Here is a 115,343-nt window from a genome sequence, read left to right as displayed (position 1 = left end):
GGTTCAGGATTTCAGGTTTAGCTCCATGCTGTCCATCAAACCAGGTATTCCGATACCAGACCTGTGGAATCACATCTAAGGTTACCGGAGCAGAACTTCTGTTAAATACTGTGTATTTAATCAGCAGATCCTCTTCTTTGTTTTTAGCATATTCAATAAAAACATCTCCGTATTCATCATGATCGAACAAACCAGTGTCAATCAATTCATATTCTGATTGCGTTTTGCTCCTCTTTGCATTTTCACTCAAGAGCGATTCATAAGGAAAAGCTTGAAATGGATATTTATACAGCATTTTCATATAGCTGTGTGTAGGGCTGCTATCCAGATGATAGTATAACTCTTTTACATCCTCCCCATGATTTCCCTCACCATTGGTCAGGCCAAACAAACGTTCTTTAAGAATTGCATCCTTACCGTTCCAAAGCGCCAGTCCAATACATAGATTTTGCTGGTCATCACTAAAACCACCTATTCCTTCTTCACCCCAGCGATAAGCTTTACTTCTCGCTGAATCATGGGTTGTATAATCCCATGGTTCTCCATTAGTGCTATAATCTTCTCTTACGGTTCCCCATTGCCGGTCAGCTACATAAGGCCCCCACTTAAGCCAGTTGGTTTCCTGATTATAATGACTGCTGAGGCGCTGCTGTTCCGGATTAAGCTGTTCTTTGGAGTTCATATTTCAATAATAACGATTGTTAAACGAATTAAAGAAAGGATCACAGAATAGCTTAATTTTTTACAATATCAGTATCTTGAAGATCAACGATCATTGACGATATTTCAACGGTGAACCATTCCTGGAAAACTTTATAAGTACGTTTCTGAGGCCAGTCATTCTCATCTGTATGGTAGTCTCTAAGTTCATTTTTAAACAGTTGATCAAAGTTTTTCTTTAACCAGCTTTCAATTTTTGCTTTTGTTTTCTGTTCCTTGATCAGGTATACAGTGCCTTCATCATTATCTATTACCGGGAATTCAGGGTCTACATAGTTGATCCAGTCATAAAATGGTTTTTTTGCTTTGATCAGGACTGCGTTCCTGTTGATGGTTTCGTAATATAATGTTGGCTCGATCATGTATAATTTATAAGGATGCAAATTTATTTAATTTAATCTGTTATCGGGCATATTAATCAAACGGTCGCAAAAGCAACATAAGTAACCTTATATAGCTTGATATACAGGAGATTATTTCGTATATTGATATAACCAAAATATAACATCATGATGAACCTACTATCAAAAATTCAGGACTGGGGGGATCACCACCATCCGAAATGGCTGGACTATCTGAGAATAGTTTTAGGCATAACACTGATCTGGAAAGGAGTTGCATTTGCACTCAATTTACACGCATTTACCGTCCTGATGGAAGATTCGGGTTTGGGTACAGCGGTGTCCATCAGTTTAATCGCACACTTAATTATAGCACTTCATATTATTGGCGGTCTGCTCATTGCTTTAGGGACGCATACACGCCTGTTCTGCCTGTTAATTATCCCAATATTAATGGTTGCAGTTTTCTATGTTAATTTCCCACAACAACAGCAAATATTCAGACCTTATTCGGAATTCTGGCTTTCCTGCCTGGTTCTGGCTGGCTTAATCTGCTTTCTGATTGAGGGGGATGGTGTATTGTCTATTGAAACAGTTAGAAAACCTGTTACTTCTGAAAGCTAACAGGTTCAATTAGATAGTATAGCGGCCTTATGATTCGTCAGGGGCCGTTTTTTTATTATATGCTGGTGTATACAGCAGAAGAAAAAGATTTTATATTATTTATTTTTCTCAAATATCCAAAATGGACTGGTTTTTGAACAGTATAAACTGTAAACATAATTACAACAAATCTGTTTACCAACTTGAAATTAATACATTTTAATCATAAAAAACTAATTACCATGGATTACAAAAAATTAATTAATGACCACTTAGGCAAGCAAACTGATAAAACTCCTGTTGTTGTAGCTTTATTAGCTGGATTAGCGGTTGGAGCAGCCTTAGGAGTATTATTTGCACCTGGCAGCGGATCAGAAACCAGAAATCTCTTAGCAGACAAGACTAAAGATCTTGCAGATAATGCAAAGGATAAATTACAGACTTATAAAGAAAAGCTAAAAGACGGTGCGGATCAAATAGCCGACACTGCAAAAAATAAATATCAGACTTACGGTGAAAAGCTGCAAAACGGAGCCGATGAACTTGTTGATTTAAAAGATAGAGCAGTTGAAACTGTAAAATCTAAATTCAGCGATGCTAAAGGTGATATCAGGGATGCTAAAGAAGAGATTAAAGATACAGCGAATGCTGTAAAAAGTGATATAGAAAACGCTTAATTTATTCTGGTTAGAATAATAAACATAAAAAAACCGGCGATCTGCCGGTTTTTTTATGTTTATAGATAGCATTAGATTTAGTTCGTAGTACCCAGTGCAATATGAATTTCTGCATAAAGTAACCCGCTCCCGCCACCATAATGTGAAATAATATGTATTGCAGGATACATTAACTTGATTTCAGCCTTCAGCTTCACTTCTTCCAGCTCCGTTAACCCACCGCCAATCAATAATACAGCGTAAGCATGAGATTTACATTTAGCAATAGCTTCTTCACAGCTGGAAACCCCTTCAGCATGCCATGAACTTTCTGTATTTAATAACCTGAGTATGGTCTTTAAAATGTCTTCGTGCTTGCCAACTACTAAAATCTCTGTCCTGTTTTCCATAATTAGAATTCCATTGGAACATCCATAATCAAAAATTCAGCATCGGCAGATGCTTTTATAGTGAAATTATCTGTGTCCCAGATTCCAAAACCATCTCTGGCAGATAATGGCTGACCATTGATCTCAATATCACCTTCTAAAACAAAGATATAAGCACCATTCCCTTTTTTCTGCAAGGAATAAGCTATCTGACTTCCTTTTTCCAGTTTTCCTAAATTGAACCAGGCATCCTGATGAATCCATACACCAGCATCATCTGGATTTGGCGATAAGATCTGTACCAAAGTATTTGGTTTTTCAGGAGTATCAATTTTTACCTGATCATACCTTGGTTCTACATTCCTTTTATTCGGGAATACCCAGATCTGCAAAAATTTAACTGTCTGATCTTTATTTTTGTTATACTCTGTATGGTACATTCCGGTTCCGGCGCTCATGACCTGGATCTCTCCTGGTTCAATAGTCCCGATATTACCCATGCTATCTTTATGTTCTAATGCCCCGGATAAAGGAATAGAAATAATCTCCATATTATCATGCGGGTGTTCTCCAAAACCTCTTCCTCCATCTACTGCATCATCATTTAAAACTCTTAATGCACCAAAATTTACTCTTTCAGGGTTGTAATAACTAGCAAAGCTAAAAGTGTGATAACTTTTTAACCATCCATGATCTGCTCCACCTCTTGAGGTTGCAGTATGCAAAACTGTTTGTGCCATATTCTTATTCTTTTGGTTTGTTATACAAATTTACTTCCAATAACCCTGTTGCATCTTACCATAGAATAAGAAATAAATAAAAATGCTATAAAGCAATTTTATAACCAAGTGTTGCCCATACACCAGGCATAGGAACCGCTCCGGCCTGGATGAAGTTAACATCGAATAGGTTTGAAGCATCGGCATAAATACTGCCGCGCTTTAATTTATAAGTCAGCCTTGCATCCATTACCGTATAATCTTTATAATTAATCCGTTCACAATACCTTGCGGTTACTGTTAATGCCATTACTTTCAAAAACTCTGCATTCACAGTAGCAGTCAATTGATTTTTCAAAGATTCTACAGCATAACGGGAGATATTGGCTTCAGGTAAGGTTGTTTTAATCTTAGGATTAAGATAAGTATAAGCCAGACCAAATCTTAAGCTATTGAAAGCAGAATTCTCCAGTGCTCCAGTATTATAATCTGCACTTAGCGTATACCCCATAGTATTCAGTTCACTGAAATTCTTAGGTTGCCACGGATCTGTCGTTTTATCCTTCACCCAGTCAATGAAATTGGTAATCCTGCGTTTAAACAAACTTGCATTTAATACAAAATGCGTGGAATTGTATTTAATTCCTCCCTCAGCATATCGGGATTTTTCTGGCTGTAACTGGTCATTTCCAATATTAGTTGGCCCTTTGTAGTAAAGATCAGTAAAAGTCGGTAGGCGTTGTCCTGTTCCAACATTCACAAAAACCTTCCAGTTTCCATAAAAATTATATCCGGCATCAATGCCAGGAAAAGCCTGCCACCCATAATCAGAATTGTAATTCACGTAACTTCCTGCATTTATCAGCAAATTCTTTACCAGGTCAAACTTATATTCTCCATATATGCCTGCATTATCCCTGTTTCTTTTACCCAGGTTTGTACTATTGATTTTTTCTTTTCTCGCTTCAATTCCCAGACCAAATTCACCGATTCCAGTTTGAAAACTATTGTTCAGTTCAGCACTTAATACTTGGGTAACATGATGATTGTGGAATTTATCAGGGGTTTGTTTGATGTATAGATAATCATCAACATTGTTTCTATAACTCAATCTTGGCATTAAACTCCAGAAAGAAGTCAGCTGTGTTTTATAAGCCACTGCTGCAATTGCTGTTTTTACTGTTTCTTCGGCTTCTTTATCACCCGGAGCTGAATAATAACCATTTGCACCAAATTTATTATGAATATATCCACCAGTAATTTCCAGTTGATCTGTTTTTCCTACATTGACTTTACCTTCGTAAAAGAACTTCTGATTATTAAAAGCAGTATTATAACGGTATCCATTTCCGGCTTCCTGTCCAGCAGAAAATAAGTGGCTGGATTCTTTTAATGCTAATGTCCCGGTAGCGCGGATACCATAATTTGCATAAGTATCTCCACTAACTTCATCCTTTTTAAAACTGCTTCCGGTAAATACATTTGCAGAAACACCAGTTCTGGTTACAGTTTTAGTGACAATGTTAATTGCTCCTGTTAAGGCATTTGTACCATATATGCGGGATGCAGAACCTCTTAATACTTCAATATGGTCGATATCATCTACAGAAACCGGTAAATTCATCATATTGTGACCCGTCTGCGGATCTGAGACTTTAATCCCATTGATTAAAACAAGAGTCTGGTCAAAGGTTCCGCCATCGATACTGATGTCGGCTTGTACTCCACCAGGTCCGCGTTGACGGACATCAACCCCCGTTACATAACTCAGTAATTCACTAATTGACCTTGATGGCAAATTCTTGATCTGCTGATTATCAATTATCCAGATATTACGATTTTGTTTAGAGAACGGAAGTTTCAGGCGGTTCTCTCTGACCATCACTTCGTTTAGATTTTTTGTGGTATCATTTTGCGCTGCTGCATAACCCGCAGACAGGCACAATGTAACCAGCATAGGTATCATTTTCTTCATATTCGATTAAAATTGCAGCGAATATAGGCAATACGTGATTACATTGTTTGGAACTCTTCTATTTAACCAATCAGGAGATTTAATTTATTTATTTACAAAAGAAGATTAACTTATAGTAAGCATGATTAATTGAAAGATCAGTTTAATGTCCTGGTCTTAAAAAACCCATAGCAAGTGCAGTTCCTGTACCAACCAATGCACCGGTAGCTACATCAGAAGGATAATGGACTCCTAAATACATTCTGGAATACCCAACAGAAGATGCCCATAAATAAGCAGGCGCAATCACATACCATTTATGATAAACCTGTGTTAATGCAGTTGCCGTTGTAAAAGCAGAAGAAGTATGACCAGAAGGAAAAGAAGTTTGCCCTGGGTAATACACTGCGCTGATTTTAACCTGTCCCAGAAAAGGCCTGGGGCGTTTCACAATTTTCTTAATAACCAGGGTCAGTAATAAATTAACAGCAGAACTGCTGGCAATATACATTGCATTCTGGCGGGTTCCTTTATCATTGTCAATAACACCAGCTGCAAATATGCCTGCAGGAACTGCTGCATTAACCAGGTTATTATACTTAGATAAGAATAGGAACACGTTAGTTTTTTCTGGTGTCCTGTGTTCAGAAAGATCAATCATAATCCTGTTATCAATTTTCTGAATAGGATTATCGGGAGATAAACCGCCCTGTGCAATTGAGTGAAGTGGTATTGCAGCATAAAAACCAAGCTGCAATACCACTATATATTTTTTAAAAAAGCTACTCATTATCTAGAATTGCTCTTCCTCAGACATGCTGTTAGTCCAGGCTTGTTCCAAAGCCCCTAAAAACGTTGCAGGAGGTTGAGCACCAGACACTGCTAATTTTTGATTAATAATAAAGAACGGAACTCCGCTGATACCAATTTGCTGTGCAATCTGTTCGTCTGCACGTACTTCTTCAGTAAAAGTATTATCTGATAACAAGGCTTCGATGTCATTCTGATCTAATCCGGCAGCTTTACCTGTTTCAATTAAAACGGCAGCATCATCAATATTTTTTCCTTCAGTAAAGTGTGCAATAAATAATTGCTCTTCAATTTCATTGTCAAGACCTTTGGATTTGGCTAATTGAATCAGTCTGTGTGCGTTAAATGAATTGGCGATTACAACCTGATCAAAATTAAACTTTAAACCCACTTCAGCAGCTGCACCAGTTACCTGTTCATGCATTTGCACTGACCATTCTCTGGTTTGTCCTTTTTTTTCTGCCAGATAATCATAAGCATTCAGTTCTGGTTTGGTTTCTGCATTTGGATCCAGCTCAAAACTATGCCATTCGACTTTAACTTTATCTTTATGCTCAAACTGCTCCAATGCTAATTCAAACTTTCTCTTCCCTATATAACAAAACGGACAATTAACATCCGACCAGATATCTACTTTCATTCTATATTCATTTATAAGGTTAACCTTTTATACGTCAGCCTTGATTAATTTTAACCCCTTTGTCCAGCGTACTAGTTCTTTTAGCATCACTTGTGCTGCCTTTTCTGAACGCTCATGAGGTACAAAAATGCCATCTTCATTAATCAACTCTGTGAAGAAAGAAAAATTGACTGCCTCGTACAAAGGTACCATTTTAAAAGTACTCAGGTCATTTTTCAGCGCATTAGCAGCTCTTGTCCCAGCAGAAACACCACCATAACTAACTATTCCGGCAGCTTTATAATTCCATTCTTTGTACAGATATTCCAATGCGTTTCTTAAGGGCGAAGGATATCCGAAATCATATTCACCGGTTACAAATATGAAAGCATCAGCTTGTTCAATTTTTGCACTCCATTGTTTGGTGTGTTCATGCTCATATTTCTGCATCGAAGGATGATTGATCTCATCCATTAAGGGCAGATTCAGTACACCTAAGTCTATTAACTCCACCTCAAAAGCACCTGATTTTCTTGCGATTCCGGCAATCCATTCTGCCACTAAAGGACCTTTTCTTCCCGGTCTGACCGTAGCACTGATGATTTTCAACTGATCCATAGTCGCTTATTTAAGTATGACTTACTTTAAAAATTGTGGTTTGTGCATAAGTTTGTCCAGGACGCAAAATTGTAGTCGGGAACTCCGGAACATTTACACTATTCGGATAATGCTGCGTCTCTATACAAAAAGCACTATATGGGCTATAAGCCTTTCCTCCTTTACCAGTAGCGGTATTCAGATACTTCGCAGTGTAGAAATGGGCAATAGGTTCTGTCGTATAAACTTCAAGTTTTAATCCTGAAGTTGCTTCCGTAGTTTCCGAAGCCAGTCCTAATTCGCCATAAGGTTTATCGAGTACAAAACTCTGATCATAACCTTCTTCTATATTCCAATCCTGCCCAATGGTCTTACCACCCAGAAAATCATGACTAGTACCTGCAACAGGAACCAGTGCACCGGTCACTACATAATCCTTATCTTGCGCCAGATAATTACTGGCAGGAATTCTTAAAGAATGATCAGCTATATTTTTACCCTCTTTATTTAAGTTGAAATAAGTATGGTGTGTCAGGTTAAGCGCTGTAGGTGCATCAGTAACCGCTTTATAATCAAGAATTAATTCATTCGCATCAGACAACTTAAAGGTAAGCTGAACTGTTAAATTACCAGGAAAGCCTTCCTCCCCATCCGGACTCACATATTGTAAAGTTAAACTCGGACCGACAGTAGGTAGAATGTCCCATACTTTTTTATCGAAACCAGCTAAACCACCATGAAGACTTTGAGTCATTTCATAGTCTACCCCATCAATACTATATTTTCCGTCTTTAATCCGATTAGAATAACGCCCGACAATAACTCCGAGATAAGGATAGTCATTAGCCAGATAATCTTCATTCAGATAACCATCAATATCATCAAAACCTAATACGATATCTTGTTTCTCTCCTATTGCATTCTTTACAATAAATTCACTGACAATAGCTCCGTAGTTATATATTTTCACCTTGCTGCCAAGACTGTTGGTTAACTCTACCGCAAAGATTTCTTTATCATCAATAAATCGCCCGGTGCTAATTTGATTTTCTTTCATAAAACGTATATTAGTCGATATTTACAATAACAATACTACAAATAATACCAGCAAATCTTAAACCCGAATGAACATTAATCAGTTTAAATTTGTTTTTTGACGAGTATCTGTTGTTCCATTGATCAACCAAACTATAAACAGTAATGAAATCTGAACTATCCAGTAAATTCTTTGATACCTACGGCCAGCAACCGGCTGCTACTTATTTTACTCCCGGCCGCGTAAATCTGATCGGTGAACATATTGACTATAATGGAGGTTTAGTATTGCCTTGTGCAATTACACTGGGTACGTGGCTTTGTCTTGCTCCAAATAACGATCAGGTCATCCGTTTTAAAAGTGTGAATTTCCCTGAAGAAGCGATTATCCCTTTAAAACCTGCCTATGAAAAAGAAGGCACATCATGGTATAACTATCCATTAGGAGTTTTCAATGAAATTCTTAAAAACTTCCAGATCCCGGTAGGTTTCGACCTTTTATATGCTGGGAATATCCCGGTTGGGTCTGGGCTGTCATCTTCAGCTTCTATAGAGGTTGTAACTGCTTATGCAATTACGGCTTATCTGGGTCTTGATTATGACCGTTTAGCGTTAGTAAAACTCGCTCAGAAAGTAGAAAATGAGTTTATTGGTGTTAACAGTGGTATTATGGATCAGTTTGCTGTTGCTTTCGGAGAAAAAGATAAAGCAATTGTGTTGAATTGTGACACCCTGAAATATAAAATCGTAGACTGTAATCTTGGAGATCATGTGTTAACCATTATTAATACAAATAAACCAAGAGAACTCGCAGAATCTAAATATAATGAAAGAGTAGCAGAATGTGAGGCTGCACTTAAAGCGTTGAATCAGGAAATCACGCTGAACAATCTATGTGAATTAACTGCTGATAAATTCGCTTTACACAGCCATCTGATTAAAGATGAAACTATCCTGAAAAGAGCTACCCATGTCATCAAAGAAAATGACCGGGTAAACCTTGCTGCAAAAGCATTAAATAATGGCGATCTGGATGAATTTGGCCGTTTAATGTATGCTTCACACCAATCATTGAAAGATTTATATGAAGTTACAGGTAAGGAACTGGATACTGTAGTAGAATTCTGTGCAAGTTATCCTGAAGTTACAGGAGCAAGAATGACAGGTGCTGGTTTTGGCGGTTGTGCAATAGCACTGCTGAAAAAAGATGCAGAAGCAGATTTCAGAGAAAAACTGACCGCTTACTATACAGAACGTATTGGTTATGCACCAGATGTGTATATCAGTGAAATTGGCGATGGAGCTACCACAATTTAATTCTATTTTTGCGCCATGCAGAAATTAAAGACAACTGAATTAAACCGTGTAGGTATAAAGGAATTTAAAGAACAGGATAAACTACCGGTAGTTGTGATACTGGATAATGTGCGCAGTATGAATAATGTGGGGTCTGCTTTCAGAACAGCAGATGGTTTTGCCATAGAGAAAATTATTCTTTGTGGAATCACCGCACAGCCACCGCATCGTGAGATTGAGAAAACGGCCATTGGCGCAACACAATCTGTAGCCTGGGTACATTATGAAGAAACGCTGGATGCCATTAAAGATTTACGGGCAGACGGGTATGAAATTATAGCTATAGAACAAGCTGTAGACAGCATTATGCTGAATACTTTTAAACCAGATCAGGCTAAAAAATATGCACTGATCTTTGGAAATGAGGTTAATGGGGTGAGCGATGAAGTAATGGGGCAAATTGATAAATGTATTGAAATACCTCAGTTTGGTACTAAACATTCTTTTAATATCGTGATCTCTGCCGGAATCGTATTGTGGGATTTCTATGCTAAGCTAAGATTGTAACTCCGTCAGAGGTTCACTAATTTTGGTGAACCTCTGACGGAGTTACAATGGTGATCTATTTTAATTTGATCACGTATATAGATGGAAATTCTTTAAACTCATCTGCAACAACAGATTCACCATTAAATTTAAAGGATTTAGTTTTTAAGTTGGCACCCTGTGAAAGATCACACTCGTAAAATATAGTACCTATTTTCTTTCCATTCACAGCAAACTCGAATTCGTTTCCTGGACTTTGACCAGAAATTGCATGTTGTCTGAGATCACTACCAATGAATATTCCATTGTATTTTTTTAATGGCTCAGTTATGGATTCGTCGGGAACCTGGTAAACGTTACTGCTAACATTTACTTCTTTGCCATTTATCTTATTGATATAAGTAAGAGAAATTACATCCATTTTGGATTGTAACAGGGGTTTGCCATCTTTTCCGATTGCAGTGAAAGCAACCAGTTGTATAGGTGGCGGATCTACAATGATAGTTGGTTCCTGCTCTGTTTTCATGCAGGAACTCAATAAAGACATTGTTGTGGTCAGTAACAATAAAAGCAGAATATTATTTCTTTTCATATGATTAAATAAAGAATAAACGCAAAATAACTATACTAATATAGAAATAATCATTAATTATTGACCTGTTAAATTAATTTTAATTAAAAAGCCGCCCATGAATATGGAACGGCTCTTCTTTTGGTTAGTAATAGTTATTATTGTTTGTCCTTGTTTTATTCCCTGGTTGAGGTTGATCTTAGATTCTTATGCGTAAGGAATACCATCCCTGGTAGGCAGTCTGCTCGATCCCATCAAATATTCATCGACCTTTCTCGCCGCTTCTCTACCCTCTGATATCGCCCAAACCACTAAAGACTGTCCTCTTCTCATATCTCCGGCTACAAAGATTTTGGCGATATTAGTTTGATATTTACCTTCTTCGGCTTTTACATTTCCTCTATTATCCAGTTCAACCCCTAATTTCTCCAAAAGTCCTTCTTTTTGAGGATATAAGAATCCCATAGCAAGCAAAACGAGCTGACAAGGTAACTCACGCACCGTACCTTCAATTTCTTTGAAATTTACAGGACGTCCAACCGTGTCAATTTCCCATTCTACATCTACAACCTGTAAAGCCTTCAATGCGCCATTTTCATCCGCAATAAAAGCCTTTGTATTTACACCCCATGCCCTGCTGCAACCTTCTTCATGAGAGCTGGTTACTTTCAATAACATGGGATAAGAAGGCCATGGCATATTCTCTGTACGGCTTTGAGCAGGCATAGGCATAATTTCAAACTGAGTTACAGACTTTGCGCCCTGACGATTCGAAGTTCCAATACAATCAGATCCTGTATCACCACCACCAATTACAATGACATCTTTTCCGGTAGCCAGAATCTGTTCCTGATCAATACTAAAATTGCGGACTCTTTTATTTTGCTGCTTCAAGAAATCCATTGCATAATGTACTCCTTTAGCCGCTCTTCCAGTCACATTTAAATCACGTGGAATCGTAGAACCACCAGCTAAAACAATAGATTGATATTCTCTCAACAAAGTATTCAGTTCAATATTAACGCCAACATTAGCATTACACTTGAACTCAATTCCTTCCTTTTCCATCAGACTTATTCTTCTGGCAACTACGTCTTTCTGCAATTTAAAATCAGGAATACCGTAATTTAGTAATCCGCCAGGAGTATCATCGCGTTCATAAACTACCACTTCATGTCCAGCTTTATTTAATTGTGCAGCAGCTGCTAAGCCAGCAGGGCCAGAACCAATTACCGCCACTTTTTTACCGCTGCGGATCAAAGGTGGTTCTGCCTTAATATATCCTTTGCTGAAAGCAATTTCAATAATATGTTTTTCTATATCTTCAATAGAAACAGGAGATTTGTTGATCCCTAATACACAAGCAGACTCACAAGGTGCAGGACAAATTCTACCCGTAAACTCTGGAAAGTTGTTGGTACTTAGTAAAATATTAGCTGCTATCTCCCACTCTGCTTTATATACTGCTTCGTTAAACTCAGGGATTACATTTCCCAGCGGGCAACCCGACTGACAAAATGGTACCCCACAATCCATACAACGCGCAGCCTCTTGTTTGACCTGATCCTGCTCAAACGCGACAACAAATTCATTATAATGTTTTAAACGCTCTTTTGCATCTTGCTTTACAGGAGCAGTTCTCTCATACTCTAAAAATCCGGTTACTTTTCCCATAATTATGATGTCTTAACTTTATTACTTCTTTTTAATAAAACCGCTTTGTATTCTTTAGGGAATACCTTAACAAAATGAGCAGACTGTGTTGTCCAGTCACTTAATATGAATTCAGCTAATTTGCTTTTTGTCAATTGGATATGTTTTTTTAGTAAACTATTGATCCGCAATTCATCTTCTTCATTCAAAGGATCAAGATCTACCATTTCCTTGTTACATTTATTAGGGAAATCGCCATTCACATCATAAATCCAGGCTACTCCTCCGCTCATACCAGCTGCAAAATTGCTACCTGTATTTCCCAGAACAAGTACTTCACCACCAGTCATATACTCACAACCGTGATCTCCCAAACCTTCCACTACGGCTGTAGCACCAGAGTTTCTAACCGCGAAACGCTCACCAGCCAGGCCTCTTACAAACAGCTCACCCGAAGTAGCGCCATATAAGGCCACATTACCAATAATGATATTCTGTTCTGGTACATAAGTTACTTCGCGGAATGGATAGATCGATAAACGTGCTCCCGATAGCCCCTTACCTACGTAATCATTTCCTTCACCTTCTAATTCAAGCGAGATTCCTCTTGCCGCAAAAGCACCAAAACTCTGTCCCGCAGAACCATGGAATTTGAAGTTGATGGTATCAGGAGGTAAACCTACTCCTTTATAAATTTTAGATACTTCGTTTGATAACATGGTACCCAGCGCACGGTCTGTATTTTTAACCTCAAACTCTTTGAAAACAGGTTCTTTATTCAATAAAGCAGGCTGAGATGCCGCAATCAGCTGATGATCCAGCACATTGCTGATTCCGTGATCCTGTTGTTCAGTATTGAATAAACTCAAACCATTGTCAGGTGCTTTATATAAAATTGCAGAAAGATCAAGATTTTTCAATTTCCAGTCAGCGTCATCAATTGCACGCAAACTCAAAGCATCTGCCTGGCCAACCATCTCTTCAACAGTTCTGAAACCTAATTCAGCCATTGTTTCACGAAGTTCTTCTGCCAGGAAGTGGAAAAGATTAACCACATGATCCGGATCACCAGTAAACAGTTTTCTCAAGTCAGGATCCTGTGTAGCAACCCCAACCGGACAAGTATTTAAATGACACTTTCTCATCATAATACAACCCGAAGTTACTAAAGCGGCCGTAGCTACACCCCATTCTTCTGCGCCTAATAAAGTCGCTATAGCAATATCTTTACCCGTTTTTAACTGACCATCAGTCTGTAAAACAACCCTGCTGCGCAAGCGGTTTTTAACCAATGTCTGATGTGCTTCAGCCAGACCCAATTCCCAGGGCAAGCCAGCATGCTGTATAGAAGTAAGTGGCGAAGCCCCTGTTCCACCATCAAAACCAGAAACCAGGATTACATCAGCATGTGCTTTCGCCACACCAGCTGCAATAGTACCTACACCAGCTTTAGAAACTAATTTAACATTGATCCTTGCCGCTCTGTTTGCATTCTTAAGGTCAAAGATTAATTGCGCCAAATCCTCAATAGAATAAATGTCATGATGCGGCGGCGGAGAAATCAGACCTACGCCCGGTGTTGCGTGACGGACTTTTGCAATCCAATCATCCACCTTATGTCCAGGTAACTGTCCGCCTTCACCAGGTTTAGCTCCCTGAGCCATTTTAATCTGCAGCTCATCTGCATTAGTCAGGTAATTACTCGTTACCCCAAACCTTGCCGAAGCAATCTGCTTGATCGAAGAACGCATAGAATCGCCATTTGGCAAGAGCTCGTATCTTAATTCATCTTCACCACCCTCACCAGTATTACTCTTCCCGCCAATGCGGTTCATTGCAATCGCTAAAGTTGAGTGTGCTTCATGAGAAATAGACCCGAAAGACATCGCTCCGGTTGCAAAACGTTTTAATATAGCTTCAACCGGTTCAACCTCAGTTAATGAAACCGGCGCACGGTTATAATTAAATTCGAATAAGCCGCGAATCGTATATGCCTGTTTAGTTTGTTCATTTACCAGTTTACTATATTGCTTATAAACGTTATAATCATTTTTACGGGTTGCATTCTGTAATAAATGGATCGTCTGCGGATTAAACAAATGCTGCTCCCCTTTTCTTCTCCATTTATAATTTCCACCAGTAGGCAGCAACATATCCGGACGTGTAGATTTACCAAATACGCGGCTATGTTTAATTAAAGCCTCTTTGGCGATATCATCCAATCCTAATCCGCCGATTCTTGATACTGCGCCGCTGAAGTAACTATCAACCACGTTTTTATGAATACCTAATATCTCAAATATCTGTGCACCATGGTAAGATTGTAATGTTGAAATCCCCATTTTAGAGAATATCTTCAACAAACCACTATTTACAGCATATATATAATTCTGAATTAGTTTTTCTGGTTTAAGATCACTTTCCTGGTCAAAACCTGAAATCGTTTCTAACGCCAGGTAAGGATTGACAGCAGTAGCACCAAAGCCAATTAAACAAGCGAAATGGTGAACTTCCCATACATCCCCAGCCTCAACAACAATTCCTACAGCTCCACGATGACCCTTACGGATCAAATGGTGATGCACAGCAGATACAGCCATTAGAGAAGGGATTGCAGCATGCTCTGAATCCAGTGCACGATCAGATAGTACAATAACCTGGAAACCGTCTTCAACTGCATCAACCGCATAACGACATAAACGCTCTAAACCTTTAGCCAGAGAACCTGGTTTACCATCAGCTCTGAAATAAGTTTGTAGTGTCTTAGACTGGAATACTCCAGTATCAATACTTCTTACTTTCTCTAACTCCAGATTCGTTAATATCGGATGTTTAATGCCCACACAATGGCATTGCAAGGCATGCTCCTCTAATAAATTACCATTATTGCCCATAAACCCGGCAAGACTCATCACCACTTTTTCTCTGATCGGATCAATTGGCGGATTTGTTACCTGTGCAAACAGCTGTTTAAAATAAGAAGACAGATGCTGAGGTTTCTGTGATAAAACAGCTAAAGGAATGTCAGTTCCCATAGATCCTATTGGCTCTTTCGCCTCAATAGCCATTGGTTTTAAAATCAAATCTATATCTTCTCTGCTATAGCCAAATACCTGGTGATATTTAAATATAGACTCTTGAGACAAGCCTGTAAATACTACCCTTGGATCAGATAATTCTTCCAGACGGATCTGGTATTGATTTAACCAATCTGCATAAGGACGACGGCTGCAAACTTCAGTTTTGATTTCATCATCACTGATAATTCTGCCCTGCTCCATATCTACCACGAACATTTTTCCTGGTGTCAATCTTCCTTTTTCAATAATCTGGCTTTGATCTAAAGCTAATACGCCAGACTCAGAAGCCATAATTACGCGGTCATCTTTGGTAATCGCATATCTTGAAGGTCTTAATCCATTTCTATCTAAAGTTGCACCAATTAAATTACCATCAGTAAAAGCAATAGCCGCAGGTCCATCCCAGGGCTCCATTAAAGTTGCGTGGAATTTATAGAAAGCCTGTTTAAGCTCATCCATATCGTCATTACCATCCCAGGCTTCAGGGATCAGCATCATTAATACATGTGGCAGAGAACGGCCCGCATGCAGTAATAATTCTATAATATTATCCAGACAGCCAGAATCAGATTGCGTTTCATCAATTACCGGTAACAGAATGTTTAATTCTTCGGCAGTAAAGTAACTGGAGGCAAAAGATTTTACGCTGGCACGGAACCAGTTTAAATTACCTTGTAAAGTGTTGATTTCGCCATTGTGGGCGATATAACGGAAAGGTTGTGCCAATCTCCACGAAGGAAAAGTATTGGTTGCAAATCTTGAATGGACTAATCCAAACGCAGAAACAACTCTTTTATCGCTTAGCTCTGTAAAATAAGTGCGCACCTGCATGGAAGTCAGCTGACCCTTGTAAACTATAGTACGAGAAGAAAAAGAAGCAATATAAAAATCTGCTTTAATCCCTTTGACTGTATTCAGAATAGTTTTAGTCAGGTAATTTTTGAATACATATAGTTTACGTTCAAAGTCAGCACCGGCAGCGATCTGGTCAGGTCTCGCTACAAATACTTGCTCCATTTCAGGCTCTACAGATAAAGCCATATCTCCAATACCTTCTGTATTGGTATTTACTTTTCTAAACCCTAATACTTCCAGGTTTAATTTTTCAGCGGCGCGGTAAATCACTTCCCGGCACTCTTCACGCGCTCTGACATCCTTTGGGAGAAATAACATCCCAACACCATAGTCACCAGATTGATTCAGGCTAAAGCCAATTTTAAGGCACTCGTCATATAAAAACTCATGTGGAACCTGTATCATAATCCCGGCACCATCACCAGTGTTAATTTCAGCCCCACAAGCCCCCCGATGGTCAAGATTCTCTAAGATTGTAATAGCATCTGAAATTATTTGTTGTGACTTCCTTCCCTTTACGTGGGCAACAAAACCAATACCGCAAGCATCATGCTCAAAGCTTGAATTGTATAAGCCCTGATTTTCTTCTATTTGTTCCATATCTTAATGTATTCGAAACACTAAGATAATAATTTGCCGGAATAATTGCCATTTTGACATTTTTTTTGCGAAAAATAAATAACAGCATAATTTGATAGTGGTTAGTTTATGAACTTGATAATAAATAAGTGTAATTATTGTCAAGTTTACAAATGCATTATTTAGAATTATTTTGCATTAGCTCTCTAAATCTGAGCGTCAATCAGAAGTTTTTATCTAAAAAGTTTCTTTTTATTCCGTTTGCCTGGAGAAAAAAGAGCGTAAATTCAGGTTCTCAGCCCAATTTTCAAGGTTATTTCACTAAATATAGATATAAATTAAATTTTTATTCAAATACAATCCCTTAAAATTCAATTCATTATCAGTTTTTCAATAAAAAACATTAATTATTTCTTGATTTCGTTTTTGCAGACTGAACTCTTTTGCTACATTTGCAGTGGGCAAGTCCTTTACGATCAGCTCCCTTTGAACTCCCCCAGGGCGGGAACGAAGCAAGGGTAGAAGGTTGTAGCGGTGCGATAAAGGTTGCTTGCCCATTTTTTATTTTTTAGCAGATTGACTATGCTTTCATTGCACAATCTTCCGTCCAAAGCATACGCTAAATTTATCCATAGTTTATTTTTCCTTAAATCATATAAATCATGAAATTTTTCATTGACACAGCTAATCTTGAGCAAATCAAAGAAGCACAAGATCTTGGTGTATTAGATGGTGTAACGACCAATCCGAGCCTTATGGCTAAAGAAGGTATTTCAGGCGATCAGAATGTTATCGATCATTACAAAGCAATTTGTGCGATCGTTGACGGAGATGTGAGTGCTGAAGTTATCTCTACAGATTTTGAAAATATTATTAAAGAAGGCGAAGCTTTAGCTAAACTTGATCCAAAGATCGTAGTTAAAGTTCCGATGATTAAAGACGGTGTTAAAGCCATCAAATATTTCTCGTCAAAAGGAATCAGAACGAACTGTACATTGATTTTCTCTTCAGGACAAGCTTTATTGGCTGCTAAAGCAGGGGCTACTTATGTATCCCCTTTCCTTGGTCGTTTAGATGATATAGGTACTGACGGTTTACAATTAATCGAAGATATTCGTTTAATTTTTGATAACTACGGTTATGAAACTGAAATTCTTGCAGCTTCTATCCGTGGGCCACTACACATTATCAACTGTGCTAAATTAGGTGCAGATGTAATGACCGGACCATTATCAGCTATTTTAGGTTTATTAAAACACCCATTAACTGATAGCGGATTAGCTACATTCCTTGCTGATCACAAAAAAGCAGCTGAGGCTAAGGCTTAAGTTCTTGCTTAATATATAAGGTTAGCAAGCAAAAAGGCCGTTTCATAATTGAAACGGCCTTTTTGCCTTTTATAAAAGATTAAATTCAGCTTAATTCCTGGTTCCCTTCCAGAACAGCTTTTACTTTGTCATAGTCAATATGTTCATCAGGTGCGATCAGGATACCCTTCACTCCTGCTCCGTTTGCAGCTTCCACATCTCTTGGCTTATCGCCAATCATTACTGACAATGCAGGATCGATATTATATTCTGCAATAGCTTCAAGCAGCATTCCGGACTTAGGCTTGCGGCATTCACATTCACCGTTGACAGTTGGATGATGCGGGCAGTAATAAGCATGAATAATCTCAGCCCCCTGCTCTTCAAACTTATTGAACAGTATTTCGTGCATATCAGCCAGTGTATCTTCCGTATAACGTTGCAGAGCAATTCCTCCCTGGTTGGTAATGATTACCAAAAGGTAGCCTTCGTCAAATAATCTTTTTAAAGGAGGAATCTGATATTCCAGTACTTCAAAATCTTCTACCCGGCAGATGTAGTCATTCCGCTCATGATTAAGGACCCCATCACGGTCTAAAAAAATTGCTTTATTCATTATTTTTGATTTGCTGCCAAAGATCAAAATATAAATGAAAAACCAAAGATGATTTGTAAATTATAGTGTATTTACTACAGGTATTTCTCCATATTTCTTCAAATAACGGAATCCGGTTATTGCAGAATCACAAAGGTCATCAACTTTTGTATCCGGATTTTCTGTGATTAGTTTTTCACAAAATGCGATGTACTTGTTCATCACTGTACGCGACTCACCGTCTTTTACTGCATTGTTGGCTTCTAAACCACTACTAAATACAAGCTCGTATTTTTCTCTGTTGAATATATCCATACTCAAATGTAATTAACCTTTAATGAGAAAACAAATTAAATTTATGTTACTTTTGTTCATCTTGTAGTTAAATAATATAAACATAATATGTTTAAACACTTGTTCTTCATAAGAATACTCTTTTATCCGACATTATCTTTTGGAAGAAACAAATGATTTAATCTTTCAATAATTTATTTTAACATCCGATTAAACCAATAATAAGTATTACAGTCATAAGTGTAGAGTACAAGAACACACCTGATTAAAATGCAACAACACACCCAAATAGTAAAGGTCCGGCAATACACTGCCGGGCTTTTCATTTTAACTCCCTTCCCTTTTCTGTCCCCATTTTTGGGACCAAATCATAAACTTGTGGAGCAGGCTCTTTTTTAAGCATAAATTTTGACACGCTAAACAGAAAGTCTTTGCTGTCACGGATGCTCTTATGCCTCTGGAAATTGCGCTGAAAGCTTTCAATTTGCATTGGAATGACTCAGGTGAAACAAGGCCGGGCTGTCAGTAAATAAATTCAAAATAGCTAAATCATAAAGCTATATCGGCCGGGTACTGCCCGAGTACTGCCTGAGTACTCGTTAGGGTAAGAGCAGTGCTAAAGTAACGCGAGAGCATGGCAACTCTAAGTCAAAACAACTAGTTGAAATGACTTAGACTTGCCATAGTTACAGCCCGTTTACGACCTGGTGTCATCCCGACCACCACTCAGGCACAACCCAATCATAACCGGATGAAGATTAATGAAATTATAATTTCCCCTTTGACTAACCCATGGACAAAGCGGACAATTGCAGACAGCTGCGGACAATTACGGCCATTTTTTACGCATCAGGATAATCTTTAACGCGAATAGCTTAAATTGGTGGAAAAGCATTTATTTATTATGGGAAGTTTAACGGGTAAATTTTCAAACGGAATCCAGGACGATTTCATTTTTAAAGCAGCAGTTTGGAGTACAGGTTGTTTCAAAAGTTCTGTAGTGGGCAAAAGGAAACAAGCAATGGAAACCCAAAGGCATCAGAGCACTTTCCTAAAAGTAGCCAGCCTGGAAAAATCAGAATCTTTCCTAACGGCTGTTGAAACCCAAAAATGATTTGCTAAAGTATTAACTGTCAGCCATAAATCAGCTTACGAAAGATTATTTTGAGTTAACAAAACCTCACTATAATTATAGATATATTAGTACTATGAAACAGCTAAGTATTAAACATATTACGAATTTACATAGCGACTCCTTAAGGGGGCTTGACTTTTATACTCAGGAACTTGGAATCCTGCAAGAAAGACTGGAAGAGATCCTTGCCGACAATACTAATAAAGCGGTAGCAGAGCAAGTTGAGCATTTTCAGAATGAATTTATCATCCATAAAAATGCAATTAATGAGCTGAAGAACAGTATCCACGAGAATAACAATAATATTAAAGATCAGATCAGTGAATTTGATGGTTCAGTAGAGAAAATAACAATCTCAGATAACCACAATTTGCATGAAGACTATCTCACAGAAGAAAGGCTATTCAATGAATTGAGACATGAGTTCTATCGCTTTGCCTCAAAATGGATGTAATTTTTTCAAGTCATTAATAAGGATGCAATCTTTATTGATGACTTTTATTGAAGATAATGAAGAGAAAAACTGTATATTTTATCAGTGGTTTAGGGGCAGACAGGCGTGCTTTCAGAAAGCTCATCTTTCCACCTGATTTTGAATTAGTACATCTTGATTGGATTTCCCCTATCCTTAATGAATCTTTAGCAGCTTATGCAGCAAGATTAGCCTTGAGAATTGATACATCCGTACCATTCTATCTTGTCGGATTATCATTTGGCGGTATGCTGGCAACAGAAATCGCTAAAAAACTAAATCCTGTACATACTTTTCTGATTTCAAGTACCACTTCCTATAAAGGACTGCCCTGGTATTACCGCGCAGCAGGAAAATTAAGATTACAGAAGTTAGTGCCAGTTAGTCTTTTGAAAAAAGGCAACGGTATAGGCCTTAAGTTACTCGGTGCTAAAACACAGGATGAAATTACTTTACTCAAACAACTCGTTACAGCTTGTGATCCATACTTCATGAAGTGGGCGTTAACCTGTATCCTTGAATGGAGAAACACAGAACGGCCAGTAAATCTAACCCATATTCATGGAACAGCAGACAACATTTTGCCCTTTAGGTTTACAACAAAACCTGATGTCATTATTACTGGTGGCGGGCATTTCATGGTATATGCAAATGCTCGTGAAATTATGGATGTCATAACTTCTCGATGTTGATTCAATCCTGCATTTTCTAATGTACATTGCAATTCTCTTTATCGAAATATATTATATTTGATATATTAGCAATATCATATAAAGCAATGTAATCAGATTTATGAAGAAATATGACGATGCTTCCTGGCATTATGGTGGTGACTTCCCTCCCGGCCTTCCGCAAATAAATGGCGCAACGCACATCGGCATATTCCTGACCTGGTTTATAGAAAATAATTTGTTATCGGCTGAGCAAGTTTGTAATTATGAGGATGATATCCAAAATGTAAAAAACAGGACACTAACGGGAAGTGAATATTTAATGAGCAATTGTGATGGTAAATTAACCAGTAATGACCTGAATAAAACAGGTAATGAATTCGCGAAAGCCTACTATGAAGAAGGAACAAAATTTGCCAAAACCCACAAGGATTATTTAGGTGATTATGCACGACTGCTCAATATCAGAGTCGTTAACAACCTGCTTGACCAGGATACTTTGTATAGAATTGAAAATTCATGGAGCAACTATGATTTGCTTAAAGCAAGGATCGAAGAACGATTTGAACAATGGAAAGAATTTAAAAAGAAGAAATAATATTTTTGAACAGTAAATTATAACAGAACCAATTTAACAAGCTATGACCAGAAGATTTGTAAATCAGGACGATAACTCTAATAAATTTTGGAATATAACTACAGAAAATAAGACTCAAACTATAACCTTTGGTAAAGTAGGTACAAAAGGCCGTGAATTGCTTAAAGAATTTACCACCGAGGCAGAATGTGAGACAGAGACGGCTAAACTAATTGCTCAGAAAACTAAATCTGGTTATGTGGAGCTTAAGGAGAACGATGATATTCCGGTTAAAGAAGAGCTCTCAGAAGCTGAAGTAGCAGATCTGTTTTTTTGGGAATCTATCCGGAAATCTAATAAATACAGAAACTCAAACTGGGAAGATTATGATCCTGACGAACATATAGAAAATTTGACAGAACTACTTTCTAAAAGTGGAAAGCAGCGGCTCATCTTATTTGAGAAATGTTTGCAGGAAAAACTTCATGAACTCTATACGGCAGAAATTGCAGAGCTCTTTGTTATTCTGGATAATGATTTTGAAACCAAAAATGGCGTAATTACCTTTGAAGATTCTTTTTCTGGCGATGGATTTATTTACTTCAGATGCTGGTTGCTTTTAAAGGGGAAAGAATTCTTCGAGGGATTAAAAAAAGATCTCAATACATTTTTATCACCTGATTTTGACTTTAGCATTGGCAATGACTGGGCAGAAGGGTTACTGTATGTTGCTGATGAAGCCTATGGCATTAACCACGACAACGAGGATGAATCTGAAATCCGGGATGCTGTTTCCGAATTATATCCTGATGTAGTGAATTATGATGATTCCGAAGAAATGAACAGAGAAACCGAAAGCGGAGCTGGATATCATAAACGCTATCCTAAACTAGTTGAAGAAATAGTCGCTATCAGAAAACCATCATAGATACTTTTGAATACATATGCAAGCTGTTATTGTTCCTGTAAATCAGGAACAATAACGTTAAATAAATACATTGGATGAAATCAAATATAGCCTGCCAGATCCGTTAGCTATTATCGAAGGAACATAAGGCAAATATTTCGGGACCGACCAGATTGTTTTTATTTCGCTTTCTTTCATGCTTAAAACTTTAGAAAAGAGAATAGCCCTGTTTTCCATTCTTTCTTCCTTTGAAGAGCATCAGCATTAGCCGGGTAAGCCTCTAAAATATTCTTTACATTTTCCAGAGCTTCGCCTTTAGCTCCTGTACTATATAAAGCATCTGCATATTGAAGTTTAACTTTCAATAATTCCTCATCCCAGCTCCAGTTATTTCTGATATAACATTGGATCGCCTCAAAAGCAGCCTTATTACAATTATCCCATTTCTTTAACTCAAAATAACAATCAGCCAAATGAAGATAGGCCCTGCTCAATTCATATTCATTGTCAGGATAAACTACTTGAAGTGGTGCAATTAAAGCATTTAAATCTGTTATGGCCATTTCATAATTGCCCAGGTTCATATAAGATAATCCGCGCATATAATGAATTTTGCAACGAGAAGTATCCTGGATTGCATCCTTCTTTACTGATTGATAGTTATCCGCACAAGCAATACACTGATTGTAATCCTTAATGATATAATATTCCTGCATCAGCATAAACCACGCAGAATTATCATCGGGATTTTTAACCAGCTCATTTTGCCAGGCTTTGATTGCATCTTCCGGGCTTCCTTTACTCAATAAATCATGGCGGACATTTTGGATGATAATGTATTGCTCACTTAATTCAAACAACTCGTTTTCTGTAAGTTCGTTTTTGTTACTTTCCAGGAAAGAATCATATTCCTCAGTTATAGCATCTAAAATCTCATAAGTGTGTTCGTTACGACCTAGTTTATAGGTCATGTCCAGGATCTCGGCTTTGATTCTTAAATAATCTGAAAAAGATAAATAATCACTGCTATAAGTTGAAGCGATCTCAAATATTTCTATTGCCTCTTCATACTTTTCTAATCCTTTAAGGGCCGTCCCCCAGCTATTTAACTGCTCCCAAAAAGGAGAAAGAGCATATCCAATAGCATGTACCTCAGCTGCTTTTTCAAAATTACCAATCTCAGTCAGTGCTATGCCATAATTATTACAGCACATCGCAAAAGTGTGAATTTCATTGGCTAAACTTTCGCCGGCATTAGCATAAAAATATTCATAAAAGCCCTCATAAGAGACCTCGTAAAACTTGATTTTGAGTTCCTGTAATTCCTCAGCCAGCTCTTCAGTCCAGATTTTTGGAATGGATTCATAATAAAAATCACAACCCGCGGCATAGTACGCTTCAGGAGAATCAGCAGGCAAAGATTCAATACCTGGCAACTGCCCTGTAGCGCGGCAAGCCGCGTCAATATAACGGCGTAGTCCACGAGCCATACCTCCCATTTCTAAGCTCTTTTTCAGATAAGGCAAAGCCTCATTATACTTTTGTTCATCAAATAGAAATGTACCCGCAAAATGGTATGGAACATCCCAATCAGGATAGACCTTCATATAACTTAGAGAAAGACTTAATATTTCTATCTTATCTGCTTTCAGGTGCTCTGAAAACCTTCTTAGCGCTATGATTAAACTGTGTACTAAAAGTTTATTCAGCTTACTTTTGTCATTTAACTCATTGATTTTTTGATACAGATCAATGAGTTCCTGATGAGGTTGATCATCACTATAAGTAAAAGCCATAAAAGCCGCTTCTCCTGCCAATTCTAACCGCTGATAATCCAGAGCAAGTAATGCAACTGCATTATGCGTCAGATAATTGTGATGTGGATATGCTTTGCCTTCTCTGTAAGTTTGAAATACCTTCAAAGCGTCTTCTTTATGCCAGAGATATATATTCGTTTTTTCCAGGTATAATAAGCTTAATTCTTTGTCAAGAATACTTCTGTTGGCAGGATACAGTGCTTTATAATGGGTAATCATCAGCTCTATATCTTCCAGAACCAGTTCCATATGATCCAGCATAAAATTAACCTGGCGGCGGTATCCGATTGCTTTTAGCCTGGTATCTTCATTTTCTGAAAGGGCGAGGATGTCACAGTAAACCCGGGCTTCCGGTAAATTATCCTGTGTGACAAAAATGTTAATATAAGCAGCGTATAACATTGCTTCCTCATGTGCAGGCTGAAATTTTAAAACATATTCAAAACTATGATAGGCAGTTGCATATAAAGAAGTATCATTCCGGTCAGTATTAAAACTTTGACTTGCCAATTGATATTCGCATTTAGCTTTAAGCAGCAGCGCCTCAAAGCTATCAGGATTTACCAGGAGAAAGGGATTCAAAGATTCAAGGCATTTTGAGAGTTCACCTTGATTATAAAGGGATTGTAAGTCTTGTATAGTGGTCATATTGTATTTATCCTGTTAAACCGGCGAAAAGCCGGCTGCTAACATAAAAGCTCGATTAAATGACAAATATAATATTACACGAAATAAAGAAGGTCGTTTGTCTTAATATATTTAAAAATGAAGTTCTTTTTCCATCTCAATCAGGATGATATCTTTTAACGGTTTGCCATATTTATGATATTCTAGCGGAAATGGAGATTTTTTACCCGTTATAACATATCCCCTTCTTTGATACCAGGCAATTAGTTCAGTTCTATCCTCAATGACTGTTATATTGATTTTATTGCTGTGTTGTTTTTTCGCATGTTCTTCAGCGCCTTGCAATAACATTCTGCCAATACCACCGTCCTGAAATTCAGGATTGACTGCAAGCATACCTAAATAGAGCGCTTCTTGTTTCTGCTCCAGGTAGACACAACCAATAATCTGATGCTCCGGATTTGTATACTTTAATACAGAAATCTTCAGATTTGTCAGGTAATCCGTTAGTATTTCTTCATCGATACGAATTTCGCCCGCTAATAAAAGAATTTCAGATGTCCATCCTTTAGTGGAAGTTTCACCACGATAAGTAGTGTTGACTAAGGTTAGTAGTGCTGATAAATCAGCAATTGAGGCTTTTGAAATTGACATGATTTAATAAAAAACGAAGGTAGCAGAAATAGCTTAAAGAGTTTTAATAATTAAATAGGATAAAACGCTCAGAAATTAAAACCATTTGTTTTATTATCGGTTATATCGCCAATCTAAATTTGTTCCATATGAAGTTTAATAATACTATCGATCAGGCATGAGTTTAGCGGAACGAATTATTACCTCTAACAAGGGTATGCTTGCTGATATGATACAGCTCAAATACCAGGCAATGACAGAAAGTGCCTTTCGGTTTTTCAGAGGAACATGTGAAATTTTTTATCAGGACTTATCACTTTGGAAATCAATGCCCGGTTCTCCTTTAAGCTGGATATGCGGAGATCTTCATGTAGAAAACTTTGGCAGTTATAAGTCTGACGATGGGCAGGTTTATTTTGACCTGAATGATTTTGATGAAGCATTGCTCGCTCCAGTAGCATTTGAATTGGTAAGGATGTTAACCAGCATTTTCCTTTGTTTTGATTTTTTAGAACTGGAAGATCTCAAGGCGATGAATATGGCAACAGTCTTTCTGAAAAATTATAGTGCAGTTTTAACCAGGGGAAAAGCACTTGCCATAGAACCAAGGATTGCCAAAGGTATCATCAGTACCTTTTTGATGGCGGTATCTAAACGTAAACAGAGCCGTTTGCTGGACAAGCGTACTGAAGTCAGAAAACGGAAAGTCGTACTTTCTTTACAGGATGAAAGACATTTTGAGCTGAATAAAGACTTAAGAAAGGATTTAACTGAACACTTAACAGACTGGATAAACAACCACAGTAAAAGTCCTTACAATTATAAAGTACGTGATGTTGTTTTCCGGCTTGCAGGCACCGGAAGTGTAGGTACTAAACGCTATATGTTTCTATTGGAAAATGTCCTTAAGAGAGGAAAATACCTGATTGTAGATATGAAGCAGTCACAACCAAGTGCACTGATGCCCTATATTAAGGCTCCGCAACCTCCATGGAAAACTGAATCTGAACGTGTGGTTTTTGCGCAGGAACTTTCTCAGCATATGCCCTGCTCACTGTTAAGTCACACTTTATTTAAGGGCGATTCTTTTGTTATTAAGGAAATGCAGCCATCTGAAGATAAGGTCAAATTCAGGTTGATTCAGGATCAGTATAGAGATATCTTTCAGGTTATTGATGATATGGCTGCGTTAACCGCATCGGCTCATATCAGAAGTTCAGGTAGAAAAGGATCGGCTATCGCTGATGAACTTATTGAATTTGGTAAGGATACAAAATGGCAGCAAGAACTGATTAACTATGCCTTTAACTATGCAAAAAAAGTGAAGAAGGATTTCAAGCTATTCAAGTCTGGATTTGATTCAGGGATCTATGCCAACAGTTAATATACAGCAATTGTTATTCTGCGAATAACTTATATTTACAAAATTCTTAACCTCTTTAAAAGGATCAAATGATTGAAAATACTTTCGGCATGAATATTATTCCGGATAATGATTCCGAAAGGCTTTTGGCACTTAAACGATATAGGGTTATGGATAGCCCTTCTGAGGCTTCTTTTGACAATATTGCCCGCTTATGTACACAAATATTTAATGTTCCGATTTCTCTGGTATCACTGGTTGATGCGGAAAGGGTATTCTTCAAGGCTAATGCAGGCATGGGGAAAGCCAAAGATGCAAACCGGGGCAAGAGCTTATGTGCGCTGGCTGTTTTAAATCCGGAGCCAACAATATTTGAAGATGCTTTAAAAGAAGCCTGTCTGATCGCAAACCCGAATGTTGCAGGAGATTTCGGTTTAAGATTTTATGCAGGCGCACCGCTGATTACGCACGATGGCTTTCTGATTGGAACCTTATGTATTATCGATCAGCAGCCCCGTGTATTTTCTAAACAGGAAGAAGTAATTTTAAAAGGACTCGCTACGGCTGTTATGGATCAGCTGGAATTGAGGTTATCTGCATTAGAAGAGATTGGCAAACAACAAGTGATTAATAATGAATTGATTCAGCATCAGGAAGAGATGCAAAGTATCAATGAAGAGCTCACTGTAATCAATGAAGAGCTGCAGGAGTCCAGAGAACATTTACAGCAGCTGAACGGAGATCTGAAAAAGAGCGAAAATCGTTTTCGTGAACTTATTGAACAGGCTCCGGTAGCGATCTCTATTTATAGCGGGCCTGAATTAATTATCGAACAGGCAAATACTTCTATGCTTAATATGCTGGGCAGGACAGCTGAAATTATTGGAAAACCTTTATTGATAGCAAGGCCGGAACTGATTGCTCACCCCTATCTGAAAGTGATCAGGAATGTTTTAGAATCAGGAGAAGATCATATAGGGTTGGGAGTCAAAGCACCCGTAATTGACAACGGATCAGTGAAAGAAAAATATTTTGATGTTACTTATAAAGCCCTTAAAGATGAATTAGGCAATATAACCGGAGTAATCGTTCTAGGTATTGATGTGAGTGAAAAGATAGCGAGTCGTCTGCGGGAGACAGAAATGAATGAAGAATTAGCAGTAATCAATGAAGAATTAACAGCTTCAAACGAAGATTTGATTAGTTCTCAGGATTATCTGATTGAAGTAAACAGTCATCTGAATAGAAGTGAATCCAGGTTCCGTGGAATATTGCAACAGGCAACTGCGGGGATTATGGTATGTAACGGCAGAGAAATGATTATTGAGTCGGTAAATGATACTATGCTTGGTATTATTGGTAAGTCGGCAGATATAGTTCAAAAGCGTTTTGCTGATGCTATCCCGGAAATTGAAGGACAGCCTTTTTTAAAGCTGCTTGATGACGTGTATACTACTGGAACAACACATGTTTTTAATGAAACCAAGGCTATTGTAGACCATAATGGTCAGCTTGTTGAAGGCTATTTTAATATAACTTATCAGGCCATTAAGGATGATAAGGAAATTATTACCGGAATTCTGATTGTAGCGACTGATGTAACCCAGCAGGTACATTCAAAAAAAGAGGTACAAAAAGCGGAGGATATGCTTCGTTTTTCTGTAGAAGCTGCCAAAATAGGAACTTTTGTCATTAATCAGACCACACGTGTTATGGTTGCCTCTCCCCGGTTAAAAGAAATCTTTGGCTATTATCCTGAGGAAGAAATGCCTTATGATGCTGCTGTGGTACAGATTTCTGAGGAGCATCGGGAGCGTGTACTTGCTGCTGTCGAGGCAGCGTTTATTAAGGGTGAAGATTATTTTACAGAGTATTCATTAACGGGATTTCATGATCAGCAATTGCGCTGGGTAAGAGCAGTAGGAAAACTAAATCAATTTACAGCAGATGGAGAAATCTACTTTTCCGGAGCGATCATAGATATTACGGAGCAAAAGCAAGATGAACAGCGTAAGAATGATTTTATTTCTATGGTAAGTCATGAACTTAAAACGCCACTGACCTCACTCAAAGGCTATTTGCAGATTTTAGAGCAAAGGGCTAAAAAGGCACAGGAAAGTACTTCAATACTGATGCATGATAAAGCAAATAGCCAGGTTAAAAAAATGATTACTATGATCAATGGCTTCTTAAACGTTTCGCGTTTAGATTCTGGTAAAATTCATATAGAGAAAAGGGATTTTGATATTACTTCTCTTTTTAAGGAGGCGGACGAAGAAGCACAATCTACTATATTTAGCCATCAGGTTATTTTCGCTGAAGCCGAATCAGCAATTTTAAATGCTGACCGGGATAAAGTGGGTCAGGTCATTCATAACTTTGTGAGTAATGCTGTCAAATATTCACCTGAAGGAAGTCTGGTTCTGGTCAGTAGTAAAATCAATAATGGTGAGCTATTAGTTCAGGTTAAGGATCAGGGAAGAGGAATTAAGGCTCAGGATAAGGACAAACTATTCGACCGCTTTTACAGGGTCTTCAATGATGATATTATCTCAGGTTTTGGTATTGGTCTTTACTTATGTGCGGAGATTATAGAAAGACACCAGGGAAAAATCGGGGTAGAAAGTGAATTTGGAGAAGGCAGTACCTTTTGGTTTAGTTTACCAGTATGTCCGGTTTCTTTTTAAGCTAAGTATTTAGCCAAAAATACAGGTAGTTGTTTTGACTAACTTTATATTTGGTGTGATGTTGGTAATTCTGACGCTCATTAAATAATGAATAACAACGATACTAATCGCCTTTCCCGACTGGCTGCAATTTTGACTCAGCTTCAAACAAAAAGAATAATGACCGCACCAGAACTTGCTGACAAGTTCGCTGTAAGTATCAGGACTATTTACAGGGATATCAGGACATTGGAGCAATCAGGTGTACCGGTTTTAACACAAGACGGCAAAGGTTACACTTTGATGGAAGGCTATAGAATCCCGCCGGTCATGTTTACCGAAAAACAGGCTAACGCATTAATTCTTGCCGAACAATTAGTATTAAAGAACAAAGACGCCTCGTTTGTTAAAGATTATACTGAAGCTATTGAAAAGATTAAAGCGGTATTGGGACATCAGGTAAAAGACAAAGCCAACCTGCTTGCAGAACGTACCCGATTTAGTCAAAATATTAACAGTGAAAAGAACAGTAATAATCTTTCTGATTTGCAATTTGCACTTACTAATTATTTGGTGGTGAAAATCGGATATCTCAATGAAGCTAATCAGAATAGTGAAAGATTGATAGAGCCTTTTGCTTTACTGAGTACCACAGAGAATTGGTTATTAGTTGCCTGGTGCCGGTTGCGTAACGATTTTCGATACTTCCGGCTAGATAGAATTAAAAGGCTGGAAGTATCCGGCGAAAAATTTAGCCCCCATAAAATGACCCTGCAAGAATATTTTGATAAATATTATTAATTATTTTGCACCCCTGACATAAGGCTCAGGGGGGTCAGGTTTTGCATCAAATAGTATGTTTACGCGATCAGGATTTTGCTCCTATTCATCTGCTGTACCAATTGCCAACTCCTTCAGCTCTGGATGGAACAGGTTTGCAACAAGCCCCTTATTTTTGCTTTGTTCTAATCAAAGAGAAAGGGTTGCTGTTTTTGGAGCAACCCTTTCGAATACCTGACATCAATCCGATACGTACACCCAATAGGATTCGAACCTATGACCTACGGTTTAGAAAACCGTTGCTCTATCCAGCTGAGCTATGGATGCATTCCTGTTAAGGGTCGCAAGGATAGTAGAAAAAATCAGAAGCCGCAAATATGAAATGGATTTTTTCAGGAGAAAAATCCTAACTACTTTGCAATCAGGCAGAATAATTTTGCGCTAACTGATAGATTTTCCGAATGGTGAAAATGCCAGGTTCATCAACTTGAAATGTTGTCTTCCGAATGGGATACCTACAATAGTGATACATAAGAGTATGCCAAAAAATAAGTGTGTAAGTGCAATCCACACACCACCGCAAAAAAACCAGATAATATTCATCACCGTTGACAGGCAGCCTGTATTTGATGAAGTGTCCGTAATCTTAACTCCAAACGGTGCCAGTCCGACTATGGCAAATTTAAAACATTGAAGTCCGAACGGGATTCCTATGACGGTAAGACAAAGAAGCAACCCTCCTATTATATATTCAAAGAAAATAAATATTCCACCAAAAATAATCCATAATATATTGCCTAAAAAGTTCATATTGTGTTTTTTTATAATTTATAATTAAGATGGCTAATTCCTTAATTAGTTACAATTCGCATGATAATTATTATAATTTATTGTAAATTTCCAATTATTTGATACAAATTAGCCAATCATTATTAATGCAAATTTATGAGTAAGACAGATTTCTTTAACGGTCATGATTATTTTATTGATGAAGAGATACATTTTTTTAAGTTCGGGAATGTTTATAATATATTCAATGAAACTGGCGAAAATATTGGTGCAGTCAAACAAACCGTTTCATTTGGGCAAAAATTGCTGATACTTTTAATCGGTAAACCTGTTTTACCATTTAAACTGGAAATTGTAAACAATGATGATGAATTGCAGGCTACTATTTCCAGAGGCTGGACATTTTTGATGTCAAAAATTAGCGTTAGTGATCCTGATGGAAATGAACTGGCGTCTATTCAGCAGAAATATAAATTATTTAAGCCAACATTCAGGATTTTAGATACTTCAGGTCAGTTAATCGCTGAGATTAAAGGGGATTGGAAAGCATGGGCATTTCAGATCAAGGACACCAACGATACTGAAATCGGTACAATCAGTAAAAAATGGGCTGGCGCAATGCGGGAGATTTTCACACATGCCGATAAATACAACGTGCATATCAATCCTGATTATACGCAAAGCAAACATAAAGTAGCTATTTTGTCAGCAGCGATTACTATTGATATGGTATTAAAAAATCAAAAATAAGCTCAATAATGATGAATTTATGCTCAATCTTTTAAGCTCCTGGACAGATAAAATGTAGTGCCAGTCCCTATTTTACTAGTGGCCCATATTTTTACACCCATCATCAGTGCCATTTCATAAGAGATACTTAGAGCAAGGCCAGCCCCCTGATCGTCTGTGTTTTCCCAGTCACTTGCATTTGACTTAAAAAGCTGGTCTACTTTATCCTGATTCATTCCCGCTCCCTGATCCTTGATCGCAATTACAGTATGCTGGTCTTTTAAATAAGAAGAAATATGAATAATTCCGTCTGCTGGTGAATATTTAGTTGCATTGTTCAGCATATTCCGGATAATAAAAAGCAGCATATGCCGATGCGCATGGAATTCAGTTTGTGCAGGGATATCCAGAACCAGTTTAATGTTCTTTTTGGCCTGAGCTATTTTAAAGAAGGAATTTGCTTCGGGAATCAGTTCGTTAAGGATAAGTTTTGAAGGCTGGTATTTAAAGCCGCTTTTCTGAGATTTAATCCATTCCAGTAATCCGTCCATGAAAGAGAGGCTTTTTTGTGAAGTTTCACTCAGTTCTGCCATGATCTCCAATTTTTCCTCTTCAGTTAACAAATCTACATCCATATTAAACACGCTGGAAAGCATTACAATGGTACTGAAAGGTTGTCTGATATCGTGCGCAATCACAGAGATCAGCATCGTGTTAAAATGATTCGTTTGCTGTAGTTCCTTATTTTGTTTTATTGCGACTTCATGTAATTCGCGCTGAACATCTCCATATTGCCTTTTGATTCTTAAGGAGCGATAAATAACAAATAACATAGCCATACTTACAGCAAACAAACAACCAAGCAAAGCTATTACTTTAAGATTTGAATTCTCCTTCAGTCTGAGTTCTTTATTTTCATTCTCATTCAAGGCAAAATTCATATAATTATAGCCAGACTTATTGGTCGCTTTGTTGATCATATCGCGTTTAGCAAGTAATAGCGACATATAAAAGTAAGCGCTATCCATCTGGTTATGTGATTTGTAAAAATTATACAACCGCTCTGATAGTAGTAAATAAAATTCAGGGTAGCCGTACTTTCTGGAAGTATCTAATCCCTTTTTGTAATAATCAAGACCTGCTTGTGTATTTTCAGAGTCAAGAAAAGTATCACCTAAGCCAATATAAGACTCTACTTTTGTATATTGAAGACCTAAACTATCTGCTTTATGCAGTATTCTGGTTTGTATTGCAATTCCTTTTTGTTTTTCTCCAGCATTGTAAATTTGTAATGCGCGTACCTGTTCGTAAAATAAAAGTAATCTTTCATCCTTATATTTTTGGGCAATAGCCAGCCCCTCTTTAAATAACTTTATTGATTTTTTCTGACTCAGATTCTGATCTATAGATATGACATTGCTGATAATCAGCGCGCGGATAGAATCATTCTTCAGGGATTTACTCTTTTCATAAGCCAGGTAAATATAGCGTAAAGCTGCCTTGTCATCCTTGTCTACAGACATCAGCACACCAATATTCATGAGTACATGGCAGACATTTCCCTGATCATTGATTGATTTGTAAATCCGGAGTGCATCATTAAAATATTTTGCAGAGAGATAATTATTCACCGAAACGTTGGAGATAGCCTCGCAATTTAAAGCATCAGCAATTCCCTTATTGTAATTGAGCCTTATAGCTATTGCTTTGGCTTTTTGTGCGTAAAACTTACAGGAATCACGATAGTTCATATGAGATAAAATCGCGATCCGGTTCAGCACATCTACATATTTTATACTGTCTTTAATTAACGGGATGCTTGATTCTAGCCTGTCAATTTCGTGAGTCTGGGAAAATACACTATTATAATTAACTAAAGAAATACTGAGGATAAATAAGAGAACAGGAAATTTAAACATAGGATAGACAATGAGTAGCTCGGTTAAAAAACCCATTCGTTGATAGAGGAATCAAATATCCGGCCATGTTTAAAATCAGGGGTTTATCAGTTCAGTTGTTAATGATTAGCTTTTATATTTCTTTCAGCAAGTTCAACAGTATGAACTATTCTTTTTTCCCTTGTTTCAGTTTTTTTTGCTTTAAGGATCCATTCCAGGATAATCCTTTTAGAAGAAGCTGAAAATGACTGAAAGTTTTTATAAGCTATTTCTTTCTGATCAAACAGTTTTTGCAAATCTGCTGGTATCACATGGTTAGTTTCCATTTTATATTGTTTTATTAATTCGGTTCATTCTTAAAATTAAAGTACCAATCCTTCTTGTATAGGTATTTGATTTCGCTGGATAAAAGCGTGAAAAACAGGATTGAATTCCTGGAGTTGATTTTCACAATTTTTATCTACAGACATGTTTATGCTGTTAAAACTATAATCACCTTTAAAAGTAAAATGATACGACCATTGCTGTATTTTTATAAAAGCAATTGCATTTGCAGGGTATTTTTTAATTAGTTTTCTGTTTTCTATACTCGTAATCGTTAAATAATCATTGTATAAGCTTAAAAGTCCGTAATGTGCAAATCTCCTGATCAGTATCCAGGCAATAATTACCCATGGAATAGCCATTACTATCATTATTGTAACAATTGATATCTGAACAAGCTTTATTCCGATGAACTCTTCCAGCTGATTTTGATATTCAAAAGATACAATCAAGGTAGCTACAAATCCGATAAATAACAATACACCTGCAAACAGTGCTTTACCCATTGGAAGTGGTAATCTCATTCTTATAGTGGCATCAGGCTTTTCCATGTATGTTCAGGATTATAAAATTTATTCAGATAAGGCGCAGTACGGCTATTTTTGGATTTCGCGACTAGTGCCGGAGGGCCGCAAGCGACCACCATCCCTCCTTTTTCACCCGCTTCAGGGCCAATATCAATTACCCAATCACTTGCTGCAATCACATGCATATCATGCTCTACTACTATCACTGTGTTTCCTTGTTCCACAAGCTTATTCAGCTGCACCATTAATTTCTCTACATCTGACGGATGCAGCCCTGTGGTCGGCTCATCCAGGATATAGAGTGTATTGCCATGCTGAACCCGCTGAAGTTCGGTAGCGAGTTTAATCCGTTGTGCCTCACCACCAGAAAGTTCCGTTGCCGGCTGTCCCAATCTCAAATAACCCAAACCAACCTGCCTTACTACATCTAATGCGCGGAATACCTGCGGCTCTGCACTAAAAAACTCACAGGCAGCATCTACAGTCATTCCCAATACATCGGCAATGTTCTTTTCTTTATACTTTATTTCAAGTGTTTTGGGATTATATCTGGTACCCTTACAAGTTGGACAAGGTGTATATACGCTGGGTAAAAACAACAACTCAACCATCACAAACCCTTCACCCTCACAATGCGGGCAGCGGCCTTTCACTACATTAAAAGAAAACCGCCCTGCATCATAACGGCGGCTTTTTGCCATTTCGGTTGCTGCAAAAAGCTTTCTGACCTGATCAAACAATCCGGTATAAGTAGCCAGGTTTGATCTTGGTGTTCTGCCTATCGGCTTTTGATCTACACGGACAAGACGTTTAATCGCCTCCATCCCCTCTGTTATTTTTCCATCCTTTGTGAGTACTTTTGTAGTCTCTAAGTTCTCTGTCTCTTCTTCTGAAACAAGTTCCGCTTCCTGACCCAGTTCACCAGCTACCAGTTCAACTAATGCCTGGCTTACTAAACTGCTTTTTCCAGAACCTGAAATTCCTGTTACACTTGTAAATACACCCAGCGGAAAAGAAACAGCTAAGTTGTTCAGATTGTTACGGGTAATGTTTTCTAAGCGAAGCCATGCTTTAGGTGTTCTCGTTGTTTCAGGACTGCTATGCTGCGCGCCGAAAATGTAATCCCTGGTCTGAGAATTTTCAACCTGACGAAGTCCTTCAGGCGGCCCGCTATACAAAACATGCCCTCCTTTTTCACCCGCAAAAGGCCCCACATCTACAATCCAGTCTGCATGCCGGATCACATCAACTTCATGTTCTACAACAAAAAGTGAGTTTCCTGAATCCTTTAATCTATCCAGGGCCCGAAGCAACGCTTCAGTATCTGCCGGATGTAATCCTGCTGAGGGTTCATCTAATACGTAAACAACGCCAAAAAGATTGGAACGTACCTGTGTCGCTAATCTTAAACGCTGTAGTTCTCCTGGTGAAAGTGTAGGCGTACTTCTTTCCAGATTCAGATATCCAAGGCCCAGGTCCAGCATAACGCCAATACGCGCCACTAAATCCTGAGCAATCCGCTGCGTAACCATTCCTTTTTCAGGGTGCTCCTTTTCCGCTTTAGTTAAACGTGTGGTTTTTTCTTCCACATAAGGACTGAAAATCTCATTTAAGCGAGAAAGTGTAACTCTGGACATCGCCGCAATATCCAGACCAGCGAATTTCACAGAGAGAGATTCCTGGCGTAAACGTTTGCCATGACACAACGGGCACTCGCCACTCAGCATATACTTTGACACCCTTTTTTTCATCAGCTGGCTCTGCGTATTGGCAAAAGTATGAAGTACATATTTTTTAGCACCAGTAAATGTTCCCATATAACTGGGTTCCAGTTTGTTCTTGAGTGCGTCTTTAACCTGTGCCGGATTAAATCCGGCATAAACAGGTACTACCGGTTTTTCTTCCGTAAAAAGAATCCAATCTCTTTCTTTTTTCGGAAGATCTCGCCAGGGTACATCTACATCATAACCTAATGTGGTCAGGATATCTCTGAAATTCTGACCTAACCATGCCGCAGGCCACGCTGCAATAGCACGTTCGCGAATCGTCAGAGAATCATCAGGAACCATAGACTGCTCAGTGACTTCATAAACTCTGCCTAAACCATGGCATTCCGGACAAGCCCCTTCGGGAGTATTGGGTGAAAATGCTTCGGCATAGATAATAGCTTGTCCTTTGGGATAATCTCCGGCTCTGGAATACAGCATTCTCAGTAAATTAGATAAAGTAGTTACACTACCCACAGAAGAACGGGTAGTCCCCGATCCGCGCTGCTGTTGTAAAGCAATAGCCGGAGGTAAACCTTCTATCTCATCAACTTCGGGAATAGCCATCTGGTTAAAGAGCCTTCTGGCATAAGGTGATACCGATTCCAGATAACGGCGTTGCGCCTCCGCATATAAGGTGCCGAAAGCTAATGAAGACTTGCCGGAACCAGAAACACCCGTGAATACAACTAATGCATCACGGGGAATTTCCAGGTCTATATTTTTGAGATTATGTTCGCGTGCTCCGCGTATTTTGACGAAGCCTGTAAATTTTTGTTCTTTCTTGTTTGTCATTCGATTATTCCGTACAATCCTGCCGCTGATCAGTCCACAATGAACCATTATTGAGCATTGGCAATTTATAGATTGTCTTTTACAGAACAACAGCCAGGTCAGCGAATTGATTTAAATTTATAGCAATTAACTTCCCGCAGTACTGCTTTTCTTCACATCACTGTTATCAATGCCACGCTGATTTTTTTTAATAGCATCCTTTAATTTTCCGAAACGCCAGTTCAAACTCACATTAAAAGACCGGTTATAATTTTGTGAACGATAGTTTTGCGTAAAATTGGCTCCCTGGGTAGCGTTGGTATAGTATCTGAATTTTGAAAAGACATTGTTTACACCCGCAGAAAGCGTAAGCTTATCTTTGATAATTTCTTTACTTCCGCTAAAAGACGAGAAGAAGAAAGCACTGGTCTGTCCCTGTAACTGGATCTCTGGTGCTTCAAAGGTCGCGCTCGCATTTGCTTTCCATCCATGCTCAAATTTGTAACCTGTATTTAGATAAGCACGTCCTGTTAATCCATCATTTTTAGTCAGCTGGCCACCGATAGTACCCTGAATCCAGATATAACCAATATTTCCATTCATAGCAACATTCCATTTTGGAGTAATCGGGTAGTTAATATTCAGGTTAGTGCTCAATGCTTTATCTTTACCTATATTAAAAAATGCAGATCTGGTAATTTTATCTTCCTCATTGTAGACTGCAACATTCTGAATCGTGTTATTAGCAAACCGGTAACTTAATCCTGCGTTTATTGATCCTTTTTTAAACTTACTGTAAGTCAATTCAAAATTATTACTCAGCACAGCTTTCAGGTCAGGATTACCCGTAGCCCAGAAATTAGGATTAGAGCGATCTACAAAGGGATTTAAATTATCAATACCTGGTCTTTCTATTCTTTGCGTATAACCAAAATTCAAACTGCTCATGTCTTTAAATTTACGGTTAACCGATAAAGTAGGAATCAGATTAAAATAATTCGTATTCACATTAGATCCGGCACTAATAAAGTCTGCCTTTACAAAAGTCCCTTCAGCACGTATTCCGGCTTTAAAGCCCCAGTCTTTCAGCTTATAAGCATAAGAATTGTAAGCGCCAATAACATCCTGGTCATTGTTGAATTTATTCGTACGTGCAGGGTCGGTCTCAAATTCTCCGGTTGTACTATTCAGGCTTTCGTACTCAAAATTACTTTGGTTTGTTCTCAATATCCCTTTCACCCCACCCTCAACAGTAATATTTTTCAAAGGATGTATATAGTCCAGTTGCAACGTTTGTTCTTTGGTGCGGCTATTGTTTTTCTGATTGAAGTCCGGATCTGTGAAATTAGCTCTGTCCAGGAAAGTCAGGTGATTTTCCAATGGATTTCCCCAATTACCGTTTTTATAAGAAAAAGTCAGCAGACGATCTTTATGGCCTTTGAAACCTAGCTGGTAATTCAGTGTCGCATCAAAACCATTCCATCCGAATCTGTTTGTACCCAGCTGATGGTAACCAATACTGTTATGACCATCCTTTAAACTGAATAACTGACCGGTATAAGATTTATTATAGCCTCCGTAAGGATTCAATTCCATCGTGACTAAATTTAAGGTGTCAATTTCATAACTTAACTCCACACCACCATAACGGAAATTGTTATCAAATCTGCGTGTGCCATTACTGACTAAGGTAGTCGGTAAATCTCCGGTGGTTGTTCTAATTGTAGAAGATGCTGTTGTTGGAGAACTGTAAAAACCAGTTCCTCCATAAGCTGTCATTCCGAATTTACCTTGTTTAATAGTAACGAAACTTCCCATTCCAGGCCCGCCAACCGGCCCCTGATAACGTAAATTTAAACTCCCGTTATAGCCGTTATCAATTTTCTTTGAAGTAATGATATTGATAATACCAGATAAGCCTTCACTATCATATTTAGCAGGTGGCGTAGTAATCACCTCTATTCTAAGAATAGAAGAAGCCGGCATACTGCGTAATACATCCTTCGGACTTCTGGCTACCATCGTAGAAGGCTTACCATTAATCAGTATCTTATAATTTCCGCTTCCTTTTAATTTGATATTATCATCTGCATCTAATGACAGTAAGGGAACTTTACGCATCATATCCAGCACCGTAAGCCCTTTGCTTTCAGGATCTGCCTGTATATCATAACTAATCCGGTCAATTTCCTGTTTAATCAAAGGACGGTCAGCAGTAACTGAAACTTCCTTTAAATTATTGGATTGGGAAACCATCAGGATGCTTCCTAAATCAGCAGCTCCGTTTGTAAGCGTTACTGAAACGTTTTTGGCGTTATAACCCATGGCCATTGCAGTTACCATATATTTTCCCGGAGCGATCTTCTCAAAACTAAAGTTTCCGGAGGCATTAACGACCATCGTTTTAATCACAGTATTATCCCTTTTAAGCGCAATAGTCATAAAATCGATCGGTTTGTTTGTGGCAGAATCAATGACCGAACCTTTAATTGTGCCTGTTGGAGATTGTGCGGCAGCAGGTAAAGTAAAAAAAATAGAGAGGCAGCATAAAAAGAATAAGGTTGCGTAGTTCCTGGTCATTTGGTTTTAGGTTGGTAATTTGATGATAAGACACAGGTGAATTTCAATTGTTGCAAAGCTTGTGTAATAAACTTGTTTCTAAGCAAATTTTATTCTGTAAGAGAATTTCTGATTAAATATTTAAACATAATAAGCTTTTTATGTTAAATAAATAATGGTTTAATAGCTAATATATTTTTACTAAAAGGTTTAATTGTTTTTCATAGTGTAAAATTAACGCTATTACGATTCATGTTTAAAATCTTGTTTCCATAAAAGGAAAGAAATTCTATTTAACAATAAATACAGTTTATAAACATTTTTCATGAAATATTAAATTAATTAGCAAAATGTTATTAAATAATGCATTATATTGTAACTATATTTTATCTGGGTTATCCCCTTTTCTCTCTCATTTGAGTCACATTACGGCCGTTCCCTAAACCAAAAACCAAATATTATCAATCTGCCCTATGAACAAAAACATGTCTTTATCAGGCTGTGCACTCCTGTGCTTTGCCGTCTTATTTTCCTGTAAAAAGGATCTCTCATCCGCTGGAGCAGCGGCGGAGCCAACAATTGTACGTGCTAATGAAGCTGTAAGTGTATGGATAACGACGTCCGACAAAAGCAAGTTATTGCAAACACAAGCCAATGTAACCTTCGCGCCAGATGCAGGAACTAATCTATCAACCATTAACGTGGACGAAGCGACTTCCTACCAGGGAATTGATGGTTTTGGCTATACCTTAACCGGAGCAAGTGCCTCTTTAATTAACGGACTTGGCGCAGGACAAAAAAACACCCTGCTTCAGGAATTATTCGCCACAACCGGATCCGGCATTGGTATCAGTTATTTACGAATTTCTATCGGGGCCTCTGATTTAAGTGCTCAGCCATTTACTTATAATGATCTTCCAGCTGGCCAGACAGATAATAACCTGAATAATTTTAGTATCAGCCGTGAAATGACAGATCTGGTTCCTGTATTAAAAAGTATTCTGGCTATCAATCCGAATATTAAAATCCTGGGTTCTCCATGGACTGCCCCAATCTGGATGAAAACAAACGGAGCTTATGTGAATGGCAGTTTAAAACCAGAATATTATGATGCGTATGCAAGATATCTGGTAAAATACATTAAAGCGATGCGCGATCAGGGAATCACTATTGATGCAATAACCCCGCAAAATGAACCTTTAAACCCATATAACAATCCAAGTATGGTGATGCAAGCTACTGACCAGGCTAATTTTATCAAAAACAATCTTGGGCCACAATTCAGTGCAAACCAGATTAAGACCAAAATTATTGCTTATGATCACAATACCGATCGTACTGATTACCCGCTGGCTGTACTGAATGACGCTGCAGCAAATGCTTACGTTGACGGTTCAGCTTTTCACTTATATAGTGGAAATATCGGTGCCTTGACTGATGTACATAACGCTTATCCTGATAAAAACATTTATTTCACAGAGCAATGGGTTGGCGGGCCAGGCAATTTCGCCGGTGATCTCCAATGGCATGTGAATACGCTGATTATAGGTGCTACAAGAAACTGGAGCCGTAATGTATTGGAATGGAATCTTGCTGCTGACCAAAATTATGGCCCGCACACGCAAGGCGGATGCAGTAATTGTGAAGGTGCTTTAACAGTTAACGGAAGCAATGTTACCAGAAATGTATCCTATTATATTATTGCACACGCTTCTAAATTTGTAAGACCTGGAGCAGTAAGGATTGCCTCCAGCATCGCTGGCAGCATCCAGAATGTAACCTTTAAAAACACCGATGGTACTAAAGTGCTGATCGCCTCTAACAGCGGGTCATCAAGCAATACCTTTAAAGTTAAATGGGGAGCACAATCTTTCACTTATACCCTTCCTGCAGGTGCAGTAGCTACCTTCAAATGGTCTGGTTCTACTACCGGAAACCCAGGTACAGCGCCTATCGGACAGGTAGTCAGTTTAAGAGGTTTCAACAACCAGTTTGTGAGTGGCGAAAACGGAGTTAAATCCATGTGGTGTAACAGAGCTACTCCTGGAGACTGGGAAAAATTCACCGTTGTAGACGCAGGTGGTGGTAAAATTGCCCTGATGTCTATGAATAAATATGTTTCTTCCGAAAATGGTGCCGCATCAGTGACTTGCAGCAGAGCGACCATCAGTGAATGGGAAAAATTCGACTGGGTAGTTAATGCTGATGGTAAAATTTCTTTCCGTGGCAATAATGGCTTATATCTTTCTTCAGAAAATGGTGTAAATGAAATGACCTGCACCAGGCCAGCTATCTCAGGATGGGAAGCTTTTAGCTTGAATTAATCAAATCTTAATAACCAAATCTAATCCTATCACCTATGAAAACAATTAATTTAATGCTGTGCCTGCTTGCGGGCGCACAACTTTTGAGCTCTTGTAAAAAGGATGTGAATACATCTTCAGCGGATTCTTCCACTAATACTGACCCCCGGGCAGTAAGTTATCAGCTCTTATGGTCTGACGATTTTAATGGAAATTCTGTAAATCAGGCAAACTGGAGTTTTGAAACCGGCGCTGGCGGCTGGGGAAACAATGAAAAGCAATATTATCAACCAGACAATGCGACTGTCGCTGATGGAAACCTGATCATCACTGCGAAGAAACAGAGTGTAGGCGGAGCACCCTATACTTCTGCAAGAATGATTACGAGAGGTAAAAAAGAATACACTTATGGCAGGTTTGAAGCTAGAATCAAATTGCCTCAGGGACAAGGACAATGGCCTGCATTCTGGATGCTTGGGGCAAATATTGGTAGCGTAGGATGGCCAAAATGCGGCGAAATCGACATCATGGAAAATGTAAATACGAATTCACAAGTATTAGGTACTATTCACTGGTTCGATCAGGCTTATGCTTATTATGGTGGTAACACCAATACCAGTCCTCAGAATTATCATGTTTACCGCGTAGACTGGACGCCAACTGCAATTAAATGGTATGTAGATGATATACAATTTCATGAAGCCAATATTGCCAACAGTATTAATGGTACTGATGAGTTTCACCGTCCGTTCTTCTTACTGTTAAATATGGCCGTTGGGGGTAATCTTCCGGGACAAACTATTGATGAGAGCAGATTACCTGCAAAAATGTATGTAGATTACGTGAAGGTTTACAAAATTGTAGGTTCATAATTTTTGAAAAGGGCCCTCCGCTTATCTGGAAATGTTATGAAATTCTGCTTGTTTTTTTTCCTGTTTGCTATTTCGTTTTCTGCCAGGCCGCAATCAAAGGGCGTCTATTCAAAAGGCAATGATAAAAAAAACAAGGTAACACTCCATTTTTATGGCGCTTATCAGACAGCAGATTTTAACTGGTCGATCGCTGGCAATAGTATGGGGCAAAATCCCAATGTATTATCAGAGGTAAAATGGAAAAATATAAAAGGCCCGGGTATGGGACTGGATATTCGTTTGAATATCTGGTCTCCTGTCTTTTTGAAAGCAAGCTATCAACGTAATTTTATTAAAAGCGGTAAAGTCTCTGATACAGACTATGCTTCAGACAATAGAACTGATCCCAGTTACCAGGCTGGTTTAAATAGCAACGAAGGCCTTACCTATACTTATATGGCGGCTGGCGGTTATGAATTTAAAATTAACTCTTTTCTTAAGCTCAGTCCATTTGCAGGTTATCTGAAAAGCGCACAGCATTTACACCTCAAAGACTTCAACGAAGAAACAGACCCTGCCATCAAAAATTTAAACAGTACTTACCAGGCTAACTGGACAGGCCCGCTGATTGGTGCAGAAGCCGATTTCCGGTTCAGCAATCAGCTTTCACTGCATAGCATGGTGAATTATAAACAACTTAAATATAACGCAACAGCCGATTGGAACCTGATTGATGCATTCGCACATCCGGTAAGTTTCCGGCATACTGCTAACGGTTATGGAACAGCTGTTCTTTTGCAAATAAACTTTCACTTCACCTCTGTTTTATCTGTTTTTGCCAGAGGTAATTACAGCTACTCCAATACAGGTAAAGGTACTGATGAACTGTTCCTGGCAGATGGTAAAGAAGTTCAATCTCAATTTAACAGTGCTACAAGGCAAGGAGCTGGTTTAGCTGCGGGTATTGGTTTAAATCTGTAAATTGGTGTATATTTCAATAAAATAATATACAGCAATGACTTCATCTTCTCTGCAGCATCTTTACGGTAACATTGATATTTATCTTTTTGATCAGTTATTAAAAGGCCATTATAACCATTGCCAAAAAGTATTAGATGTGGGCTGTGGCGGTGGACGTAACCTGGTATACTTTTTCAATAACGGCTTTGAAGTATACGGAATAGACCCTAATCCTGCCGCTATCAATACGGTTAAAACCTTAGCCGAAAGTTTGGCACCCACTCATCCATTAATTAATTTCAGAGTTTCCAGTGCAGAGGATATGCCTTTTGGCGAAGAATATTTTGATTTATTGATTTGCAGTGCTGTGCTGCATTTTGCCAAAAATGAAATGCATTTTAAAGAGATGCTGCTGGCGATGTGGAAAGTTATTAAGCCAGGCGGTTTCTTTTTTGCCAGGCTGGCTTCTGATATCGGAATAGAAGAGCTGATCAGTCCTTTAGGCAACGGCCGGTATTTGTTGCCAGATGGAACAGAACGCTTTTTAGTGAATGAACAAACTTTACTGGATTATACCAAAGAGCTCAGTGGGTATCTGTATGAACCCATCAAAACTACAAATGTTCAGAACATGCGCTGTATGACCACCTGGTGTCTGCAAAAATTATAAACAAAAGCCTCGTTGCATTATAAACAAAAAGCCCCGTTGATTTCACAACAGGGCTTTTCAGCATAGGGTTTAAACTATTTTACATCACCTTTAACTTTGTTGATTGAACGCTGACCTGGCAGATAAATCTGGAAGCCAAAAGACAAACCAAGGTTGTTTTGGTAACCAGTGTTTCCAAATCCTGCTGTTGCATTGTATTTTAACAAGGTTTCTAAACCAATGTTAGGTGTAATGAAATAGGCAAAACCAGGACCGAAACTAAAGGCTAAACCATTTGTATTGGAACCACCGTTACTTGTATTCGTACCACCAAAACCAACAGTAGCTTCTCCAAAGAAACGACCATGTTTAAGTACTTCAGTGTCTGAACCTGCATAATAACGGCCTAAACCACCAAAACCATAGTTTGTTGTAGTCGGGCCATCTTTAACGGTTCTTAATCCTAAATTCACGTAACCACCCAAGGCCACATTATCCTGAATAAACCAGGCTGCCTTTGGTGTAATATCTAAACTGAAATTTTTAGAACCGTTCAGATCCAGGCCTAAGTTAGCCAGATTACCACCAACCATTACGTTACCTTTCTGGATTTGTGCATTTGCAGATAAGCCAACTCCTAAGATTGCAGTTAGCAGGCATAAAGTAAATTTTTTCATAAGATATTTGTTTTAAACTGTTAAAATTTATCAGGCTATTCTTGCCTGAATACCCTAAAAACCCAATGATTAGGGAAATGTTTTAATTTTCTTGATTTTTTAAACAATTGTTTATTAAGCTGCCGGACAGTTTAATGTGAATGTTTTTCGATCCGTCAAAAAGGTGCATAACCTATTAAATTAGTGGAGAAATTTATTTCTAATTAGTGTAATTAATATTTATTATTCACTATATTGATACTGACTACTAATCACTTACTCTATGAAATTTTTCGAGCTTTCTCATACTGCCAAGGGCAAATCTGGGAAAATTGTTGCTGTAACTTACAGTCTGAAAAAGTCTTCCAACGTAACTTTTCTTGAAAATGGTTTCAGTATTGGCTATACCCATATAGATCTTGCGCACGACCAGGATAGCAACCCTGATCATTTCTCTACCAAAGGTTCTCAAAAGTATTTATGTCTGCTGGAAGAAGGTGGCTTACAGGTGACCTTATATGCCGGTGGCCTGTCTGGTGATTTCTGGACTTTAGACATTCAGGTAGATGGTGTACCACTGGCCGCAAATACCATCCAAGTTTATACAGATGCAAGAGGCAATCTGGATTATAACCAACTTACTAAATAACGCTATGAAAACGTTTTATCTGCTGTTACTGTTAGGTATAGTCCTGTGTAGCGGGGCTAACGCACAAATTATTGCTGAAGATGCAAAAGGAGAATCTTCTATCATCACTAAAAATTCAAATGTTTCATTTAATTTGAATGAGGCCGCTTTAGCTGCTTCATGGAATAATTTCAGGAAACTCGCTATAGAAAAACCTTCACAAATCGTTTGGGGCCTTTCTGCCAGTGGAAATAACAGAGAAGGAATAGCCGATCTTTTTAATGGTGGCCAGCTAACCCCACAGTCTAAACTTGGTATTTTCATTGGTTTAAGGAAGAGTTATCAGACTACGGTGCTCGAATTGTTAAAAAGGATTAAAGAGATTGAGGATGCAAATCCTGATAAAAATGAGACAGCAATCAATGCCATTAAGCTATTGAATCAGCAAATCCAGGTCAACCGGAGAACCAGGAATACCCAATCTTTAACAACTTATATCAATGCAGGCCTTAATGCAGATAATTTCAGGTTATATAAACCAGAGGATGCCCCTTCCCTGTCCAAACGATTTAAAAAAGTTAACTTCCGGGGTGGCTTTATAGATCTGGGCTTAAATTATGAATATGCCCCACGCTGGGTATTTGGTATTGCATTGGGCTATGAACATTATAATAACCTTGATTCTTTAGCGCTGACGAGTTATACGCTGAAAAACATCACTACAGTGAATAACTCAGAGCTCTCCACTGAATCCAAATTCAATGCTTATCAAGGAGGTTACATGACCTATAACCGGGTAAATATCAAAACTGATGCGCTTTACTATGGTCGTGTCAGCAGCGATTACCGCCTGGTATGGAATACATTGTATACCCGGATCATTCTGCCTTTGCAGGAAAAAGAAATTAATAAGGTCTTCCAGGCTGGTACAGCAATTAATTTTTACAAAAGTGAAGGCAAATTTGCAGGAGGCCTTTACTTGCAGTCAAATGATGTTTTTAACAGCCTGCACAGTACAGACCAGTTTCATGAGCGGCTTTCTTTTGGCATTGTCGCTAAATATTCATTCAGCTCAATTATGTCCAGAGATTTCGCCAAATAGAAACCTGATTTTTTATCTAAACCTTTATTTATGCAAGAACTACATTCCACAGGTATTCCAGGAGACTTTTTCACCACAGCCAGTCTAAGTACTTTAGCAGGTGCTACTGGTGCCGTTTATATTATTTGCAGTACTATCCAGAAAGTTTTTGATTTTAACCCGAAGTGGCTTGCCCTGCTGGTTTCTATTCTGATCTCTTTTGCGGCGGCTCTGTTAACACAGTCTGCAGGAAATGAGATTTCCAGATATTTTATTGCTTTGCTAAATGGTTTTCTGATTTATGCTACTGCAACAGGTACTAACCAGGTATTGGGTTCAAAGGCTGATCCTCCTGCCGCTGTTACGGCCGGTTTCAGACAACCTATTCCAAAGAAAAGACGCTTCAATACCACCTGGTGGTAAATATTACTCCCTCACCTAATTTTAAATCTTGTCCCTATGAAAAAGAACAATTTTGCTTCGAAAAACTACATCCTGCTTCCCGTCTTCCGTACCAATATTACCCAACAAGACAGCCCTAATGTAGCCAGGTTCCTGACCATGCTTAGTAATTCTGTTGATCATTCTTCTACAGTTAGTCTGGCCAGCAGAAATATGCACCAAAAATCAAGTGATGACATTCCTGTTGTGGTATTGGATTCTATTGAACAACAAGGTGCGAAACTTATCCAGATCAATGCGGATGAGCTGGCTAATTTCCGCTTCTCCTATCCTGGACTAAGGATTATTGAGGAGAAATTTTATGACCCTACGGTTTGTTCGCCGAAAAAAATACTGATCCAGATCGAACAGGTCGAAATAAAGACAGCAGTAACTGTTACCATTAAAGATCCCAAAGGCAAGGGGATTTCAAATGTTACAGTAGTGCTGTTTACCGATTTCGAAGCAAGTAAAGGAGCCTCCGGTGTGACTAATGCACAGGGAACAACCTCTTTAAATCTCGATAAGAGTGTTGCCGAGCGAATTTATATTTATGCAGACCATAGCTATTGGGGTTATTTTAAGAAAGATGTGCAATTGACTTCCACCCTCGACATTCAGCTTGAACCCATTCAGCTTGATTTTAAAGACAGCTTAAGATATTTTTATGATACCGATAAGTTACCTAAGCTTACACAAAAAGTCCGTGTTGGAATTATTGATACCGGCGTTGGTCCTCACCTTGATCTGAAAGTTGCAGGTGGAAAAAACCTGGTCAGAGGTGAAAAAGAAACAGATTATCAGGACAATGGAGAAGGTCATGGTACACATGTTGGCGGTATCATTGGTGCCTATGGTAAGTTGAATGGTGTAGCGGCTGGTGTGGAAATTATGAGTTACCGTGTTTTTCCAAAAGGAAGAGGAGCTTCTAATTTTGACATCATGAAAGCGATCAACGAAGCTATAACAGACCAATGTGATCTGATCAACATGAGTCTTGGACAATCACAGGTTGATGAAGGGATCACGAGCTATATCAAGGAAGCTTATAATGCCGGCATTGTCTGTTTTGCTGCCAATGGGAATGATAACAGAAGCCCGGTAAGCTTTCCGGCTAATGATAGCCTTTCTATTGCAGTTTCGGCCATGGGCAGGCTGGATACTTTTCCTCCCGATAGTGTTGAAAGCGGATCAGTACAAGAACCTTATGGTACAGATAAAGCTAATTTCATCGCTGATTTTTCTAATATTGGCGCTGAAACTGATTTAACTGCACCCGGAGTTGGAATTATTTCAACCTATCCGAATGATCTGTATGCGGTGATGGATGGAACCAGTATGGCCTGCCCCGCAGCAGCAGGTATGGCGGCAAGAATACTCGCGGGCAATCCTGACCTGCTTAATTTACCGAGAAATCAAACCAGGGCAGATGAAATGGTAAAATATCTGTCTATCAATATCAAAGCGCTGGGATTCGGAAATCTATATGAAGGTAAAGGTATGTTGCAACCACCAGCAGCCACAAAATAATTAAAGAGGGATCATTATTCAATTCAATAGTGATCCCTCTTTAATAAACAAATTCATCAGTTCTTTTAATGAACTCGCCAATCTCTGCGGCCAGTTTTTGGGTCAGCATCGTTGTTCCGCTCCAGACTAAATCATCTTCCATGTTTTCTTTCAGTAAACAGCCCACTAATTTACCATTGCTAAACACCTGGTAAAGTGGCACAACAGCCGTTGCATCATTAATCGTTAATGTCAATTTCGTTTCATTAACGTCCGCGATATAGGTGTATTTTTGCATAATACTAAAGTATCTGTTAGCCAACGCCCCGTCAATAGGTATAAATCACGGTTGTATAATACGTATATATACTTCCATGTGATGAAAATACGTATCCGGCCAATTACCACATAAAAATTTGAGTATACGATTTAATCAATATTTTGATTAAATTTATTTAAAATGTTACCTCGAATTATCTAAATGTTACCTCGAAAATGAATTTCATTATAAAATACCAAGGGATTAAAGCGCCGAACCTGGAAAAAGTATGTTCAATTCTGGAGAACCACCATGTCCAGATACTGGATAATAGCCTGTGGCCTGAAACCGCCCTGGTCAATATGGAAGAATCTACGCTGGGAAGCCTGCAACAAGCACTGGACGAATGGAATATTTATCCGGAAGCAGAATACCATGTCCCTTCACCCAGAAAAAAAATCAGGAAATCACATTAATATTACGCTCATAAATGTCAGGATAGTTATTTAATTATATATATTTAAGCATCTATACCTCTCTATTATGAAAACTCTGAAAATTTTAAGGCTTTTGCTGGCCTCTTATCTCGGCTTAATGGCCGCCACTTTAACTCTCTTTTTAATTGGTGTCGCAGCTTACCAGTTTATGGGTGTAGAATTCCAGCCTGTGATTATCTGGTTCAAAGTTATTACACTTGGAATAGTAGGCTATTACTTAAGTAACTATAAAAAGAAAGAATTTTACTACTACCGTAATCTGGGATTGTCCAGACGTTTTATCTGGGTATGTACTTTCACTTTTGATTTAAGCTTGTTTGTCGCCTTGTTAATCCTGATCAAGAGCTGATTGCTCGTCTTTTTCAATTTCATCCTGTGTTTTACTCTTTTTAGGGAAGTTAAATAACAAAGATGAGGCAATTGGCAAAACGAAAATAGCTACGGTAAAAATAGATACAAAAAGATCTGTCTTTTCACTCTCTATTAAATGGGTGACTGGTGATTCAGGAAAAAAATGTGTTAAAAGCGATGAGGTCAGTTTAATACCCAGCACGCCGATTACAGTAAATGCAGCAGTTTCCAGAAAAGTGAACTTCTCCATTAACCTGACAAATGCCTGAGCCACAAAGCGCATGGCTAAAATTCCAATAAATACTCCGATATAAATCAGGTAAATATGGTCTGTGAAAGCGACAGCCGCAAAAACGTTATCAATAGAAAAGGCTAAATCCATAACCTCAACCAGCGCTACCGTTGCCCAGAATGTCCCAACTAAACCAACTGTGTTTTTATAAAACCAGCTTTTTGATTTATCAATTTGTTCTTCCTGATGATGCAGCTTATTTTTTGCGCTTTTCTTTCTGAAAAAATCAAAAGCAAGGTATAATAAATACAGACCTCCCAAAGGTTTTAGCCACCATATTTTGACTAACCACGCCGCAAGGAATAAACAAATTCCACGAAATACATAAGCACCGATAATTCCATATTTCAAGGCTCTTTTACGCTGATCCTTAGGTAAGTCCATAACCATGGTGGCTAATACCGCAGCATTATCCACCGATAGTAAGCTTTCTATAACAATCAGGTTTAAAATAATCAGTAATCCAGCTTTAATATCCGGTCCCAGAATCGTGTGTAAAAAATCCATAGGCCAAAATTACTTTAAAACCTGAACATTTCCTACAGGAAGCTGTCTGCTTCTCTATAAGCCTGTATAACACGTAACTCCCCTTCCTTGCCTTTGATGGAATTGCCATGCTCCATTCCCATTACGCCTTTATACCCTTTTTGGTGCAGGTGTTTGAATAGATTTTTATAATTAATTTCACCCGTTCCCGGTTCTTTTCTTCCTGGATTATCACCAATCTGCAAGTAGGCAATTTCTTCCCAGCAGCGATCTATATTGACTATCAGGTTTCCTTCAGTTCGCTGCATATGATAAATATCGAAGAGGATTTTGCAAGATGGACTATTGACTGCCTTACAAAGACTATAAGTTTCATGTGTCTGTTGCAGAAACAGTTCTGGTGTGTCACTTAAAGTTTCCAGTACCATGATCAGGCCATGTGGCTCAAAAATCTCAGCACCTGCACGCATAGCATCTATTACATTTGCCATCTGAATTCCATAAGGAAGTTTACGCTCATAAAACCCAGGTACTACGGTTACCCATTTGGCATTACAACGTTTGGCAGCTTCCACGCAACGGTGGCAAGTCTCTGCAAATTTAGCTTTGAATTCTTTTTGACCGGTAGTCAGCGATATTTTCCAGTTATCACCCCCATCTACAACGAATACGCCCATCCTCATGCCCAGTTTAGCGAGTAAATCACCGATTTTTGTTTGTTCTGCTACAGGTCTGCCTAAAAAGCCATTGTCTTCAATTGATCTGAATCCCTGGTCGTACATAAATTGAATCTGATCAAGAAAACTTTTACCGGCATGCTGCGCAAACATACCTTCATGAGGCGCGTAATCCAGGTTGAATGTTTTGCCAGCCAGTTCCTGTGTTTTTTCTGAAGAGCCCGCTAGCGCATTCACGGAAGAGCCTGCAATCATTGCACCAGTTGCGATTGCACTATTTCTTAAAAATTCTATTCTGTTCATATTAAAATTGATTAATACAGCCTGTTAATTTACAATCATTTTCTTAAAACCGGCAGTCAGTGTGTCTGTAACGCTACCATTTTTGCGGTGATAGATGATATAGGCCTCCATGTTTTTATTTGCACCTACAAAGGCAAGGGCCTGTTCTACAGACATCGCCATCACTGCATTATCATACCCATCAGCAGTCAAAGCATCTTTTGCAAAAATGGTTACACTGATCAATCGATTATCCAGCGGATAACCTGTTTTTGGATTAATCAAATGAGCTATCTTTTTTCCAGCAGCCTGTAAATACTTCCGGTAGTTTCCAGAAGTGGTCACTGCACCTTCGTTAAAACTAATGACGTGCCTGAGCTGAGGTTCTGACTGCTCATTTAAAGCCGGCCCCTCTATACCTACCCGCATAGCAGTTCCATCAGGTTTTGGCCCTTTCATCCTGATCTCCCCGCCTATTTCCACTACAAAACACCGGATACCCTTATGCAGCAGGTAATCCGCAACCACATCTACACTATAGCCCTGTGCAATTCCATTCAGGTCAATCTGCACACCCGGCTGCTTTTTAAAGAGTTCGTTCCCTTGAATGCTGAGCAGATCCATTCCCACATTTTTCAGCAATTCCTTAATCCTTGTGCTATCAGGAAACGCAGCAATGGGTTTTGGCCCAAAACCCCACGCCTGAACCAGCGGAGCTACAGTAATATCAAATCTGCCCTGTGTAGCCTCATAAATCTCAAATGATTTATTGATCACGCGTAAAAAATGATGATCCATACGGAAAGATCTGGTGGTGTTGTTAAACTGACTAATCAAAGAATAAGGCTTATATAAAGACATGGATGAATCTATCTTTAACAAAATACTATCCACCTCTGCTCCACTGACTAAAGGAGATTCAGCAAAATACTTAATCGAATAATCAGTTCCCTGTGCATAACCACGTAAAGTATATTGCTGTTGTTCCTTCTTTTGTGCAAACAAGGAAAACAACAGCAATACAACGATTACCAGAGTTTTATGGATAAAAACCACCATTTATAATTAAATTACTTTAGTTTTTCCGGGTGTTGGGATTGGATACAATCCATGCGCATCGGGCATCAACCGGGGATGGGCCGTCCAGCTCAGTTCAGCTGGGAAAAGACTGTTATCTGCCTTCAAAGCATCATCCCATTTGATCGTCTGTCCGGAATAAGTGGCATACCTGCCTATAATTGAAGTAAAGCAGCTTTTAGCTCCACGTTCTGCATCGCTGAACTTAAATTCTCCTTTAGCAATTGCTGCAAATAATTCATCATGTTCTGTTTGATAAGGATTCTTATTTCCTTTAGCCGGATGGCTGAATATTTCTTTTCCTTTGTGGTCCCATAATACCCCATGATTTCCTGCTGATAAATACGTGCGGCCCTTAGTGCCCTGGAAAGTTTCATCCACCCGGTTTTCAGTTCCTTCAAAATGGCGGCACTGGCTATAAATCACAGCTCCGTCTGCATAAGTTAACTCTACTGCATGGTTATCGTAGATTTCACCATAATCTTTTCCTGTTCTCCAGGCGCGGCTGCCGGTTCCCTGAACAGAAACAGGATAAGCGCCCTTCACCCAGTTTGCGATGTCAATATTATGTACATGCTGCTCTACAATATGGTCTCCGCATAGCCAGTTGAAATAATACCAGTTACGCATCTGATATTCCATTTCTGTTTGCTGAGGCTCACGTTTTTTAACCCAAACCCCGCCGCTATTCCAATATACCTGTCCACTATAAATCTCACCTATCGCTCCATCTTGTATCCTTTTCATTGTTTCTCTGTAATTGGCCTGATATCTGCGCTGCAGACCTACTACTACATTCAGCTTTTTCTGTTTTGCAAGCTCTGCAGCTGCCAGTACGCGGCGGATTCCCGGCGCATCAACCGCTACAGGTTTTTCCATAAAAACATGTTTTCCCTGTTTAACAGCTTCTTCAAAATGACCAGGTCTGAATCCTGGGGGCGTCACCAATAAAACTACATCTGCCAGGGCAATAGCTTGTTTATAAGCATCAAAACCTATAAAACGACGTTCCTTAGGCACATCAACCTTGTCTTTAAATTTATCAAAAAGGACTTTATAACTATTGTCCATTCTATCCTGGAAAGCATCGGCCATAGCCACCAGCTTTATATTCTGAGTGGTGCTCAAAGCCTGGAAAGCTGCGCCAGTTCCACGATCTCCGCAGCCAATCAAGGCGATCTTAATGGTATCATCAGTGGAAGTATGTCCACCTGCAAAAGCGAATTGATTTAACAATACACCTCCGGCAATCAGTGCCGAAGACTTTAAAAATTCGCGGCGTTTCTCACGCAATTCTTCATTGTTCATAGTGAAATATTTTTAGGTTCTATTGGGTTGTTCCATGTGTTTAATAATCGGCAATCACAGGTTGATCATAATAAGCTGTGATTTCAGCTTTAGAAGGCGCATTTACAGGTCTTACCAGGCGCATCCCAATAAATGGAGCTTCAGGAAACCACCAGTTGCTTTTTGGGATCTGAGGATCAAGCTGTTTCCAAACCGGGTCTGAAGCCAGTCTTGCTGCTGAACGTAAATCTGACGACGTATCCTCATAAGAACCTCCCCGGATCACATGGGCATATAATTTAGCCGGAGCAGCCACAGGGTTAACAGCAACTCCTTTTTGCTGCGCCGCATAAAAATCTGCTGCATACTGGTCATACGTCCATTCAGCTACATTTCCATATAAATCAAACAAACCCCATGGATTCGGTTTTTTCTGTCCGACAGCATGCGTTTTACCTCCGCTGTTTTCCTTAAACCAGGCGTAGTCACTCAATCCGGCAGCAGTTTCCCCGAAAGCATATTCAGTAGTACTTCCTGCTCTGCAGGCATATTCCCATTCGGCCTCTGTAGGTAAGCGATAAAACACCCCTGTTCTGGCATATAACCATTTACAATACTGTATCGCATTGTAATGTGTCATCGCCAGCGCAGGATGGTTTTCCTTTCCCATTCCAAAAGTCATATCCAGGTAAGGCTTGGTAGGCCTGGTTACTGCATCTACATTTGCAGGTACAGGTCCGGTACTATGAGAAGTTTCGTAATCCTTATACAAAAAAGGCTCATATAAATCCCAGGTCAGCTCAAAAGCAGCCATCCAGAAAGCATCCAGTTTTACCCGGTGTACAGGCAGCTCGTCTGTTTTTCCCTTTTTACTCCCCATCAGGAATTCTCCCGCAGGAATAGCCTGCATAGTGAAACTTAGTTTGGTGCCTTCAATTTGCTGCGTATAAGATTTCTCTTGCCCGGACGAAAGCAATGCACTCAGCAGTAATGGAACTGTAAATAATACTTTAATGCGCATAATTTAATAACCGGGGTTCTGTTTTAACTCTTTGTTTTTAAATACTTCATCACGCTCAAATGGTCTGAAATATACTTTTTCTGCCCATAAACGACTCTCCTGAGCAGTTTCAATTGTTGGCGTATAAGTATAATCGTAAACTGAAGTATCGTAATGATAAGGCGCAGACATGGTTTGTCCGGATTTAAACTTGCCCGAAACTTTGATATAAGTAGGTTGTCTGCCCAATGTTTCTTCGGCAATCATCCAGCGGCGTGCATCATGGTAACGCTGTTCTTCATAAGCCATTTCGATCCGGCGTTCGTGGCGGTAAATATTCCTTAACTCAGCCTGGGAAGTTGAACTGACAGCTGGCATACCAGATCTGAACCTGATCCTGTTTAACCAAACGATAGCCTGGTCAGTTTGTCCTAACTCAATGCTCGCCTCCACATAATTCAGTACTGCTTCTGTATACCTGAAAAAAGGCCATGGCACAAATTGCGGCATGGAAGCATCTACAATAGCAGGGTCGGGATCTGTAAATTTCTGCATATAATAGCCCGTCCAGCTTCCATTCCAGTTTTCAATAGAACTCCCGCGGGTATCCAGCCCTTTGAAATTAATCACAGTATTACCCTCTTTCAAATCATATTCACCAGTCTGAATCTGATTCGCAGGATCGACATTTCCAGAAACTTTGTCCCTTGGCTTCCAGCCAGCGCCATCATAGAGTATGGTAGCATAAAAACGTGGATCACGATTCTGATAGGGTGCATTTTTCTGCGCTGTATTTGCCCAGCTGAATTTAGTTCCGTCTGTCATTTCGTAATCGTCTACCATTAAACCAATTGGTGTATTACCTGCCCAGTTATGGTATCCATTGGGGCCATTCGCACGCGCATAACGGTTATCACTCCGGTCAATAAAATACCGCGCAAATATCAGTTCTGAACTTGCCGAAGGATCTATACCCGGTGCTTTACTTTCTCCACCCATTGCAATGCTTTTATAATTGCTGATCCCATCCTTAACAGATGCTTTTTCGCTGAGAGACAGCTTGTAACCGCTACCTGCGTCTATTACAGCTTTAGCTGCATCCTGTGCTGCTTTCCAACGTTGCATACGATCTCCCGTGATGTAACCAAGAAATTCCGGATTGGCATAGCCTGAAATCACTCCTTTGGATTTTGATCTTGCAGTTGGTGAATCATGTAAATCACTTGCCGCGTACAAGAGTACCCTTGACTTTAAAGCCATTGCAGCTAAAGCAGAAGTTCTTCCCTTTTGAGTGGACTTTCCTGCCAGCTCTTTAATTGCATCATTACAATCTTTGACTATAAAATTCACACATTCTTCATAGGTAGACCTTTTCACAGCATAATCCTCATCCAGCGCATAAACTTTAGTGATCAGTGGTACACTGCCATAAAAACGGGTCAGCTGATGATAAAAATAAGCTCTTAAAAAGTGTGCTTCACCCAACAACTGATCTTTTATGTTTTTATCAGTAATCCCATTATCCGCTCCGGATAACTTTTCGATAGTGATATTACAAGACCTGATCCGGTTATACATTCTATTATAAGCCCAGGTATCGTCTACCCAGCCTAAATTTGTAGGATTAATAATTCCTGCATTCACTAAATCAATCCCCCTGTTTGGATGCGTAAATAATGATTCATCAGTCACAGAAGACAACATTTGCTCCGGGAACCCACCATTCCCTAAACCATTATAAATTTCGGTTACAAAAGCTTGTGCCAGTGCCGGATCTTTCCAAACCAGTTCTGAAGGTATCTGAGTAGGCGGTTTAACGCTCAGGAAATCTTTCTTGCATCCGCTTGCAAAGGAAGCCAGCAGTGCAGTAGTCAGTAGTATATATGTATTTTTGAATATCGCTTTCATATTAATTGAAATTAGATCTATAGATTATAAGTCTTAAAAAGTAGCCTTGATCCCTGTATTGATCACCCTTGCCTGTGGATAATATTGTGCACTGGAATTGGTTGATTCCGGATCCCAGATTCCAATTTTGTCTACTGTAATCAGGTTTAAGCCATTAACATAAACTCTTACCGCACTAATGCCTGCTTTTTTACACCAGGCAGATGGCAAGGTATAACCCACCTCTACATTTTTCAGTCTTACATAATTGTTACTGCGCAGCCAATAGGTGTTTCTGCCTGCATTGTTAAAATCTGTATAATACGTTTTACCACGGTTCGACAAGCGAGGGAACTCACTGCTTGGATTATCAATTGTCCAGCGGTTTTGATAAGACCAGTCCAGGAAGTTTCCAATATCTCCCGATTCTGTTAAACCTACAATCTGAACCCCGCCACCCGCACCTTGTATCAAGGCTGAAAGGTCAAAGTTTTTATATTGTAAAGTCAGGTTAAAACCACCTGTAAAAGTTGGTGTGCTGGTTTTGTCAGACCTGATCCGGTCATTCCCATCAATTTTACCATCCCCGTTTACATCTCTGAACTTCATATCGCCCGGAAGCAGGTTGTTAGTTAATGCACTGTAATTAATCGTATTAGCTTTAATTTCCGCAGCATCCCTGAATACCCCTGTATACTCATAAATCAAGTCCGTACCTGTTGGCATTCCTGTAGACTGCTGCCATGAAGGTGCACCTGGTGTTTCATCCCAGAAAATGATCTTATTTTTAGAATATCCACCATTTACACTTACCCCATAGTTCAATTCACCAACATGGTCATTGTAACTCAATTTAAACTCAAACCCTTTGTTGTTTACCTTTCCCAGGTTTACAGGAGGTAACTTATCAGTGATACCAGAGCTGCCTGGAATAGAACTTCCTCTGCTGATCAGGATTTTAGTCCTTTTGTTATAAAAATAATCAAACTCAAAACTCAGCTTGTTATTTAAAAATGAAGCATCTAAACCCACATTCGCATTGTTCGCTACTTCCCACCCAAAATCTAAATTAGGTACACGATTTTCTACTAAGGTCTGGCTGTATTGATTATTAATGATGTAATTTCCAAAGCCCATCGTATTTAAATACTGGTACTCAGCCAGGGCATCGCCAAAATAAGCTTCAGCACCCATTTGCCCATAAGAAGCTCTGATTTTCAGGTTATTGATGAACTTCACATGGTCTTTAAAGAAAGATTCTTCCGATACCCTCCATCCTGCTGAAACTCCAGGGAAAAATCCGAACCGTTTATTTTCCGGAAAGATATAAGAACCATCTACTCTCCATAAAAACTCAGCCAGATACTTTTCTTTATAATTATAACCTGCTCTCCCAAAATAACTTAAGCGTGCCCTGTTATATAAATTATTCGGTGCATCTGCAGGATTGCCAACAGTTTGCTCTCTGTCACTTCCTGCTACTAATTGTTGTAAAGCAGTAGAAAGGAAATACCTGCGTGTTGCACTGAAACCATCATTGTTAACAGTCTCTTTAGTTACCCCCGCCATCAGATTAAAAGTATGGTCTCCAATTTTTTTGTCGTAAGTAGCCATTCCCATTAAGTTAATGGCAAGTTGCGCACCTGCTGTTTCACCTAAACTTGCATCAGTACGTTCCGAGCGCACAGATCCGGTTAGCAAAGGCGTAACTCCATCAGCTTCAAAAGATTTTTTGTCCCAATAATATAAAGTCCAGGGAGTCTGCCATCTTTTTTGTCTGCCTGCAAACTTGTCAATAGAAGCTGTACCTGTAATTTTTAGTCCTTCTACACCCGGTACTTTAATATCAATTTTACCAGTCGACTGAAAATAATCACGCTGATCTCTATTATAACCTGTCTGATCTGTCGTAATCACGTAAGGATTATAACCAAATTCAATATCCGGTCCTGCCAGCCCGTTTGGCCAGACTTCCTGTTCCGTAGGCTTACCACGCATCAGCATCCTGAAAATATCACCAGCACCGACAGTTGGGTAATTACGGGCCTCTTCCCTGCCAGTAAGGCCTAAAGTTAAAGTCACATATTTACTCACTGCAGCTTCCAGGTTAATCCTTAAATCATATTGCTTATAACCTGTAGCAGATTTTTTATAATAACCATCCTGATCCAGATAGCCTAAAGACACCAGGTATTTGATGTTTTCTGCGCCACCTGTCAATTGTAAATTGTGTCTTTGCTGAGGTGACCAGTTTTTTAAAGTTGTCTTAAACCAATCTGTATTCGGATAGCGCAAAGGATCAGAACCATCACTTAATTTCTGCAGTTCATCGGGACGGTAAACGGCCGACAATACATTTCCATTATCCGTTCTTTTATAAGAACCTGTAGCTTTAAATGCTTGCGAGGCTGCGCTCCACTGGTCAACAGGTAAATCTGCGCCAAAGATATTCAGCTCATTTAAGATCTCCGCATATTGTGTGGAGTTGGACATTTTAGGTATTCTGGTTGGCTGTTGCAAACCATAGCTGAAGTCATAAGAAAGCTGAGGCTTACCCGACTTTCCTTGTTTAGTCGTAATCAGGATTACCCCGTTCGCTGCGCGCGATCCGTAAATTGCCGCCGAAGCATCTTTCAGCACCGACACACTTTCCACATCATTCGGATTAATCCTTTCTAAACCACCTGCACGGTTTGGCACCCCGTCAATCACGATCAGTGCGTCATTATTTCCTAAGGAATTTACCCCGCGAATCCGGATTGTAGAGCCATCAGCCCCCGGTTCCCCGCTGGATTGTAAAGCCGTTACTCCAGGTAAGCGTCCAGCTAAAGAGTTGGACAAATTGACGGTTGGTGTTTTGGCCAGTTCTGAACCTTTCACCGATGCTACTGCACCAGATACCACTGCTTTTTTCTGCGTACCATAACCAACCACAACTATTTCTGTCAATGCCTGGCTATTTTCCTGGAGTTTGACATTAATTACGGGCCGGTTACTGACTGGAACTTCCTGCGTATTATAACCCAGATAAGAAAAGATCAGCACCCCATTATCAGGAACTTTAATACTGTATTTACCTGATGCGTCTGTCGTTGCAGCAGCAGTCGTTTCTTTAAGTTTTATACTGACTCCGGGAATACCGCTCCCCTTTTCATCGGTAACTATCCCTCTGACCACAATATCAGCAATAGCCCTGTTTTTGGGCCTGATGACGATCAGGTCATCTTCCATAGACTGAAATTTCAAGTTAGTGCCTTTCAAAAGGAAACTCAGCGCATCAAAGACCAGGATGTCCTTTTGCATCAGGGTAATATCTTTATCCGGCGGGAGGTCTTCTTCGCTGTATAGCAAACGAAAATTCCCTTTACGCTCCAGAATAACCAAAGCGTCCTTTAGTTTTATTCGCTGAAGGTTTAAATCAATCTTTTTGTTTTGAGAGTAGCTGCTGGCAGATACCTGAAAACAAAAGAGAAAAGACAAAACAAAGATCCAGTTTAGCATTAATATTAGTTTTTTTTGGGAAAAGTGGACGCATAGAACTTTATTGCACAGTCCTTTTTTTTTCATAGATTTGTGAATTTCAAAGTTAAAAATCTGATAAACCGTTTGTTATCTTACGGGTTGGAAGGTTGAAAAGGGAGGGAATGTTGGCGCATTTACTCCCTTTTTTTAGTAGATGGTCACGTCATGTGTGCTAAGATTAAAGGTGAAGGGTTTGATTAACTGCATAGCTGTCAGGGCTTCTTTAATATTCTCATTTTTAAAGACTCCGGTAAAGCGATAAGATTTTGCTCTGGATGAACCCAGGTAAATTTTAATATTAAACCAGCGTTCCAGCCTTGGTTTTAAGTCTGCAAATGATTCATTGTGGAATACCAGCGTATTATTTTTCCAGGAAACTTCTTCAATATATTCATTTCCTCCAATATGAATAGGTACAATATGTTCAATCATCAAGGTGATATCCTGAGCATCCATTTTTAGTACTCCTTGCTGACCATCTTGCAGTACAAATTTCTCCGAAGGATTTAAAATGATTTTTTGCTGAGGTCTTTCATTGACAGATAATTCAATGGACCCGCGTAATAGCGTAGCTACAGATTTCTGATCTACAGGATAAGCCTTTACATTAAATGCAGTGCCTAGTACTTTAATTGCAATTTTATCGGTACGGACTACAAATGGCTGCGACTCATGATGGGCAACATCAAAAAAAGCTTCACCAGTTAAATGTACAATACGTACCTTTTTTTTATTGATGTCTGAGTGGTAAGCTAATTTGCTGTCCGAATTGAGCCAGACTAAAGTGCCATCAGGCAGTTTCATCTTTTTGCGTACTCCTTTTCCTGCAATCAGCTGCGTGTTGAAATTATCCTGTTCATGGCTGTGGAGATAAAATAAGCCAGCAAAAAAAATTAAGCATAAAGTAAGAACAGCGATAGATAGTTTTTTATACTGATGAAGGAATAAAATTGATTCTTCCGGTACAGGCGTAGTCAGCTCGTTATAAAACCGTAATCTGTGACATTGATAAATACGGTCTGCATCAGGGATAGCTGTTTCGTTCTCTTCATTGTTGAGCCAGATTTGTTTGAGTACTTCTTCATAATAAACAGAGTCAGGATAGCTATCAATCAGCACTTTCAGCTCCTCCAATTCATATGGGGTTGCCTCACCAGCCATTTTACGAGCTAATAATTCTATAATTCTGCTTCTTTTCATAAAGACCGCCGCAAGAGTTTTATATTGGTTAGTTCAGATAAGACAATATATATCAGAAAACTCCCTAGTCCGGAATGAAAAAAAATTAAATAAAAATTACATCAGGTTAAATTCGGCCTTAAGAACGGTGGTCAGTTTTTTTACAGCGGTGACCAGATGGGCATCCACAGTCTTTGTGGAAATATTCAGAATAGCAGCTGTTTCTTTATAACTCAATCCATCCTCTTTGATCAGCTTAAAAACAAGTTTACATTTATTAGGCAAAGCTTCAGTAGCTTGCTCTAATTTCCTTTTCAGCTCGTCATTGATCAGGATCTGTTCGGGATTCAGGCTGTCCAGTACAATTTGCACATCAATATCCTCCAAAAAGATGAGTTCTCTTTTGGAATGTTTATTTAAAAGATTTAAGCAAAGATTACGTGCAATGACGAAGGTGTAAACTTTAATGTTTTGTACCTCAGGTAATTTCTTCCTGTTTTTCCAAAGCGTAATCATGACATCATTTGCAACCTCTTCAGCCAGTTCTCTTGACTTTAACAGATAATAACAGAAGCGATATAATGCAGGAAAAAGACTCTTAAAAAGCTTTTCATAGGCATTTTCACTATCATATAAAGCTATATCACAGATCAGATGGGATAGGTCTGGAGCAGGTTTAGGCATCGGGACATATTTGGTTAACTCAAATTTAACAAATTAACCATACCATCCAAATCTCTTCTGCACTACATCAAGAGGTTCCTGTTTTTTTTAAAGGGTTGAAATCAATTGTAACAGGGTTCGTTAAATACGCTGGGACTTTGGTGTGAATCTTTTCGCAGCTGCAGGCTTTCGAAATAATAAAAGAACATGGCTTTAACATCCTGGCTCATCGGCTGAAGTCCTTCGATCCAGGAAGACAGGTTTAACCTGTCGACACCCGTATCCTGGTGAATATCTTTCAGTTTAACCCCCATATTCAGCATTTTATTACAGATCCAGTCTGGTTCAACGTTATCTGCTACAGTAGGTGTATAAGCTATAGGATGAACCGTTACAGGTACGCCGGTAATAAATCTTTCAAATAGATCCTGAGTAAGGGAGATTAGTTTTGGGATTTCTAAAAGGTGACCGGTTTTACATTTCCATTGCCGGGTTTTCACTTTTAATGCGGAAGGTTTGGCTGTGACAATTTCAAAACTAATATTAAACCGGGTCAAATATTGTTTAGCGCCTTCTTCCAACCTCAGCAGGTCTATGTGCTTTACAATTCCTACTAGCTTATAAATGTTTTTAATGATCTCCATTTTTAATTCACAAAGGGATTTCCAGGTCCTTATCCCACCGTTATTTTAATATTGAAAAAGAAGCTGCTGCAGCGGTTAATAAAACTGTCAGCTTCTTTGAGCCAAACTACTCTAATTTTATGGTTCTGACAAGCAAAAAGGCTTGTTGTTAAGATTAACGAATAATAAGCCTTTTTGTTATGGAATATTTTAAAACGTTTTATTTTTTTACACGATTATTTCCGGAGGTGGTAGTTTTCTCTGGTAAAAGAAAGAGGAAAAAGCCGACCAATACTAAAAGGATTACATTGACTATAGTGGCTGTTTGATAAGCGGATAAATAAGCCTGGGGCGTTCCGGATTTCCCGAGTACCTTAAAGAAGACTCCTCCTACAATGCCAATTCCCAGGGCAATTGCTGTTTGCTGAAAAGTCGAAAAAGTTCCTGAAGCTGCACCAGCAAATTTTGGCGGAATACTTTTCAGCGCCATAGTCAGTAAAGAAGGTAATACAGACCCGCAGCCTGTACCATAAATGAATAAAATGGGTAAAAATATCATCCTGCTTACTGCTGCCGATTTAAAAAACACGATATGGAGAATTAAGGCAGTTATCATAATCAGGACGCCACCCTGCAAAACCTTTTTTCCATAAACCGGGATCAGCCGGATGGCTATGAGTGAAGCCAGCACATATCCTATCCCCTGAAAGACGAAAAAGATACCCGTTTCTGAAGAGCTGATCCCAAATCCCGTTTGTAACAGGATTGCATTGATCAGGAAATAGGAATCCTGTGCCATGAAATAAAACAAAACTGCACAAAGGCCTATATTAAAATCTTTATAAGCGAACAACCTGACATTAATCAAGGGTTCCTTTCTTTGCAGCAGCTTTCTCTTTTGATCATATAAAAAGAGAAACAGCAGGACAATTGATAATCCAATCAGCACTACACTCCACCAGGGCCAGCCTATTTCTGCTCCCCGTATCAATGGATAAATCAAACTGACCAGGGCTACCGTTAACAGGATTACTCCCGAATAGTCAAATCTGCCGGTTTTTTCTATCTTATTATCTTTTAATAATTTTGCAGCCAGAAAGGCTGAGACCATACCCAAAGGTAAATTAATCAGGAAAATCAATCGCCAGCCTGCGATAAAAAAATGGGTATCTGGCAATAGGCCCCCCAGAAATTGTCCGATCACAGATGCTGCCCCCGCTATACTTCCATAAATCCCCATTGCTTTAATACGTTCCTCAGGAGAAGGGAAAATTACCTGAATATAAGCAATCCCCTGGGGCACCATGAATGCCGCACTGATTCCCTGAAAGAAACGGGCGGCGTTCAATTGAAAAGCTGTTTGAGAAATCCCGCATAACAGCGAAGCGAAAGTAAAGGATAGCATGGCCACGATAAAAACCTTTTTTTTACCATAGTAATCCCCTGCTCTGCCGCCAGTAATTAAGAACGCAGCATAACCCAGCAGGTATAAAGCAATCACAAGTTGTATATCGCCATCTGTACCATGAATCCCTTTTTTGATAGCAGGTACAGCTATATTGACTATGAAGATATCAATAACAGATAAAAATATCGAAGAGGACAGGATAATTAATATGATCCATTTGGAAGACTGCTTAGTCATAGCTATTCATGTGTTTTTTATGGGTAGATCGCTCTATTATGGTTAACTTTAGGCCCAAAGATGGAAGCTCCATTGAAGTTAAACAAGTAGTTTACCGGACAATACTAAGTATGGAAAACAGTACTAATGATGACCCTCAGCTGGTTATAAAACAAGAAAATTACGGGCAGCCGGAAGATAACTGTTCAATGACAAACGCGTGGAAAGTGATTGGCGGGAAATGGAAATTACTTTTATTAAATGCGATCCGTCAGGAATGCCCCGCAAGGTTTGGAGAGCTGAGAAAAAAAATGCAGGATATTACACAAACTACCTTGACTGTACAATTGCGGGAACTGGAACGTGATGGCATCATTTCCAGAAAAGCTTATGCAGAATCACCACCTAAAGTAGAATACCAGCTCACCGAACTGGGGCAAACACTCATCCCGGTTATGCAGGTCTTGTCAGACTGGGGCGATAACTATTGCCAATTGACTAAAGTTAAGCTACATTAAACTCCTTATGGATCACATCAAAAAATCATCTGCTACAAAATATTATATTATTGCCTGGGTTTTCGGCCTTCTCTTTTATTTTCTGGATTATGTAATCAGAGCTGCTCCGGCGGTCATGATCCCTGAATTATCAGCAGTATTTAATGTTTCTACGATTGGCCTGGTCTCTATTATAGGCACTTATTATTATACGTATTCAACCTGCAGTTTGATTGCAGGGGTAGCACTCGACAGGTTTGGTGCTAAATATTCTTTGTTTGCCGGCGCAGTAATCCTTGGAATTGGTGCTTTACTTTTTGTTATTTCCAGCGAATTTGCCGGAAATACTGGTCGTTTATTGCAGGGGGCAGGTTGTGCATTTGCTTTTCCCGGCTGTGTTTACCTGGCTACAAAAGGGTTCTCCCCAAAGTCATTAGCTACAGCCATTGGTTTTACACAATGTATAGGGATGCTGGGTGGTTCTGCCGGACAATTTGTGATAGGCCCTTTGATTGAGAAAGGAGTTGACCAGAAATTTTTCTGGATTGGCGCAGGAATGTTTACCATCCTCGTTGCTTTTGGGTTATTACTGGTTATTCCTAAAGCTAAAGAAGAACAGAAATCTACCAGACAACTGCATTCAAAAGGATTCTTAAGTCCTTATAAAATCGTATTCTCTAATACGCAATCGTGGCTTTGCGGTATTATTTCAGGCCTTTTATTTGCACCAACCACTATTTTTGCGATGACCTGGGGGGTAGCGTTTTTCCAGCAAGACAGGGCTTTCAGCTTTCATGAGGCTACCATTGCCTGTGCCATGGTCCCTATGGGCTGGGTATTTGGTTGTCCGCTTCTGGGGTATCTGACCGACAAAATTGGTCAGCGTAAACCGGTATTGACTGGCGGCGCGGTACTGATGATTTTAAGTTTATTACAATTATTGTTTTTGCCAGATCTGGTACCCGCATATGTGAGTACGTTTGTGCTAGGTGTAGCCTCAGGAGCTGCTATGATCCCCTACTCGGTTATCAAAGAATCTAATCCTGACCATGTAAAAGGAAGTGCTACCGGAGCAATTAATTTCATCACTTTTAGTGTAACTACACTGGTGAGCCCGTTGTTTAGTCATTTCTTTGGTCAAACATTAACAGGGGCAACAGATAAAGCCAGTCATTTTCAGTCTGCCGGGTTGTTCTGGATTGCAGGAATTGTGATTGCAATTGTGGTGAGTTTGCTGCTGAAGGAAACCGGAACAACTCAAACCGAGAAAGTATCAGTAATAGTATAAGTTTTTTACTGAATTCCAGGTATTTGTGGTATAGTGATTTCTTTATCAGTAATTTTTGTTTTCATATCAATTGATATATTTTTAATTAAATAACACTTAAATAATATAACTTTAATATGATATGAGTTTATTTACCTAAATATTAATCAACCTATGAAATTCAGAAATCTACTTTTCGCCAGCTGCTTATCGCTGGCATTTGCATCGTGTTCGAAAAACACTACGCAAGACCTTAGTCCGTCAAACCCGTCAGGCCAAAGCGCTGCAAATCAAGCTACCGCTACTGTCATCACGGAAGACTTTGAATCAGGAAACAAAAGTTCTTATGCTACCGGAGATGTTACGCTAACTACTGGTTCATGGAGCCTTAACGACGCATTGATCGGTTCAGCAAGTGCTGATGTCAAATCAGGAACAAAATCTGTGCGTATCCGCAACAATGGTATCCTGAGTATGAATTTTAATGTCAGCAGCCCAGCTTCAGTCACTGTTAAACATGCGGTATATGGAACTGATAATGCTTCTACATGGCAATTATGGGTATCAGGTGATAACGGCAGTACTTATTCACAGGTAGGCAACACCATCACTACTTCTTCAAGTCAATTGGCTACTGCAACTTTTGCAGTTACTAAAACAGGTAACCTGACCTTTGAAATCCGCAAAATATCAGGTGGTACTGCGCGCATTAACATCGATGATATCAGTTTGAGTACAGGTGGCAGCACCACTCCTACCGATCCGGGCACAAATCCAGGTACAGGTACTCCAGGTAACAGTGCTGATAATAATAACTTATTGCTGGGAAATCCAAGCAATGCACAACCAAGCATCAATTCAACAGCGAATTACCTGATGGATCAGACTTATTTCACCGAGTCTTACAATAAAGATAAAGGTACACCTAACTGGGTATCATGGCATATCAGCAGTGCTGATCTGGGCAGCACTTCCCGTTCTGATAACTTCAGAGCAGATATTAACCTGCCTTCTGGCTGGTACGGTGTAAGCAATACAAGCTATTCTGGTTCTGGTTTTGACCGTGGGCATAACTGTCCTTCAGGTGACCGGACTTCAAGCAGCACTGCGAATTCAGCTACGTTTTTAATGACGAATATGATTCCGCAAGCACCTAAAAACAATCAGCAAACCTGGGCAAACCTTGAAAATTACGTGCGTTCTTTAGTGACCGCTGGTAATGAGGTTTATGTGGTTATGGGTTCTTACGGATCTGGTGGTACAGGTTCAAATGGCTTCCAGACTACAATTGATGGTGGAAAAGTAAATGTACCTTCCCGCGTTTGGAAAGTTATTGTTGTAATTCCTAATGGTAACAATGATCTTTCACGCATTACCTCTTCAACACGGGTGATTGCTGTAGATACACCAAACGATCAAAGCACAGTTAATGCAGACTGGAAACAATACCTGACTACTGTAAAATCTATTGAAACTGCCGCAGGTGTTAACATTATGTCTAACGTGAGTCAAAGCATACAAACGGTTCTTGAAAACCGTACCGATTCGGGCGTTTAACCTGAACAGCGATTTAAAAAAGGGGAAGGAGACTATATAAGTTTCATTCCCCTTTTTTATTTTATCACCAGATGTAATTACTAATATATTTAGTAAATTACTTGTTATAACGACTATTTTTAGCATACATTTGTGTAAAAATAAACCGTTTTATGGCAGGGAAACACATCATACACATGGATCAGGACTCTTTTTTCGTTTCTGTCGAAGTCCGGAAAGATTCAAAGCTAGCTGGTCTGCCGGTTATTATCGGTGGTATTTCTGATCGTGGCGTAGTTGCTTCCTGTAGCTATGAAGCCCGTAAATTTGGTGTGCATTCTGCCATGTCTTCCCGTATGGCAAGAATGCTTTGCCCGCATGCTATTTTTATTAAAGGCAACATGGACGCTTATTCTGAAGCTTCACAAGAAATTACCGAGATTTTAAGATCCCGCGTTCCGCTGATTGAAAAAGCAAGTATCGATGAGCATTATATAGATATGACCGGAATGGATCGTTTCCATGGTACGCTTCAGTATGCTCATGAATTGCGTCAAACCGTGATCAGGGAAACAGGGCTGCCTATCTCCTTTGGCTTATCAGTCAATAAAACGGTTTCCAAAATGGCAACCAATGAGTGTAAACCGAATGGAGAACTTGATGTCATGCAAAATGAAGTACAGCCATTTCTCAACCCTTTATCGATCAGAAAGATTCCCGGATTAGGTGAAAAAACTTTTATGAAACTCAGTGATATGGGGATTAAAAAGATTTTTACCCTTTCACAGATTCATCCGGATCAGATGGTCAGTTTACTCGGTAAAAACGGGTTGTCTTTATTACAAAAGGCAAAAGGAATTGATCAGTCTGAGGTTATCCCTTACCAGGAACAAAAAAGTATAGGGACACAATGTACTTTTAAAGCCGATTCTATTGACGTGGAAACGATTAATAACCTCATTACCTCCATGGTGATGGACCTGGGCTTTGAACTCCGGCAAAAGCAGAAAATCGCCGCTTGCATCACAGTGACCATCCGTTATTCCAACTTTGAGGACGTGACTAAACAGGCAACGATTTCTTATACTTCTATGGACGCAGTGCTGATCCGCAAAGCCAAAGATCTATTCAAACAAGTATATCAGAAACGCATGCTGATCCGCCTGGTTGGTGTACGCCTGTCTAACCTGGTGAATGGTTTTGAGCAGATTGATTTATATGAAAATTCACAGGAGCAATATAATTTATGCCAGGCAATGGATAAAATACGTCAGCGTTTTGGCGGAAAAGCAATAACAATGGCCTCTGTACTGGACTTGAAAATTTAAGCTGATGTATCTGAACGTCCACTCTCATTATAGCCTGCGTTATGGCACAATCGCAATCCCTAAGCTGATCGAAGCAGCAGCGGCTAAAGGAATTACTCAAATGGTACTGACCGATCTGAATAATTCTACCGGGGTTATGGAGTTCTGGAGGGCATGTAATGCCAATGGGATTAAACCAATTGGCGGGTTAGAATTCCGCAGAAACAAAAGATTACTCTACATCGGTATTGCCAGAAATAAAGAAGGCATGAAGGAGTTAAATGATTTCCTGACCTTTCATAACCTGAAACAGCAGGAACTGCCCGATCAGCCGCCTGTATTTAAGCATTGTTTCCTCGTTTATCCTTATGTACAGGGGAAAATACTCAGAGAAAATGAGTTCCTGGGAATTCGTTTTGATGAATTACACCAGTTTTACGGGAAAGATATCACCGGTTTTGCAGCTAAACTTGTCGTTTTACAGCCTGTCGTGTTTCTGGACAAAATAGGTTATCGTTTACATGAATATCTGCGGAGCGTTGATCTGAATACACTTTTAACTAAAACAAGTAAAGCCGATAAATGCAGTCCTTCGGATACTTTCCTGCCCCTGGGAGAACTGGAAGCCCGGTTTAGCAAATACCCTTTTATCCTGGAAAATACGCGGCTGCTGCTGGACAGCTGTGTGATGGATTATGAACAGGGTAAGCTCAAACTGAACCGGAAAACCTTTACCGGAAGTATGGCCAGAGACAAAGAATTGCTCGAAGAACTGGCGATGAAAGGTTTAGCAGAACGCTATGGAGAAGGTCATGAAAAGGCATTGGAGAAAGTAAAATATGAACTTAAAATTATCCATGACCTGAATTTCTGTGCTTATTTTTTAATTACCTGGGATATTATTCAGTACTCGGTAAGCCAGGGTTATTATCATGTGGGGCGTGGTTCCGGAGCGAACAGTACCGTGGCTTACTGCATGAGGATCACTGATGTTGACCCTTTGGAGCTGGACCTTTACTTTGACCGGTTTCTTAATGCACAGCGAACTTCTCCTCCCGATTTTGACATCGATTATTCCTGGGATGAACGGGAAAATGTACAGCAGTATATTTTTGAGAAGTACGGTGCAGCACATACGGCTTTATTAGGCACAATGTCTACTTTCAAAGACCGTTCTGTGATCCGGGAAATTGGCAAGGTGATGGGTTTGCCCAAGGCAGAAATTGACAGCTTTACAGACCGTACACAGGATCTGGCTAACCAGAGTAATCCTACTTTCAAAAAGATCATGGCTGTTTCCGGTCTGATGAGCAGTATGCCTAACCAGCGCAGTATCCATGCGGGCGGAGTTTTGATTTCTGAAGAACCCATCACTTATTATACAGCGCTGGATCTGCCCCCTAAAGGAATGGCTACCGTACAATGGGATATGTACGAAGCAGAACTGATCGGTTATGACAAATATGATATTTTAAGTCAGCGCGGTATTGGTCATATTAAAGAAGCCGTAAGACTGGTGGAGCAGAATCTGGGTTTGAAAATAGATGTGCACCAGGTTAAGAAATTCATGAAAGACCCGGCGCTGAATGTCAGGCTGCAATCCGGGAACACAATCGGTTGTTTTTATATCGAATCACCTGCTATGCGCCAGCTACTGGCTAAACTCAAATGCAGCAATTACCTTACATTGGTTGCTGCCAGCTCTATCATCCGGCCTGGTGTGGCACAATCGGGTATGATGAAGACTTATATTCAGAATCACCATCAACCAGAAACTGTGAAATACCTGCATCCCGTGATGAAAGAACAGATGCGTGAAACTTATGGGGTGATGGTCTATCAGGAAGATGTGATCAAGGTCTGTATCCATTATGCGGGCATGAATGGCAGTGATGCCGATATATTACGCAGAGGAATGAGTGGAAAATACCGTTCCCGTATGGAGTTTGATAAGTTAATTGATAAATTCTTTGCAGGTGCCAGCAGGCTGGGACGCGAAGAGGTCACCACTAAAGAAGTGTGGCGACAAGTTTCTTCTTTTGCAGGTTACAGCTTCTCTAAAGCACATTCCGCAAGCTTTGCCGTAGAAAGTTACCAGAGTCTGTTTCTGAAAACTTATTATCCGATAGAGTTTATGGTGGCTGTTCTGAATAATTATGGCGGTTTTTATCCACGCTGGTTATATGTACATGAGCTGCGTAAAGCAGGTGCCCGGGTACATCTGCCTTGCGTGAATAAAAGTACCCCGGTAGTGTCCTTAAGTGGAGCTGATGCTTACCTGGGCTTTATTGGGATACTGGGACTGACGTTAAAATTGATGGAACAGATTCCTGAAGAAAGGCATAGAAATGGAGATTACCTTGATTTAGCTGATTTTGTAAAACGTACAGCAATTAGCCTGGATCAGGCAATTATCCTGATTCGTACCGGAGCTTTACGTTTCACCGGGCGCAGTAAAAAAGAACTGCTCTGGGATGTCCATTCTTTACTCGGTTCTAAAGTGAAAGTCCTGAATCATGCACAGTTATTTGAAGCAGAACACAAACATTATCAATTGCCTGAATTAGTGAATACCACATTGGAAGATGCGTACCATGAACTTGAATTACTCGGCTTTCCACTCAGTCTTTCGCCTTTTGATCTGCTGCAAACTGTTTACCGCGGGCATCCCCAAACCAACAACCTGATCAGCTATGTTGGGCAGATCGTTAAAATGGTTGGTCTTTATGTGTGTGAAAAGACCGTGCATACCAGGAATAATAAAAAGATGTGGTTTGGTACTTTCCTGGATGCAGAAGGCAATTTCTTTGATACGACCCATTTTTCAGGCAGTACTCCATCCTATCCTTTCCGTGGAGCAGGTTGTTACCTGATTTTAGGTAAAGTAGTGGAAGACTTTGGCTATCCGAGTATAGAAGTTATCAAATTTGCCAAATTACCTATCCTTGGCAATCCTGTATTGGAATAATACTATTCATTGATAATCAGCTGTGCATGATTTACATCAATAGTAATCTTTTTTCCGATCCAGCGGAGTGAAACGATACCGTCATAGATCAGCCCTTCTACAAAAGAAGCTTTCTGATTTTCCAGTTTTGCCGAAGGAAGGTCTTTAAGTGCTATCGATTGCAGGTTAGTGGTATAAATTCTGGTTAATATTGCCGGATTAAATTCACTTGGTCTGGCATTCACTTTTACTTTTGCAGTATCTGTACTATCGATTCCCAGTAAAGGCATATATTTAGAGTTGATGCGGTAAACATTATTTCCCGAACCACTATCTATAGAAAATTGCAGGTTCAATTTATCATTGATAGTAAAATAGGCGAACATATCCAATGATTTATCTCTTGATATTTGCAGTTGTAAAGCAACTGTTTTACCCCTGGCCTTCAGCGCATCAAAGCTTTTTGGCGTTTCAAAAATCAGCTGTTTATGGGCATAATCCAGGGTCACTACCTGCTTTTTAAAGCTCATTAGAGAAATCAGTCCGTCTATCGGGCCAAAATCCACATCGAAAATTGTCAGCACCGGATGTGTTTCCGTAAAACTTCCTATAGTCAAAGAAGTGGCATCATAAAGATCAGCATCAAGCTTCTCTCCGGTCGCCCTGAAGGCCGTGTAACCTCCATCCTGCTTTTTTAATCCTTTGATTTTATCTGAGAACTTTTTGGTGACCAGCGTTAAGCCCGCACCGGTATCGAATACAAAATTGCCTTCCACACCATTGATTTTTGCTTTGACCATTATATGTCCCTGGTTGGTTATGGTAATCGGAACAGTGGTCTGTGCTTGTAATGTCTCGCTGGTTAATGCGATAAAAATCAGAAATAATAAAGGTTTTAAGTAGCAGCGTGCTGATTTTGGCATAAAAAATGGAAAGTTGAAGATACAAAAGAAGATTTAAAAAAAACTCTACCTTTAAAAAATATTATATAACGATTATTATACCTTTTAAATGCAAAACAAAGCGCTCAGATACCTGGTATTACTTTTAACTCTATGTTGTTTTTCTTCTTGTTTCCAAATCATTGAAGAGATTAATATGGCCAATGATGGCTCAGGAACAGTGAATCTGACAGTGAATTTAAGTGCGAGCAGATCTAAAGTAGCCTCTATCATGCTTTTAGATAGTATCAATGGGTATAAAGTACCGACCAAACAAACTATTCAGAAAGAAATGGACGAAATAGTTGCCTATTTGAAAAAATCAAAAGGGATTAGTAACGTCAAAAAGAAAGTAGATTTTGATAATTATATCGTGAGCATAAGTTTCGCTTTTGAACAGGTTTCTAATATTAACAACATTAACCAAAGCGTGCTCAAGAAGTTAAAGATCAAGGCGGTAAATAACTCTTCTTACACTTATTCTATAGCAACCAGTACTTTTCAACGCAATTATACCCATACTAAAGAAGCAGTTATACAATATAACAAGCTGAAGCCAGAAGTGAAAAACGTCTTTAAAGAAGCCACTTATACCAGCATTTACAGGTTTGAAAAACCAGTTGTCAGTTCCACTAATCCACTGGCTAAAGTTTCAAAATCTAAAAAAGCAATTTTACTGAATACAGGCATTCTGGGCCTGATTAATGGTAAAACCAATATCTCTAATCAAATTATCCTGTCTAAATAACCTGCTATAATATATTCTCATGAATCATTTTTCTAAATGTGCCGTTACTGCTATTTTTTCTCTAGTTGCACTGGGTGCAAATGCACAAGACCTGGTCAGTAAAATCCCGGCAGATGCCAAAGCTGTGGTTACCCTTAAAGGGGACAACCTGATCGAACTGATGTCCGTAAAAGAGTTCAATAGTACTTTTCTGGGCAAAAAAATGCTCGGAAAAATGCCTGAATCTGTAAAAGGCCAGACTAAAACTATCGCAGATTTTGGGATTAACCTGTCTTCAGTTTTTTACTATTATAACCAAAGTAATGATAGTGTAAGTTATAACTGTGTCCTTGCCCCTGTTAGCAATTCAGGACAGATAGACGATTTATTCAAACAGTCTGACAAGAAATTCACGGTAAATGCTCAATTGAGATCTTTTTATAACCATGATTCTACAGAAGTGGTGATCTGGAATGATAAAATGCTGCTCTTTGTAAAGGGCAGCGGTAAAGAGTCTTATTTTTCCAGACCAGAGGTGAGCAAAAGATTAGGTTTACCAGATTATAGTTTACTAACAGATCCTGTGACCATGGCGACTGATACTGTCTATGGCGGGAATGATTATGCCACAACCGCAGATGCTGCGGTGACAGTCGCAGAACCGTATCCGGAAGAGCCAGTGGTGGCCAGGAAAAAGAAAGCTGCTGTTCACCAACATAAATCGGGGCACCATAGTCTTCCAAAGCATAAAAAGTCAAAGAAATATCCGAAAGGAAAAAAGGTAAAGAAAGCGATCAGCATTGATGAGCAACCTGTTATGGATGAGGCTTGTGTAATAGTTGACACCGCTTACACGGATAGTGCTGCTACTTACGCGCAAAATGTTGAAATTGATACCGCCACAGTAAATGCAAATAAACGGATCGCAACTATTAAGAATAAAGAGGTAGCCAGCTGGACAAAAAAGATGATTTCCGGTTTCTTCGTGACGGATAAACGTAATTCTATCTTAAGCAATAAAGATTTTGTTAAAAGTATAGATGAAAAAGCAGAAGTTACCGCATGGATTGCAAATACTGAAAAAGCGGTACTGGATTTTATGCCAACTGCAATTTTTAAAGGAATCAATGTGCTGAGCGGTTATGGAAGCGCAAATGTGAAACTTTACCTGGAAAAGGATGCCATCAGAATTGGTTCATCGATTACTTTAAGTAACGAAATGGCAGAAGCCTTTATCAAAATCAATAACAGAAAGGTAAATAAGAAGTTTCTGAACTATGTGAATGAGGATAAACTTACTGGTTATATGGCTTATGCACTGGATACTAAGGCTTATTTGCAGGAATATCCTAAGTTAATCAACCGCATGTACGGTTCAATCTATAAGGATGAAGCTGATATGGCGACCGATTTATTTTCACTGTTACTGGATGAAGAAGCGGTTAGTAAAGTAATTAAGGGTGATGCGCTTTTCATTTTCAACGGCCTAAAGCAAAATGAGGTTACTTATAAAACTTATGAGTACAATGAAGATAATTTTGAGAAAGACACGGTAACCAAAACTAAAAAAGAAACCTCTCCTGATTTCCTGTTCATGGTTTCTACAGAAGACACCAGGTTATTAAATAAATTGATTGCTTATGGAGTTAAGAAAAACGTAGTTAAGGATCAGCATGGTTATTATGAAATCTTTACGCCAAAAACACCTATGCCTCTTTATTTTGCGGTTCATGACGGGATTATCTTTGTGGGGACAAATGCCGGTGAGATTAAACAGATTGTAAGTAATCAATACCAGGCGAAGGTTTCTGCTAAACATAGGGATGCAATTCTGAAAAGTAACTTCTCTGCCTATTTCAGTGCTAAAAGACTGGCTGGAAAGATTCCTGCCAATGGAGTGACCAATCCTCAACAGTTGATTAAAACGAACACACTGTTAAACTCCTTAGGAGATATTTATCTGAAATCTAACCAGATGAAAGGAAATGTGTTTTCTGGTGAAATCAGCATGGATATCCCGGCGAAGCAGGAAAATGCGCTGAAATATTTGTTCTCTATTGCTGAAGATGTAGAAAAATAAGGATGAAGAAGATATTTATAACAGCAACAGGTATAGTTTTACTGTTGCTGTTAGCTGTTTACGGCTTACTTCAATATAGACAGTACAGTTCTTATCAGAACAGGATTCATCAGCATGCTGCGCTGATTTTTAAAATCAATGTAGACCATATCGTGAAAAAGAGAGGTTTGGGCAACTTAAAAAGTGACTCTCGTGGATTTGGTGTACCCGCTAATATTTTCGTTTATACGGTTAGCAATAAATCAGCACTGACTTTTTTCTGCTCTTTACCGGTAACCGATACCGCCGAATTAAAGACTTATCTTAAAAAATCATTTCAGATTAATCATTTTATAGTAGATACACAGGGGTCAGTTTGGGGAAATAACCAGAATCAAAGTATAAAGATAGCTTATAATGACAAGAACGTAGTGGTCAGTTACTCTTTAGTAAAGGAAAATGTAAATGATATTATGGAAGAACTGCTGGCGGGAAAAAGTTTTCTGGCAGATACAGCCGATAGAATTGCCAGGCTGAAAAAGGAAGATGCCCCTGTCGTTTATGATTTCAAAAATTATTCCGGACAGGCAAGCTTCGCTGATCACCGTATTTTATTAAATGGGACATTTCCTGTGGAGGATTTTGGCGTAACGGATGCTTTGAACCGCCCTGCTGCTGTAACTAAAGGATTAAGTGTGAATGCGTGGGTAAATGGGCGATTAAGCAGGTTATTCACGAAGGATATCAGGTTTAAAGATTATGTACTCAACAAAGACTCCTTATTAAAGTACTATAAAGGGTACGCGGCTATTGAAGTTGGAAATACGGTAAATCAGTCTCAGCCAGTAATCAGCTATACTTACAACGACGAATTTGAAAAGATCGAACAGCTGGTCCAGAAAGAGGTTAAGGTTCCGGAAATCACCTTATCTTTAAATGGAAATACGTCATCATTGGTTCATTACTTGCAAAAGCAAAGGGTTATTGGGGCTGATAATCAGCTGAATAAAGAATTGTTTCCTTTGTATGAAGTGTATGGTCAGTATGATAACCGGGTGTTACAATTCAGTACGAATAAAGCCAGACCAATGATTTCTGCAGTTCCAACTACTCCTTATTTCCTTTTTGCGGAACTGGATTTTGATCAGATCAGAAAGCAAAACCAGTTTCCTGTGTTTAACAGTTATATCAAAAAATTGAGTTCGCTGAAGGTGAAGGCGATTAAACAAAATCATCAGGTAGGAAAAGTAGAAATTGAACTGAAGTTTAATCAGGAGTTCAGTTTTTAGCCTCAATAATTCTCCTTTTAAAAGATTAAGGTATTTCTTATTCTTTAAATATTCGCTGCATCTTATCTAAATCTTCGCTGCATCGCTAAAAAGAAACCAGGCAATAATTAAGGTGATGAAAATGTTAAACAGTTGTGCCAATAAAAATGCATACAATGGCTTCTTATTCTCGTTCTTAAAAAGATCTTTAAAGTTAGTTTCCAGACCAATACTGGTAAAAGCGAGCGTGAACCATGCATTTTGCAGGTTTTTAAGACTATCCTTTACCGGAGCTGCTGTAGCTGGCGATAAAAAGAAGGAGAAAACTACCGAAGCGCCTATAAAAGCCAGCACAAACTTTGGGAATCTCTCCCAGATTACTTTTAAAGTGGGTTTTTCTACGACATCGCTGCCCTTCGCAGTTTTATGATAAGACCAGTAAATACTAATGGCAAAAGCTGCAATTCCGAGCAGCACATTCTGTGAAAATTTAACGATAGTACTGATCTTTAACGCTTCCTCTCCTACTAAAGTCCCGGATGCCACAACGGCTCCTGTAGTATCTATACTGCCACCCAGCCATGCACCTGTTACTTGTTGCGGGAAAGAGAAATAAGCTGCGATATAAGGCATAAAGATCATCATCGGGATTGCAGTAATGAGTACCATAGAAATCACATAAGACAACTTTTTAGGATCGCCTTTAATGGCTCCTGAAGTAGCAATCGCAGCAGAAACACCGCAAATAGAGACTGCACTGGAGATCATCATAGTCAGTTCATCGTCTACTTTCAGCTTTTTACAAAGCCAGAATGCAAAATACCATACAGAGAGTACTACAATTAATGCCTGTATCAGTCCTAATGAGCCTGCTTTAAGAATATCTGAGAAAATAACCGTGGTTCCAAGTAGTACAAGTCCAATTTTAACAAAAAGCTCGGTAGATAGCGTGTCTTTGAACCATTGCGGAAGTTTAAACAGGTTACCGATAATCAGGCCGATAGCCAGGCTAAAGATCACAGCTTCCAGGTTAATTGATTTGATCAATGAATTTCCGGCTGCGATCAGGGCAAAAATGGTGAGCAGATATACTGCAGGAAAACTAATTAGAAAGTTCCTGACTGGTTTGCCGGTGAACCTTGCACCAATTGCACCGACTATCAGTACAAAAACAAACTGAATGAAGATTGTCGCTAGGTTATCTGTATTAAAAATAGCAGTTCCAAGTTCAGCAGGGCTGCTCCATTTATAGACGGGTACAGGAACTATATAAAAAATAAGAGAAAAGAGAATGACAAGAGATCCCAGGATAACTACTGCCCAATCTTCATGGAGAGGTTTGATTTTATCAGTCATTGGTAACAATTAAGGTCAAGGTTATAGTTGGTTAAGCACCCTAATATATTAAAATTTAATGCATACGATATAATATATATTAATCCATTTTTCCAATCAACTTCAATCCTGTCTCCATTTCGTCTTTCGTTAAAGAAGTATAACCTTTAAACTCAGAAAAACTAAAAAATGAAGAGACATGACTGTAAGCTGGCAAACCTGTAAAGCAGCTATTGCTAATCCGATAAAGGCACTTAAATAGGAATAGAAGCTGGTTTAAATAATCAAAACGTAAAACTACCTGAATTAAAGAATGCGTAGTTCTACGTTATGGGTTCTATATTTTTCTACTCTATATTTGGATCATTAAACCCCAAATATTCAAAAAATGAAAGATCTGCAAACGCTCAAATTTTATTGGTTAAGGTATGAAGTTAGCGCTATTGAAGAGTTAATTGACAGCTCTGATGGAATAGATAACTTTGTATTTTCTTACTATTATCCAGCTACTGATCAGGCAGGTGAACCGCTACAATTAGTTGCCTATGCGCATATGGTAAATGCTGCTTATCCTGAGGGTACCTATAGTACTTATTATGATACTTTAACAATTGATGAGAACAACACTGAGGAAATTAGTGGCCCTGTAATATTGAGTAATAATATACTCTCACTAGCTCAAATGCTGGAATTAATTGATATTCCTGAAAAACCTGATTATTTAGTTCTTGTTCCGAACTTAAGTTCAGACAGACATGTGTATTACAGTGTAGAAGCGCAGTACAATGATGCTTCAACAATTGGTAATGCACAGAAACCGGCTTTGTCCGGCCCACCTCCTAAAGATACTAATCCGTCTCCTCCTGCTACCTAAACCAGGGAAATGCTACCTCATTTATTGCGTATGCTACAAGTTATCCTGGATTGGTCAGAAGTCTGGGCGCTATTGATTCCAGCTACTGTCTTGCTGTATAAAAAGCAACCGGCTATTCATCGGCCGGTTGCTTTTTATATATGGATTGCGCTACTCATCAATAGCTGTATAGATATGATCTGGAAGTTTAGAATCCCGCTTCCCATGAACTTTAGTTCAAACAACTGGTTGTATAATTTACACTCAGTAGTGACGTTCTTTTTGTTCAGTTCATTTTTTATTGGGCTTAAACAACCGTTTATAGTCAGAATAAAAAAGATAATCCAATTTGCCTTTATCGTTTTTTTATTAGTCAATTTTATTTTTTACGAAAACTTTTTTGACCATTGGCGATTGAGCAGCCGATTATTATCAGTTGAAGCAATTTTATTGTTGTTTTACTCATTAAGCTATTTTTTATTTAAGGTTCACGAAAACGTGAATGTGAATATATTCACAAGTGACTTCTGGATTGCGACCGGCCTTGGCTTGTATGTAGCTGTTAATTTCTTTATTTTTCTTTTGTACAATGAACTTACTATACACATGATAAATTTCGCAATCAACCTATGGAATGTCCATAATATCTCTTATATCGTTTTTAACCTCTTCATTGCTAAAGGTTTCTATGCAGCTGGTAAACATTGATATCAGACTTTTTCTTGTAGTAGGTATTGCAGCAATGCTATTGCTGTTTATTAGCTTTTTGCTGATTTTTATATTTACACAACGTAAGAAATTACAGTATCAGAATGCTCTTCAGGCCTTAAATGAACGGCAAAAGAATCAACTGATAGAAGCGGCAATCAAAAGTGAAGAGGCTGAAAGGCATCGTATAGCCGAAGAATTGCATGATGAAGTAGGTGCAATTCTAGCCGCTTCCAAACTACATTTTCGCAGCATCAAATTGAGCACAGGAGAATATAATCAGAGCATCTATATTAAAGCCAAAGAGTTACTGGACGAAGGGATCAAAAAGGTAAGAAATATATCCCACAGTCTCCATTCTGCAATTTTGCAGGAGTTTGGATTAAATGAAGCCATCAGTCAGTTTGCTTTAAAAATTTCGCATGAATCTCTGATTGGAGTTACAGTTGAGCTTGATCATGTACACCACTACCCTATGATAAATGATATCAGCGTTTATCGTATTGTTCAGGAACTGCTCAATAATATTATTACACATGCACAGGCTACTAAAATTCATATCATTTCTGAGTATACAAGCCAGGAATTAATCATGAAAATTTCACACAATGGCCTGGGCCTGACTCAGCAGCGTTTTGAAGAATTGCGGTTTGAGAAAAATGGTCTGGGTCTTAAGAACATACAAAACAGAGCCATATCCCTGAATGGAAAACTGATATTCTCCCAGCAGGAAACAGGTTATCAAATTAATATTCACGTTCCAACTAACCAGATAAATACATGAGCACAATAAAAATAGCAATAGCAGATGATTATGCAATATTCCGGGATGGCTTAAAAGTAGGTCTGAACCAGGATAAAGCGATGGAGGTAGTCCTGGAAGCAGGAAATGGCGCCGATCTGCTGGATGGATTGTCACAAAATGAAGTAGATGTCATTTTGATGGATCTGAGGATGCCAGGAATGGATGGCATGGAGGCTACCAAACAAATACGAAAGAAATATGAGCATATCCGGATCATTGCGGTCACTTTACATGATGAAGATAGTTTTGTAGTTCATCTGATGGAAATTGGTGCACATGCTTATTTGCTGAAAGATGCTGATCCTGTTGACATCAGGGAAGCCATATACGCCGTGCACCTGCATGGTTATTATTTTAATGAGCTGATGAATAAGGCACTGCTCAAAAAGTTGATTAACAAAGGGAACTTCAAACCTGCATTTACAAATAAAGTTGCCTTATCAGAACGTGAGCTGGAAGTCCTGCAATTAATTTGCGATGAAAAAACAGCCATTGAAATTGGTTCGGCAATTTTTTTAAGTCCGCGTTCTGTAGAAGGGATCAAACAGCGTCTTATTGATAAAATTGGTGTCCGCAATACTGCCGGCCTTGTATTATTCGCTGTAAAAAACGGGCTGATATAACCCTTTAACTAAGTAGAATTACTCATTATTTTCTTTGCGTAGATCTACTATGGCTATTTTCCTGTGATCTTCCGTCCTTTATATCGTGCAATGAAGCTTCAAATTAACGCACCTAAAAAACTATTTTATTTAACAAATTAAATTATGGCAAAGTTAAAATTAACTCACGCAGAATTAGCTGCACTTGATGCCCTTATTGCAGAGATGCAAGGTGGCCACGAAGGGATCGAAGCGGAAATCGGAGATGTTAAAGCATTTATTACCGCAGTTGTAAAAGTAACCGCCAAGGCTACAAGAGTTGCAGTAAAAGCAACTCCTTATGTGACTGACATCGTAGAAGTAGCAACTGCTATTTTAGGTAAAGAAACTCATGATGAAGCCAGCAAATCATTAGAACAGCATGCTAAAGCTGGTATCAACGTTCAGCAACTAATAGAACTTCGTAAAAAGTTTAATTAATTACTGTTTTAAGGGCGGGCCTGATTGCACCCGCCTTTAAAATTTAATCCTCTTCAATATGGCCACAGATATCAATATTATTTATGAAGCTATAGTCGCAAGTTTTCTTGCCATATGGTTTTTGCTCACCGTTTTATGCCAGTTCAGAAGTACTAAATTTTCTAATTATATCAGACACACGATTGATATTTTCGGTTTGGTTCCATTATGGACGTTTTTTGCACCTAATCCTGGAAAAAGTGATTATCATTTATTGTACAGAGATAAAATTGACGAAGAGAGTAATAGTGAATGGGAAGAAATGGACATCACTGAAGAGCGTTCTTTGTGGTCATGGTGCTGGAATCCTGATAAAAGGGATAAAAAAATATTATCAGATGTGATTCAAAGCTTAATTGCAAGTATTCCACACTATAAAAGTAACAATGGATATGATCTGCTGATGTTCTCTATGCCATATTTGATTGTATTACATGCGGTAAGCCATTGTGAATGCCAGGCAGGAAGTGCACAACGGCAGTTTATGCTTGCCGAAACTTCAGGGTATTTGAAAGAGAATCCACCTTCTGTTATTTTATTGTCTGTATTTCACCAAATATAAATTTGAATTATGATATCTATTATAGAAACCAACCGGCTCATTTTAATCATTTTAAGTATTGGCTTGTTCATCTCCACTATGGAGTATATTAAAAAGATTCAGATCTTCTCTTCGACAGGCTTACTTTCATGGAATGTAATGCAGTTACGTTGGGAAAATAAAGATCACAACTCATTTTTCAGCCCCTTGTTTAAGTTATTTAATGAGAAAGGGCTGACTGTTATTTTTGGCTTGAGATGCTTTATTATTTTAGGATTGATATTTTTTCCTTTAGAAAGCACTTATGGCTGGATCTTGGTCGGATTATTAGGTGGTAGCTTGCTGGCAAGTTCTATGATAACTTTTTATGGAAGTGACGGTTCAGATCAGATGAATATGCTGATTATTATCACACTTTTTCTTTGTCATTTACCGCTGGGTACAGGTTCCCGTTTAGCTACCATAGGACTTTGGTTCATCGCACTTCAAACTTGTCTTTCCTACACGGTTGCAGGTATTGCTAAACTGGCTTCAGCAGAATGGCGTGCTTCTACAGCGATTAAGGATGTGTTTTCCACTAAGACTTATGGTTCACAATGGGCTGCATTATTAATGAAAAAATATCCCGGGCTAAATGTATTTTTGTGCTGGAATGTAATGATCATGGAAACCTTATTTCCATTATGCCTGATTCTGCCTTTTAATTATGCATTGGTTTTTATCATCTGGGGCTTTCTGTTCCATTTGTTTACGGCTATTATTATGGGATTGAATTCATTCTTCTGGGCTTTTATGGCTGCTTACCCTGCTTTATTTTTTGTCAATTATCAGATTCAATCTTATTTGTATTAACCAGGAAATTACAATGTCATCAACTTTAACCGGAAAAAAAGATATCATACTGTTTGATGGAATTTGTAATTTCTGCAACAGTTATATCAATTATGTGATTAGCCACGATCAGCATAACCGATTCGTTTTTGCTTCTTTACAAAGTGACGTAGCCAAAGAATTATCAGCCATTCACCATATCAACCTGCTAGATCTGAACAGTATAGTCGTGATCAACAACAGAAGAGTTCTTACCCGTTCTGATGGGATTATCCATATAGCTAAACATTTAAAGAGCAGGTGGTCATGGTTATTGTTCCTGATTGAATTTATTCCGCGTTCTGTCCGGAATTATGGTTATACATTATTCGCCAGCCGCCGGTATTCCTGGTTTGGGCAAATGAACAGTTGTGTAGTTCCGACTCAGGAAATGAGAAAGAAATTCCTGATTTGAGTGTGGGTGGTGGTGTTTTAATAATTACCAGCTCATGATATCCATCACTCTTTTAAACTCTTCGTGTATATCGGCTTTTAAATGAATATCTTCTTTGGTAACCGGGTGTTTGAAGCTGAGTTCTGAAGCGTGTAATAGCATCGTTGTCATTTCCCACTGCTCTTTGAAGAACCTGTTTTGTTTGTTACACCCATGTTTCCGGTCACCAATAATTGGGTAAAAGATATGTGCAAAGTGTTTACGAAGCTGGTGCATACGTCCGGTTGCAGGGGTTGCTTCTACTAAAGAGTATCTTGAAGTAGGGTGCTGACCCAAAGCAATATCAAGTTCCGCTCTTTTTAAGGTAATAAACGAAGTAAAAGCTTCTTGAATTGCACCGTTTTCTTTCACTAATGGGTAATCGATATCCTGGCTGTCAGGTGCATAGCCTCTAACAATTGCAAGGTATTTCTTTTGTATTTCTCCATTTTGAAACTGCTGATGCAATGCAATTTCAACATCTTTCCCGAAAGCAAATAACAATAAACCACCTGTTTTTCTATCTAAACGATGTACAGGACTTACGCGTCTGTTCACCTGATCTCTTAAGAGTTGTAAGGCAAATTCTTTCGCATCGGTTGCAATGGAGGAACGATGTACAAGTAGTCCGTGTGGTTTATTGATCGCAATGATATGATCATCCTGGTATACGATTTCAAGCATTAATTTTTTTCGCGAATATAGCTTTTTATAAATTCTCCGGGAGATGAAAGTTCTGATTTATGGAATATCTTTTAAACAGATTCTTATATTGCCCCATCATGAAATTAGATCAGGGCATCATCAAGAAAAGTAAGTGGATGTGGGAAAATTGTTTGCCTCATATCTCTGTAGACAGCGTAGTATTCGGCTTTCATGAAAACCAGCTTAAAGTATTATTACTCAAAATGAATGTTGCCCGGAAATGGTTATTACCAGGCGGTTATATTCTTAAAAATGAAAGTTTACAAGATGCAGCGAAACGTGTTTTGTTTGAACGTACAGGTGCGGAACGGGTCTATTTGCAAGAATTTGGTGTATTTGGGGCAATAAACCGTTCTGAAGGATTCTTTGAAGGCTATGAGGATGATTTGTGGTACAAACAACGTTTTATCTCTGCCGGGTTCTATGCTCTGGTAGATTACACCGGGGTAAATGTGAGCGCAGATGAATATAGTGAAACCTGTGAATGGCGAAGTATTGATGATTTGCCGGAATTAGCGATGGATCATCAATTAATCTATACGAATGCTTTAACTGTATTAAGACAACAACTAAGCTATAAACCAATTGGCCTGAATTTACTTCCGGAGAAGTTTACGCTGCCGGAGTTGCAAAAGCTGTATGAAACGATATTGGGGAAACCATTAAACAGAGGTAATTTTTACCGCCGTATGATGCGTTTTGACATCCTGATCAAACAAGAAGACCTGCGTAAAGGTGGGGCGCATAAAGCACCCTACCTTTACAGCTTTGATCCTCTGAAATATCATGAGTCCCTGCAAGGGCTCGATTGGTAAGTGCTATTTCCAGCCACCACCCAAAGCACGGTAAAGATTAACCATAGCTTGCATTTTTTGCAAATGATCACTTACGCCACTCAATTGTGCTGCTAATAAGCTTTGTTCTGAGGTTAACACATCAGTATAGTTTGTCGCAGAGCTAAAGCGTAACAAGTCTTGTGTGTAATCAACTGCTTTAACCAGTGCTGCAACTTGTTTAGCTCTTGAATCTTGCTTTTCAACAGCCGTCTGATAAGCATAAAGTGCGTTTGAAACCTCTTGTCCTGCAACCAGCAAACTTTGCTGGAAGTTATTCAATGCCTGGATTTGTGCCGACTGAGCAGTTTTTAAACGTGCTTTATTTAATCCCTGGTTGAAAATTGGCTGCGTCAGCCCTCCTACTAAATTATAGAAGACAGAATGGTCGAAAAAGTCTTTCAAAGTTAAATTTGAGAAACCAGCAGAAGCCGTTAAAGTTAAACTTGGATAGAAATAAGTTTTAGCCAGATTTGTATTCTCAAATGCCCCTCTGAAAGCAAGCTCTGCCTGTTGAACATCAGGACGGTTTTGTAATAACTGCGCAGGAACACCGGTTGCTAAATCTGAAGGAACAGCTTGTGCTTCCATAGTACTTCTGTCTATAGATCCTGGATTTTCAGCCAGTAATATGCTGATTGCGTTCTCTGTTTCACGGATACTTCTTTTCAAGTCTGGTATAGAAACTTCAGTAGCATAACGGCTCGCCTCACTTTGTACTACGGCTGCACCATTAACTACTGCGCCTTCTTTCAGCGCTTTCATCGTTTCTACGTTCGCAATCCTGCTTTCCAGTGTTTTTTGCGTAATAGCCAATTGCTGATCTAAAGCCAGTAATCCATAATAGTTATTCGCAATATCAGCAATCAATTGCGTCTGAACAGCTTTCTTAGCTGCATCAGTTTCCAGGTATTTCGCTAAAGCCGCACGTTTACTACTGCTCAGTTTACCCCATATATCTGCTTCCCACGAAGTACTCATGGATAATTTATAAGTATTCGTCAGCGTATTGATATTAATTCCTGGAGGAAAATTTAAACCCGCAGAAGACTGTTTGCTTCTTGTGGCAGTTGCATCTGCACTCAAAGTTGGTAAAAAAGCCAGTTTTGCCTGCTGCAAGGTAGCCTGAGCCTGCAAAATGTTTTGGATTGCATTTTTCAGGTTTACATTCTGGTCAAGGCCTTTTTGGATCAGTACTTTTAGCTTCTCATCTGTAAACAGCGTCTGCCATGGCTGTGAAGCCATAGTTGCAGAATCTGTTACATTTTGTCCGCGATACAATCCATCAGTTTTTACCTGGGGTGTTTCGTAAGTTTTCGTTACCGAGCACGCACTAAAAAAGGTTGCGGCGACCAGTAAAGCAAAAACCTGTTTGTTATATTTATGAGTCATCTTATTCTGTTCTAAAATTTAAAATCAACTAAGCAGTTGGTGGTTCAAGAAGCTTGTGTTCTTCAGCACCTGCTATCCTTTTAGTCTGATGTTCTTCTTCCTCTTCCTCATCGTCATAGCTTTTTCTGGCTGGTCCGCTGATTTTTTCTTGTAAGGTCTGGAAGATGATAAACAATACAGGGATCACAAATACACCCAGAAGAGTTCCGATAAGCATTCCACCTACTGCGCCGGTACCGATTGACTTATTTCCAACTGCACCCGCACCTGTAGAGAACATCAGGGGTACTAAACCAAAGATAAAGGCAAAGGAAGTCATCAGAATTGGCCTTAAACGTGCCACTGCACCTTCAATCGCTGACTGTACAATCGGCATTCCGTTTCTTCTCCGGTCCAGCGCAAATTCTACAATCAGAATACCATTTTTGGCAAGTAATCCGATCAGCATGATCAGGGAAATCTGGAGATAAATATTACTGTTCAGTTTAAAGATAATGGAAAACAGATAAGCACCTGCCAATCCAAAAGGAATGGATAGCAATACAGCGAATGGAAGAATATAACTTTCATACTGTGCACTTAACAAAAAGTAGACAAAGATCAGACATAAAACAAAGATAAATACGGTTTCACTACCTGAAGCCAGCTCTTCTCTGGTCAAACCTGAAAAGTCAAATCCATATCCCGCAGGTAAGTTTGAAGCGGCTACTTCCTGAATGGCCTTAATCGCGTCACCAGAACTAAAGCCCGGATTAGGTGCTCCTGTGATGGATATAGAGCTGAACAAGTTGAACCTTGAAATGGATTCCGGACCATATACCCTGGTCATTTTCACAAATTCTGTGATCGGTGCCATATTACCAGCATTATTTCTCACAAAGATTTTGTTCAATCCTTCTGGATTTGCACGGAATTCGGCTGCTGCCTGAACCATCACTCTGTATTGCTTACCAAACTTGTTAAAGTTAGAGGCATATAATCCACCATAATAACCTTGCATCGTCTGCAGAACCGTATTTACAGTAACGCCCGCATCTTTACATTTCTCCAGATTTACATCCATCAGATATTGCGGGAAACCAGGGTTAAAAGGTGTTGTGGCATATTGGATCTCCGGACGTTTGGAAAGTGCAGCAAGAAACGTAGTATTTACCTTGAAGAATTCATCAGTGGTATGTCCGCCTTTATCTTGTAACTGGAACTCAAATCCACCACTCTGACCAAATCCCTGGATGGTTGGAGGCGAAATAAAGAAGATACTTGCTTCTCTGATTCCAGCTGTTTTGGCAAAAAGCTGTCCGATTACCTGATCGACACTCAATTTACGGTCATCCCAGGTTTTTAATTTCAAAATAACCATACTGTATGCACTACCTGCACCAGCGGTGAAATTCTGCCCTACAATACGTAAGGTGTTTTGAACTCCCGGAATCGTATGTGCAATACTATCAACCTGTTTAGCGATCGCTGTTGAACGCTCCATAGAAGAAGACGGTGGTAAACTGATATTCGCAAATATTGTTCCCTGATCTTCTGCCGGTACAAAGGCCGAAGGTGTAGTTTTCATCATGTAAAACAAAGCAGCACCTGCAATTGCGATACTTCCCAGCACAATCCATTTCTTAACTGAAAGAAACTGTACAGAACGTTTGTATTTATTGGTTAAATTATCAAATGCAACATTAAAAGCGGTATAAAATCTTTGTACAAAGCTTTGATGCTTATGATCGTCTGCATGCGGTTTCAATAATAAGGCACAAAGCGCAGGGCTCAAAGTTAAAGCGTTAATCGCTGATAAGATAATCGCTACTGCCAGTGTAATACCGAATTGCTTGTAAAATACACCTGTAGATCCTGTGATAAAGGTTACCGGAATAAATACTGCCGCCATAACGAGCGTAATCGAAATAATCGCACCCGATATTTCACTCATTGCATCAATGGTAGCTTTCTTGGCTGATTTATAACCGTTGTCGAGTTTGGCGTGGACCGCTTCGACGACTACAATCGCATCATCGACCACAATTCCAATGGCCAGTACTAAAGCGAAAAGAGTTAATAGGTTGATCGTGAAACCAAATAAGTTCAGGAAAAAGAAAGTACCAATAATTGCTACCGGTACTGCAATTGCAGGTACCAAAGTAGACCTTAAGTCCTGAAGGAAAATAAATACAACAATAAATACCAGGATAAAGGCTTCAACCAGTGTGTGAATTACTTTGTCAATTGAAGCATCAAGATTCTCATTGACATCGACAAGCGTAGTATACTTTACCCCTTTAGGGAAAGTTTTGGCAGCTTCTTCAATGATCTTCTTTGAATTGTTGATGACGTCCCTTGCATTGGAACCAGGTGTCTGACTAATTGCCACACCCACTGATTCTTTACCATTGGTTTCAATGGTCGCGGTATAACTTAATGCACCCAATTCAACTTTAGCAACGTCCTTTAAGCGTAATAGCTGACCGTTACCAGCAGATTTAATAATGATATTCTCAAATTCTGTAGGTGTTGTTAAACGACCTTTATATTTAATTACGTATTGAAAAGCCTGGTTGCCATTTTCACCAAATTTACCTGGTGCAGCTTCAATATTCTGTTCTGCCAATGCAGCGGAAATATCGCTTGGTATCAAACTATATTGTTGCATCATATCTGGTTTTAACCAGATACGCATTGAATAATCTTTAGAACCGAATACAGTGGCGTCCCCTACTCCGGTAACACGCTGGATTTGTGGCACTAAATTGATCTTTGCATAGTTTTGCAGGAATGTCTGATCATAAGTTTTATCATCACTGTATAAAGCAAAAATCAACAGGTTACTACTTTGGCTTTTCGTTACTGTTACCCCTGCCTGAGTCACCTCTGCTGGTAATAAACTTGTTGCTCTGGATACCCTGTTTTGTACGTTTACAGCCGCTAAATCTGGATCTGTTCCAACTTTAAAGTAAATTTTAATACTGGCTGCACCGTCATTGGTTGCCGTAGAAGTCATGTAAGTCATGTTCTCTACCCCATTGATCTGCTCTTCGAGCGGAATAACAATACTTTTTAAAACAACATCAGCATTTGCGCCACTATAATTGGCAGAAACGTTGACTGTGGGTGGTGCAATATCTGGATACTGCGCAATCGGCAGTGACGTGAGTCCAAGTACCCCCAGAATGACAATAATCACAGAGATTACCGTAGAGAGTACTGGTCTTTGTATGAATATTTTAAACATTTGCTCTTATTTTAAGTCTGCGTAGACAGTTTCCGGGTTTTCGGCATTCGCTTTGATCTGCGTGCCGTCTTTTAGGGTTGCTACCCCTTCTAATACAATTTGATCTCCTGCTTTTAAGCCGCTTTCGACCACGAAGAAATTACCTGCGGTATTTTCCATCACCGTTACTGCAACATTTTTAGTCTTGCCATCCTGTCCAACAACGACCACAAAACGTTTATCCTGTAATTCGAAAGTTGCACTTTGAGGAACCAGGATTGCATCTTTCACCGCATTAGGAATTCTTACCGTTGCACTGCTTCCACTGCGGATAATACCTTTAGGATTAGGGAACCGGGCCCTGATATTTGCTGAACCTGTAGCTGTATTGATTAACCCGTTGACTGTTTCTATACGGCCTTGTTCAGTATAAGTAGATCCGTCAGAAAGCAATAAGGAAACTTTAGGGAGTCTGGCTAGTTTCTGTGCGAAAGAACCACTACCATCTTTAGTAAAGTCTAACAATATTTTTTCGTTCAGTGCAAAATAAGCATATACATTACCTATACTCGAAACTGTAGTTAAAGGATCGGCAGTGGTGCTGCTCACCAGGCTTCCTAAACGAAATGGAATAGAACCTACTACCCCATTCACAGGACTAGTTACTGTAGTGAAGCCTAAATTTGTTTTAGCATTAACCAAACTGGCTTTCGCAGTCGCTACTGCTGCCTGCGCAGATTCATAAGTATATTGTGCTGATTCCAGCTCATATTTACTTACAATATCTTTTTCTACCAGCGGCTTTACTTTGTTGATTGCCAGTTTTGCAGCATTCAGCTGTGCCATCGCATTGGCGATACTGGCATTTGCTGTTCTTACCTCCTGCTCGTATTGTGGTGCGCTGATTTTGAATAATGGCTGACCAATCTTTACAACAGCACCTTCATCCACAAATATTTTGTCGATATATCCGTCCACTCTTGGTCTGATTTCGATATTCTGCTGCCCTTGTATACTTGCAGGATAGTCTGTATTTAATGTAGCAGATCTGGGTTCCAGTTTCAGGACTTTGTATTCCTTAACCTGCCCGGCTGCGGCTGCGGCCTGTGCCGCTTTATTTTTATCGTTGCCACATGAGGCGAGGGTTAATCCTGTAAGGAACAGGAGCCCAATCTGTATTGATGTTTTCATATTTACTTTTTCTTGCTGATTGGTGTCTATTGTGAATTTATATAGGGTACGATTTATTTTGTGGGATAGATCATCTCAAAAATGAGCTGCTTTCTTTGTTTCATTAGTTTATGATATTCCTGATCACTTACTTTCAGGAAACTTTTATTCAGATTAGCTGATAGCAAAGGATAAGCCATTAAAGCAAACAGGTTCATCATATAATGACGGGGATCCATTGTCTGGATGTTTCCGTTGTCCATTTCTTTCTTTATCTCTTCCAGAAACGGTTTGGTATGCATATCATGAACTTCGTCTGCATGTGCTGGATGATGACGGTTAGTCTCGGTAATCAGAAACAATTCCCGGTAAGGGTATGCGATTGTCTGATCCATAAAAACATGAATCAGTTTCTTTAATTTTTCTTTAAATGTCAGCTTTCCTGTAAAGGCATCTGACATCATCTGGCGCAGTTCATTCATAGCCTCTTCGGTAACCTGCTCAAATAATAGTTTTCTGGATCTGAAATAATAGTGTACAAGTGTTCTGTTTACACCTGCAGCGTCAGCAATATCTTGTGTCGTGGCATGCAGCTTTCCGTCTGCAAAAAATATCTTTTTGGCAGTATCTTTAATAAGTTGCTCTGTTCCTTTATCTTTTACTGGCATTGTAACTTCTTTTTAATATTATTGTTTGACATTTTTGTTAAACAAAGATATTAGCGAATACCCAGATTTTCATCACATGAATGCAATTTAAGCTGAGTTTTAAATACATTTATTGTCTGTTAACAATCGAGTATAAGGCCAAAATAGTCAAATAAGGAATTCCGGATAGCAGAAATTGACCAGCGGTTGAAACACACCGACGAACAACTGGTTTTACAGGATAGAATGAATTATAAGTTTTGTTTGTTTTTTAGTCAGAAAACAGCATCACCTTTTTATCTTAATCTTTTAATAAGTAAGGTTTCAGTAATTTATTCCAGATTTCATATCCGGCAGCATTCATATGCAGCATATCTTCTTTAAATAATTGAGGCTGCATTTGTCCTTTTTTATCAAACATAGGCTTATAGATATCAAGAAATACAGTATTTTTTTGTCCTTTTAAAAATTCTTGAACTAATTGATTGGCTTTTATCCCTTTTGATAAGTATTGTGCCCTGGAAGGACTCGCTTTGATCGCTATATAAACTAGAGGAACTACTGGTAGTTTCACTCTTATATCAGTATAAAGCTTTTTAAAGCTCTGGAATACTTCCTCTCCTGAAGCTGCTTTAATCAGATCATTTTCCCCTATATAGATGATTAGCTGTTTTGGATGGTAAGGAAATACAATGTCTTCCAGGTAACGGTCTACATCGCTGGTCACTGCACCACCTATGCCTCTGTTCAATACCGTATAATCTTTAAATGTATGCGTAAAATCAACCCATAACCTGATTGAAGAACTTCCAATAAATAATATCGGGTCTTTTGGAGGTGCATAAACCCTGTCATATTGTTTGATAGCTTGTACATCATCCCAGAATGCAGGCTTATCCTGTGCAAAAGAATTGAAATTAAATAGTAAAAGGAATGTGGAGCTAAACGCGATTGCTTTAAAGATTTTCAACATCCTCAAAAATATCTATAATAATAGCGTCAGACAAGCATTTCTAATAAATAAGGCAACGCGGGGTTATCATTGATCTTTTTCCATACCGCATACAGCTCCGTTTGCTGGGGTATATTTTTCAGTTCTATAAATTTAATCCCTGGATTCCCTGAGGTAGCTAAGGAAGTTGGAATAATAGAAAGTCCCATCCCGTTCTCTACGAGTTTGAATATAGTTGGTGCATGGATAGAGCGATGTGAAAGCTTTGGGGTAAAGCCCTGATCGGCGCATAAATTAATAATCTGCTGATAATAAAGCTGACTCTGATCATTCGGGAAAAGAATAAAAGATTCATCTTTTAACTCCCCTATATGTTTGAAATCCCGGGCAGACATGGGATGAGCTGCTGGCAATACCAGCGTAAAGGTTTCTTTGTATACACTTTTGATCATCATATCTTGCCCTACCTGGTTAGAACGCATAAACCCAAGATCAATATCTCCTTTTTCTAAAGCCAGCAGCTGCTCTTTATTGGTTAATTCTTCTAAATGGAATTCAATATTAGGGCAATCATTGTTGAATTTTTTGAGTAAAACAGGTAATATAGACTGCATTGCCGAGGCTACAAAGCTAATTCCAAGTTGTCCGGTATTCCCTTTTTGCAATAGCTGTACATTATTGACAGCTATTTGCATTTTCTGAATAACCTGAACGGCATCTTTATAAAAGAGTTTCCCGGCCTCATTTAAAACCACACGTTTGTTATTCCTGTCAAATAATGAATGTCCCAGGTATTGTTCGAGTTGTTTAATCTGCTGGCTCAAAGCCGACTGTGATATAAATAACTTTTCAGCCGCTTTCCGGTAATGCAGTTCCTCGGCCAGTAACTTAAAGTAATTGAGATGGCGTAGTTCTATTTGATTAGTGATACTTATCATGGTTTAAGTAATCAGAATTATTACTAATGGTAAAACTAATGATATTTGAGATTGTAAACCAAATAAACTTTATAATGATCAATAAAATTTTAAGCCTGGGCCTTGGCAAGGTAGGTACGCTGGTAGCCACATTGCTAAGCGACCAGTTCGAAGTGACCGGAATGGACAAACAAGCTCCACATTATGATTATGAGCTTCCATTCACTATTGCCACTGGAGATGTATCTGATCTGGTTTTAATGGAAAAGATGATCGGTCAATTTGATGCGGTGGTTTCCGCCCTGCCGTTTTTCTTAAATAGTCCGATTGCAAGAATCGCGCACCAATTGGGAAAACATTATTTTGATTTAACTGAAGACGTTCCTACCACCAATGAAATCAGAAAATTAAGTGAAACAGCTACGGCTGTAATGGCTCCTCAATGTGGTCTTGCACCAGGATTAATAGGTATTATTGGTGCTCATCTGGGAAAAGATTTTGAGAAACTAAGATCAATTGATATGCGTGTGGGTGCTTTACCAAAATATCCGAACGGCGCAATGGGTTATGCTTTTAACTGGTCTGCAGCTGGTGTAGTCAATGAATATATTAATGATGCTGAAGCCATTCACCATGGTCAGCGAAAAATGGTGCCTTCTTTACAAGGCAAAGAAGCTATCCAGATTAATGGCGCTTTATATGAAGCTTTTTATACCTCTGGTGGTTTGGGCACGATGTGTGAAACCTATGCCGGTAAACTGGACAGACTTGATTACAAAACCATTCGTTATCCCGGACATTGTGACCTGATGAACTTCCTGATTAATGAATTACATATGAAGGAAGATAAACAACGATTGGAAGATATTCTTAAAAACGCAAAACCTCCGGTCGATGAAGATGTTGTGATTATCTATGCAGATGCCGAAGGATGGAAAAACAATGAATTGAAACGCAATGAGTTTTGCAGATCTTATGGCCCGATTGAATTAAATGGTAATTCCTGGAGAGCGATTTCCTGGACTACAGCAGCAAGTATTGTTGCAGTGGTAGAAATGGTAGCCAATGGATCATTACCTTCAAAAGGGTTTATCAAACAGGAAGAAATTTCATTCGAAGCTCTTTTAAATACAAAATGCGGCAGTCTCTTTAATTAAAGAATATGAATTTTAATCATCACAGTCCCCTGGATATTTTCCTGACTGAACTTTTTGACCGGTACCGCGAAGCTGTGCCAGAAGTTAATCAAATTACAGCTGCTTTATTAAAAAACGGTGTGGTGAATTCTCAGGATGAAATTGTAAATGATCATATCGCTTTCAGAACGCTTGGAGTTCCGAACCTGGGTATCCAATCTTTTGAAAAGATCTTTTTGTTTCACGGCTATCAAAAGAGAGATCATTATTATTTTGAAGAAAAAAAGCTGGATGCCTATTGGTATGCCCCTCCTGCTCCGGAATATCCGCGGATCTTTTTAAGTGAACTTATAGTAGGTCAGCTGAGTCACAACACGCAGGAAATTATCAAAAAATATACCGGTGATATCAAATCAGATCCGGTCGATGCACTGGACCTGAATGATGGTGATGCTATTGCCGCATTTCTGCATCATCCTTTATGGAAACTACCAGATTTAAAAGATTATACCGCATTACTGGAAGAAAGTGAATATGCTGCCTGGGTAATTTACAACCGGTATTACCTGAATCATTATACAATCAGTGTGCACGCACTGCCTGAAGATTACCGGTTTCTCCCTGATTTTAATAAATTTGTAGAAAGCCTGGGAATCAAATTAAATGACGCTGGCGGAAAAATTAAAACAAGCGCTGATGGTTTATTAAGTCAGAGCAGTACCGTGGCCGGTTTACATGAAGTTGAGTTTGCTGATGGCGAAAAAACAAAGATCGCCGGTAGTTATGTAGAGTTTGCAGAACGTTCAGTTTTACCCGCCTATAGTCACCTTAAACCTGAAGAGATTCAGCCCATACACCGGAGAGAAGGTTTTGAAACCAGCAATGCTGACAAGATTTTCGAAAGCACTTACACTGGACAAGTAAAGTCCTGAAATTATTAATAAGATATATTATTTAAAAATATGGATATCAAAGAAGTATTAAAGCAATTAGGCATTACGGATAATAACAGTGGTACTTCAACCGGACATCAATGGATGGAACCGGGCGCAAAAGTTATCACTTCTTCATCGCCCGTAGATGGCAAAGAAATAGCAAAAGTAAGTACAACCAGTCCGGAAGATTATGAAAAAGTAATCAGTACAAGTGCAGAAGCATTTTTATTCTGGCGTAATGTACCTGCCCCAAAAAGAGGCGAAATAGTGAGACAACTGGGGGAAGCACTTCGCTTAAATAAAGAAAATCTGGGAGTCCTTGTTTCTTATGAAATGGGAAAAAGCTTACAGGAAGGGCTTGGTGAAGTTCAGGAAATGATAGATATCTGTGATTTCGCTGTTGGACTATCCAGACAATTGTACGGTTTGACCATGCATTCTGAAAGACCAGATCACAGAATGTATGAGCAATGGCATCCACTGGGTATTGTTGGTGTAATTTCTGCATTCAACTTCCCTGTGGCTGTCTGGAGCTGGAATACTGCATTAGCACTGGTTTGCGGAAATGTTTGTATTTGGAAGCCTTCTTCTAAAACACCACTTTGCGCAGTTGCCTGTCAGCATATTATTGCTTCAGTTTTAAAAGCGAATGATATGCCAGAAGGAATCAGCTCATTAATTACAGGAAATCCTGTCGGAGATCTGATCAACAATGATCCAAGGATTCCATTGGTTTCCTTTACCGGGTCAACAAGAGTTGGTCGTTTGGTCTCATCAGCAGTAGCAGGCCGTTTCGGAAGAACGATTCTTGAACTTGGCGGTAACAATGCCATTATCGTTTCCAAAGATGCAGATCTGGATATCGCTATTATCGGGGCGGCATTTGGTGCAGTAGGAACTGCGGGACAAAGATGTACCTCGACCAGGCGTTTAATTATTCATGAGGAAATTTATGAAGAGTTTAAGAATAAACTTGTCAAAGCGTATGGACAGCTGCGTATTGGAGATCCGTTAGATCAGAATAACCATGTTGGGCCGCTGATTGACGAAGCTGCTGTAGCCGTTTATTCAGAGGCTATTGAAAAAGGCAAGGCTCAGGGCGCAAACTTTATTGTTGAGGGTGGCGTTCTTACAGGTGGTCCTTACAGTTCAGGCTGTTATGTTAAACCTTGTATTGCAGAAGTAAAAAATCATTACCAGATTGTACAGGAAGAAACTTTTGCACCTATTCTATATATCATGAGTTATAAAACTCTGGAAGAAGCAATTGCTCTTCAAAATGGTGTTCCGCAAGGGCTTTCATCTGCGATCATGACCTTAAACCTGAGAGAAGCTGAACTATTCTTATCTACGAATGGATCTGACTGTGGTATCGCAAATGTGAATATCGGTACTTCTGGTGCTGAAATTGGCGGCGCTTTTGGTGGTGAAAAAGAAACAGGTGGTGGTAGAGAAAGTGGATCTGATGCCTGGAAAGGATATATGCGCAGACAAACCAATACCATCAATTACGCGAATAAATTACCACTTGCACAGGGTATTAAATTCGATCTTTAGGTTGATATGACTATCAGCAATGACCAAATGAAATCCCTGTCCGGCTCACTGGACGGGGATTTCTTTACTGACAATCAGACCCGTATTTTATATGCTACAGATGCCTCAGCTTACCGGGAGATGCCCCTTGCTGTTGCTATACCCAGGTCTGTTCCGGACCTGGAAAAACTTATTCTGTTTGCTGCGGAACATGGAGTGTCTCTGATTCCCCGTACTGCCGGTACCTCACTTGCAGGACAAGTTGTAGGTAAGGGTATTGTTGTTGATGTTTCTAAATATTTTAACAGGATACTGGAACTCAATGTAGAGGAAAGATGGGTAAAGGTTCAGCCTGGCGTTGTTCGTGATGAGCTTAACCTGTATCTTAAACCATTTGGGCTATATTTTGGCCCTGAAACATCAACCGCTAACAGGGCGATGATTGGCGGAATGGTTGGTAATAACTCCTGCGGTTCAAATAGCCTGATTTATGGAAGTACCCGTGAACATACACTGGAAATTAAAGCCTTGCTTTCTGACGGTTCTGCAGTAGATTTTAAAGCGCTTGAATTTGAAGAATTCATTAAAAAGTGTGAAGGCGGTTCTTTAGAAAATGAGCTGTACAGAAATATCAGGTCCTTGCTCAGCAATTATGAAAATCAGCTGAGTATCCGTGAGCAGTTTCCGGCTAAAAGTATCGAAAGACGGAATACCGGCTATGCGATTGACATTTTGCTGGACACCTCTCCTTTTACAGCAGAAACTGAAGACTTCAATTTCTGTAAGCTTATTGCAGGTTCTGAAGGTACACTGGCATTCATGACAGAGATCAAACTTAACCTGGAACCTGTTTTAAAGGAAGAAACAGCATTACTGTGCATACATTTCAATAGTATTGACGATGCACTAATGGCTAATCTGATCGCTTTAAAATATGAGCCAAGGGTAAGTGAACTGATAGATCATCTGATTCTTGAATGTACCAAAGAAAATATAGAGCAGTCAAAAAATCGTTTCTTTGTTTCAGGTGATCCTGCTGCTATTCTTGTGGTAGAATATTCAGGTAAAAACAAACAGGAAATTACAGCAAAGGCTGCCAGAGTTGAGGCAGAAATGAGAGCAAATGGATTAGGTTATCATTTTCCGTTGGTTTTTGGCCCGGATATGTCCAGAATCTGGTCTTTAAGAAAAGCTGGTTTAGGTTTATTAAGTAATCTTCCCGGAGACGAAAAAGCTGTAGCTGTGATTGAAGATACTGCTGTGGATGTAAAAGATTTACCTGCTTATATCCGTGATTTTAATGAAATTCTCAAAAAACACGGCCTGTTTTCTGTCCATTATGCACATGCGGGTTCAGGAGAAATCCATCTGCGGCCTATATTGAATCTGAAAACAGTGGAAGGTAACCGCTTATTCAGGGTAATTGCAGAAGAAATAGCGAAACTCGTCAAACAATACAATGGTTCACTAAGTGGTGAACATGGAGACGGCAGATTGCGTGGTGAATTTATTGAGCAAATGATTGGCCCGCGTAACTATAAAATGCTGAAGGAGATTAAATCAACCTGGGATCCAAAAAACATCTTTAATCCCGGCAAGATCACTGATACGCCTGCTATGGATACCATGCTCAGGTATGAACCTGGTCAGCAAACACCTGAAATAAAGACTGTATTTCGTTATCAGGATCAGAATATTTTACAGCATGCTGAACAATGTAACGGATCAGGTGATTGCCGTAAGTCACATTTAGCTGGCGGTACGATGTGCCCATCTTTTATGGCGACAAGGAACGAGAAAGACACCACCAGGGCCAGAGCTAATATGCTGCGTGAAATGCTCACACATTCCACTAAAATCAATCGCTTCGATCATCAGGAGCTTAAAGATGTGATGGATTTGTGTCTGAGCTGTAAAGGTTGTAAGTCAGAATGTCCTTCCAATGTGGATATGGCTAAACTTAAAGCTGAATTTTTACAGGGTTATTATGATGCTAATGGGGTCCCATTGAAAACCTGGATTATAGGTGCATTTAATCAGCTCAACAAGCTGGCCTCTTTATCTCCGGCATTATACAATTGGAGTATCGGCAATAAAACCACGAGTGCTTTCATCAGGAAAATTTGTGGCTTTGCTCAGGAACGTTCCCTCCCGCTATTGTATAAAACAACTTTAAAAAAATGGTTTATTCAACATCAAAAACCTGTTGAACCAGGCGCTTTAAAACAAAAAACTGTTTATTTTTTCTGTGATGAATTCACCAATTATTTAGATACTGAAATTGGGATTAAAGCAATTCTTTTATTAGAGAAATTAGGTTATCAGGTGATTATCCCTGAGCATCTGGAGAGTGGAAGAACCTGGATTTCCAAAGGCCTGCTCCGCAAGGCCAAAAAGATTGCACAGCATAATGTATTCCAGCTCAGTAAAATTATCACTGAAGATACTCCTTTAATTGGTATTGAACCTTCAGCGATATTGACTTTCAGGGATGAATATGTTGATCTGGTAGATTTACCACAGTTAAAAATGGCTGAACAGCTGGCTAAAAACAGCTTGTTAATAGATGAGTTTATTGCCAGAGAGATTGAGAATGGAAATATTGCCCGGTCCAGTTTCAGCAAAGAAAACAAATTGATTCAATTACATGGACATTGCCAGCAAAAAGCATGGGCAGCGGTGGGTGCATCAAAACAAATACTGGCCTTCCCGGAAAACTATAAAGTAGAAGTTATTCCTTCTGGTTGTTGCGGTATGGCTGGTTCATTTGGTTATGAAAAGAAGCATTACGAATTATCTATGCAGATCGGAGAATTAGTTTTGTTTCCCGAAGTCAGAAAACAATCAGAAAGCGTGATCATTGCCGCAACCGGAACAAGCTGCCGGCATCAGATCAAGGATGGTACCAGTAATAAGGCATTACATCCAATAGAAGTGTTATATGATGCGCTGGTTTAATTATTTTTGGTTGCGTATTCATTGATGGTCAATTTATAATAATGTTACACAAGCTATAATCTTTCCAGAAAAAACAGGCTTTTACTATTAAAAAGGCCTGTTTTTAAGCTGCTGATGGCTAAGCAAACACATCATTGTTTTGTCATTTTAATGTAATCCAACTTGTGGATAATTACCGATGTATTACATTTGACCAAAATGCAGCTATAGTCAATATAAAATCAAAACAATTTTGCGCTTTTATTACTTACCTATAAATAGAAAAACAAAATCCTGATTTAAATTATATTTGGCTGCACAAACCTAAAGAATGGATCCTAACACAGAAAATCCGAACATCACGCCTCGCAAATACGTCATTTCTAAAAAACTTGACAGCATGTTCTTCGGTATATATCACGCTTATCAGTTTGTACTTCGCTTTTTTAAAGAAGTTTTTGTACCGCCCTACGAGTTTAAAGAAATCATACATCAATGTTATGAAGTGGGTTATAAATCCCTGCCCCTGATCTCACTTACTGGTTTTATTACCGGGGTTGTATTTACCAATCAATCCAGGCCTTCACTGGCCAATTTCGGCGCAACTTCGTGGTTACCTTCACTGATTTCTATTGCGATTATCCGTGCATTAGCTCCATTGGTTACCGCTTTAATCGCTGCTGGTAAAGTAGGTTCTAATATGGGTGCTGAACTTGGGTCAATGAAAGTTACTGAACAGATTGATGCCATGGAAGTATCAGCAACCAATCCTTTTAAATATCTGGTAGTTAGCAGGATACTGGCCACTACCTTTATGATTCCTATACTGGTAATGTATACCGCTTGTGTGGCTTTAATGGGTGCTTTTCTAAGTGTCCACAGCAATGAGCAAACCAGTTTTTCCATGTTTTTCTCACAAGTATTTGACACCATCAGCTTTTTAGATATATTTTCAACTACTTTTAAATCAACAGTTTTTGGTTTTACAATCGGTGTAGTTGGATGCTATCATGGATACAATTCTTCCAAAGGTACTGAAGGTGTTGGAAAAGCAGCGAATTCGGCAGTAGTTGCCGCCATGTTCCTGATTTTTGTCGAAGAGATTATTATTGTTCAAATTGTAAATGCTTTCCGTTAATATGGTAAAAGAACAGAAAGCAATAGACAGAAATAATGCAGTTATTTCTATCAAAGGCTTAAAGAAAGCCTTTGGTGATCTTGAGGTACTGAGAGGCGTTGACCTGGAGGTTTATCAAGGGGAAAACCTGGTTGTACTGGGCCGCTCGGGTACTGGAAAATCAGTATTAATCAAAGTTATATCAGGTTTACTCCTTCCTGATGCTGGAGATGTAGACGTGCTTGGACAAAGCGTAGAGCACTTAAGTACAAGGGATTTGATGGCACTAAGATTAAAAGTAGGGTTCTCATTTCAGAATAGTGCTTTATATGATAGTATGACTGTGCGTCAGAATCTTGAATTCCCTTTAGTAAGAAATTCAAGAAATCTGAGACGTAAAGAAATCAATCGTGAAGTGGAAGATGTATTGGATGCAGTTGGTTTATCACAGACGATAGAGCAAATGCCTTCAGAACTTTCTGGCGGACAGCGTAAAAGAATTGGTATTGCAAGGACATTGATTCTAAGACCAGAAATTATGCTCTATGATGAGCCAACTGCCGGCCTTGACCCTATTACCTGTATTGAAATTAATAACCTGATCAACGAAGTTCAGGAAAAATATAAAACCACATCTATTATTATTACACACGATTTAACCTGTGCTAAAGAAACTGGCGACAGAATTGCTATGCTATTAGATGGTCAGTTTGCGATACAGGGAACATTTGATGAAGTCTTTGCGAGTAAAGACGAACGTGTTCAATCTTTTTACAATTATAATTTTACACAATAAATGAGCGCTACAGAAAACAAAAGATCAATAGTTGTAGGAATTTTCATCTTTATCGGACTTGCTATTTTCATCGCCGCAGTACTTACCTTAGGTGGCAAGCAAAAACGATTTGTAAGTAGTATTACCTTAAAAGCGGTTTTCAATAACGTAAATGGTATACAAGCTGGTAATAATATCTTCTTTTCAGGAGTGAAAATCGGAACGGTAAGCAAAATCAACTTTTACGGGAATGCACAAGTAGAAGTTACGATGCATATCGAAGAAGCTGCACAAAAATATATACATAAGAACTCTGTGGCTAAACAAGGTTCTGAAGGCTTTATTGGAAATAAAATGATTGAAATCCTGCCTGGTCAGGGGGATGCTCCACAAGTAGAAGACGGAGACCGGATTAATGTCGCAACTGCTTTGGGGCCAGAAGATATCATGAAGACTTTACAAGCAAATAACAAGAATATCCTGGTGATTACTGAAGATTTTAAAAAGGTAACCACTGATATGCTGCAGGGAAAAGGAACATTGGGAACTTTACTGGCCGACACTGTTATGGCAGGCCGTTTACGTCAAATGACTATTAATCTGGAAAATGCTTCAGCAAGTACGGCAAGAGTAACATCAGCAGTTGCTCAATATACTTCTAAACTAAATACAAAAGGTACGCTGACTAACGAATTGCTGACTGATACAACAGTGTTTGCCAGCTTGAAAACAGCGGTTAAAAGTTTACAAAATACAGCAGCATCAGCTTCTGAAATGACGAATAACCTGAAAGTAACGAGCAATAAACTTAATTCGGATAAAAATGCTGTAGGCGTTTTACTGAATGATGAACAAACTGCTGCTAAATTAAAAAATACAGTTTCCAATCTGGAATCAAGTACTAAAAAGCTGGATGAAAACATGGAAGCTTTACAACATAACTTCCTGCTAAGAGGATTCTTTAAAAAGAAAGCTAAAGCTGATGCAGCTGCTAAAGAAAAATCAACACAAGATCCTAAATAATATAGCTTATCAGCTACTCAAACCGGCTACATCATTAAATGTAGCCGGTTTTTTATTGCTTTTTATTCCTGGATTAAATGGTGATTTTGCGCAGTATTTCTACAGCACGATTCATTTCACTTTCTTTTAAAGAAGCAAAACCGAAACGAATTCCATTATGTTTTTGATCTGCTCCTTCATAATAGGCACTACCAGTAAATAATAAACCAGAGAAACGCGCTTTTGCAATCACGTCAGCTAGTGGATATTCCGCTTTAAATTTCAGCCACAATGCCAGGCCTCCCTGTGGTTTGGTAAAATCTACTGCATGAGAAAGCTGGTCAGCTATCAACAGTGCGGTCTGGTCACAACGCTCATGGTATACTTTTTTAGATTTTTTGATATGCCTGGCTAATTCTCCACTATTTATAATGACAGATAATGCTTCTTCCATCATGGTATCCCCTCTCAGGTCAATCAATCTTTTGAAATTTGTAGCCTGAATAATAAAATTGGTGGCACCAATTAAGTAACCAATTCTGCAAGAGGGAGCTAAAAGTTTCGTAAAAGAACCTATATAAAGTACATGACTATCATGATCTGCGCTTGCCAGCGGTAGAACCGGACTATTGCTATAATGGAAATCATAATCGTAGTCATCCTCTATAACAGGTAATTGATAAGCTTTTATCAATTCAAGTAACCTGGTTCTGCGCAACTGACTCATGGTTACCGTTGTTGGATGGTGATGATGAGGAATAATATAAAGTAAACTGATGGTTGTGCTTTTTAAAGCTTTCTCCACTTCTTCAATATCCATTCCATGTTCATCCACAGGTATACGGATAAGGTTGGCTCCCAGCTGTTTAAAAACCTCATCAGCAATGTAATAGCTCGGATCACTAACAAGCACATGATCACCGGGCTTAATCACCATAGCCGCTGCAAGATAAATGGCCATCTGTGCGCCTCTGGTTATCAAAAGATTGTCTGTTGATATGTTTAAACCACGGGAATCATTCAGGAAATCGACTGTGGAATTTTTCAATGCTTGTGTACCTCCAAAATCTTTGAGATACATTAATGTTTTGAGTTTGGAACCCTGCATCAATTTTCTATACTCCCGGAGCATGCTGTCAAACGGAGCAAGATCAGCATCAGGAAAGCCATCATTGACAATTATTGAGTTGCGTTTTAATGGGGAAATATGCTGGACAGGACCAGGAATATCATGCTTGAAACTGAATTTTGCTGGGCTGGAATAAGTTTGATTTTTTCCACCTTCCTGAAAAGACCTTGGTTTAATTAAAGGCAGATCGAGAGCTGCTCTGATGCCTACTCTGGGTAAAGTTTCAATCCAATCCTGCGTACTCAGCTCTTCATAGGCAGCAACAATTGTATTGCGATGTTTATCAAGTAATATGGCCATCTCCCTGGTGCTGGGCAAAAAAGTTCCGGGTTGTATTATTCCATCTGTTATCAGAACAATTAGACAGTCAGCTATTTGTCTATATACAGCTATAGTGCTGCTTTCATCAATTATGATCAGAGTTTTAAATGGGAGCATTTGTTTTAAGCTGTAAATTTATAATAAGAACCTGCTGAAAAGCTTGAATTCGGCTTGAATCGAAGATTTTAAAGATACAAATTTCTTTATCCCGGTAAAGTTTATGACTAATTCCTTTATTATTCTGGACTATTCAATTAGCCAGAACTGGTACATGAATAAGCTAAGATTGCAGGCTAATTTTGATTTATCAAATCAATAGAAAATGAAATGGAGTCTGGATAATTACCTATCCAAAGAAATATAACCTCAAAAACAACTAAAAAATGGAAATATTAACTTTAAAACCAACAGATGAATTATCCGGATTCTGGAACATTCTAAGTACTTTTCGTACTAATTTGCTTGAGGATACTTACCAGCACGAATTATCAGAAATGATGAAAGATGGCTTTAATTTAATCTATATCATTGATAATGGAGAAATTGCAGGCTTTGCAGGATACCGCTATATCCAGAAACTTTTTACTGGAAAAACGATCTATATCGATGATCTGTTTACTTTACCTCAATACCGTGGCAAAGGTTACGCAGCTTCTTTACTCGGATATATCCATAAAGAAGCGGAAACAGCAGGTATGAATAAAGTAGAACTGGATAGTGGCCCTACCAGAAATGATGCACACCGGTTATATTTAAATCATAAATATATCATTACCAGCATGCATTTTTCACGGCCGGTTTCTTCCTGAAAAATTAGTATTATTTACCTAAACCATCAGGTACAAAGTCAAGAGATACAGAATTCATACAGAAACGTTTATGTGTTGGCGCTGGCCCGTCATCAAAGATATGTCCAAGGTGTGAATTACAACGTGCGCAAAGAACTTCGGTCCTTTCCATACCTAGAGAATTATCTACTTTGTAAATCGTACTTTTAGTTCTTATTGGTTCGAAAAAGCTTGGCCATCCGCAAGTACTTGCAAACTTTGCATCAGACTTAAATAAGGCATTTCCACAAACCGCACAATAGTACATTCCTCTGCGTTCAGAATTCCAAAGACTTCCTGTAAAGGCTTGCTGGGTTGCTCCTGTTCTTGCAACTGCGTAAAGCTCAGCAGGAAGTATTTTTTTCCAAACTGCATTACTTACTTTTAATACCGTAGTGTCTGTTCTGGAGTAATAAGGGTTTTTTGCGATTTTACTTTGACCATAGCCAGTGTAAAAGAACAATAACAGAATTGCGGAACTTAATATAATTTTCATAATCTTCTTTTTATCATTTAGTCTCTTAAATACAGAAAACCTTACATTAATAATCAGAAAAGCCCCTAAATAAATTAAGAGGCTTTTCTGATATAAATATAGCTTAATCTATTTTGGCATTAATACAGTATTTACAACATGAATCACCCCATTTTTCTGATAAACATCAGCAATAGTTACTGTACTCATTCCACCTTTTTCATCTTTCAGTACTAACTTTTTACCTTGCATCCAGGCCCAGAGTTTTCCACCTTCAACAGTAGTCAGCTCAGCTTTCCCTTTTCCTTTTTTGATGGCAGCTGCAATGGCTTTGCTATCCATTTTACCAGCAACAACGTGGTAAGTAAGAATTTTAGTCAAGGCTGCTTTGTTTTCAGGTTTTACTAAAGTCGCTACAGTACCTTTTGGCAATTTATCAAAAGCCTCGTTAGTGGGTGCAAATACAGTAAACGGGCCAGCGCCTTTTAGCGTTTCAACAAGCCCGGCGGCTTTAACAGCAGCAACCAGTGTCGTGTGGTCTTTAGAATTTACCGCATTATCAATAATGTCTTTTGCAGGATACATTGCTGCACCACCTACCATTTTTGTGCCGCCAGACATCTTCATTTTTGATTGTGCCTGAACTTGAGTTTGTGAAGCAAAAGCGATAGCTACTAAAGCAAATGCTGATATAAATGTTTTTTTCATCTGAGTTTTGATATTTAATCACATTTACGACAGATGGTATACCTTTGGTTTTCAAAAGATCAAAACATTACTACAACCAATAGATTATTAACTATTTACAAATGAAAAATGTATTATTTATTGCTCTTTAAGTACAGATTCCAGATTAAATATTCATTCCAGTATAAGAACGTAATGTTAATTTACAGAATATAGTTAGTATTTTATGTCTCTTATTTTATTGGTATCATAAAATAAGAAACGTGTCGTTTGAAAACATATACGCTTAAATAAAATTAAACTTATGCAAGAAATAGATTACAATAAAATACAAGAAGAATTGCTGGCTTTCACAAAAACTGAAGTGAGCAATTTTTTAGCGGAGCATCCAAATGAAGTTTTTTATGCATTTGCATTTGACTGTAATGCAGAATATGCGGAGGTAAACTTATGTTTTAACACAGAAAGTGCTTTTTCAGCACTCCTGGAAGAATCTCAAAGTGGAAAGTATAAAGCTTCTTATCAAAGCGAAAAACAGATTAATGAATTGAGATACAATACCGGCGATTGGGAATATCAATCTTTTTCAACTCATTATGCGCTTTCTGAGGATGAATTATTTGGTGATGATGAAGATCAGGATGAAGATGATGAGAATGAAGATGGGGAACCAAACAATGCAATAACTGAGAATCTTTTGTTGCATTTTTCTAAAACATTAGTAGAATTTACCAAGTCAGAAGAATTTCAGAAAATACCTAAGACACCGGATTTTAAAGTATTCTGCATAGATCACGATGAAGATTTGGATGAAGCGGAATTAAGACTCAGTAGTTTAACCTACTAGTGCTCCACAAATCACCCAGGATTTAATTCTGTTCATTTTCATGGGATTAGTTAGTTAATAGATATAGCTATTACATCAAGCTATGAAATAGCTAACCCATTTAAGTATTGAATTCAGGACATAAAAAAACCGGTTATCGTAGTGATAACCGGTTTCATATATTTGTATTTAGTTCAAACTATGCTTCGCTGTCATAAACAATGCCACCAACATGTTTGTCGATCTGCCATCTGCCAGTACCTTCTTCACCGATAACGTCGAACAATTCAAGGGCACGTCTTGCTTTGTATTCTTCTTCACGTTGTTCTTTGAAGAACCAGTTTAAGAATTCAACAGTCACATAATCCTGTTCTTTATGGCAGTTAGCTGCGATATTTTTCAAAGATTGAGTTACACTGATTTCCTGATCTAAAGCTTCTTCGAAAACTTCTCTGAAAGAGTTATATTCAATTTTGATGTTAGAAACTTCAGGAGAAATAGCAGTACCACCCATATCTAAAACATATTTATAGATTTTAAGCTGGTGTTGTCTTTCTTCGTCCGACTGTTTGAAAAAATAGTCAGAGGAGAAATCATAACCATGCTGATTACACCAGGATGCCATTGCTAAATATGCGGATGAAGATTGAGCTTCTTTTTTTATCTGTTGATTTAAGAGTCTTTCTACTTCTGTAGAAAGCAAACACTTAACGCGGATGATATCTTTCATATGATTGATTTTAATTACTACCTATATCGTATACAAAAGTAGTGCTATAAATCAATTTCATAGCATTTAAAAGAAATATGGAAAGATTCTAAGTCTAAAGAAGCTTAAGCTGTGAGGCGATAAATTCTGTCGTGTAAAATACGGTTAAGTTCAAGCATCACAAATGTGCCTTCTATGAGTTCTTTGAAAGCTATAATCTCTAATAAGGTTAATACGTAGCAATGATCACAAGCGCAGATAAAAACAATTTCAAGATCAGGTGCTTTATCAGAATTTAGCAATAAAGCCTCGATATCGATACCATAAATGGCTTTTCTAAGTTTCATGATCGAACGATAATCGAAACGATTGTGATGACCTGCGAAATTAACGTACCAGCATTTTTGAGAATCCGACTGAGATACAGATCCATTCCTGGTTTGGAATACTTCTAATAATTCAACTGAAGGTGCTACGGCTACGTTTTGCATTAACATTTATGATTATAACACAAATATTCACATTATTTAGACTTGATACAAATAAATTGCAAAAATAATTTGTAATATTTTTAAATATTCCTGTTTTGTAGACGATAAATGCAAATATGCCTATATTGTTACCACTTAAACCCGTACCCTATTTACCGGGAATTACCACCCATTAAGCAATTTGAAAAACACTAATTAAATCCTTACCCCTATGTACCGTAGTATTGAAGATTTCGAAAATGACTGGAAGAACGAAGAGCATAGCACACTTCAAATATTCCAAAACATTACGGATGAAACTAAATCCATTAAAATCCACGAAAATGTAAGAACATTGGACAGGTTAGCCTGGCACATTACCCAGACTATACCCGAAATGGGATCACACGCCGGTTTGATGACAGAAAACTTGCTTGACGGACTGCCAATACCAGAAAGCTTTGAAGAAATCATAAAGGTTTACCAGGAATACAATACACTCCTGTTGAAAAGAGTAAAGTCAAAATGGACAGATTCTACTTTAGGTGACCAAGTAGAAATGTATGGCCAGGTATGGACTAAAGGACAAGTATTATCTGTATTTGTCGCCCATCAGACTCATCATCGTGCGCAAATGACCATTGTTATGCGTATGGTAGGTTTACCGGTGCCAGGCATATACGGCCCGGCTAAAGAAGAATGGGTAAATATGGGTATTCCTGCTATGGACTAAACAAATCTTCTTCTTATTTAAAAGGCCTGAACATTCAATGTGTTCAGGCCTTTTATTTCTTAGTCTGTTTTAGAATTGTCAAAATCAAACATTCCTGAAATGCCCTGGTGTAAAAGCTGTTTGTTTTTTAAAGAAGTTATTGAAATGAGCAGCTTCCTCAAAACCAAGACAATAGCCAATTTCAGAAATGTTCCAGTCCGTATGTTTCAATAAAGACTTAGCTTCCGTTAATACACGCTCGGAGATCAGATCTGTGGTTGTTTTACCAGTAGTCACCTTGATCGACCTGTTTAAATGATTTACATGTACTGCAAGTCGCTCTGCGAAGTCTTTAGCAGAACGAAGCGCAAACCTTTGAGAAGGTGTTTCGATAGGAAACTGACGTTCTAATAATTCAGTAAATACAGCGGTTATCCTGGATTGTGCATTTGGATGTTGGTATAAGCTTTCAGAAGGCTCGGATTTTAACGCATAATGCGTTAATTCTGTCACATAATTACGCAGCAGATCGTATTTAAATACGTAATCAGAGTTGATTTCCTCCAGCATTTTTTCAAAGATGCCACCAACAAATTGTTCCTGTGTATCGTTTAAAAAATAAGCAGGCTTCCCTCCTATACTAAACATTGGCAGTTCATTCAGGCTTCCACGAATTTTCTCTGTAAAAAAAGATTCTGTAAAAATGCAGAAGTAGCCGGTAGTACTTTCAGAAAGTGCCTGTACCGTATATGGAACATTAGGATTGAAAAACATTAGAGTTGTGCCTTTGACCACTAAGCTTTTATCTGCATAATGATATAAATACTCCCCACGTACCAGGGTAACTTTATAGAAATCCCTGCGGCTGTAGGTAACAGGTGTAGCATTTGGCCCGTGACAATCTTCAATACGAAAAACATTAAAATGCCCTACACCATTCTGTAAGGTCTGGGGAACACTATTAAACTTTTGCTGATAAAAGTGTTCTAATGTTTGTGTCTTATCCATCATATGAATTTAAGCAATTTTCTGTACAAATATAGCGGTATCTGTTTTTAGGGAAATTGCGCTATTCAAACCGTTAATTGCAAAATTCAAACAATTAAATAAGAGATCAGAATATTAAACTCAACAGCCTTTAAATTCATCAAAATTAGGTTTTTGAAGGTTTAATTGCATTTTTTATAATTCATAATGAGGTTGTTAAACAATTATGCAGGGCCATTGTTTGCAGAAATGAACATTATTTGTACTTTTGTCGCGGAGAGTTGGCAGAGTGGTCGATTGCGGCAGTCTTGAAAACTGTTGACTTGTCAAAGGGTCCGCGGGTTCGAATCCCCCACTCTCCGCCAAACAAAAATGCTGCCCGCAGGGTGGCATTTTTTGTTTTAAAGCAAGTTCTGCGCGTCTTCGCGCAAGGCTTGATTAAAAACAAAAAATTGCCATTGAGCGCAGCGAAAAGCATTTTTGGTTGAAGCCTCCCCCAAAAGGGATCAGCGAGAGTAACGAGCTAATCCCCTCTTGGAGTATAAACCCTTGGAAACCTCCTTCCCTGCAAATCTTAAATCAGAGTTTTTTTTATTGATGCGTTTCGGTAATAATCGTTCGACCTTGTTCCAAATGACTGCTTTAAAGGCTTGTGATTAAAATAAATAATTAAAGTCCGTATGCAACCTTTAAAAACTCTTTAACTGTTTCTGGTTTCCTGCCAAGAATATTTTGAAGGTCGTTAGATGGAAAATCGAATTCTGCCTGTGCAATCCCCACGCAAAGGTTAGAAGCGCCCTGTATCATCTGCTCCGGTACGTCATAACTTCTAAGCTGATCGACGTATTGCTCAGGAGATGGAGAAATGTATTGTATCGAATTCGCAGAAAGTTCGCTTAATATACCAGCAATATCGTGGAAGGACAGAGAATCGACACCACTGATTTCGTAAGTTTTGTTTTCATGCCCATTTGTGGTAAGTAATATTGCTCCCGCCTCAGCCATGTCCTTACGGCTGGCAAATGCAGCTTTACCATCGGCTGCCGGCAAAAATATTGTTCCAGTTTCGATGACCTTATCCCCAATGAACATTGGAAGTATGTCCGAATATAATCCATGTCTTAGGATCGTATAGGTAAGTTCAGATTGTTTAATAATTTCATCTGTTTTCACATGGTCGTTTGTGATAATGGCACTTGGTGAGCTACCATCTTCAGACTTACGCTGTACGCTGGTATAGAAGATGTGCCCAACTTTGGCTTCAACTGCCGCTTGTACAACATTTTCATGCTGCTCGATGCGGTTCATCATTTCACTGCTGGATATGAAATATAGTTTGTCAATTCCTTTAAATGCTTTTACCAGTGATGCATAATCAGCATAGTTGCCAACGACGATCTGCACTCCCTTATTTTTCAGTGCCTCCGCTTTATTTTCATCTCTTACCAATGCTGTGATTTCCCCAGGGGAAACTTTTTCAAGAAGTTTATTGATTAGGGACGACCCTAATTGTCCTGTTGCACCTGTCACTAATATTTTGCTCATATTCTAATTATTGTATTGTTAATCTTCTTAATATTTAACTATTTTCATTTGCTCAAGCCTTCACGGACTGAGTGTAGGATATCAGCTCCTAAAAGCACGATACCGTAGATGATAAGTCCAGAAGGCCGCCAACTTGTGATGACAATTTTAGCCTTTTTTAATCTCCACAATCTATTTGTTTGTATGCAAACATATGATAACTTTGGTTACAATTTATTACTGGTTACCAAAAGGTAACTTAATGTCCTTTTTAGATTGAGGTATTGGAACAGTTATTATGGCCAAAGAAAAAGAACTCCAGAAATTTGATGCATCAATGACAGAACGTTGTACTGCAAGCCTCGCTCCCGTCGGCGATGCGCTTTACGCAATTGGCGGCAAATGGAAGCTCCGAATTATTATAGCACTTTCTGGCAGGAGCAAGCGGTTTAATGAATTACTAAAACTAGTCGACGGAATATCTGGCAGGGTTCTTTCAGCAGAGCTAAAGGAGCTTGAGATGAATGGCTTTGTCCATAGGAATGTTTTGGCTACTTACCCTGTAAGTATTGAATACGAACTTGCCCCTTATAGTCATTCGCTGCGTGAAGTAATCACTGCCCTAAGCGAATGGGGTCTAAAACATAAAGAAAAAATCAGAGCGGAACGTTCAACTGAAGAATCTTAGCAATTATTAATTCTCTTTAGGATATCTTAATCCAGCACAGCGGTTCGGCCTTAGTACGGCTGGGCTGGATTAAGTTATCATCCACAATTTTATTTCTAAATTTCTACTATCATTGGGTAAAGTTGTATTTTTCGTTATTCTGCCGCTTTGGCAGAAGGTTCTTCAGATCTATTAATCATTTTTCTTCCCCATGTGATACTCGAAAACAACCCGTCACGATATACCCATGCATGTAACAATGCTGCCGAAAGGTGCCCCACTACCATAAAGAAAAGTAGCCAGGACATCACACTGTGAGCGTCATGCAACAGTGCATATAAAAATGGGCTCTGCGGGAGGATTGGTGGAAGATTTACACCTGCAAATAGCTTTACCGGAAAACCTCCGGCGGACAATTGTGCCCATCCTGTCAGTGGCAAAGCCAGCATCATAACGTACAGTAGCCAATGCAAGGTTCCTGCTGCTTTTGACTGAAATTTAGACATATCAGCAGGCATTTTTGGTACGGAAAAGCTTAACCTGTTTATAAAACGGATAATGACCAACAGCAGTATAGCTATGCCTAAAGGCACATGGAGGTCAAGCAACCACGGCCTCCAGGTTAGGGATGTCATCATACCTAACCCGACGAATATCATGGCCAGTATCATTGCTGCCATCAGCCAGTGCAATATTCGGGCGGTAATATTGAAGTGCGTTGGCGCGGCCGAAGGTATATTTTTCTTTCTGGACATGGTTACTTATTTTTAGGATTATCGTTTTGATGTTTGCCTATTGCATCCGTAGCCTTACCATACCCGATCTCGCGTACCCGATCGCTGTGCGAATGAGAATAAATGCCTGCCCGGGCTGCCAGAACCGGATCATCCGAAAGGGTAATTCCCTTTGGGACACGGGTGGGATCGAAATTAACATCCCTGCAACCACCCTTCGTCTGGTCAAAAACATGGGATACTTCCAATGTGCCGGCCACTATCTGTCTTCGGCTTTCCGGCCAAACCTGTGAAGGGTCATTTACCGGATCACCTGGTTCGGCTAAAGTCAACACAAGATCCCAGTATAGCGGCCCCTTTTCAAGACGCTTCTTCAAATCTTCAAACAGGAAGTCGTGGCTGGCCTGTTTACGCTGGCTGACACTCCACGAAGTGAATGGCGAGCGTGGCCGCATAGACCAGCGTATTGCTTGCTTTTTGCCATTTTCAGCAATTAAAATGAACGAATTAATAACGTTGTATTGTGCTCCGGCAAAACTGCGGGTCCAGGGTGCAGTAGCATCCCATTTTACATATTTCTTTGCTTCTGGATATTCTTTCAAAAAAGCTGCTACTCGTGCTGGATCTGGAGTGCCCGTAGCCGGATTGGGCTTGTACGCCTCCACTTGCTTCAGAAAACCTTCTGCATTACGGGTAGCAAAAAAAGGTTCATTGTTCAGTTTCATACGCCATTGTTCTCCGTCATCAGTAGTAAGCATCAAGGCCATACTGACCGTTCGGGTGGAATTATCAGGGGCATAGGGATCGGGACTACCCAATGAGAAACGGCCTACAACCGGAACTTTCTGCTGGGCAAATAAGCTCGCAATAGAAAATGGCACACCTTTACCGGAGGCACGGAAAGTGCCCTCGAAACAAATACCCTTACCATGGGCACGACGGTAGCCTGCCGGGTATGTACTGGGCGTATCCTTTAGGAATGTTCGGGTAGTAATACGTCCGCCAATCAGGCCTGCTGACCAGGCAAACGCAAAAACTAATGTGCCTGCAATCAGCAGAATACCACACAATATAAACAGAATACGCTTTGTTCTGAGATAGGCAATTAAAGAATTTTTTCTCATAATAATCCAATATTATTAATGGCTGGGGCGCAACCATGATTATTTTGTGTTGAAGTGCATTTTTCCATTTTTCGTTATTTTACATTGCAAAAGTAGAAAAACGGCAAGGGGAAAAAATTACACTTTTCCGCTAAAAAAAAGGACTTTACTGCTTTAAGAATTCTTTTGGGGTCAGGCCTGTATGTTTTTTTGTAAAACGTGTAAGGTAAGCGGGTTCTGTAAACCCCAGATCATATGCTATTTCCTTCACGGTCTTTTTACCGAGATGCAATTCCTTTCGGATTTCCATAACAATACGATCCTGAATTAGATACTTTAGATTTTTATTGGTGATACTATCGCAGATCTGATTGAGTTTTTTTGCTGAAATATTTAACTGTTTGATGTAAAAGTCCGCTCCTTTTTCTTTAATAAAATGCGTTTCTATCAAACTCATCAGTTTCCCAAAGACAGGATAGTCCACATAATCTCTGGGCCCTGGGCTTCCTTCAAAAATAGATGACACGTGACATAAAAGCGAAAACACATGGCTTTCCATCATTAAAGCCCTATTATCGGTACCGTACTCCATCAACAGTAAATCAACGATTTTTCTCATTATTATGGCACTTTTACTGTCAAAGGATACCAGCTGGTTTATAAAATACCCATTCAGAT

105 protein-coding genes, 2 tRNA genes and 1 other RNA gene (2 of these 108 only partly in view) are annotated in these 115,343 nt (G+C 39.0%); 53 read left to right on the top strand and 55 right to left on the bottom strand.

All coding sequences use genetic code 11. The features are described from left to right. Nucleotides 1-682, bottom strand: the beginning of a protein-coding gene (locus AB3G38_RS05050) for a glucosidase (RefSeq protein WP_367867408.1). Its footprint begins 1,943 nt before the window's first position; only the first 682 of its 2,625 coding nucleotides appear in the window; its start codon is at nucleotides 680-682; the stop codon falls past the left edge of the window. 52 nt (nucleotides 683-734) lie between these two features. Further along, complete coding sequence (locus AB3G38_RS05045; RefSeq protein WP_367867407.1) at nucleotides 735-1,082, bottom strand: hypothetical protein; 348 nt, start codon at nucleotides 1,080-1,082, stop codon at nucleotides 735-737. Nucleotides 1,083-1,229: 147 nt separating this feature from the next. Between AB3G38_RS05045 and AB3G38_RS05040 the strand changes: the two genes are divergently transcribed. Next, complete coding sequence (locus tag AB3G38_RS05040) at nucleotides 1,230-1,685, top strand: DoxX family protein (protein ID WP_367867406.1); 456 nt, start codon at nucleotides 1,230-1,232, stop codon at nucleotides 1,683-1,685. Between the two features lie 221 nt (nucleotides 1,686-1,906). Continuing rightward, on the top strand, nucleotides 1,907-2,341 hold the full coding sequence (locus AB3G38_RS05035; RefSeq protein ID WP_367867405.1) for a YtxH domain-containing protein: 435 nt from the start codon (nucleotides 1,907-1,909) through the stop codon (nucleotides 2,339-2,341). 77 nt (nucleotides 2,342-2,418) lie between these two features. On the opposite strand, the gene AB3G38_RS05030 is transcribed toward AB3G38_RS05035, so the two are convergent. The 7 genes from AB3G38_RS05030 to AB3G38_RS05000 form a co-directional block, all read right to left on the bottom strand. Further along, nucleotides 2,419-2,730, bottom strand: coding sequence for a hypothetical protein (locus AB3G38_RS05030; RefSeq protein ID WP_367867404.1), 312 nt, complete (start codon nucleotides 2,728-2,730; stop codon nucleotides 2,419-2,421). Nucleotides 2,731-2,732: 2 nt separating this feature from the next. Then, the gene (locus AB3G38_RS05025) at nucleotides 2,733-3,449 is read right to left on the bottom strand and encodes a pirin family protein (RefSeq protein ID WP_367867403.1); all 717 of its coding nucleotides are present in this window, start codon (nucleotides 3,447-3,449) and stop codon (nucleotides 2,733-2,735) included. An 85-nt stretch (nucleotides 3,450-3,534) separates the two neighbouring features. Beyond that, entirely contained in the window at nucleotides 3,535-5,403 is a 1,869-nt protein-coding gene (locus tag AB3G38_RS05020; RefSeq protein WP_367867402.1) for a TonB-dependent receptor plug domain-containing protein, read from the bottom strand. A gap of 142 nt (nucleotides 5,404-5,545) precedes the next feature. Beyond that, complete coding sequence (locus AB3G38_RS05015) at nucleotides 5,546-6,172, bottom strand: phosphatase PAP2 family protein (RefSeq protein ID WP_367867401.1); 627 nt, start codon at nucleotides 6,170-6,172, stop codon at nucleotides 5,546-5,548. A 3-nt stretch (nucleotides 6,173-6,175) separates the two neighbouring features. Further along, on the bottom strand, nucleotides 6,176-6,832 hold the full coding sequence (locus AB3G38_RS05010) for a DsbA family oxidoreductase (protein ID WP_367867400.1): 657 nt from the start codon (nucleotides 6,830-6,832) through the stop codon (nucleotides 6,176-6,178). A 27-nt stretch (nucleotides 6,833-6,859) separates the two neighbouring features. Next, nucleotides 6,860-7,429 carry an NADPH-dependent FMN reductase gene (locus tag AB3G38_RS05005; RefSeq protein ID WP_367867399.1) on the bottom strand — a complete coding sequence of 190 codons (570 nt, stop codon included), beginning with the start codon at nucleotides 7,427-7,429 and terminating at the stop codon, nucleotides 6,860-6,862. A gap of 10 nt (nucleotides 7,430-7,439) precedes the next feature. Next, entirely contained in the window at nucleotides 7,440-8,465 is a 1,026-nt protein-coding gene (locus AB3G38_RS05000) for an aldose epimerase family protein (protein ID WP_367867398.1), read from the bottom strand. Nucleotides 8,466-8,608: 143 nt separating this feature from the next. Here AB3G38_RS05000 and AB3G38_RS04995 point away from each other — a divergent pair, with 143 nt between their 5' ends. Together AB3G38_RS04995 and AB3G38_RS04990 are read left to right on the top strand one after the other, a co-directional pair. Then, the gene (locus AB3G38_RS04995; RefSeq protein WP_367867397.1) at nucleotides 8,609-9,760 is read left to right on the top strand and encodes a galactokinase; all 1,152 of its coding nucleotides are present in this window, start codon (nucleotides 8,609-8,611) and stop codon (nucleotides 9,758-9,760) included. Nucleotides 9,761-9,775: 15 nt separating this feature from the next. Further along, nucleotides 9,776-10,306 (top strand): RNA methyltransferase, encoded by a 531-nt coding sequence (locus AB3G38_RS04990; RefSeq protein WP_367867396.1) that lies wholly within the window; start codon nucleotides 9,776-9,778, stop codon nucleotides 10,304-10,306. Between the two features lie 55 nt (nucleotides 10,307-10,361). On the opposite strand, the gene AB3G38_RS04985 is transcribed toward AB3G38_RS04990, so the two are convergent. From AB3G38_RS04985 to gltB, 3 genes are all read right to left on the bottom strand, one after another. Beyond that, nucleotides 10,362-10,877: a hypothetical protein gene (locus AB3G38_RS04985; RefSeq protein WP_367867395.1), complete on the bottom strand. Its 516-nt coding sequence runs from the start codon at nucleotides 10,875-10,877 to the stop codon at nucleotides 10,362-10,364. A gap of 186 nt (nucleotides 10,878-11,063) precedes the next feature. Further along, a complete protein-coding gene (locus tag AB3G38_RS04980) occupies nucleotides 11,064-12,530 on the bottom strand; it encodes a glutamate synthase subunit beta (protein ID WP_367867394.1) in 1,467 nt (488 codons plus the stop codon). A gap of 2 nt (nucleotides 12,531-12,532) precedes the next feature. Further along, nucleotides 12,533-17,044 carry a glutamate synthase large subunit gene (gene gltB, locus AB3G38_RS04975; RefSeq protein WP_367867393.1) on the bottom strand — a complete coding sequence of 1,504 codons (4,512 nt, stop codon included), beginning with the start codon at nucleotides 17,042-17,044 and terminating at the stop codon, nucleotides 12,533-12,535. 438 nt (nucleotides 17,045-17,482) lie between these two features. Here gltB and ffs point away from each other — a divergent pair. After that, nucleotides 17,483-17,582: signal recognition particle sRNA small type (gene ffs, locus AB3G38_RS04970), an RNA gene on the top strand. A 103-nt stretch (nucleotides 17,583-17,685) separates the two neighbouring features. Next, nucleotides 17,686-18,351: a fructose-6-phosphate aldolase gene (gene fsa, locus AB3G38_RS04965; protein WP_183867139.1), complete on the top strand. Its 666-nt coding sequence runs from the start codon at nucleotides 17,686-17,688 to the stop codon at nucleotides 18,349-18,351. A gap of 85 nt (nucleotides 18,352-18,436) precedes the next feature. On the opposite strand, the gene AB3G38_RS04960 is transcribed toward fsa, so the two are convergent. Further along, complete coding sequence (locus AB3G38_RS04960; protein WP_367867392.1) at nucleotides 18,437-18,946, bottom strand: D-glycero-alpha-D-manno-heptose-1,7-bisphosphate 7-phosphatase; 510 nt, start codon at nucleotides 18,944-18,946, stop codon at nucleotides 18,437-18,439. 60 nt (nucleotides 18,947-19,006) lie between these two features. Further along, the gene (locus AB3G38_RS04955; protein ID WP_367867391.1) at nucleotides 19,007-19,240 is read right to left on the bottom strand and encodes a hypothetical protein; all 234 of its coding nucleotides are present in this window, start codon (nucleotides 19,238-19,240) and stop codon (nucleotides 19,007-19,009) included. An 883-nt stretch (nucleotides 19,241-20,123) separates the two neighbouring features. On the opposite strand from AB3G38_RS04955, the gene AB3G38_RS04950 reads away from it, so the two are divergent. The 5 genes from AB3G38_RS04950 (at nucleotide 20,124) to AB3G38_RS04930 (ending at nucleotide 23,002) form a co-directional block, all read left to right on the top strand. Further along, nucleotides 20,124-20,333, top strand: a complete 210-nt coding sequence (locus AB3G38_RS04950) for a hypothetical protein (protein ID WP_367867390.1) — start codon at nucleotides 20,124-20,126, stop codon at nucleotides 20,331-20,333. A 94-nt stretch (nucleotides 20,334-20,427) separates the two neighbouring features. Continuing rightward, complete coding sequence (locus tag AB3G38_RS04945; RefSeq protein ID WP_367867389.1) at nucleotides 20,428-20,808, top strand: hypothetical protein; 381 nt, start codon at nucleotides 20,428-20,430, stop codon at nucleotides 20,806-20,808. 56 nt (nucleotides 20,809-20,864) lie between these two features. After that, complete coding sequence (locus AB3G38_RS04940; protein WP_367867388.1) at nucleotides 20,865-21,518, top strand: alpha/beta hydrolase; 654 nt, start codon at nucleotides 20,865-20,867, stop codon at nucleotides 21,516-21,518. A 100-nt stretch (nucleotides 21,519-21,618) separates the two neighbouring features. Further along, the gene (locus AB3G38_RS04935) at nucleotides 21,619-22,095 is read left to right on the top strand and encodes a hypothetical protein (RefSeq protein WP_367867387.1); all 477 of its coding nucleotides are present in this window, start codon (nucleotides 21,619-21,621) and stop codon (nucleotides 22,093-22,095) included. 43 nt (nucleotides 22,096-22,138) lie between these two features. After that, nucleotides 22,139-23,002: a WGR domain-containing protein gene (locus AB3G38_RS04930; RefSeq protein WP_367867386.1), complete on the top strand. Its 864-nt coding sequence runs from the start codon at nucleotides 22,139-22,141 to the stop codon at nucleotides 23,000-23,002. 179 nt (nucleotides 23,003-23,181) lie between these two features. On the opposite strand, the gene AB3G38_RS04925 is transcribed toward AB3G38_RS04930, so the two are convergent. Together AB3G38_RS04925 and AB3G38_RS04920 are read right to left on the bottom strand one after the other, a co-directional pair. After that, nucleotides 23,182-25,446: a hypothetical protein gene (locus AB3G38_RS04925; RefSeq protein WP_367867385.1), complete on the bottom strand. Its 2,265-nt coding sequence runs from the start codon at nucleotides 25,444-25,446 to the stop codon at nucleotides 23,182-23,184. Nucleotides 25,447-25,557: 111 nt separating this feature from the next. After that, on the bottom strand, nucleotides 25,558-26,079 hold the full coding sequence (locus AB3G38_RS04920) for a GNAT family N-acetyltransferase (protein ID WP_367867384.1): 522 nt from the start codon (nucleotides 26,077-26,079) through the stop codon (nucleotides 25,558-25,560). Nucleotides 26,080-26,236: 157 nt separating this feature from the next. Here AB3G38_RS04920 and AB3G38_RS04915 point away from each other — a divergent pair, with 157 nt between their 5' ends. The 3 genes from AB3G38_RS04915 to AB3G38_RS04905 all read left to right on the top strand — a co-directional run bounded on the left by AB3G38_RS04915 (nucleotide 26,237) and on the right by AB3G38_RS04905 (nucleotide 30,888). Then, the gene (locus AB3G38_RS04915) at nucleotides 26,237-27,442 is read left to right on the top strand and encodes a DUF2252 domain-containing protein (RefSeq protein ID WP_367867383.1); all 1,206 of its coding nucleotides are present in this window, start codon (nucleotides 26,237-26,239) and stop codon (nucleotides 27,440-27,442) included. 68 nt (nucleotides 27,443-27,510) lie between these two features. Beyond that, the gene (locus tag AB3G38_RS04910) at nucleotides 27,511-30,108 is read left to right on the top strand and encodes an ATP-binding protein (RefSeq protein ID WP_367867382.1); all 2,598 of its coding nucleotides are present in this window, start codon (nucleotides 27,511-27,513) and stop codon (nucleotides 30,106-30,108) included. Between the two features lie 87 nt (nucleotides 30,109-30,195). Beyond that, nucleotides 30,196-30,888, top strand: a complete 693-nt coding sequence (locus tag AB3G38_RS04905; protein WP_367867381.1) for a helix-turn-helix transcriptional regulator — start codon at nucleotides 30,196-30,198, stop codon at nucleotides 30,886-30,888. 232 nt (nucleotides 30,889-31,120) lie between these two features. Here AB3G38_RS04905 and AB3G38_RS04900 read toward each other — a convergent pair. Both AB3G38_RS04900 and AB3G38_RS04895 read right to left on the bottom strand, forming a co-directional pair. Further along, nucleotides 31,121-31,194: transfer RNA gene (locus AB3G38_RS04900), tRNA-Arg, on the bottom strand. A gap of 114 nt (nucleotides 31,195-31,308) precedes the next feature. Continuing rightward, nucleotides 31,309-31,677, bottom strand: coding sequence for a YccF domain-containing protein (locus AB3G38_RS04895; protein WP_367867380.1), 369 nt, complete (start codon nucleotides 31,675-31,677; stop codon nucleotides 31,309-31,311). A gap of 135 nt (nucleotides 31,678-31,812) precedes the next feature. On the opposite strand from AB3G38_RS04895, the gene AB3G38_RS04890 reads away from it, so the two are divergent. Then, a complete protein-coding gene (locus AB3G38_RS04890; RefSeq protein ID WP_367867379.1) occupies nucleotides 31,813-32,406 on the top strand; it encodes an LURP-one-related/scramblase family protein in 594 nt (197 codons plus the stop codon). Nucleotides 32,407-32,429: 23 nt separating this feature from the next. Here AB3G38_RS04890 and AB3G38_RS04885 read toward each other — a convergent pair whose 3' ends face one another. The 5 genes from AB3G38_RS04885 to AB3G38_RS04865 form a co-directional block, all read right to left on the bottom strand. Continuing rightward, on the bottom strand, nucleotides 32,430-34,304 hold the full coding sequence (locus AB3G38_RS04885; protein ID WP_367867378.1) for a sensor histidine kinase: 1,875 nt from the start codon (nucleotides 34,302-34,304) through the stop codon (nucleotides 32,430-32,432). A gap of 98 nt (nucleotides 34,305-34,402) precedes the next feature. After that, the gene (locus AB3G38_RS04880) at nucleotides 34,403-34,609 is read right to left on the bottom strand and encodes a YdeI family protein (RefSeq protein WP_367867377.1); all 207 of its coding nucleotides are present in this window, start codon (nucleotides 34,607-34,609) and stop codon (nucleotides 34,403-34,405) included. A 36-nt stretch (nucleotides 34,610-34,645) separates the two neighbouring features. After that, a complete protein-coding gene (locus AB3G38_RS04875; RefSeq protein ID WP_367867376.1) occupies nucleotides 34,646-35,158 on the bottom strand; it encodes a hypothetical protein in 513 nt (170 codons plus the stop codon). After that, a complete protein-coding gene (gene uvrA, locus AB3G38_RS04870; protein ID WP_367867375.1) occupies nucleotides 35,134-37,695 on the bottom strand; it encodes an excinuclease ABC subunit UvrA in 2,562 nt (853 codons plus the stop codon). Before uvrA ends, AB3G38_RS04875 begins: the two co-directional genes overlap by 25 nt. A gap of 126 nt (nucleotides 37,696-37,821) precedes the next feature. After that, nucleotides 37,822-40,254 (bottom strand): outer membrane beta-barrel protein, encoded by a 2,433-nt coding sequence (locus AB3G38_RS04865; protein ID WP_367867374.1) that lies wholly within the window; start codon nucleotides 40,252-40,254, stop codon nucleotides 37,822-37,824. Nucleotides 40,255-40,706: 452 nt separating this feature from the next. On the opposite strand from AB3G38_RS04865, the gene AB3G38_RS04860 reads away from it, so the two are divergent. The 4 genes from AB3G38_RS04860 to AB3G38_RS04845 are packed head-to-tail and all read left to right on the top strand — an operon-like array spanning nucleotide 40,707 to nucleotide 45,017. After that, complete coding sequence (locus tag AB3G38_RS04860) at nucleotides 40,707-42,557, top strand: glycoside hydrolase family 30 beta sandwich domain-containing protein (protein WP_367867373.1); 1,851 nt, start codon at nucleotides 40,707-40,709, stop codon at nucleotides 42,555-42,557. Between the two features lie 35 nt (nucleotides 42,558-42,592). Further along, complete coding sequence (locus AB3G38_RS04855) at nucleotides 42,593-43,408, top strand: family 16 glycosylhydrolase (protein WP_367867372.1); 816 nt, start codon at nucleotides 42,593-42,595, stop codon at nucleotides 43,406-43,408. Between the two features lie 36 nt (nucleotides 43,409-43,444). Further along, nucleotides 43,445-44,368: a hypothetical protein gene (locus AB3G38_RS04850; protein ID WP_367867371.1), complete on the top strand. Its 924-nt coding sequence runs from the start codon at nucleotides 43,445-43,447 to the stop codon at nucleotides 44,366-44,368. 34 nt (nucleotides 44,369-44,402) lie between these two features. Beyond that, nucleotides 44,403-45,017 (top strand): class I SAM-dependent methyltransferase, encoded by a 615-nt coding sequence (locus AB3G38_RS04845; protein WP_367867370.1) that lies wholly within the window; start codon nucleotides 44,403-44,405, stop codon nucleotides 45,015-45,017. Nucleotides 45,018-45,091: 74 nt separating this feature from the next. Here the strand turns inward: AB3G38_RS04845 and AB3G38_RS04840 are convergent, their stop codons facing one another. Next, a complete protein-coding gene (locus AB3G38_RS04840) occupies nucleotides 45,092-45,673 on the bottom strand; it encodes a hypothetical protein (protein WP_367867369.1) in 582 nt (193 codons plus the stop codon). A gap of 262 nt (nucleotides 45,674-45,935) precedes the next feature. Between AB3G38_RS04840 and AB3G38_RS04835 the strand changes: the two genes are divergently transcribed. Genes AB3G38_RS04835 through AB3G38_RS04820 form a run of 4 tightly spaced genes read left to right on the top strand, consistent with a single transcriptional unit; the run spans nucleotide 45,936 to nucleotide 49,332 of the window. Then, nucleotides 45,936-46,301 (top strand): hypothetical protein, encoded by a 366-nt coding sequence (locus AB3G38_RS04835; protein WP_367867368.1) that lies wholly within the window; start codon nucleotides 45,936-45,938, stop codon nucleotides 46,299-46,301. Between the two features lie 4 nt (nucleotides 46,302-46,305). Continuing rightward, nucleotides 46,306-47,382: a hypothetical protein gene (locus AB3G38_RS04830; protein WP_367867367.1), complete on the top strand. Its 1,077-nt coding sequence runs from the start codon at nucleotides 46,306-46,308 to the stop codon at nucleotides 47,380-47,382. A 30-nt stretch (nucleotides 47,383-47,412) separates the two neighbouring features. Further along, complete coding sequence (locus AB3G38_RS04825; RefSeq protein ID WP_367867366.1) at nucleotides 47,413-47,784, top strand: hypothetical protein; 372 nt, start codon at nucleotides 47,413-47,415, stop codon at nucleotides 47,782-47,784. Between the two features lie 36 nt (nucleotides 47,785-47,820). Then, nucleotides 47,821-49,332, top strand: coding sequence for a S8 family serine peptidase (locus AB3G38_RS04820; RefSeq protein ID WP_367867365.1), 1,512 nt, complete (start codon nucleotides 47,821-47,823; stop codon nucleotides 49,330-49,332). A 40-nt stretch (nucleotides 49,333-49,372) separates the two neighbouring features. On the opposite strand, the gene AB3G38_RS04815 is transcribed toward AB3G38_RS04820, so the two are convergent. Further along, the gene (locus AB3G38_RS04815; RefSeq protein WP_367867364.1) at nucleotides 49,373-49,609 is read right to left on the bottom strand and encodes a hypothetical protein; all 237 of its coding nucleotides are present in this window, start codon (nucleotides 49,607-49,609) and stop codon (nucleotides 49,373-49,375) included. A 197-nt stretch (nucleotides 49,610-49,806) separates the two neighbouring features. Here AB3G38_RS04815 and AB3G38_RS04810 point away from each other — a divergent pair, with 197 nt between their 5' ends. Together AB3G38_RS04810 and AB3G38_RS04805 are read left to right on the top strand one after the other, a co-directional pair. Further along, a complete protein-coding gene (locus AB3G38_RS04810) occupies nucleotides 49,807-50,046 on the top strand; it encodes a hypothetical protein (protein ID WP_367867363.1) in 240 nt (79 codons plus the stop codon). Nucleotides 50,047-50,113: 67 nt separating this feature from the next. Continuing rightward, the gene (locus tag AB3G38_RS04805; RefSeq protein WP_367867362.1) at nucleotides 50,114-50,416 is read left to right on the top strand and encodes a hypothetical protein; all 303 of its coding nucleotides are present in this window, start codon (nucleotides 50,114-50,116) and stop codon (nucleotides 50,414-50,416) included. Here AB3G38_RS04805 and AB3G38_RS04800 read toward each other — a convergent pair. The 11 genes from AB3G38_RS04800 to AB3G38_RS04750 form a co-directional block, all read right to left on the bottom strand. Further along, nucleotides 50,396-51,217 carry a DUF475 domain-containing protein gene (locus AB3G38_RS04800; RefSeq protein WP_367867361.1) on the bottom strand — a complete coding sequence of 274 codons (822 nt, stop codon included), beginning with the start codon at nucleotides 51,215-51,217 and terminating at the stop codon, nucleotides 50,396-50,398. The genes AB3G38_RS04805 and AB3G38_RS04800 overlap by 21 nt on opposite strands. A 32-nt stretch (nucleotides 51,218-51,249) precedes the next feature. Continuing rightward, nucleotides 51,250-52,176: a hydroxypyruvate isomerase family protein gene (locus tag AB3G38_RS04795; RefSeq protein ID WP_367867360.1), complete on the bottom strand. Its 927-nt coding sequence runs from the start codon at nucleotides 52,174-52,176 to the stop codon at nucleotides 51,250-51,252. Nucleotides 52,177-52,200: 24 nt separating this feature from the next. Then, on the bottom strand, nucleotides 52,201-53,214 hold the full coding sequence (locus tag AB3G38_RS04790; RefSeq protein WP_367867359.1) for an FAD:protein FMN transferase: 1,014 nt from the start codon (nucleotides 53,212-53,214) through the stop codon (nucleotides 52,201-52,203). A 6-nt stretch (nucleotides 53,215-53,220) separates the two neighbouring features. After that, nucleotides 53,221-54,540 carry a Gfo/Idh/MocA family protein gene (locus AB3G38_RS04785; protein ID WP_367867358.1) on the bottom strand — a complete coding sequence of 440 codons (1,320 nt, stop codon included), beginning with the start codon at nucleotides 54,538-54,540 and terminating at the stop codon, nucleotides 53,221-53,223. Between the two features lie 40 nt (nucleotides 54,541-54,580). Next, a complete protein-coding gene (locus tag AB3G38_RS04780; protein ID WP_367867357.1) occupies nucleotides 54,581-55,540 on the bottom strand; it encodes a formylglycine-generating enzyme family protein in 960 nt (319 codons plus the stop codon). Nucleotides 55,541-55,543: 3 nt separating this feature from the next. After that, the gene (locus tag AB3G38_RS04775) at nucleotides 55,544-57,427 is read right to left on the bottom strand and encodes a RagB/SusD family nutrient uptake outer membrane protein (protein ID WP_367867356.1); all 1,884 of its coding nucleotides are present in this window, start codon (nucleotides 57,425-57,427) and stop codon (nucleotides 55,544-55,546) included. Nucleotides 57,428-57,460: 33 nt separating this feature from the next. Next, on the bottom strand, nucleotides 57,461-60,907 hold the full coding sequence (locus AB3G38_RS04770; RefSeq protein ID WP_367867355.1) for a TonB-dependent receptor: 3,447 nt from the start codon (nucleotides 60,905-60,907) through the stop codon (nucleotides 57,461-57,463). Nucleotides 60,908-61,075: 168 nt separating this feature from the next. Next, the gene (locus AB3G38_RS04765; protein WP_367867354.1) at nucleotides 61,076-62,128 is read right to left on the bottom strand and encodes a FecR family protein; all 1,053 of its coding nucleotides are present in this window, start codon (nucleotides 62,126-62,128) and stop codon (nucleotides 61,076-61,078) included. Between the two features lie 96 nt (nucleotides 62,129-62,224). After that, nucleotides 62,225-62,791 (bottom strand): RNA polymerase sigma factor, encoded by a 567-nt coding sequence (locus AB3G38_RS04760; protein ID WP_367867353.1) that lies wholly within the window; start codon nucleotides 62,789-62,791, stop codon nucleotides 62,225-62,227. Nucleotides 62,792-62,892: 101 nt separating this feature from the next. Then, nucleotides 62,893-63,414 carry a hypothetical protein gene (locus AB3G38_RS04755; protein WP_367867352.1) on the bottom strand — a complete coding sequence of 174 codons (522 nt, stop codon included), beginning with the start codon at nucleotides 63,412-63,414 and terminating at the stop codon, nucleotides 62,893-62,895. Nucleotides 63,415-63,613: 199 nt separating this feature from the next. Continuing rightward, the gene (locus AB3G38_RS04750) at nucleotides 63,614-65,038 is read right to left on the bottom strand and encodes an MFS transporter (protein WP_367867351.1); all 1,425 of its coding nucleotides are present in this window, start codon (nucleotides 65,036-65,038) and stop codon (nucleotides 63,614-63,616) included. A gap of 38 nt (nucleotides 65,039-65,076) precedes the next feature. On the opposite strand from AB3G38_RS04750, the gene AB3G38_RS04745 reads away from it, so the two are divergent. The 5 genes from AB3G38_RS04745 to AB3G38_RS04725 all read left to right on the top strand — a co-directional run bounded on the left by AB3G38_RS04745 (nucleotide 65,077) and on the right by AB3G38_RS04725 (nucleotide 72,592). Then, complete coding sequence (locus AB3G38_RS04745; protein WP_367867350.1) at nucleotides 65,077-65,535, top strand: winged helix-turn-helix transcriptional regulator; 459 nt, start codon at nucleotides 65,077-65,079, stop codon at nucleotides 65,533-65,535. Between the two features lie 7 nt (nucleotides 65,536-65,542). Further along, on the top strand, nucleotides 65,543-66,802 hold the full coding sequence (locus AB3G38_RS04740; RefSeq protein WP_367867349.1) for an MFS transporter: 1,260 nt from the start codon (nucleotides 65,543-65,545) through the stop codon (nucleotides 66,800-66,802). 153 nt (nucleotides 66,803-66,955) lie between these two features. Beyond that, nucleotides 66,956-68,338 (top strand): DNA/RNA non-specific endonuclease, encoded by a 1,383-nt coding sequence (locus AB3G38_RS04735; RefSeq protein WP_367867348.1) that lies wholly within the window; start codon nucleotides 66,956-66,958, stop codon nucleotides 68,336-68,338. A 152-nt stretch (nucleotides 68,339-68,490) separates the two neighbouring features. Then, entirely contained in the window at nucleotides 68,491-69,645 is a 1,155-nt protein-coding gene (gene dinB, locus AB3G38_RS04730) for a DNA polymerase IV (protein ID WP_367867347.1), read from the top strand. A 4-nt stretch (nucleotides 69,646-69,649) separates the two neighbouring features. Then, complete coding sequence (locus AB3G38_RS04725) at nucleotides 69,650-72,592, top strand: DNA polymerase III subunit alpha (protein WP_367867346.1); 2,943 nt, start codon at nucleotides 69,650-69,652, stop codon at nucleotides 72,590-72,592. Between the two features lie 2 nt (nucleotides 72,593-72,594). Here the strand turns inward: AB3G38_RS04725 and AB3G38_RS04720 are convergent, their stop codons facing one another. Then, complete coding sequence (locus AB3G38_RS04720; protein WP_367867345.1) at nucleotides 72,595-73,494, bottom strand: retropepsin-like aspartic protease; 900 nt, start codon at nucleotides 73,492-73,494, stop codon at nucleotides 72,595-72,597. An 88-nt stretch (nucleotides 73,495-73,582) separates the two neighbouring features. Here AB3G38_RS04720 and AB3G38_RS04715 point away from each other — a divergent pair, with 88 nt between their 5' ends. Genes AB3G38_RS04715 through AB3G38_RS04705 form a run of 3 tightly spaced genes read left to right on the top strand, consistent with a single transcriptional unit; the run spans nucleotide 73,583 to nucleotide 77,587 of the window. Continuing rightward, nucleotides 73,583-74,260 (top strand): hypothetical protein, encoded by a 678-nt coding sequence (locus AB3G38_RS04715; RefSeq protein ID WP_367867344.1) that lies wholly within the window; start codon nucleotides 73,583-73,585, stop codon nucleotides 74,258-74,260. Between the two features lie 19 nt (nucleotides 74,261-74,279). Further along, complete coding sequence (locus AB3G38_RS04710) at nucleotides 74,280-76,319, top strand: hypothetical protein (protein ID WP_367867343.1); 2,040 nt, start codon at nucleotides 74,280-74,282, stop codon at nucleotides 76,317-76,319. A gap of 2 nt (nucleotides 76,320-76,321) precedes the next feature. After that, nucleotides 76,322-77,587, top strand: coding sequence for a hypothetical protein (locus AB3G38_RS04705; RefSeq protein ID WP_367867342.1), 1,266 nt, complete (start codon nucleotides 76,322-76,324; stop codon nucleotides 77,585-77,587). 66 nt (nucleotides 77,588-77,653) lie between these two features. Here AB3G38_RS04705 and AB3G38_RS04700 read toward each other — a convergent pair whose 3' ends face one another. Further along, nucleotides 77,654-78,922, bottom strand: coding sequence for a YeiH family protein (locus AB3G38_RS04700; RefSeq protein ID WP_367867341.1), 1,269 nt, complete (start codon nucleotides 78,920-78,922; stop codon nucleotides 77,654-77,656). Nucleotides 78,923-79,289: 367 nt separating this feature from the next. Here AB3G38_RS04700 and AB3G38_RS04695 point away from each other — a divergent pair, with 367 nt between their 5' ends. The 7 genes from AB3G38_RS04695 (at nucleotide 79,290) to AB3G38_RS04665 (ending at nucleotide 84,214) form a co-directional block, all read left to right on the top strand. Next, a complete protein-coding gene (locus AB3G38_RS04695; RefSeq protein ID WP_367867340.1) occupies nucleotides 79,290-79,775 on the top strand; it encodes a hypothetical protein in 486 nt (161 codons plus the stop codon). Nucleotides 79,776-80,388: 613 nt separating this feature from the next. Continuing rightward, nucleotides 80,389-81,246, top strand: coding sequence for a sensor histidine kinase (locus AB3G38_RS04690; protein WP_367867339.1), 858 nt, complete (start codon nucleotides 80,389-80,391; stop codon nucleotides 81,244-81,246). Continuing rightward, complete coding sequence (locus AB3G38_RS04685; protein WP_367867338.1) at nucleotides 81,243-81,890, top strand: response regulator; 648 nt, start codon at nucleotides 81,243-81,245, stop codon at nucleotides 81,888-81,890. The genes AB3G38_RS04690 and AB3G38_RS04685 overlap by 4 nt, the downstream gene beginning before the upstream one ends. A gap of 144 nt (nucleotides 81,891-82,034) precedes the next feature. Then, on the top strand, nucleotides 82,035-82,349 hold the full coding sequence (locus tag AB3G38_RS04680) for a hypothetical protein (protein ID WP_068398691.1): 315 nt from the start codon (nucleotides 82,035-82,037) through the stop codon (nucleotides 82,347-82,349). Between the two features lie 58 nt (nucleotides 82,350-82,407). Further along, on the top strand, nucleotides 82,408-82,950 hold the full coding sequence (locus AB3G38_RS04675; RefSeq protein WP_367867337.1) for a hypothetical protein: 543 nt from the start codon (nucleotides 82,408-82,410) through the stop codon (nucleotides 82,948-82,950). 9 nt (nucleotides 82,951-82,959) lie between these two features. Continuing rightward, the gene (locus AB3G38_RS04670; protein ID WP_367867336.1) at nucleotides 82,960-83,781 is read left to right on the top strand and encodes a hypothetical protein; all 822 of its coding nucleotides are present in this window, start codon (nucleotides 82,960-82,962) and stop codon (nucleotides 83,779-83,781) included. A gap of 13 nt (nucleotides 83,782-83,794) precedes the next feature. Next, nucleotides 83,795-84,214, top strand: a complete 420-nt coding sequence (locus AB3G38_RS04665) for a thiol-disulfide oxidoreductase DCC family protein (RefSeq protein ID WP_367867335.1) — start codon at nucleotides 83,795-83,797, stop codon at nucleotides 84,212-84,214. A gap of 24 nt (nucleotides 84,215-84,238) precedes the next feature. Here AB3G38_RS04665 and AB3G38_RS04660 read toward each other — a convergent pair whose 3' ends face one another. Beyond that, complete coding sequence (locus AB3G38_RS04660) at nucleotides 84,239-84,916, bottom strand: pseudouridine synthase (protein WP_367867334.1); 678 nt, start codon at nucleotides 84,914-84,916, stop codon at nucleotides 84,239-84,241. Between the two features lie 98 nt (nucleotides 84,917-85,014). Here AB3G38_RS04660 and AB3G38_RS04655 point away from each other — a divergent pair, with 98 nt between their 5' ends. Then, nucleotides 85,015-85,752, top strand: coding sequence for an NUDIX domain-containing protein (locus AB3G38_RS04655; RefSeq protein WP_367867333.1), 738 nt, complete (start codon nucleotides 85,015-85,017; stop codon nucleotides 85,750-85,752). 3 nt (nucleotides 85,753-85,755) lie between these two features. Here the strand turns inward: AB3G38_RS04655 and AB3G38_RS04650 are convergent, their stop codons facing one another. From AB3G38_RS04650 to AB3G38_RS04625, 6 genes are all read right to left on the bottom strand, one after another. Next, entirely contained in the window at nucleotides 85,756-87,162 is a 1,407-nt protein-coding gene (locus tag AB3G38_RS04650) for an efflux transporter outer membrane subunit (protein WP_367867332.1), read from the bottom strand. Nucleotides 87,163-87,190: 28 nt separating this feature from the next. Further along, complete coding sequence (locus AB3G38_RS04645) at nucleotides 87,191-90,391, bottom strand: efflux RND transporter permease subunit (RefSeq protein ID WP_367867331.1); 3,201 nt, start codon at nucleotides 90,389-90,391, stop codon at nucleotides 87,191-87,193. Between the two features lie 6 nt (nucleotides 90,392-90,397). Beyond that, complete coding sequence (locus AB3G38_RS04640; RefSeq protein ID WP_367867330.1) at nucleotides 90,398-91,561, bottom strand: efflux RND transporter periplasmic adaptor subunit; 1,164 nt, start codon at nucleotides 91,559-91,561, stop codon at nucleotides 90,398-90,400. A 53-nt stretch (nucleotides 91,562-91,614) separates the two neighbouring features. Further along, nucleotides 91,615-92,208 (bottom strand): TetR/AcrR family transcriptional regulator, encoded by a 594-nt coding sequence (locus tag AB3G38_RS04635; RefSeq protein ID WP_367867329.1) that lies wholly within the window; start codon nucleotides 92,206-92,208, stop codon nucleotides 91,615-91,617. Nucleotides 92,209-92,488: 280 nt separating this feature from the next. Continuing rightward, complete coding sequence (locus AB3G38_RS04630; RefSeq protein ID WP_367867328.1) at nucleotides 92,489-93,160, bottom strand: GDSL-type esterase/lipase family protein; 672 nt, start codon at nucleotides 93,158-93,160, stop codon at nucleotides 92,489-92,491. A 26-nt stretch (nucleotides 93,161-93,186) separates the two neighbouring features. Beyond that, nucleotides 93,187-94,077 carry a LysR family transcriptional regulator gene (locus AB3G38_RS04625; RefSeq protein WP_367867327.1) on the bottom strand — a complete coding sequence of 297 codons (891 nt, stop codon included), beginning with the start codon at nucleotides 94,075-94,077 and terminating at the stop codon, nucleotides 93,187-93,189. A 74-nt stretch (nucleotides 94,078-94,151) separates the two neighbouring features. Between AB3G38_RS04625 and AB3G38_RS04620 the strand changes: the two genes are divergently transcribed. The 7 genes from AB3G38_RS04620 to AB3G38_RS04590 all read left to right on the top strand — a co-directional run bounded on the left by AB3G38_RS04620 (nucleotide 94,152) and on the right by AB3G38_RS04590 (nucleotide 103,515). Further along, nucleotides 94,152-95,213: a saccharopine dehydrogenase family protein gene (locus AB3G38_RS04620; RefSeq protein ID WP_367867326.1), complete on the top strand. Its 1,062-nt coding sequence runs from the start codon at nucleotides 94,152-94,154 to the stop codon at nucleotides 95,211-95,213. A 5-nt stretch (nucleotides 95,214-95,218) separates the two neighbouring features. Next, nucleotides 95,219-96,124 carry a DUF1338 domain-containing protein gene (locus AB3G38_RS04615; RefSeq protein ID WP_367867325.1) on the top strand — a complete coding sequence of 302 codons (906 nt, stop codon included), beginning with the start codon at nucleotides 95,219-95,221 and terminating at the stop codon, nucleotides 96,122-96,124. Nucleotides 96,125-96,154: 30 nt separating this feature from the next. Beyond that, nucleotides 96,155-97,684, top strand: a complete 1,530-nt coding sequence (locus AB3G38_RS04610) for an aldehyde dehydrogenase family protein (RefSeq protein ID WP_367867324.1) — start codon at nucleotides 96,155-96,157, stop codon at nucleotides 97,682-97,684. Nucleotides 97,685-97,711: 27 nt separating this feature from the next. Continuing rightward, complete coding sequence (locus AB3G38_RS04605) at nucleotides 97,712-100,621, top strand: FAD-binding and (Fe-S)-binding domain-containing protein (protein WP_367867323.1); 2,910 nt, start codon at nucleotides 97,712-97,714, stop codon at nucleotides 100,619-100,621. Nucleotides 100,622-100,931: 310 nt separating this feature from the next. Beyond that, entirely contained in the window at nucleotides 100,932-101,738 is an 807-nt protein-coding gene (locus AB3G38_RS04600) for an MlaE family ABC transporter permease (RefSeq protein WP_367867322.1), read from the top strand. A 1-nt stretch (nucleotide 101,739) separates the two neighbouring features. Continuing rightward, nucleotides 101,740-102,513 carry an ABC transporter ATP-binding protein gene (locus AB3G38_RS04595; RefSeq protein WP_367867321.1) on the top strand — a complete coding sequence of 258 codons (774 nt, stop codon included), beginning with the start codon at nucleotides 101,740-101,742 and terminating at the stop codon, nucleotides 102,511-102,513. Further along, complete coding sequence (locus AB3G38_RS04590; protein WP_367867320.1) at nucleotides 102,514-103,515, top strand: MlaD family protein; 1,002 nt, start codon at nucleotides 102,514-102,516, stop codon at nucleotides 103,513-103,515. It begins immediately after the preceding gene. Between the two features lie 73 nt (nucleotides 103,516-103,588). Here AB3G38_RS04590 and AB3G38_RS04585 read toward each other — a convergent pair whose 3' ends face one another. Next, the gene (locus AB3G38_RS04585) at nucleotides 103,589-105,061 is read right to left on the bottom strand and encodes a PLP-dependent aminotransferase family protein (RefSeq protein ID WP_367867319.1); all 1,473 of its coding nucleotides are present in this window, start codon (nucleotides 105,059-105,061) and stop codon (nucleotides 103,589-103,591) included. Nucleotides 105,062-105,327: 266 nt separating this feature from the next. On the opposite strand from AB3G38_RS04585, the gene AB3G38_RS04580 reads away from it, so the two are divergent. Further along, entirely contained in the window at nucleotides 105,328-105,753 is a 426-nt protein-coding gene (locus AB3G38_RS04580; RefSeq protein ID WP_367867318.1) for a GNAT family N-acetyltransferase, read from the top strand. A gap of 10 nt (nucleotides 105,754-105,763) precedes the next feature. Here AB3G38_RS04580 and msrB read toward each other — a convergent pair whose 3' ends face one another. Further along, nucleotides 105,764-106,267, bottom strand: a complete 504-nt coding sequence (gene msrB, locus AB3G38_RS04575; protein ID WP_367867317.1) for a peptide-methionine (R)-S-oxide reductase MsrB — start codon at nucleotides 106,265-106,267, stop codon at nucleotides 105,764-105,766. A 108-nt stretch (nucleotides 106,268-106,375) separates the two neighbouring features. After that, nucleotides 106,376-106,954, bottom strand: a complete 579-nt coding sequence (locus tag AB3G38_RS04570; RefSeq protein WP_367867316.1) for a fasciclin domain-containing protein — start codon at nucleotides 106,952-106,954, stop codon at nucleotides 106,376-106,378. 283 nt (nucleotides 106,955-107,237) lie between these two features. Here AB3G38_RS04570 and AB3G38_RS04565 point away from each other — a divergent pair, with 283 nt between their 5' ends. After that, on the top strand, nucleotides 107,238-107,780 hold the full coding sequence (locus tag AB3G38_RS04565) for a DUF4303 domain-containing protein (RefSeq protein ID WP_367867315.1): 543 nt from the start codon (nucleotides 107,238-107,240) through the stop codon (nucleotides 107,778-107,780). Between the two features lie 178 nt (nucleotides 107,781-107,958). On the opposite strand, the gene AB3G38_RS04560 is transcribed toward AB3G38_RS04565, so the two are convergent. Both AB3G38_RS04560 and AB3G38_RS04555 read right to left on the bottom strand, forming a co-directional pair. Further along, nucleotides 107,959-108,489, bottom strand: a complete 531-nt coding sequence (locus tag AB3G38_RS04560; protein ID WP_367867314.1) for a ferritin — start codon at nucleotides 108,487-108,489, stop codon at nucleotides 107,959-107,961. A 104-nt stretch (nucleotides 108,490-108,593) separates the two neighbouring features. After that, nucleotides 108,594-108,959 (bottom strand): hypothetical protein, encoded by a 366-nt coding sequence (locus tag AB3G38_RS04555; protein ID WP_367867313.1) that lies wholly within the window; start codon nucleotides 108,957-108,959, stop codon nucleotides 108,594-108,596. A gap of 211 nt (nucleotides 108,960-109,170) precedes the next feature. On the opposite strand from AB3G38_RS04555, the gene AB3G38_RS04550 reads away from it, so the two are divergent. Beyond that, a complete protein-coding gene (locus tag AB3G38_RS04550) occupies nucleotides 109,171-109,671 on the top strand; it encodes a DinB family protein (RefSeq protein ID WP_367867312.1) in 501 nt (166 codons plus the stop codon). A gap of 84 nt (nucleotides 109,672-109,755) precedes the next feature. Here AB3G38_RS04550 and AB3G38_RS04545 read toward each other — a convergent pair whose 3' ends face one another. Then, entirely contained in the window at nucleotides 109,756-110,661 is a 906-nt protein-coding gene (locus tag AB3G38_RS04545; RefSeq protein ID WP_367867311.1) for a helix-turn-helix domain-containing protein, read from the bottom strand. A 251-nt stretch (nucleotides 110,662-110,912) separates the two neighbouring features. Between AB3G38_RS04545 and AB3G38_RS04540 the strand changes: the two genes are divergently transcribed. Next, nucleotides 110,913-111,002 (top strand) — tRNA-Ser (locus tag AB3G38_RS04540). Between the two features lie 304 nt (nucleotides 111,003-111,306). Here AB3G38_RS04540 and AB3G38_RS04535 read toward each other — a convergent pair. Beyond that, nucleotides 111,307-112,182: an SDR family oxidoreductase gene (locus tag AB3G38_RS04535; RefSeq protein WP_367867310.1), complete on the bottom strand. Its 876-nt coding sequence runs from the start codon at nucleotides 112,180-112,182 to the stop codon at nucleotides 111,307-111,309. A 277-nt stretch (nucleotides 112,183-112,459) separates the two neighbouring features. Here AB3G38_RS04535 and AB3G38_RS04530 point away from each other — a divergent pair, with 277 nt between their 5' ends. Further along, entirely contained in the window at nucleotides 112,460-112,849 is a 390-nt protein-coding gene (locus AB3G38_RS04530) for a winged helix-turn-helix transcriptional regulator (protein WP_367867309.1), read from the top strand. Nucleotides 112,850-112,983: 134 nt separating this feature from the next. On the opposite strand, the gene AB3G38_RS04525 is transcribed toward AB3G38_RS04530, so the two are convergent. The 3 genes from AB3G38_RS04525 to AB3G38_RS04515 all read right to left on the bottom strand — a co-directional run. Beyond that, nucleotides 112,984-113,583 carry a cytochrome b gene (locus AB3G38_RS04525; RefSeq protein WP_367867308.1) on the bottom strand — a complete coding sequence of 200 codons (600 nt, stop codon included), beginning with the start codon at nucleotides 113,581-113,583 and terminating at the stop codon, nucleotides 112,984-112,986. Between the two features lie 2 nt (nucleotides 113,584-113,585). Further along, nucleotides 113,586-114,686 carry a catalase family peroxidase gene (locus tag AB3G38_RS04520; RefSeq protein WP_367867307.1) on the bottom strand — a complete coding sequence of 367 codons (1,101 nt, stop codon included), beginning with the start codon at nucleotides 114,684-114,686 and terminating at the stop codon, nucleotides 113,586-113,588. 145 nt (nucleotides 114,687-114,831) lie between these two features. Further along, nucleotides 114,832-115,343, bottom strand: the 3' portion of a protein-coding gene (locus AB3G38_RS04515; protein ID WP_367867306.1) for a helix-turn-helix domain-containing protein. Its footprint extends 313 nt past the window's final position; only the last 512 of its 825 coding nucleotides appear in the window; its start codon lies off the right edge, out of view; the stop codon is at nucleotides 114,832-114,834.

Source organism: Pedobacter sp. WC2423, from assembly GCF_040822065.1.
Taxonomy (GTDB): Bacteria; Bacteroidota; Bacteroidia; order Sphingobacteriales; family Sphingobacteriaceae; genus Pedobacter.
This window is presented reverse-complemented; position numbering and strand designations above follow the sequence as displayed.

Excerpts from the sequence above, each read along its gene's own strand:
- AB3G38_RS05045 (WP_367867407.1), bottom strand. The coding sequence starts at position 1,082 with ATGATCGAGCCAACATTATATTACGAAACCATCAACAGGAACGCAGTC.
- AB3G38_RS05040 (WP_367867406.1), top strand. The coding sequence starts at position 1,230 with ATGATGAACCTACTATCAAAAATTCAGGACTGGGGGGATCACCACCAT.
- AB3G38_RS05035 (WP_367867405.1), top strand. The coding sequence starts at position 1,907 with ATGGATTACAAAAAATTAATTAATGACCACTTAGGCAAGCAAACTGAT.
- AB3G38_RS05030 (WP_367867404.1), bottom strand. The coding sequence starts at position 2,730 with ATGGAAAACAGGACAGAGATTTTAGTAGTTGGCAAGCACGAAGACATT.
- AB3G38_RS05025 (WP_367867403.1), bottom strand. The coding sequence starts at position 3,449 with ATGGCACAAACAGTTTTGCATACTGCAACCTCAAGAGGTGGAGCAGAT.
- AB3G38_RS05020 (WP_367867402.1), bottom strand. The coding sequence starts at position 5,403 with ATGAAGAAAATGATACCTATGCTGGTTACATTGTGCCTGTCTGCGGGT.
- AB3G38_RS05015 (WP_367867401.1), bottom strand. The coding sequence starts at position 6,172 with ATGAGTAGCTTTTTTAAAAAATATATAGTGGTATTGCAGCTTGGTTTT.
- AB3G38_RS05010 (WP_367867400.1), bottom strand. The coding sequence starts at position 6,832 with ATGAAAGTAGATATCTGGTCGGATGTTAATTGTCCGTTTTGTTATATA.
- AB3G38_RS05005 (WP_367867399.1), bottom strand. The coding sequence starts at position 7,429 with ATGGATCAGTTGAAAATCATCAGTGCTACGGTCAGACCGGGAAGAAAA.
- AB3G38_RS05000 (WP_367867398.1), bottom strand. The coding sequence starts at position 8,465 with ATGAAAGAAAATCAAATTAGCACCGGGCGATTTATTGATGATAAAGAA.
- AB3G38_RS04995 (WP_367867397.1), top strand. The coding sequence starts at position 8,609 with ATGAAATCTGAACTATCCAGTAAATTCTTTGATACCTACGGCCAGCAA.
- AB3G38_RS04990 (WP_367867396.1), top strand. The coding sequence starts at position 9,776 with ATGCAGAAATTAAAGACAACTGAATTAAACCGTGTAGGTATAAAGGAA.
- AB3G38_RS04985 (WP_367867395.1), bottom strand. The coding sequence starts at position 10,877 with ATGAAAAGAAATAATATTCTGCTTTTATTGTTACTGACCACAACAATG.
- AB3G38_RS04980 (WP_367867394.1), bottom strand. The coding sequence starts at position 12,530 with ATGGGAAAAGTAACCGGATTTTTAGAGTATGAGAGAACTGCTCCTGTA.
- gltB (WP_367867393.1), bottom strand. The coding sequence starts at position 17,044 with ATGGAACAAATAGAAGAAAATCAGGGCTTATACAATTCAAGCTTTGAG.
- fsa (WP_183867139.1), top strand. The coding sequence starts at position 17,686 with ATGAAATTTTTCATTGACACAGCTAATCTTGAGCAAATCAAAGAAGCA.
- AB3G38_RS04960 (WP_367867392.1), bottom strand. The coding sequence starts at position 18,946 with ATGAATAAAGCAATTTTTTTAGACCGTGATGGGGTCCTTAATCATGAG.
- AB3G38_RS04955 (WP_367867391.1), bottom strand. The coding sequence starts at position 19,240 with ATGGATATATTCAACAGAGAAAAATACGAGCTTGTATTTAGTAGTGGT.
- AB3G38_RS04950 (WP_367867390.1), top strand. The coding sequence starts at position 20,124 with ATGGGAAGTTTAACGGGTAAATTTTCAAACGGAATCCAGGACGATTTC.
- AB3G38_RS04945 (WP_367867389.1), top strand. The coding sequence starts at position 20,428 with ATGAAACAGCTAAGTATTAAACATATTACGAATTTACATAGCGACTCC.
- AB3G38_RS04940 (WP_367867388.1), top strand. The coding sequence starts at position 20,865 with ATGAAGAGAAAAACTGTATATTTTATCAGTGGTTTAGGGGCAGACAGG.
- AB3G38_RS04935 (WP_367867387.1), top strand. The coding sequence starts at position 21,619 with ATGAAGAAATATGACGATGCTTCCTGGCATTATGGTGGTGACTTCCCT.
- AB3G38_RS04930 (WP_367867386.1), top strand. The coding sequence starts at position 22,139 with ATGACCAGAAGATTTGTAAATCAGGACGATAACTCTAATAAATTTTGG.
- AB3G38_RS04925 (WP_367867385.1), bottom strand. The coding sequence starts at position 25,446 with ATGACCACTATACAAGACTTACAATCCCTTTATAATCAAGGTGAACTC.
- AB3G38_RS04920 (WP_367867384.1), bottom strand. The coding sequence starts at position 26,079 with ATGTCAATTTCAAAAGCCTCAATTGCTGATTTATCAGCACTACTAACC.
- AB3G38_RS04915 (WP_367867383.1), top strand. The coding sequence starts at position 26,237 with ATGAGTTTAGCGGAACGAATTATTACCTCTAACAAGGGTATGCTTGCT.
- AB3G38_RS04910 (WP_367867382.1), top strand. The coding sequence starts at position 27,511 with ATGATTGAAAATACTTTCGGCATGAATATTATTCCGGATAATGATTCC.
- AB3G38_RS04905 (WP_367867381.1), top strand. The coding sequence starts at position 30,196 with ATGAATAACAACGATACTAATCGCCTTTCCCGACTGGCTGCAATTTTG.
- AB3G38_RS04895 (WP_367867380.1), bottom strand. The coding sequence starts at position 31,677 with ATGAACTTTTTAGGCAATATATTATGGATTATTTTTGGTGGAATATTT.
- AB3G38_RS04890 (WP_367867379.1), top strand. The coding sequence starts at position 31,813 with ATGAGTAAGACAGATTTCTTTAACGGTCATGATTATTTTATTGATGAA.
- AB3G38_RS04885 (WP_367867378.1), bottom strand. The coding sequence starts at position 34,304 with ATGTTTAAATTTCCTGTTCTCTTATTTATCCTCAGTATTTCTTTAGTT.
- AB3G38_RS04880 (WP_367867377.1), bottom strand. The coding sequence starts at position 34,609 with ATGGAAACTAACCATGTGATACCAGCAGATTTGCAAAAACTGTTTGAT.
- AB3G38_RS04875 (WP_367867376.1), bottom strand. The coding sequence starts at position 35,158 with ATGGAAAAGCCTGATGCCACTATAAGAATGAGATTACCACTTCCAATG.
- uvrA (WP_367867375.1), bottom strand. The coding sequence starts at position 37,695 with ATGACAAACAAGAAAGAACAAAAATTTACAGGCTTCGTCAAAATACGC.
- AB3G38_RS04865 (WP_367867374.1), bottom strand. The coding sequence starts at position 40,254 with ATGACCAGGAACTACGCAACCTTATTCTTTTTATGCTGCCTCTCTATT.
- AB3G38_RS04860 (WP_367867373.1), top strand. The coding sequence starts at position 40,707 with ATGAACAAAAACATGTCTTTATCAGGCTGTGCACTCCTGTGCTTTGCC.
- AB3G38_RS04855 (WP_367867372.1), top strand. The coding sequence starts at position 42,593 with ATGAAAACAATTAATTTAATGCTGTGCCTGCTTGCGGGCGCACAACTT.
- AB3G38_RS04850 (WP_367867371.1), top strand. The coding sequence starts at position 43,445 with ATGAAATTCTGCTTGTTTTTTTTCCTGTTTGCTATTTCGTTTTCTGCC.
- AB3G38_RS04845 (WP_367867370.1), top strand. The coding sequence starts at position 44,403 with ATGACTTCATCTTCTCTGCAGCATCTTTACGGTAACATTGATATTTAT.
- AB3G38_RS04840 (WP_367867369.1), bottom strand. The coding sequence starts at position 45,673 with ATGAAAAAATTTACTTTATGCCTGCTAACTGCAATCTTAGGAGTTGGC.
- AB3G38_RS04835 (WP_367867368.1), top strand. The coding sequence starts at position 45,936 with ATGAAATTTTTCGAGCTTTCTCATACTGCCAAGGGCAAATCTGGGAAA.
- AB3G38_RS04830 (WP_367867367.1), top strand. The coding sequence starts at position 46,306 with ATGAAAACGTTTTATCTGCTGTTACTGTTAGGTATAGTCCTGTGTAGC.
- AB3G38_RS04825 (WP_367867366.1), top strand. The coding sequence starts at position 47,413 with ATGCAAGAACTACATTCCACAGGTATTCCAGGAGACTTTTTCACCACA.
- AB3G38_RS04820 (WP_367867365.1), top strand. The coding sequence starts at position 47,821 with ATGAAAAAGAACAATTTTGCTTCGAAAAACTACATCCTGCTTCCCGTC.
- AB3G38_RS04815 (WP_367867364.1), bottom strand. The coding sequence starts at position 49,609 with ATGCAAAAATACACCTATATCGCGGACGTTAATGAAACGAAATTGACA.
- AB3G38_RS04810 (WP_367867363.1), top strand. The coding sequence starts at position 49,807 with ATGAATTTCATTATAAAATACCAAGGGATTAAAGCGCCGAACCTGGAA.
- AB3G38_RS04805 (WP_367867362.1), top strand. The coding sequence starts at position 50,114 with ATGAAAACTCTGAAAATTTTAAGGCTTTTGCTGGCCTCTTATCTCGGC.
- AB3G38_RS04800 (WP_367867361.1), bottom strand. The coding sequence starts at position 51,217 with ATGGATTTTTTACACACGATTCTGGGACCGGATATTAAAGCTGGATTA.
- AB3G38_RS04795 (WP_367867360.1), bottom strand. The coding sequence starts at position 52,176 with ATGAACAGAATAGAATTTTTAAGAAATAGTGCAATCGCAACTGGTGCA.
- AB3G38_RS04790 (WP_367867359.1), bottom strand. The coding sequence starts at position 53,214 with ATGGTGGTTTTTATCCATAAAACTCTGGTAATCGTTGTATTGCTGTTG.
- AB3G38_RS04785 (WP_367867358.1), bottom strand. The coding sequence starts at position 54,540 with ATGAACAATGAAGAATTGCGTGAGAAACGCCGCGAATTTTTAAAGTCT.
- AB3G38_RS04780 (WP_367867357.1), bottom strand. The coding sequence starts at position 55,540 with ATGCGCATTAAAGTATTATTTACAGTTCCATTACTGCTGAGTGCATTG.
- AB3G38_RS04775 (WP_367867356.1), bottom strand. The coding sequence starts at position 57,427 with ATGAAAGCGATATTCAAAAATACATATATACTACTGACTACTGCACTG.
- AB3G38_RS04770 (WP_367867355.1), bottom strand. The coding sequence starts at position 60,907 with ATGCTAAACTGGATCTTTGTTTTGTCTTTTCTCTTTTGTTTTCAGGTA.
- AB3G38_RS04765 (WP_367867354.1), bottom strand. The coding sequence starts at position 62,128 with ATGAAAAGAAGCAGAATTATAGAATTATTAGCTCGTAAAATGGCTGGT.
- AB3G38_RS04760 (WP_367867353.1), bottom strand. The coding sequence starts at position 62,791 with ATGCCTAAACCTGCTCCAGACCTATCCCATCTGATCTGTGATATAGCT.
- AB3G38_RS04755 (WP_367867352.1), bottom strand. The coding sequence starts at position 63,414 with ATGGAGATCATTAAAAACATTTATAAGCTAGTAGGAATTGTAAAGCAC.
- AB3G38_RS04750 (WP_367867351.1), bottom strand. The coding sequence starts at position 65,038 with ATGACTAAGCAGTCTTCCAAATGGATCATATTAATTATCCTGTCCTCT.
- AB3G38_RS04745 (WP_367867350.1), top strand. The coding sequence starts at position 65,077 with ATGGTTAACTTTAGGCCCAAAGATGGAAGCTCCATTGAAGTTAAACAA.
- AB3G38_RS04740 (WP_367867349.1), top strand. The coding sequence starts at position 65,543 with ATGGATCACATCAAAAAATCATCTGCTACAAAATATTATATTATTGCC.
- AB3G38_RS04735 (WP_367867348.1), top strand. The coding sequence starts at position 66,956 with ATGAAATTCAGAAATCTACTTTTCGCCAGCTGCTTATCGCTGGCATTT.
- dinB (WP_367867347.1), top strand. The coding sequence starts at position 68,491 with ATGGCAGGGAAACACATCATACACATGGATCAGGACTCTTTTTTCGTT.
- AB3G38_RS04725 (WP_367867346.1), top strand. The coding sequence starts at position 69,650 with ATGTATCTGAACGTCCACTCTCATTATAGCCTGCGTTATGGCACAATC.
- AB3G38_RS04720 (WP_367867345.1), bottom strand. The coding sequence starts at position 73,494 with ATGCCAAAATCAGCACGCTGCTACTTAAAACCTTTATTATTTCTGATT.
- AB3G38_RS04715 (WP_367867344.1), top strand. The coding sequence starts at position 73,583 with ATGCAAAACAAAGCGCTCAGATACCTGGTATTACTTTTAACTCTATGT.
- AB3G38_RS04710 (WP_367867343.1), top strand. The coding sequence starts at position 74,280 with ATGAATCATTTTTCTAAATGTGCCGTTACTGCTATTTTTTCTCTAGTT.
- AB3G38_RS04705 (WP_367867342.1), top strand. The coding sequence starts at position 76,322 with ATGAAGAAGATATTTATAACAGCAACAGGTATAGTTTTACTGTTGCTG.
- AB3G38_RS04700 (WP_367867341.1), bottom strand. The coding sequence starts at position 78,922 with ATGACTGATAAAATCAAACCTCTCCATGAAGATTGGGCAGTAGTTATC.
- AB3G38_RS04695 (WP_367867340.1), top strand. The coding sequence starts at position 79,290 with ATGAAAGATCTGCAAACGCTCAAATTTTATTGGTTAAGGTATGAAGTT.
- AB3G38_RS04690 (WP_367867339.1), top strand. The coding sequence starts at position 80,389 with ATGTCCATAATATCTCTTATATCGTTTTTAACCTCTTCATTGCTAAAG.
- AB3G38_RS04685 (WP_367867338.1), top strand. The coding sequence starts at position 81,243 with ATGAGCACAATAAAAATAGCAATAGCAGATGATTATGCAATATTCCGG.
- AB3G38_RS04680 (WP_068398691.1), top strand. The coding sequence starts at position 82,035 with ATGGCAAAGTTAAAATTAACTCACGCAGAATTAGCTGCACTTGATGCC.
- AB3G38_RS04675 (WP_367867337.1), top strand. The coding sequence starts at position 82,408 with ATGGCCACAGATATCAATATTATTTATGAAGCTATAGTCGCAAGTTTT.
- AB3G38_RS04670 (WP_367867336.1), top strand. The coding sequence starts at position 82,960 with ATGATATCTATTATAGAAACCAACCGGCTCATTTTAATCATTTTAAGT.
- AB3G38_RS04665 (WP_367867335.1), top strand. The coding sequence starts at position 83,795 with ATGTCATCAACTTTAACCGGAAAAAAAGATATCATACTGTTTGATGGA.
- AB3G38_RS04660 (WP_367867334.1), bottom strand. The coding sequence starts at position 84,916 with ATGCTTGAAATCGTATACCAGGATGATCATATCATTGCGATCAATAAA.
- AB3G38_RS04655 (WP_367867333.1), top strand. The coding sequence starts at position 85,015 with ATGAAATTAGATCAGGGCATCATCAAGAAAAGTAAGTGGATGTGGGAA.
- AB3G38_RS04650 (WP_367867332.1), bottom strand. The coding sequence starts at position 87,162 with ATGACTCATAAATATAACAAACAGGTTTTTGCTTTACTGGTCGCCGCA.
- AB3G38_RS04645 (WP_367867331.1), bottom strand. The coding sequence starts at position 90,391 with ATGTTTAAAATATTCATACAAAGACCAGTACTCTCTACGGTAATCTCT.
- AB3G38_RS04640 (WP_367867330.1), bottom strand. The coding sequence starts at position 91,561 with ATGAAAACATCAATACAGATTGGGCTCCTGTTCCTTACAGGATTAACC.
- AB3G38_RS04635 (WP_367867329.1), bottom strand. The coding sequence starts at position 92,208 with ATGCCAGTAAAAGATAAAGGAACAGAGCAACTTATTAAAGATACTGCC.
- AB3G38_RS04630 (WP_367867328.1), bottom strand. The coding sequence starts at position 93,160 with ATGTTGAAAATCTTTAAAGCAATCGCGTTTAGCTCCACATTCCTTTTA.
- AB3G38_RS04625 (WP_367867327.1), bottom strand. The coding sequence starts at position 94,077 with ATGATAAGTATCACTAATCAAATAGAACTACGCCATCTCAATTACTTT.
- AB3G38_RS04620 (WP_367867326.1), top strand. The coding sequence starts at position 94,152 with ATGATCAATAAAATTTTAAGCCTGGGCCTTGGCAAGGTAGGTACGCTG.
- AB3G38_RS04615 (WP_367867325.1), top strand. The coding sequence starts at position 95,219 with ATGAATTTTAATCATCACAGTCCCCTGGATATTTTCCTGACTGAACTT.
- AB3G38_RS04610 (WP_367867324.1), top strand. The coding sequence starts at position 96,155 with ATGGATATCAAAGAAGTATTAAAGCAATTAGGCATTACGGATAATAAC.
- AB3G38_RS04605 (WP_367867323.1), top strand. The coding sequence starts at position 97,712 with ATGAAATCCCTGTCCGGCTCACTGGACGGGGATTTCTTTACTGACAAT.
- AB3G38_RS04600 (WP_367867322.1), top strand. The coding sequence starts at position 100,932 with ATGGATCCTAACACAGAAAATCCGAACATCACGCCTCGCAAATACGTC.
- AB3G38_RS04595 (WP_367867321.1), top strand. The coding sequence starts at position 101,740 with ATGGTAAAAGAACAGAAAGCAATAGACAGAAATAATGCAGTTATTTCT.
- AB3G38_RS04590 (WP_367867320.1), top strand. The coding sequence starts at position 102,514 with ATGAGCGCTACAGAAAACAAAAGATCAATAGTTGTAGGAATTTTCATC.
- AB3G38_RS04585 (WP_367867319.1), bottom strand. The coding sequence starts at position 105,061 with ATGCTCCCATTTAAAACTCTGATCATAATTGATGAAAGCAGCACTATA.
- AB3G38_RS04580 (WP_367867318.1), top strand. The coding sequence starts at position 105,328 with ATGGAAATATTAACTTTAAAACCAACAGATGAATTATCCGGATTCTGG.
- msrB (WP_367867317.1), bottom strand. The coding sequence starts at position 106,267 with ATGAAAATTATATTAAGTTCCGCAATTCTGTTATTGTTCTTTTACACT.
- AB3G38_RS04570 (WP_367867316.1), bottom strand. The coding sequence starts at position 106,954 with ATGAAAAAAACATTTATATCAGCATTTGCTTTAGTAGCTATCGCTTTT.
- AB3G38_RS04565 (WP_367867315.1), top strand. The coding sequence starts at position 107,238 with ATGCAAGAAATAGATTACAATAAAATACAAGAAGAATTGCTGGCTTTC.
- AB3G38_RS04560 (WP_367867314.1), bottom strand. The coding sequence starts at position 108,489 with ATGAAAGATATCATCCGCGTTAAGTGTTTGCTTTCTACAGAAGTAGAA.
- AB3G38_RS04555 (WP_367867313.1), bottom strand. The coding sequence starts at position 108,959 with ATGCAAAACGTAGCCGTAGCACCTTCAGTTGAATTATTAGAAGTATTC.
- AB3G38_RS04550 (WP_367867312.1), top strand. The coding sequence starts at position 109,171 with ATGTACCGTAGTATTGAAGATTTCGAAAATGACTGGAAGAACGAAGAG.
- AB3G38_RS04545 (WP_367867311.1), bottom strand. The coding sequence starts at position 110,661 with ATGATGGATAAGACACAAACATTAGAACACTTTTATCAGCAAAAGTTT.
- AB3G38_RS04535 (WP_367867310.1), bottom strand. The coding sequence starts at position 112,182 with ATGAGCAAAATATTAGTGACAGGTGCAACAGGACAATTAGGGTCGTCC.
- AB3G38_RS04530 (WP_367867309.1), top strand. The coding sequence starts at position 112,460 with ATGGCCAAAGAAAAAGAACTCCAGAAATTTGATGCATCAATGACAGAA.
- AB3G38_RS04525 (WP_367867308.1), bottom strand. The coding sequence starts at position 113,583 with ATGTCCAGAAAGAAAAATATACCTTCGGCCGCGCCAACGCACTTCAAT.
- AB3G38_RS04520 (WP_367867307.1), bottom strand. The coding sequence starts at position 114,686 with ATGAGAAAAAATTCTTTAATTGCCTATCTCAGAACAAAGCGTATTCTG.